This is a genomic window from Pontibacillus salicampi (assembly GCF_042434395.1).
Lineage (GTDB): Bacteria > Bacillota > Bacilli > Bacillales > BH030062 > Pontibacillus > Pontibacillus salicampi.
Genome location: NZ_JBHLTP010000001.1, coordinates 57,672 through 156,305, shown reverse-complemented (window position 1 = coordinate 156,305; position 98,634 = coordinate 57,672). Strand labels below are relative to the sequence as shown.

91 protein-coding genes, 1 tRNA gene and 1 riboswitch (1 of these 93 cut by a window edge) are annotated in these 98,634 nt (G+C 41.5%); of the genes, 58 read left to right on the top strand and 34 right to left on the bottom strand.

Annotation, left to right across the window (positions count from 1 at the left end; genetic code table 11):
• Positions 1-175 precede the first annotated feature (175 nt).
• Complete coding sequence (locus tag ACFFGV_RS00760) at positions 176-1,519, bottom strand: alanine/glycine:cation symporter family protein (protein WP_377344623.1); 1,344 nt, start codon at positions 1,517-1,519, stop codon at positions 176-178.
• Between the two features lie 283 nt (positions 1,520-1,802).
• Here ACFFGV_RS00760 and ACFFGV_RS00755 point away from each other — a divergent pair, with 283 nt between their 5' ends.
• The 4 genes from ACFFGV_RS00755 (at position 1,803) to ACFFGV_RS00740 (ending at position 4,231) form a co-directional block, all read left to right on the top strand.
• A complete protein-coding gene (locus ACFFGV_RS00755) occupies positions 1,803-2,273 on the top strand; it encodes a low molecular weight protein-tyrosine-phosphatase (RefSeq protein WP_377344617.1) in 471 nt (156 codons plus the stop codon).
• Between the two features lie 14 nt (positions 2,274-2,287).
• Entirely contained in the window at positions 2,288-2,590 is a 303-nt protein-coding gene (locus ACFFGV_RS00750) for a YtxH domain-containing protein (RefSeq protein ID WP_377344615.1), read from the top strand.
• A gap of 22 nt (positions 2,591-2,612) precedes the next feature.
• On the top strand, positions 2,613-3,434 hold the full coding sequence (locus ACFFGV_RS00745; protein WP_377344614.1) for a YihY/virulence factor BrkB family protein: 822 nt from the start codon (positions 2,613-2,615) through the stop codon (positions 3,432-3,434).
• Between the two features lie 380 nt (positions 3,435-3,814).
• Positions 3,815-4,231 (top strand): hypothetical protein, encoded by a 417-nt coding sequence (locus tag ACFFGV_RS00740; protein ID WP_377344613.1) that lies wholly within the window; start codon positions 3,815-3,817, stop codon positions 4,229-4,231.
• A gap of 52 nt (positions 4,232-4,283) precedes the next feature.
• Here the strand turns inward: ACFFGV_RS00740 and ACFFGV_RS00735 are convergent, their stop codons facing one another.
• Together ACFFGV_RS00735 and ACFFGV_RS00730 are read right to left on the bottom strand one after the other, a co-directional pair.
• Entirely contained in the window at positions 4,284-6,218 is a 1,935-nt protein-coding gene (locus tag ACFFGV_RS00735) for a heavy metal translocating P-type ATPase (RefSeq protein ID WP_377344612.1), read from the bottom strand.
• Positions 6,219-6,470: 252 nt separating this feature from the next.
• Positions 6,471-7,658: an MFS transporter gene (locus ACFFGV_RS00730; RefSeq protein ID WP_377344611.1), complete on the bottom strand. Its 1,188-nt coding sequence runs from the start codon at positions 7,656-7,658 to the stop codon at positions 6,471-6,473.
• Between the two features lie 211 nt (positions 7,659-7,869).
• Between ACFFGV_RS00730 and ACFFGV_RS00725 the strand changes: the two genes are divergently transcribed.
• From ACFFGV_RS00725 to ACFFGV_RS00715, 3 genes are all read left to right on the top strand, one after another.
• A complete protein-coding gene (locus ACFFGV_RS00725; protein ID WP_377344610.1) occupies positions 7,870-8,271 on the top strand; it encodes an OsmC family protein in 402 nt (133 codons plus the stop codon).
• Positions 8,272-8,401: 130 nt separating this feature from the next.
• A complete protein-coding gene (locus tag ACFFGV_RS00720; protein WP_377344608.1) occupies positions 8,402-9,022 on the top strand; it encodes a YczE/YyaS/YitT family protein in 621 nt (206 codons plus the stop codon).
• Positions 9,023-9,280: 258 nt separating this feature from the next.
• Positions 9,281-10,081 (top strand): YfkD famly protein, encoded by an 801-nt coding sequence (locus ACFFGV_RS00715; RefSeq protein WP_377344606.1) that lies wholly within the window; start codon positions 9,281-9,283, stop codon positions 10,079-10,081.
• Positions 10,082-10,127: 46 nt separating this feature from the next.
• On the opposite strand, the gene ACFFGV_RS00710 is transcribed toward ACFFGV_RS00715, so the two are convergent.
• Positions 10,128-11,009: a mechanosensitive ion channel family protein gene (locus ACFFGV_RS00710; RefSeq protein WP_377344605.1), complete on the bottom strand. Its 882-nt coding sequence runs from the start codon at positions 11,007-11,009 to the stop codon at positions 10,128-10,130.
• A 340-nt stretch (positions 11,010-11,349) separates the two neighbouring features.
• A complete protein-coding gene (locus ACFFGV_RS00705) occupies positions 11,350-11,550 on the bottom strand; it encodes a hypothetical protein (protein WP_377344622.1) in 201 nt (66 codons plus the stop codon).
• 375 nt (positions 11,551-11,925) lie between these two features.
• Here ACFFGV_RS00705 and ACFFGV_RS00700 point away from each other — a divergent pair, with 375 nt between their 5' ends.
• The 5 genes from ACFFGV_RS00700 to pdaA all read left to right on the top strand — a co-directional run bounded on the left by ACFFGV_RS00700 (position 11,926) and on the right by pdaA (position 16,261).
• The gene (locus tag ACFFGV_RS00700; RefSeq protein WP_377344603.1) at positions 11,926-12,081 is read left to right on the top strand and encodes an SE1561 family protein; all 156 of its coding nucleotides are present in this window, start codon (positions 11,926-11,928) and stop codon (positions 12,079-12,081) included.
• 409 nt (positions 12,082-12,490) lie between these two features.
• Positions 12,491-13,579, top strand: a complete 1,089-nt coding sequence (locus tag ACFFGV_RS00695; RefSeq protein WP_377344602.1) for an AimR family lysis-lysogeny pheromone receptor — start codon at positions 12,491-12,493, stop codon at positions 13,577-13,579.
• Positions 13,551-13,697: a hypothetical protein gene (locus tag ACFFGV_RS00690; RefSeq protein ID WP_377344601.1), complete on the top strand. Its 147-nt coding sequence runs from the start codon at positions 13,551-13,553 to the stop codon at positions 13,695-13,697. The genes ACFFGV_RS00695 and ACFFGV_RS00690 overlap by 29 nt, the downstream gene beginning before the upstream one ends.
• Positions 13,698-13,887: 190 nt before the next feature.
• A complete protein-coding gene (locus tag ACFFGV_RS00685) occupies positions 13,888-15,204 on the top strand; it encodes a Na+/H+ antiporter family protein (RefSeq protein ID WP_377344599.1) in 1,317 nt (438 codons plus the stop codon).
• Between the two features lie 247 nt (positions 15,205-15,451).
• The gene (gene pdaA, locus ACFFGV_RS00680) at positions 15,452-16,261 is read left to right on the top strand and encodes a delta-lactam-biosynthetic de-N-acetylase (RefSeq protein ID WP_377344598.1); all 810 of its coding nucleotides are present in this window, start codon (positions 15,452-15,454) and stop codon (positions 16,259-16,261) included.
• 37 nt (positions 16,262-16,298) lie between these two features.
• Here the strand turns inward: pdaA and ACFFGV_RS00675 are convergent, their stop codons facing one another.
• Together ACFFGV_RS00675 and ACFFGV_RS00670 are read right to left on the bottom strand one after the other, a co-directional pair.
• Positions 16,299-17,060, bottom strand: a complete 762-nt coding sequence (locus ACFFGV_RS00675; protein ID WP_377344597.1) for a methyltransferase domain-containing protein — start codon at positions 17,058-17,060, stop codon at positions 16,299-16,301.
• Between the two features lie 24 nt (positions 17,061-17,084).
• Entirely contained in the window at positions 17,085-17,477 is a 393-nt protein-coding gene (locus tag ACFFGV_RS00670) for a VOC family protein (RefSeq protein ID WP_377344596.1), read from the bottom strand.
• Positions 17,478-17,702: 225 nt separating this feature from the next.
• Between ACFFGV_RS00670 and ACFFGV_RS00665 the strand changes: the two genes are divergently transcribed.
• From ACFFGV_RS00665 to mbcS, 10 genes are all read left to right on the top strand, one after another.
• Positions 17,703-18,572, top strand: a complete 870-nt coding sequence (locus ACFFGV_RS00665) for a DNA-3-methyladenine glycosylase family protein (protein ID WP_377344595.1) — start codon at positions 17,703-17,705, stop codon at positions 18,570-18,572.
• 422 nt (positions 18,573-18,994) lie between these two features.
• Positions 18,995-20,152 carry a glucose-1-phosphate adenylyltransferase gene (locus ACFFGV_RS00660; RefSeq protein WP_377344594.1) on the top strand — a complete coding sequence of 386 codons (1,158 nt, stop codon included), beginning with the start codon at positions 18,995-18,997 and terminating at the stop codon, positions 20,150-20,152.
• A 268-nt stretch (positions 20,153-20,420) separates the two neighbouring features.
• A complete protein-coding gene (gene glgA / locus ACFFGV_RS00655) occupies positions 20,421-21,872 on the top strand; it encodes a glycogen synthase GlgA (RefSeq protein WP_377344593.1) in 1,452 nt (483 codons plus the stop codon).
• The gene (locus ACFFGV_RS00650; RefSeq protein ID WP_377344591.1) at positions 21,872-24,298 is read left to right on the top strand and encodes a glycogen/starch/alpha-glucan phosphorylase; all 2,427 of its coding nucleotides are present in this window, start codon (positions 21,872-21,874) and stop codon (positions 24,296-24,298) included. The genes glgA and ACFFGV_RS00650 overlap by 1 nt, the downstream gene beginning before the upstream one ends.
• A gap of 121 nt (positions 24,299-24,419) precedes the next feature.
• On the top strand, positions 24,420-24,863 hold the full coding sequence (locus tag ACFFGV_RS00645; protein WP_377344590.1) for an SRPBCC family protein: 444 nt from the start codon (positions 24,420-24,422) through the stop codon (positions 24,861-24,863).
• A 215-nt stretch (positions 24,864-25,078) separates the two neighbouring features.
• Positions 25,079-25,927: a YitT family protein gene (locus ACFFGV_RS00640; RefSeq protein WP_377344588.1), complete on the top strand. Its 849-nt coding sequence runs from the start codon at positions 25,079-25,081 to the stop codon at positions 25,925-25,927.
• Between the two features lie 165 nt (positions 25,928-26,092).
• Positions 26,093-26,776: a GntR family transcriptional regulator gene (locus ACFFGV_RS00635; RefSeq protein ID WP_377344587.1), complete on the top strand. Its 684-nt coding sequence runs from the start codon at positions 26,093-26,095 to the stop codon at positions 26,774-26,776.
• Between the two features lie 229 nt (positions 26,777-27,005).
• Entirely contained in the window at positions 27,006-27,653 is a 648-nt protein-coding gene (locus ACFFGV_RS00630; protein ID WP_377344586.1) for a YczE/YyaS/YitT family protein, read from the top strand.
• 161 nt (positions 27,654-27,814) lie between these two features.
• Positions 27,815-28,453: a YczE/YyaS/YitT family protein gene (locus tag ACFFGV_RS00625; protein ID WP_377344585.1), complete on the top strand. Its 639-nt coding sequence runs from the start codon at positions 27,815-27,817 to the stop codon at positions 28,451-28,453.
• Positions 28,454-28,694: 241 nt separating this feature from the next.
• Complete coding sequence (gene mbcS / locus ACFFGV_RS00620; protein ID WP_377344584.1) at positions 28,695-30,278, top strand: acyl-CoA synthetase MbcS; 1,584 nt, start codon at positions 28,695-28,697, stop codon at positions 30,276-30,278.
• An 81-nt stretch (positions 30,279-30,359) separates the two neighbouring features.
• Here the strand turns inward: mbcS and ACFFGV_RS00615 are convergent, their stop codons facing one another.
• On the bottom strand, positions 30,360-30,902 hold the full coding sequence (locus ACFFGV_RS00615; protein ID WP_377344583.1) for a GNAT family N-acetyltransferase: 543 nt from the start codon (positions 30,900-30,902) through the stop codon (positions 30,360-30,362).
• A gap of 188 nt (positions 30,903-31,090) precedes the next feature.
• Between ACFFGV_RS00615 and ACFFGV_RS00610 the strand changes: the two genes are divergently transcribed.
• From ACFFGV_RS00610 to ACFFGV_RS00600, 3 genes are all read left to right on the top strand, one after another.
• Positions 31,091-32,419 carry an FAD-dependent oxidoreductase gene (locus ACFFGV_RS00610; RefSeq protein ID WP_377344582.1) on the top strand — a complete coding sequence of 443 codons (1,329 nt, stop codon included), beginning with the start codon at positions 31,091-31,093 and terminating at the stop codon, positions 32,417-32,419.
• Positions 32,420-32,425: 6 nt separating this feature from the next.
• The gene (locus ACFFGV_RS00605; RefSeq protein WP_377344581.1) at positions 32,426-33,433 is read left to right on the top strand and encodes a class I SAM-dependent methyltransferase; all 1,008 of its coding nucleotides are present in this window, start codon (positions 32,426-32,428) and stop codon (positions 33,431-33,433) included.
• A gap of 525 nt (positions 33,434-33,958) precedes the next feature.
• A complete protein-coding gene (locus tag ACFFGV_RS00600) occupies positions 33,959-34,618 on the top strand; it encodes an alpha/beta family hydrolase (RefSeq protein ID WP_377344580.1) in 660 nt (219 codons plus the stop codon).
• Between the two features lie 72 nt (positions 34,619-34,690).
• Here ACFFGV_RS00600 and ACFFGV_RS00595 read toward each other — a convergent pair whose 3' ends face one another.
• Together ACFFGV_RS00595 and ACFFGV_RS00590 are read right to left on the bottom strand one after the other, a co-directional pair.
• Positions 34,691-35,191 (bottom strand): cupin domain-containing protein, encoded by a 501-nt coding sequence (locus ACFFGV_RS00595; protein WP_377344579.1) that lies wholly within the window; start codon positions 35,189-35,191, stop codon positions 34,691-34,693.
• A 288-nt stretch (positions 35,192-35,479) separates the two neighbouring features.
• Positions 35,480-36,328 carry an STAS domain-containing protein gene (locus ACFFGV_RS00590; protein WP_377344578.1) on the bottom strand — a complete coding sequence of 283 codons (849 nt, stop codon included), beginning with the start codon at positions 36,326-36,328 and terminating at the stop codon, positions 35,480-35,482.
• A gap of 155 nt (positions 36,329-36,483) precedes the next feature.
• Between ACFFGV_RS00590 and ACFFGV_RS00585 the strand changes: the two genes are divergently transcribed.
• Positions 36,484-37,071 (top strand): hypothetical protein, encoded by a 588-nt coding sequence (locus ACFFGV_RS00585; protein ID WP_377344577.1) that lies wholly within the window; start codon positions 36,484-36,486, stop codon positions 37,069-37,071.
• A 77-nt stretch (positions 37,072-37,148) separates the two neighbouring features.
• Positions 37,149-38,234 (top strand): hypothetical protein, encoded by a 1,086-nt coding sequence (locus ACFFGV_RS00580; RefSeq protein WP_377344576.1) that lies wholly within the window; start codon positions 37,149-37,151, stop codon positions 38,232-38,234.
• 58 nt (positions 38,235-38,292) lie between these two features.
• Here ACFFGV_RS00580 and ACFFGV_RS00575 read toward each other — a convergent pair whose 3' ends face one another.
• Entirely contained in the window at positions 38,293-39,912 is a 1,620-nt protein-coding gene (locus tag ACFFGV_RS00575; RefSeq protein WP_377344575.1) for a BCCT family transporter, read from the bottom strand.
• 407 nt (positions 39,913-40,319) lie between these two features.
• On the opposite strand from ACFFGV_RS00575, the gene ACFFGV_RS00570 reads away from it, so the two are divergent.
• From ACFFGV_RS00570 to ACFFGV_RS00560, 3 genes are all read left to right on the top strand, one after another.
• On the top strand, positions 40,320-41,558 hold the full coding sequence (locus tag ACFFGV_RS00570; RefSeq protein WP_377344574.1) for an aminopeptidase: 1,239 nt from the start codon (positions 40,320-40,322) through the stop codon (positions 41,556-41,558).
• Positions 41,559-41,768: 210 nt separating this feature from the next.
• The gene (locus ACFFGV_RS00565) at positions 41,769-42,485 is read left to right on the top strand and encodes a polysaccharide deacetylase family protein (protein ID WP_377344573.1); all 717 of its coding nucleotides are present in this window, start codon (positions 41,769-41,771) and stop codon (positions 42,483-42,485) included.
• A gap of 71 nt (positions 42,486-42,556) precedes the next feature.
• Positions 42,557-44,722: an ATP-dependent helicase gene (locus ACFFGV_RS00560; protein WP_377344572.1), complete on the top strand. Its 2,166-nt coding sequence runs from the start codon at positions 42,557-42,559 to the stop codon at positions 44,720-44,722.
• Between the two features lie 54 nt (positions 44,723-44,776).
• On the opposite strand, the gene ACFFGV_RS00555 is transcribed toward ACFFGV_RS00560, so the two are convergent.
• A complete protein-coding gene (locus ACFFGV_RS00555; protein WP_377344620.1) occupies positions 44,777-46,078 on the bottom strand; it encodes an NCS2 family permease in 1,302 nt (433 codons plus the stop codon).
• Between the two features lie 166 nt (positions 46,079-46,244).
• Positions 46,245-46,345, bottom strand: a riboswitch (purine riboswitch).
• A 186-nt stretch (positions 46,346-46,531) separates the two neighbouring features.
• On the opposite strand from ACFFGV_RS00555, the gene ACFFGV_RS00550 reads away from it, so the two are divergent.
• The 3 genes from ACFFGV_RS00550 to ACFFGV_RS00540 all read left to right on the top strand — a co-directional run bounded on the left by ACFFGV_RS00550 (position 46,532) and on the right by ACFFGV_RS00540 (position 49,236).
• The gene (locus ACFFGV_RS00550) at positions 46,532-47,182 is read left to right on the top strand and encodes a spore coat protein (protein ID WP_377344571.1); all 651 of its coding nucleotides are present in this window, start codon (positions 46,532-46,534) and stop codon (positions 47,180-47,182) included.
• Between the two features lie 305 nt (positions 47,183-47,487).
• The gene (locus ACFFGV_RS00545; protein WP_377344619.1) at positions 47,488-48,192 is read left to right on the top strand and encodes a helix-turn-helix transcriptional regulator; all 705 of its coding nucleotides are present in this window, start codon (positions 47,488-47,490) and stop codon (positions 48,190-48,192) included.
• Between the two features lie 135 nt (positions 48,193-48,327).
• The gene (locus ACFFGV_RS00540) at positions 48,328-49,236 is read left to right on the top strand and encodes an EamA family transporter (protein ID WP_377344569.1); all 909 of its coding nucleotides are present in this window, start codon (positions 48,328-48,330) and stop codon (positions 49,234-49,236) included.
• 102 nt (positions 49,237-49,338) lie between these two features.
• Here the strand turns inward: ACFFGV_RS00540 and ACFFGV_RS00535 are convergent, their stop codons facing one another.
• The gene (locus tag ACFFGV_RS00535; protein WP_377344568.1) at positions 49,339-50,826 is read right to left on the bottom strand and encodes a potassium/proton antiporter; all 1,488 of its coding nucleotides are present in this window, start codon (positions 50,824-50,826) and stop codon (positions 49,339-49,341) included.
• Positions 50,827-51,317: 491 nt separating this feature from the next.
• On the opposite strand from ACFFGV_RS00535, the gene trpE reads away from it, so the two are divergent.
• The 9 genes from trpE (at position 51,318) to ACFFGV_RS00490 (ending at position 58,972) form a co-directional block, all read left to right on the top strand.
• Positions 51,318-52,844, top strand: a complete 1,527-nt coding sequence (gene trpE / locus ACFFGV_RS00530) for an anthranilate synthase component I (protein ID WP_377344566.1) — start codon at positions 51,318-51,320, stop codon at positions 52,842-52,844.
• Entirely contained in the window at positions 52,837-53,862 is a 1,026-nt protein-coding gene (trpD, locus tag ACFFGV_RS00525; RefSeq protein ID WP_377344565.1) for an anthranilate phosphoribosyltransferase, read from the top strand. The genes trpE and trpD overlap by 8 nt, the downstream gene beginning before the upstream one ends.
• The gene (trpC, locus tag ACFFGV_RS00520) at positions 53,855-54,631 is read left to right on the top strand and encodes an indole-3-glycerol phosphate synthase TrpC (RefSeq protein WP_377344563.1); all 777 of its coding nucleotides are present in this window, start codon (positions 53,855-53,857) and stop codon (positions 54,629-54,631) included. The genes trpD and trpC overlap by 8 nt, the downstream gene beginning before the upstream one ends.
• The gene (locus ACFFGV_RS00515) at positions 54,612-55,268 is read left to right on the top strand and encodes a phosphoribosylanthranilate isomerase (RefSeq protein WP_377344562.1); all 657 of its coding nucleotides are present in this window, start codon (positions 54,612-54,614) and stop codon (positions 55,266-55,268) included. The genes trpC and ACFFGV_RS00515 overlap by 20 nt, the downstream gene beginning before the upstream one ends.
• Positions 55,249-56,451, top strand: a complete 1,203-nt coding sequence (gene trpB, locus ACFFGV_RS00510; RefSeq protein ID WP_377344561.1) for a tryptophan synthase subunit beta — start codon at positions 55,249-55,251, stop codon at positions 56,449-56,451. Before ACFFGV_RS00515 ends, trpB begins: the two co-directional genes overlap by 20 nt.
• Complete coding sequence (gene trpA, locus ACFFGV_RS00505; protein WP_377344560.1) at positions 56,444-57,262, top strand: tryptophan synthase subunit alpha; 819 nt, start codon at positions 56,444-56,446, stop codon at positions 57,260-57,262. Before trpB ends, trpA begins: the two co-directional genes overlap by 8 nt.
• 25 nt (positions 57,263-57,287) lie before the next feature.
• Complete coding sequence (locus ACFFGV_RS00500; RefSeq protein WP_377344558.1) at positions 57,288-57,884, top strand: anthranilate synthase component II; 597 nt, start codon at positions 57,288-57,290, stop codon at positions 57,882-57,884.
• 290 nt (positions 57,885-58,174) lie between these two features.
• A complete protein-coding gene (locus tag ACFFGV_RS00495) occupies positions 58,175-58,504 on the top strand; it encodes a hypothetical protein (protein ID WP_377344557.1) in 330 nt (109 codons plus the stop codon).
• Positions 58,505-58,642: 138 nt separating this feature from the next.
• Positions 58,643-58,972, top strand: coding sequence for a DUF3139 domain-containing protein (locus ACFFGV_RS00490; protein ID WP_377344556.1), 330 nt, complete (start codon positions 58,643-58,645; stop codon positions 58,970-58,972).
• Between the two features lie 67 nt (positions 58,973-59,039).
• Here ACFFGV_RS00490 and ACFFGV_RS00485 read toward each other — a convergent pair whose 3' ends face one another.
• From ACFFGV_RS00485 to ACFFGV_RS00470, 4 genes are all read right to left on the bottom strand, one after another.
• Positions 59,040-59,942 (bottom strand): pseudouridine-5'-phosphate glycosidase, encoded by a 903-nt coding sequence (locus ACFFGV_RS00485; protein ID WP_377344554.1) that lies wholly within the window; start codon positions 59,940-59,942, stop codon positions 59,040-59,042.
• A 65-nt stretch (positions 59,943-60,007) separates the two neighbouring features.
• Complete coding sequence (locus ACFFGV_RS00480; protein ID WP_377344552.1) at positions 60,008-60,244, bottom strand: hypothetical protein; 237 nt, start codon at positions 60,242-60,244, stop codon at positions 60,008-60,010.
• A 2-nt stretch (positions 60,245-60,246) separates the two neighbouring features.
• The gene (locus ACFFGV_RS00475) at positions 60,247-60,525 is read right to left on the bottom strand and encodes a hypothetical protein (protein WP_377344551.1); all 279 of its coding nucleotides are present in this window, start codon (positions 60,523-60,525) and stop codon (positions 60,247-60,249) included.
• Between the two features lie 126 nt (positions 60,526-60,651).
• Positions 60,652-64,920 (bottom strand): cation-translocating P-type ATPase, encoded by a 4,269-nt coding sequence (locus tag ACFFGV_RS00470; RefSeq protein WP_377344550.1) that lies wholly within the window; start codon positions 64,918-64,920, stop codon positions 60,652-60,654.
• A gap of 151 nt (positions 64,921-65,071) precedes the next feature.
• On the opposite strand from ACFFGV_RS00470, the gene ACFFGV_RS00465 reads away from it, so the two are divergent.
• Both ACFFGV_RS00465 and ACFFGV_RS00460 read left to right on the top strand, forming a co-directional pair.
• Positions 65,072-65,506: a hypothetical protein gene (locus ACFFGV_RS00465; protein ID WP_377344549.1), complete on the top strand. Its 435-nt coding sequence runs from the start codon at positions 65,072-65,074 to the stop codon at positions 65,504-65,506.
• A gap of 21 nt (positions 65,507-65,527) precedes the next feature.
• Positions 65,528-65,998, top strand: coding sequence for a hypothetical protein (locus tag ACFFGV_RS00460; protein ID WP_377344547.1), 471 nt, complete (start codon positions 65,528-65,530; stop codon positions 65,996-65,998).
• 519 nt (positions 65,999-66,517) lie between these two features.
• On the opposite strand, the gene nikC is transcribed toward ACFFGV_RS00460, so the two are convergent.
• The 5 genes from nikC to ACFFGV_RS00435 form a co-directional block, all read right to left on the bottom strand.
• Positions 66,518-67,417 (bottom strand): nickel transporter permease, encoded by a 900-nt coding sequence (gene nikC / locus ACFFGV_RS00455; RefSeq protein ID WP_377344546.1) that lies wholly within the window; start codon positions 67,415-67,417, stop codon positions 66,518-66,520.
• Positions 67,418-67,434: 17 nt separating this feature from the next.
• Positions 67,435-68,442 carry an ABC transporter permease gene (locus ACFFGV_RS00450; protein WP_377344545.1) on the bottom strand — a complete coding sequence of 336 codons (1,008 nt, stop codon included), beginning with the start codon at positions 68,440-68,442 and terminating at the stop codon, positions 67,435-67,437.
• A 67-nt stretch (positions 68,443-68,509) separates the two neighbouring features.
• Complete coding sequence (locus ACFFGV_RS00445) at positions 68,510-70,153, bottom strand: ABC transporter substrate-binding protein (protein ID WP_377344544.1); 1,644 nt, start codon at positions 70,151-70,153, stop codon at positions 68,510-68,512.
• Between the two features lie 29 nt (positions 70,154-70,182).
• Complete coding sequence (locus ACFFGV_RS00440; protein WP_377344542.1) at positions 70,183-71,172, bottom strand: ABC transporter ATP-binding protein; 990 nt, start codon at positions 71,170-71,172, stop codon at positions 70,183-70,185.
• Complete coding sequence (locus tag ACFFGV_RS00435; RefSeq protein WP_377344541.1) at positions 71,153-72,172, bottom strand: ABC transporter ATP-binding protein; 1,020 nt, start codon at positions 72,170-72,172, stop codon at positions 71,153-71,155. Before ACFFGV_RS00435 ends, ACFFGV_RS00440 begins: the two co-directional genes overlap by 20 nt.
• A 177-nt stretch (positions 72,173-72,349) precedes the next feature.
• Here ACFFGV_RS00435 and ACFFGV_RS00430 point away from each other — a divergent pair, with 177 nt between their 5' ends.
• Complete coding sequence (locus tag ACFFGV_RS00430) at positions 72,350-72,766, top strand: hypothetical protein (protein ID WP_377344540.1); 417 nt, start codon at positions 72,350-72,352, stop codon at positions 72,764-72,766.
• 335 nt (positions 72,767-73,101) lie between these two features.
• On the opposite strand, the gene ACFFGV_RS00425 is transcribed toward ACFFGV_RS00430, so the two are convergent.
• The 6 genes from ACFFGV_RS00425 to ACFFGV_RS00400 form a co-directional block, all read right to left on the bottom strand.
• Positions 73,102-73,881, bottom strand: coding sequence for an SDR family NAD(P)-dependent oxidoreductase (locus ACFFGV_RS00425; RefSeq protein WP_377344539.1), 780 nt, complete (start codon positions 73,879-73,881; stop codon positions 73,102-73,104).
• A gap of 198 nt (positions 73,882-74,079) precedes the next feature.
• Positions 74,080-75,348 (bottom strand): NAD(P)-binding domain-containing protein, encoded by a 1,269-nt coding sequence (locus ACFFGV_RS00420; RefSeq protein ID WP_377344538.1) that lies wholly within the window; start codon positions 75,346-75,348, stop codon positions 74,080-74,082.
• A 63-nt stretch (positions 75,349-75,411) separates the two neighbouring features.
• Entirely contained in the window at positions 75,412-75,729 is a 318-nt protein-coding gene (locus ACFFGV_RS00415; RefSeq protein WP_377344537.1) for an ArsR/SmtB family transcription factor, read from the bottom strand.
• A gap of 176 nt (positions 75,730-75,905) precedes the next feature.
• Positions 75,906-76,685 (bottom strand): ABC transporter permease, encoded by a 780-nt coding sequence (locus ACFFGV_RS00410; protein WP_377344536.1) that lies wholly within the window; start codon positions 76,683-76,685, stop codon positions 75,906-75,908.
• Positions 76,682-77,590, bottom strand: coding sequence for an ABC transporter ATP-binding protein (locus tag ACFFGV_RS00405; RefSeq protein WP_377344535.1), 909 nt, complete (start codon positions 77,588-77,590; stop codon positions 76,682-76,684). The genes ACFFGV_RS00410 and ACFFGV_RS00405 overlap by 4 nt, the downstream gene beginning before the upstream one ends.
• Positions 77,591-77,800: a PLD nuclease N-terminal domain-containing protein gene (locus ACFFGV_RS00400; RefSeq protein WP_377344534.1), complete on the bottom strand. Its 210-nt coding sequence runs from the start codon at positions 77,798-77,800 to the stop codon at positions 77,591-77,593.
• Positions 77,801-78,041: 241 nt separating this feature from the next.
• Between ACFFGV_RS00400 and ACFFGV_RS00395 the strand changes: the two genes are divergently transcribed.
• The 6 genes from ACFFGV_RS00395 (at position 78,042) to ACFFGV_RS00370 (ending at position 83,343) form a co-directional block, all read left to right on the top strand.
• Positions 78,042-79,280 carry an Nramp family divalent metal transporter gene (locus ACFFGV_RS00395; RefSeq protein ID WP_377344532.1) on the top strand — a complete coding sequence of 413 codons (1,239 nt, stop codon included), beginning with the start codon at positions 78,042-78,044 and terminating at the stop codon, positions 79,278-79,280.
• Between the two features lie 81 nt (positions 79,281-79,361).
• Positions 79,362-80,807, top strand: coding sequence for a DEAD/DEAH box helicase (locus tag ACFFGV_RS00390; protein ID WP_377344531.1), 1,446 nt, complete (start codon positions 79,362-79,364; stop codon positions 80,805-80,807).
• Between the two features lie 133 nt (positions 80,808-80,940).
• Positions 80,941-81,013: transfer RNA gene (locus ACFFGV_RS00385), tRNA-Ala, on the top strand.
• 461 nt (positions 81,014-81,474) lie between these two features.
• Complete coding sequence (locus ACFFGV_RS00380) at positions 81,475-82,104, top strand: hypothetical protein (RefSeq protein WP_377344529.1); 630 nt, start codon at positions 81,475-81,477, stop codon at positions 82,102-82,104.
• A 165-nt stretch (positions 82,105-82,269) separates the two neighbouring features.
• A complete protein-coding gene (locus ACFFGV_RS00375) occupies positions 82,270-82,599 on the top strand; it encodes an S-Ena type endospore appendage (RefSeq protein WP_377344527.1) in 330 nt (109 codons plus the stop codon).
• A 318-nt stretch (positions 82,600-82,917) separates the two neighbouring features.
• On the top strand, positions 82,918-83,343 hold the full coding sequence (locus ACFFGV_RS00370) for an S-Ena type endospore appendage (RefSeq protein WP_377344525.1): 426 nt from the start codon (positions 82,918-82,920) through the stop codon (positions 83,341-83,343).
• A gap of 365 nt (positions 83,344-83,708) precedes the next feature.
• Here ACFFGV_RS00370 and ACFFGV_RS00365 read toward each other — a convergent pair whose 3' ends face one another.
• Together ACFFGV_RS00365 and ACFFGV_RS00360 are read right to left on the bottom strand one after the other, a co-directional pair.
• Positions 83,709-84,029: a helix-turn-helix domain-containing protein gene (locus ACFFGV_RS00365; RefSeq protein WP_377344523.1), complete on the bottom strand. Its 321-nt coding sequence runs from the start codon at positions 84,027-84,029 to the stop codon at positions 83,709-83,711.
• 59 nt (positions 84,030-84,088) lie between these two features.
• Positions 84,089-84,241, bottom strand: a complete 153-nt coding sequence (locus ACFFGV_RS00360; RefSeq protein WP_377344521.1) for a transcriptional regulator AbrB family protein — start codon at positions 84,239-84,241, stop codon at positions 84,089-84,091.
• Positions 84,242-84,595: 354 nt separating this feature from the next.
• Between ACFFGV_RS00360 and ACFFGV_RS00355 the strand changes: the two genes are divergently transcribed.
• Entirely contained in the window at positions 84,596-84,730 is a 135-nt protein-coding gene (locus ACFFGV_RS00355) for a hypothetical protein (protein ID WP_377344520.1), read from the top strand.
• Between the two features lie 809 nt (positions 84,731-85,539).
• Here the strand turns inward: ACFFGV_RS00355 and ACFFGV_RS00350 are convergent.
• Positions 85,540-87,468 carry a fructose-specific PTS transporter subunit EIIC gene (locus tag ACFFGV_RS00350; protein ID WP_377344519.1) on the bottom strand — a complete coding sequence of 643 codons (1,929 nt, stop codon included), beginning with the start codon at positions 87,466-87,468 and terminating at the stop codon, positions 85,540-85,542.
• 109 nt (positions 87,469-87,577) lie between these two features.
• Positions 87,578-89,521, bottom strand: coding sequence for a BglG family transcription antiterminator (locus ACFFGV_RS00345; protein ID WP_377344517.1), 1,944 nt, complete (start codon positions 89,519-89,521; stop codon positions 87,578-87,580).
• Positions 89,522-89,787: 266 nt separating this feature from the next.
• Between ACFFGV_RS00345 and ACFFGV_RS00340 the strand changes: the two genes are divergently transcribed.
• The 6 genes from ACFFGV_RS00340 (at position 89,788) to ACFFGV_RS00315 (ending at position 95,873) form a co-directional block, all read left to right on the top strand.
• Entirely contained in the window at positions 89,788-91,026 is a 1,239-nt protein-coding gene (locus tag ACFFGV_RS00340; RefSeq protein ID WP_377344516.1) for a dicarboxylate/amino acid:cation symporter, read from the top strand.
• Positions 91,027-91,190: 164 nt separating this feature from the next.
• The gene (locus tag ACFFGV_RS00335) at positions 91,191-92,003 is read left to right on the top strand and encodes a polysaccharide deacetylase family protein (RefSeq protein ID WP_377344515.1); all 813 of its coding nucleotides are present in this window, start codon (positions 91,191-91,193) and stop codon (positions 92,001-92,003) included.
• Between the two features lie 53 nt (positions 92,004-92,056).
• Entirely contained in the window at positions 92,057-93,289 is a 1,233-nt protein-coding gene (locus ACFFGV_RS00330; protein ID WP_377344514.1) for a hypothetical protein, read from the top strand.
• A gap of 15 nt (positions 93,290-93,304) precedes the next feature.
• Positions 93,305-93,988, top strand: a complete 684-nt coding sequence (locus ACFFGV_RS00325) for a response regulator transcription factor (protein WP_377344513.1) — start codon at positions 93,305-93,307, stop codon at positions 93,986-93,988.
• Positions 93,985-95,394, top strand: a complete 1,410-nt coding sequence (locus tag ACFFGV_RS00320; protein ID WP_377344512.1) for a sensor histidine kinase — start codon at positions 93,985-93,987, stop codon at positions 95,392-95,394. The genes ACFFGV_RS00325 and ACFFGV_RS00320 overlap by 4 nt, the downstream gene beginning before the upstream one ends.
• 329 nt (positions 95,395-95,723) lie before the next feature.
• Positions 95,724-95,873: a hypothetical protein gene (locus ACFFGV_RS00315; protein ID WP_377344511.1), complete on the top strand. Its 150-nt coding sequence runs from the start codon at positions 95,724-95,726 to the stop codon at positions 95,871-95,873.
• 428 nt (positions 95,874-96,301) lie between these two features.
• On the opposite strand, the gene ACFFGV_RS00310 is transcribed toward ACFFGV_RS00315, so the two are convergent.
• Complete coding sequence (locus ACFFGV_RS00310; RefSeq protein WP_377344510.1) at positions 96,302-97,402, bottom strand: M24 family metallopeptidase; 1,101 nt, start codon at positions 97,400-97,402, stop codon at positions 96,302-96,304.
• A 16-nt stretch (positions 97,403-97,418) separates the two neighbouring features.
• Positions 97,419-98,634, bottom strand: the 3' portion of a protein-coding gene (locus ACFFGV_RS00305) for a sodium:solute symporter family protein (protein WP_377344509.1). The gene runs 191 nt beyond the window's last position; the window shows 1,216 of its 1,407 coding nt (coding positions 192-1,407); its start codon lies beyond the right edge, outside the window; it ends in the stop codon at positions 97,419-97,421.

The window sequence follows — 98,634 nt, the reverse complement described above, 5'->3', positions numbered from 1 at the left end:
TTCGGGCTTCGTAGCTTAGCTGAACGATACGAAATGCTTCGTCAAACTTGAAGGAACCGCCAAGTACGGTCCCGTACGCTTGGTGGTGTGAGAGGACGGGAGTTAGTCACTCCCTCCTACTCGATTGATTGGAACATGTATCATTAGTAATTCTTCCAGTACATGCCTATAAAAGCTATGCATCGTAGCTTCCTGCTGACACCTTTGCCTTTTTCTCCTCTTCCATAACCTTCATAAATCGTTTCGTTTCAGAAACTACTACTCCAGAAAGCCCAAGTAGTCCAATTAAGTTCGGAAAGGCCATTAGACCATTCATAATATCAGCGAAAGCCCAGGCAAGGTCTAAACTTTGCACACCGCCAATAAATACGAAAAGAACGAAAAGGGCACGATAGAATGGTATCCAGCGTTGGTTCGTTAAATACCCAAAACACTTCTCGCCATAATACGACCACCCAATAATTGTAGAGAAGGCAAAGAAAATCAGACCAACTGTTACCACAGTAGAGCCGGCATTACCTAGGAACAGACCAAACGATTCTGCTGTTAAATCAGAGTCAATTATTCCTGTTGTATATTGACTTCCCATGACAATGGTAAGCCCAGTAATAGTACACACTAAAATCGTGTCCAGGAAAACCTGAGTCATAGATACAAGTGCTTGTCGTCCAGGATAATCCGTTTTGGCAGCTGCAGCAGCAATTGGGGCGGAACCAAGACCTGCTTCGTTGGAGAATACACCACGAGAAACTCCCCAGCGAATAGCAGCACCTATACCGCCACCGATAATAGCATTACCGGTAAATGCCTCCGTGAAAATCGTGGCAAAGGCAGGACCAACGGATCCAATATTAGTAAAAATAATAATAAGACCTGCAATAATGTAGAACAATGCCATAATGGGAACGAAGAAAGAAGTAACACGTCCAATACTCTTAATACCGCCGATGATAACTAAGAAAATAAGCGTCACAAGAATGGAAGCGGTCAGTACTTTAGGTACATTAAAAGCAGCGTTAAGCGAGCTTGTTACGGCATTGGACTGTACCATATTTCCAATTCCAAATGCAGCAACAGCTCCAAAAAATGCAAAGGTTACACCTAACCACTTTGATTTTAAGCCACGTTCTAAATAGTACATCGGACCACCGGCAATATTACCATTGGAATCTGTCGTCCGGTATTTCACAGCAAGGATTGCCTCCGCGTATTTTGTGGCCATTCCAAAAATGGCTGTAATCCACATCCAGAATACTGCTCCTGGACCACCAGCGAGTACGGCTGATGCCACACCCACGATATTACCTGTACCAATTGTAGCCGCTAAAGCAGTAGTTAAGGATTGGTAGTGGGAAATGTCTCCTTTGGATTTCTTGTCCTGTTTAGAAGGACTAAAGGCAAGCTTTAATGCATAGGGCAGGGTGCGGATTTGGAGAAAGCCGAGGCGAATTGTTAAGTACACACCAGTTCCTACTAAGAGGATAAGTAATGGAAGCCCCCATACCCAGCCGCTAATCATTTTCAATATCTCTAATAAACTTTCTTGCACGTGTTTCCCCTCCATTCTTTTTGAATATATATAAATATTCTGAAAAATCATTGATAATGTCAAGTGGATTCTTCTATATTCATGAAATTAATCAGTCTTAGGAATTATAGCAGTAACATAAATACGCTGATAGGTTTAGCTCCTTTTGTAAGGGGAAATGAGGTAAAGGAATAGAAATAATAAGTTATCATTAGGTGTTTTGTGTTGGATTCCTTATAATAAAGAATAGAATGAATAAGTTAGGTGGGAAACGATGGTAAAAGTTTTATTTGTTTGCTTAGGAAACATATGTCGTTCACCGATGGCCGAAGCTATCTTTAGAGATCGAGTGGAGAAAGAAGGGCTGCAGAATCACATTGAAGTGGACTCAGCAGGTACAGGCAAATGGCATCAGGGAGAACCGCCACATGCCGAAACTAGAGGTATACTTGGAAAGTCAGAAATATCCTATGAAGGAATTAGAGCCCGTCAGGTAGAAGAAGGGGACTGGAAGAAATTTGACTATATCATTGCAATGGATCGAAAGAACCTTCAGGATTTAAAGGCGTATCAGGTCGCACATAAGGATATTAAAGTAGTGAAGTTTATGGACTATGTTCCAAACACCGATCAACAGGATGTACCTGACCCATACTATTCCGGCAATTTCGATGAAACTCATGAACTAATTCAAGAAGGCTGCAATACATTATTGAAAGAAATTAAACAGGAAAACGGACTTTAAGGAGGAATATCGCTATGGCTAGAAATAAAATGCTTACAGGTGTCGCAGTAGGTGCACTCGCGGGTGCATTGGTATCCCTGTTTGATAAAACCACACGTGAGGATACGACAAAATGCTTGAAACAAATGGGAACCCATACACAAGGTTATATTGATAATCCTTCCCAGGCATTTCATGATTTACGCAGTCAATATGAACGTGCTACATCCACCATTGATAATTCAACCAAGCAAGCAGTATCTTTCTTGAATAAAATGGAGGGCTATCTTAACAAACTAGAGGAGAAGGATGAGAGTCCTAATCAACTGGAGCAGTAAGGTAGAAGGTAGGTAACCCATTTTGCGTCGATTATTTCGATTTAGTAAAGAGCTGGTGAAGCGATTTAATGAGCACGAGGTGGCAGGGCTTGCCGCCCAATTGGCCTATTTTTTTCTGTTGTCCATCTTCCCGTTCATGATTTTCTTAGTAGCATTAATGGCGTATTTACCCATTTCCATTGAGAATGTAAAGAATACATTGGATAACTATGTTCCACGAGATGCCCTTGAGCTCATTACTAATAACTTAGAGGCAAAAAATGGCGGGCTGCTATCCTTTGGTATTATCGCTACCCTTTGGTCGGCGTCTAATGGTATAAATTCTATTATGAGAGCATTCAACCGTGCCTATGAGGTAGGAGAAAATCGCTCCTTTTTGAAATCTAGGTTGCTTTCCATTTTTCTAACTGTGGCCATGCTTATTGTTATCGTGGTAGCGTTGTTGTTACCAGTGTTTGGAAAGGCTATCGGGGTGTACATATTTTCTAAGTTCGGTGTATCAGCTGGGTTTTTAGATACGTGGGAAGCTTTGCGCTGGATTATTTCTTCAGCTATTTTACTATTTGTACTAAGTGTGTTGTACATTCTCGCCCCTAACCATCATGTTAATATTAAACAGGTATTAGTTGGTTCCTTATTTGCAACAGTGTGCTGGCAGATTGTATCTCTTGGTTTTTCAGTATATGTGAATTTGAGCGCTGCTCGCTATTCAGCAACATATGGCAGTCTTGGTGGTGTCATTATATTAATGATATGGTTCTACCTGTCAGGGCTGATTATCATTTTAGGGGCAGAAATAAATGCTATGCTGAAAGCTAGGAAAGTGTTTAAAAAAAGCGGCTGATATCTTACATATAGAGACCTCCTCTGGGGAAAATAATAGGGAACCTTTTTAAGGGAGGAACCTATTCATGGCTAATAACAAACGAAATCAAAAAGGCCGCAGTGACAAAACGCAAAACAAGCAAACGTCTGAAGATGCAAAGCATAAGACGTCAAGTTCTGCTAACAAGAAAAACAACTTTCACTAAATTGATAAAATCCTGGCAGGTAACACAGCATGCCAGGATTTTTTATCAGTATTCTGCTATCCTAGAATCCTTTACATATTCATAAAATGATGAAGGGATGATTTCTATAAAAAAGTTAGGCGTGGTTAGTCTCCTTATTCTCGTTATCCTCCTTTACGTTAGTGGTTGTTCTGAAAGGGAGGATGAAAAAAATATGGAAACGATTAAAGCGTACTTGAATTTGGAGTACACAGGTCCAACAGACAAGCAGAGTTCTCTGTTTGACAAAGGATTACAAGCACCAGAATTAGATGCATATATAACAGAGAATTACGAGCCTTTAGTTGCAAATGTGGATGGATTCATTAATAAGCATCATGTTTTATTATACCTCATGGCTGCTAACAAAAGCGGCTATCAATTAAAGCCTGTACATATCAACATAGATAAAATAGAAAGCAGTGAATATGACGCTTACCAATACGAAGTGGAAGTGCAGCATATGAAGGATGAAGATGAGAACACCACTATTGTCAGTGGAAGAATGAACTTAAATGAGGAGGGCGAGATCTCCATCATTCGAAATGTGGATGACAACGGATTATTAGATACATTAAGGAAAGAAAAGTAAAAGCACACAATAGGAGCATATCCTCTGTGTGCTTCTTAATGGGAAATTCTATTTATCGTAGCAATCGCAGACCATTTAATATGACAAGGATAGTACTACCTTCATGGCCAACTACACCAAGTGGCAGATTGAGCACGTGAAGGAAATTAGAAATGATAAGCAAGGTAATGACAGCAATGGAGAAGACGACATTCTGTTTAACAATACGATTCATTTTAGAAGAGAGCAGAATCGCGTTTGTGATTTTCGGGAGTTCATTCTTCATCAGTACAACGTCTGCTGTTTCTAGCGCTACGTCGGTACCTTCCCCCATAGCAACTCCTACATTTGCAGTTGCAAGTGCTGGTGCATCATTAATGCCATCTCCAACCATCGCTACGTTCTCAAAGGATTCTCGTAGTCGTTTAACCTCATGTACTTTATCTTCTGGTAAGCATTCTGCTACATAATTATTAATGCCACACTCTTTAGCTATGGCTTTGGCAGTAGCCTCGTGATCACCCGTTAGCATTACCGTATAAATGCCTGCTTTCCGCAAAGATTGAATTGCCTTTTTTGTTTCTGTGCGAATCGTATCCTTTAGAGCAATCAAACCAACCACGCCATGCTCATCAGCGATAAATGTTAACGTCTTACCTTCTGACGCAAGGGTATGTGCCAGGCCATCTTCAAATTGATGGGCGGCGTCAGCCCCTACAAAGGCAGCCTTTCCTATTTTATATTGTGTTCCATTTACCTGTGCTGTTACCCCGCTGCCGGATATATCTGTCATTTCGTTAACCTCTACGTGTTCGGTCACTCCTTTTTCTTCTCCATATCGGACAATTGCCTGGGCAAGGGGGTGATTGGATTCTCGTTCCATAGAAGTGACAATGGCCAGCATTTCTTGTTCAGTCCCTTTTCTGAAGCGAACATCTGTCACTTCAGGCTTCCCGTTTGTTAACGTACCAGTCTTGTCGAATGCAATAGCTTGTAAATGGGAAAGGTTTTCTAAATGAACCCCTCCTTTAAATAAGATTCCGTTTCTAGCTCCATTAGAAATGGCCGACAACGTAGCTGGCATGATGGAAGCTACTAGAGCGCAAGGAGAGGCAACAACGAGTAGAATCATTGCTCGATAAATTGTTTCCTGCCACGTCCACCCAAAAGCAAAATGAGGGACAAACATCATAAGACCAACAACGAGTAGCACTACTTTAACATAGGTTCCTTCAAATCGTTCAATGAACAGTTGGGAAGGGGATTTCTCACTCTGAGCGGATTGAACGAGCTGAACAATTTTCTGGAATAGTGTTTCATGAGCGGGTTTTGTTATTTTTACAGTTATACTTCCATTAATATTAACGGTTCCAGCAAATACTTCCGCACCTATCTCTTTAGAAACAGGTACTGATTCACCAGTAATGGCTGCTTCATCCATAGAAGTTGCCCCTTTTATTATTTCTCCATCAGACGGAACTCTTTCTCCGGCTTTTACGAAGATAGTGTCATTAATGGCGAGTTCAGATACGTGTACGACCTCTTCGGTCCCATTATGAATACGAAGTGCTTCTTCAGGTTGTAAATCCATTAGGGAGGATATTTCTCGTTGGCTTTTATTCATCGTGTAGGTTTCTAATGCACCACTCATCGCGAAGATAAAAATGAGAATCGCGCCTTCCGTCCAATACCCTATGGCAGCTGATCCGATAGCCGCGAAAATCATAAGCATCTCCACGTTCAAATCCTTTTCTGCAATGGTGTCTTCTATGCCTTCCCTTGCTTTTGCAAAGCCACCAATAATAAAGGCAATGACATAAAGTGTTATTTCGGCTGGGTTAGAGAGCATACCGCCACCTAACCAGGCAATTAAAATAAGTATGCCGCTAAATAAAGCTGCTATTAGCTCAGCATGTTGCTTTATGTTTGAAACAGAGAACGAGTGTGTGGACTGTTGGGCTGCATAGGAATGTTTGGACGTTTCCATTGCTTTCGCTTCCGATGTCATATTTCTCAACTCCTTCTTTTTAATTGAGAATGAAAACCTTTTTCAAATAGAATAATTAATCTCATTAAACCTTGTTAAATCGGTCATTATCAATGATAATCATTGTTATTTATAATTATTATAAATTAGTATCTTTTATAATAATAGCATGAATCATTAGAAAGTCAAGATAGAGGGTAGGCCTATTTTCGAAAACACACTACAGTGTATTCGAATAAGAGGAAAAGTGGGTAAAAAAAACATCTCACTCCTTCAATTAGAAGAAGCGAGATGTCTGGAGCTAGCTGGTCTAGGCTGTTGTGTAAGAAGGATAGGTATTAGGATAATGATAAGCATACTCGTAATAACATGGAAGAAGGATGCCTGTGGAAACCAGTCAATATAAACGCCTCCAAGATAAGGGCCAATAATGCTTCCAATACTAAATGCAATCCCGCACATGATGTTACCAGCTGGGAGAAGGGATTTCGGCAGGATATCGGTCATATAGGATATACCTAATGAAAAGATTGATCCAACAAAGACGCCGGCAAGGATGAATAAGATGATCAGCCATAAAACGGAGTGCTCGTAAAAGGATGCAGTGTAGAAACAAACAATGCCTGCTAGAATAACAAACACAAGCACTTTCTTCCGACCTATTTTATCGCTCAAGATTCCTAAGGGGAGCTGAGAAAGTAAACTGCCGGCTGCAAAGGTTGGGATGATATAGGATAAGGTGTTCACATCATGTCCTATTCTTAACGCATATACAGGAAAGTTGCCGTGTAGAGTTGCTTCTAGAAATCCGTACCCAAAAGGAGGGAGGAAGGCGACCCAGGCATATTGTAATGCTTTAGCAAATCGTTTGAATGAGTTGGAAGAGGTGGAGTATTCCTCCTCTTCTTCTGGAATTTCGTTACGTATCCAGAACAGTAAAGACCAAACGACGACACTAAACAGAGCTGATATAACAAACGGAAGAGCGATGTGGACGGAAACGAGCCTTGTCATGATAGGTCCTAGCGCAAAGCCGGCACCAAAGAAAAGACCATATAGAGCAATGTTTCTGCCCCGCTTTTCTTCCGGCGACGTGGAGGTAATCCACGTTTGCGTACCGAAATGCAGCATTTGGTCTCCAATTCCAATCGTCACCCGAAGAATAAACCAAAACCATAAGGCATCCCATAAGGGAAAGAAGAACAAGGAAGTGAACACTATTGCGCCGCCAAAAGCAATCATAGGCTTATACCCTATTTTTCGGAGCGGTTTTTCCATAAACGGAGATGCGATTAAAACTCCTATATATAGTCCCGTTGCATGCAGTCCATTAATAGATGATGATACTTGATTTTGTTCCAAAATAACAGCGATTAGTGGAAGCAGCATTCCCTGTGTAAAGCCTGATATAGTTACCAGTAATATAAGTACGAGAAATCGAAATTTTGTGGTGGTTCGCATCATAATCACCCTACGTGTAAGACTTCCTTTCTAATGCTACTAACCTTCCTTGAAAATCGCAAGCAACGAACAGAGTGGAGGTGATGTGTTTTGAAGGGAAAGAAGAATATGTTACGTTATTTTAGGGTAAACGCTAAGTAAGAGTAATGACCATTTTTACTTAGGTTACACTAACAGTAAGAAATCTGAACACATGAAAGGGGTGAACAGAATGCCAGAACTTCACTTTTATTTAAAAAATGAAGGCATTCGTACTTCTACAGATTTTGGTCAATTAAATATTTCTTCAGATGATGCACTAGGATTTCGCCCATATCAGTTAATGGTATCTTCCATTGCTGGCTGCAGTTTATCGGTGTTTCGCAAAATTTTAGATAAGCAACGCACAGAATATGAAGATATTAAAGTAACGGCAGATGTAACAAGGAATGAAGAGGAAGCGAATCGCATTGAAAAAATACACTTGCACTATGTTGTAAAAGGCCGGCACTTAAATGAAGACAAGCTATACAAAAACCTAGAAACGTCCCGCAATAATTGTTCCATGGTACAGTCGGTTCAAGATAGTATTCAAATTGAGGAAACGCTTGAGTGCATTGAGATAAGCCTATAGTTTTTTGAAATCCTGACATGCTACTTTGTCAGGATTTTTTATTAGAGTCTTTATTCACACATGAAATTATAGGAAAATAGATGAGGGTACTGTCTGTAGCCAGGAGATTATATGGAAGAGGAGAAGCAGCATGAAACAATTTATTATTCGAGCAATCTTTTTTCTAGTCGGCTTATTTATACTTACTTTAGGCATTTCACTTACGATTAAGGCGGATCTTGGAGCGGGCGCATGGGACGCTTTAAACGTTGGGCTTCACGACACGATTGGGTTTACAGTGGGCACCTGGGTCATTATCATTGGTTCCGTTCTCATTGTCACAAACGCGTTGCTAGCAAGAGAGCGACCTGATATTCTTGCCTTTTTCACTATTACGTTTCTTGGTATCATGATTGATTTCTGGATGGAGATTGTAATGGTCGGCTGGGACGTTTCTACTTTCGTAACTCAAATTCCATTGATGGTACTTGGAATTGTATTCATTGCGATAGGAGTTTCCATTTATATTCAGCCGAAGTTTCCTTTAAATCCAATCGACAATTTTATGGTTGCAGTGCAGAAGCGGTTCAAGTTGAATCTCATGAAATCAAAGACCATTACAGAAGCGCTTGCCGTTGTGCTTGCGTTCTTCTTAGGTGGACCAATCGGTATAGGCACTTTTATAATTCTTTTCTTAATTGGACCTTCTATTCAATTCTTTGACCCGAAGGCAAAAAGAGTATTAAATACACTACTAGAGGAAAAAACATGATTTATCTGCTAGCAGGATAATCTAAATTCGATAAAGCTCCCTTTCCGTTACATGGATAGGGAGCTTATTTAAAAGCGCGAATAAAAGTTTGTTCGGTCGGTGTCAGGAACACATGAGCAAGGTAGATATCCCTGGTACAAATGTTGATGATGCAGCAGATTTTTTATGAAATAGGAAAAAGTTGCGCGTTCTTGAATGTTTTGTGCATAACTATCAGTCCAATCGAAAAAAATAAGCAAAAAGAAAGGGCTGACCATCATGATTATTCTAAAAAAATCTATATTGGTTATCGCATTTGTATGTCTATCGATTTTTCCAGTATTAGCCCAGGCTGAAGATACAACAAAGGAAAAAGAACAAAAGGGTAAAGTACCGAGTCATGTGCTTAATATATCTAAAGAAAACACTTATCCTAATTCCACGCAGGATCAAACCATATTAGAGCCAAGTGAGCTGACAAGAGAGCTTTTGGAGGGATCGGAAGAGGAAATTCAGAATCCTCGCTTAATGAAAATGCTAAATGAAACCTCTTTAAAGCCCTCCCCGCTGGCTATCGGCTATAGAGGGCTTGTGTATATGGGCCACTGGCCGTTGAACTACGAAACGAAGGAAACCAGCATTAATTGGCAATATCAGAAGATTAACCAAAACCAATTAAATAATCACGGCGGCGAACAAGTACAGAAGATGAAATATAATCAAGAGGAAGAAAAGCACATAAAAGGCGGCTTAACAACGAAAACTTCGGATGCTGAAGAAATTAAGAAGATGATGTTACTGAAGGCGCAGGAAAATACGGACTTACCACTCGCATTTCATACCGTAGTAGGGAAAGGGACAAAGAAGGATAATTCCTATGGCATCCCTCCTAAGAAAATTGGAACTCTTGAAGCATACGCACCTGCGGTCAATGAAAAGGGAACCGTTACTTTTGGTGAAGTATATTTAGAGTTAAGAGGATCAAAGAAGACAATTGTGGTCAAGAACGTAACGAAACAAGGAATAGGAGCATGGATACCAATTCAGGACCACGTTTCTTATACTTTCCGCCTGCAATAATAAAAAAGATGCCACTCACCTAGTTAGGAGGGGGCATCTTTTTACATCAAGCCTCGTCATGTTGAACGGATCGAGGAGGGATGTCCAGATGCTGCAGGGACATTTGGATACCCTCATCATACATACGCTGGGCGATAATTCGTTTACTTTCCTTTGAAGCTGTCCAATAGACAAGGTCCTCTGTTAAACCGATGATGGTGTATTCATAGCCTCTATGCTCTTGATTGAGCGAGCTCATGCCGTACACTTGAAAGGCCTGCACGGGATTGCCGGCTAAATCCTTCTTTAAATAACCGTCCAATTGTTCATTTAAGGTATCACAAATTTCTTCAAGCACAGAAAATATACGCTTAGGGTTCTCGGAAAAGCTGACCGTCACCTTTTCAATAACTCGCATATGATCTATGTTGTAGTTCTGGATAGAAGTAACCTGTCCATTACTAATAGTTAACAGCTTCCCACTCCACTCCCGTACTTTCAAGAAGCGAAGGCCTATCTCCTCCACGGTACCGTAAAATTTATCATTAACAGCAATGAAATCACCCTTATGGAGCTGATTTTCATATAAGAAGAAAATTCCCGATAGTAAATCCCGGACAATGCTTTGGGCACCAAGACCGATTATAATTCCTAATACTCCTGCACCCGCTAGCACACTGCCGACATCAATACTAAACAATTGGCCAACGGTATATATAATAAAGCCAAATGTGGCAGTATAGGATATAGTGGAATTAAGCATGGATTGAAGAGTTTTTTCTTTTTTCTCATCAATGAAGTCCGTTCGTTTAAAAAAGGATTGAATAGAGCGCCTAATTAAATAGGTAGCAACGTACAAAATAATACCAAGTGTGATGATTCTCGTTAGGCTGTAGGAATATAAATCCATAACCCAGGTCCAAATCTCAGCATTTGTGAAAAAGTCCATTCCGTTCACCTGCCTTACTTCATTCTGTTATGTATTATAGCATGAAGAAGGCAACGTTAAACGCATGACTTGTTAGACTAATGGGTTTGGATTTGGAGTACAAAACAATAAAAAGACAGTGTAAATAGACACTTAAATGGTTAAGAACTAACATTGGAAATGAAATATCAACTAACAAAAAAATAACACAATAAAAAGGAGCTTGGATAATCAAGCTCCTTTTTCTATGATTTTAAATGGAATTTTATTCAATTAACGCACCCTTTAATTTAAGTACATCATTCATATTTTATTCAAAATTGCGCCCGATTGATTTAGATAGGCAGAGTGAAATAAGAAATCACCAATCTAATTTCAGCAGTTCTGCAACAATCTCATCACTACCAGGAAGAAACATAAACACTGAAATAACGATAAATAAAACTCCAAAAACAAATAGCAATATAACAACTTTAACAGCCGCAGACACACCCTTTTTCATAAGACCGACAATAATAAAAACAATACCTATCAAAAGCAATAGTAAGTACCAAAATCCCATCACACTACCCTCTTTCTATAATTTCTGCTTTTGGACCATTTGTTGAAATTAGTTTAATCATTGCTCTTGTACTAAACTGCCGTTAGTTAAACAAGCTCATTCCATTTTTGTATATATTTTAACATAAAATTTCCATTTACCTTCAAAAAGAACAATACAATTTTCTTCATTTCAAAAGAAAATCCTTTATCTGTTATTTCTAATCTTCGAGCGGGAATTTTTACGGTTATTTGATTACCTTCCTCGGTTTTGAAAGGTGATTTTGCACTCCAAAACCGAACCCGTTATTATTAGACAACACGCTGCTTTTTTACTACGATATAAAGGCAAGAGAACCTGCGGCACAAAAGAATAATGAAAAAAAAGGAGAATATCATGAGCCAAGACACCAAAATGGAAGAGCTTAAACTGCGTCTCTCTGCTTTTATGACACGCATTGATGAGCTTGACCCAGAAGAGACATCTGTTGAAGACGTAGACCAACTGATAAAAATGATAGAAGAGCTGGAAAACAAAGTAGATCGTTCCTAGACGCCAATTGAAATGGCGTCTTTTTTTTATATACGATGAAGAAGCTTGGGCCTACGTATAGATAGGTGAAATAGATAGAAATGCTTAAGTAAATTAACCGTTTCGGGAAAAGTGTACCAACTGATAGGTACGAACGAGGGAAAATGTATCAGAGATATGGTTAGTACATATTAACTGTAATTGTTTATATAGGAAAAAAACATGATATTATTTCATCATTTTCCATGATTTTAATGGTAAAATGCTCAAATATGTATTAATATGAACAATAAGATGGTAATTCAGTTGTATTGACGTTTCATTTATAAGAGAAAATACCTGCCAGGCTATATGCAACTAAAGAATGGTTTTTTTGTTATAATTATCGTTTTTTGCAGGATGTTAATCTTCTATATAAGGGGATCATAAAATGACATTAGAAGAAAAAAAGAATAATATGTTTTCTTCTGAACAGTTGGAAACAGTGCATAACATGATTGGTGAAGACGAGCCATCGTTATTCTCTGTGCTACAACATCTCTCCAAACAATACGATGAGAAAACAACAATATTTCTCGCAAAAGAATTTTGTCTTAAGTGTGAATCTGATGAAAATCAGAGGGTTGCTCTTGAGTTTTTATATATGAATGGTTTTCGTGACGAGATTATAAAGGTCGTTAAACAAAATTTGGATTCAGAAAATCAAGTCAATAGAGAATGGGGAGAAGTTTACAATTTCATCCTAGAACGTCGAAAGAACTTGAGATTCGAGGGTGAGCTTTCAGGATTTGCAGAAAATTACACCACTTCGGATCCGACTTTATCATGTTTATTAATCTTTTTGAAAGTTTACTCATGCATAAAGAACAATGATTATGTAGCTTTAAGACAGAACCTAGCTGACTTAACTGAAAAGTTGCTTAAAGTAGACAATACTCTTATGAGGGTATATTTTCAGGCTAGAGAAAATGAAGTTCTTTTTCATTTCCACTGGAAAAGAAATGAATTGGAAATTGCTAGGCACTATGCAGATAACTTTATTCAAAACACCTATTACCAGTTAAAACGTTGTGAAATGATTTTAAATGTTGCGATTACTTATATGTTTGAAGATTATCAAAAATCAATGGAGTTGTTAGATAATTCAAGAGATATAGCGTTGGATTATGATTTTTATTTCTATGTAGAAGCTATAGATCAGCACACCAGGCCTTTTGTTAAAAATGTAAACGGTGTTACAGACCAGCCCCCTACTGATGATGAAGCAGAATATGCTCACTACTTAATTAATATTGGGGAAAATGACAAAGCATTAAAAATCCTCAATAAATTCAAAGACCCAAGTGTGTTTCAAGAGTATTATAAAGCTCTTGCATTAGATGATGAAGAGTTATTATATAAGGTTTATGATAAGCTCATTTCAGGGAGTGACGATTATTTTTTCGCAGAGCTTCCCCTAAGAGCACTAAATAAAAAGGGAGGTGTCTACCATGAAGAAAAAAGTAATCCTATTAACTAGTACATTATTGATAGCCTTATCACTTAACTTTGGTGCAAACTTTCAAACCGATGTTAACAATCTAAGTGCAAAAGGTGTATCTGTACAATATGACCCAATTGAAGGTGACGTGGGTTAAACCACCAAAAGAAGTGCCAAGAGGTACTTCTTTTTTTAATGCTACTTTCTTTTTTCGGAATTTTACATTAGTTTTAGACAAAGGTTGATTTTTTCAAATCCATCCTTTATCATATTAAATCGTTAACGAAATGATATGATAAAATACATGTTGATTATTATAAACCTTGGTGGGAGAAGGAGGTTTTACTATGTTAGCCTGGGCTGTTGTGGTCTCGGTGCTGGTTATGACGATTCTTAGCTTGTTGAGAGTGAACGTTGTCATTGCCATTTTAGCTGCTGGTATCACTGGTGGTATGATGACGGGTCTGTCCCTGACGGATGCTTTAGGTATGATTGTAAACGGAATGGGGGGACAAGCGGAGACGGCATTAAGTTATGTGCTGCTCGGTGCGTTTGCTGTCACTATTGCGTATTCAGGTATTACGAAAATTTTGGTCCGAAATTTAGTGAAGGTTCTAAGAGGGAAGCGTGTTATCCTCCTATTTGTTATAGCGGGTGTAGCCTCCTTATCTCAAAATTTAATTCCGGTGCATATTGCATTTATTCCTATTTTAATTCCGCCGTTGTTAAAGTTATTTGACGAGATGAGTTTAGATCGTCGTGGTGTAGCCTCTGCTCTTACATTTGGACTGAAGGCTCCTTATGTGATGATACCAGCTGGATTTGGACTTATTTTCCACAAAACGATTCGAGATGCAATGGATTCTAACGGAATGGCTATTTCTTTACAGGACATTGCTCAGTCTATGGTGATTCCTGGTTCTGGGATGATTGTTGGATTGTTTATTGCTATTCTTATCACTTATCGGAAGCCAAGAGAGTCGGAATCTCTTAAGGTTAGTGGTGAAGTTAGCCAGGTTGCGGAAGAGGAAGAGAACGATGAATCCTTCGGTATAAAGCATGCTTTAACGCTCGTGGCTATTTTTCTTGCCCTTATAGTTCAAATCTGGACGGGGAATTTAATAATAGGTGCGTTAACTGGACTTGTCGCCATGTTTGTATTCTTGGTTGTACCATATAGAAAAGGGGATTCAGTTATCTCTGAGGGGATTACCATGATGGGGACTATAGCCTTTGTAATGCTTATTGCTTCTGGATATGCCAACGTCATTAAAGAAACAGGGGCTGTAGATGCACTAGTGGAGCAAACAGCGAGCTCGCTTGGGAGCAATCACGTGCTGATTTCCTTTGTGCTGCTGGTTGTTGGCTTGCTCATTACAATGGGGATTGGCTCTTCATTTGGTACAATCCCTATTCTTGCCGCATTGTATGTACCCATTTGTATGTCCGTTGGTTTTTCACCTTTAGCTACTGCAACATTGATTGGAACAGCGGGTGCACTTGGAGATGCAGGTTCTCCAGCTTCAGATAGTACACTTGGCCCGACATCTGGTTTAAATGCGGATGGTAGACACAATCACATTTGGGATACATGTGTTCCGACATTTCTTCACTATAATATTCCTTTATTCCTATTTGGGTGGATTGCTGCAAATCTGCTGTAAAGGAACATACCATGTCGTATAGCGATTGAGAAAGTTCAAGGATGCTATTCTGTATAAAGCCCTCATTCCATATAAGGAATGAGGGCTTTGTTAGGCTATGCGCTCATAAATTTTTGACATTAGCTCATATTTTTCACTTTTCTCCTAAGCCGTTTGCCTGCTGTACATCAATTGGTAATAAACCTTTCTTTCCACCGTGTATAAAAGCTTCTTTTGCATCCAAACTAAGGAAAAAGCAGGTGGGAATATGAGGCCATTACCGTTTGTTATCCTAATAGTCTTTCTTAGTACCCTGATAGGCATGCCAACGCATTCCTTAGCATATAGCACGAGCAGCCATGGCTGGGGGTATAAGAAGAGTACAGACCATCAAGCTCCAGATGCCGGAGTATATGGAGGCTTAGTAGAGAGATATGGTGGATTCTATGTGGATCCCACTGATGAAAAAGTGGTGTATTTAACCTTTGATAACGGGTACGAAAAAGGCTACACCGGAAAAGTTTTAGATATTTTAAAGAAAAAAGAAGTGCCAGCAACCTTTTTTATTACCGGTCATTACATTAATAGTGCCCCTGATTTAGTAAAGAGGATGGTGCGAGAGGGACATATTGTAGGGAACCATTCTTGGAGCCATCCTGATTTCGCTAGCATGAATGAAACGCGAATAAAGGATGAGCTTCAGAAGGTAGAGAAGGCGGTTGCTGATTTAACAGAGCAAGAATCCATGATGTATCTTCGCCCGCCTCGGGGTACGTTTAGCGAAAAAAGCTTAGCAGTTACAGAAAATTTAGGGTATGTGACGATGTTTTGGTCACTCGCATTCGTGGATTGGCATACGGATGCACAGAAAGGGTGGGAGTACGCATACAGAAGTGTCATGAATCAAATTCATCCAGGGGCAGTTATTTTACTTCATACGGTCTCTCAGGATAATGCTGAAGCGCTAGAGAAGATGATTGATGAAATGCGTAAGCAGGGTTATACGTTTAAGAGCCTAGATGATTTAGTTATGAAACGATTACTGCCTAATCCTATTTCGGAACACTTCGGATTGTAAATGTAAAAGCCTCTCCTTTTGTGTTAAGGAGAGGCCTTTATTGACTTCTGAGCAAGGTAACTGTGCATTGATAAGGTATGGTAGTGCGCCCATTAACCATATATGGTTCCAGATAGTCCTTCAGCAATCCTTCTAACGAATGCTTATCCTCATCTCTCAAATAACTATATTGATCAAGGGTAATGTCTATCCACTTTTGCAGGTGAGTAACCATTTGGAAGGATATCTCTTCCATCTCTACTACTGTAAACCCGGCCTTTTTCCATTCCATGGCCCAAACATTCCGCGAAGATACGTCCTTATTAGCCTGTTCATAGGCATTGTATGGATGAAAGTGGGTATAGCGAGATACGAGTCGGTTCGTTTGAGTTACTATCTCTGAGGAGTGTTCACGGCAAATCGCATCTAAAATAAGCAGATATCCATGGGGCTTTAATACACGTTCTACCTCACTTAATACTTTGTTGCGATCTAATTGCTGCCAATGATGATTACAATATACCAAATCGAAATAATCCTTCTCAAATGGTAAATATTCTGCAGTTCCTTTCACAAAGGTGACGTTAGGGTTCATACTTCGTGCTCTTAAGATGTCAGCATTCGAATGGTGAATTGCTAATAGATGAGCATGATGATGTTCAAACGCCTTTGTAATGGTTCCTCTGCCGCTTTCTAATTCTAAAATGGAGGATTGATTAAGAGATATATAATTCTCCAACAAATGAAATACTCTCTCTGGTACTGGTTGGCTATCTCTCACATCCTCATCAACATTGTAGTCATATTCCAGGTGGCTCATATAAACCACTCCTTACTAAAATGGTCAGGCGATATTACACATTCCTAACAAATGCCCGTTAGGATCTCGAAATCCAAATCCACCAAGGCCCTTTTCATTAGTGTGTAAATCCGTTACTTCTATTCCTGCTTCATGGAGGAATTGCTGACATGCAGGTAAATCTGTTGTATAAAAGTCAATAATAGAATTCTCTTCTATACCAAAAGTTGTATTGTGAAAATGCAAAGGCTGTACCTCATTTGTTTCTACTAAATACACATTCGCAGCTGCTTTATCGTCGAAGGTTAGCATGCACGTATGTTCGTTCTGTTGCATTATATGAAGCCCTAGCATTTCTGTGTAGAAGGAAATGGACTGGTCAAGATTTTTTACTGGAATTTCTATTGTTGCTACTTTTACGATTAATTTTTCATCCATAAGGATCACCTCATCCTATATAGTGTGCCCTTGTCAGCGCAAAATTGAAGGAATATTCTGATTTCATTATAGCACTTCCAAAGCACCTATTGATACGATTTGTCTCATTTCTCTCTTCCTTTTCTGGATGGCTTGTAAACCTCTACAGTCTAGCTTATGCTTTTACACACCACATGATTTCATGTTCTAATAGATATACGAAAAGACCGATGTGGAGGTTGTGCTATGTGGAAGGAAAAGGTGTCAGCAAATAGTTTTTACGACTTCGATTACACGTTGCTACGTTTTAATTTGGATCCTTTGTGTAAGCTGGACCGAGAGGAAAGATGGGTGGATGTCCCTGTTACCATAGAAGGATTGAATCATGTAGTACGAGTGCAAGCATTAGGAAGTACGGAAAATCCTTATTTTGAAATTATCGGGGACACTATTGAAGATAAGGAAAAGGTATTAGAGCATATCTTTCAGTTGTTTCAATTTGATCGTGATTTGGAGAAGGTTCATGAGCATTTTCAAGAAACAAATTTAGGACAATTGTTTCAATCGCACCCTGGAACACCAATTGTAAAGGATTTTCATCTGTATGATTGTTTGATGAAGGTGATTATTCATCAGCAGCTTAATATGAAATTTGCGTACACGTTAAGCACCCGTTTCGTTCAACAATATGGAGTGCATAAGGATGGAGTATGGTTTTATCCAACACCAGAAGTAGTAGCAGAGCTGCCATATGAAGCTCTTCGGGAGCTCCAATTCAGTCAGCGAAAAGCAGAGTATGTTATTGATACGTCACGTTTAATAGTAGATGGAGAATTAGATTTAACCAGTCTTTCCTATAAAACGGATGAAGAGGTGATGAACCGGTTGAAGAAGATTCGGGGAATTGGTCCTTGGACAGTAGAAAATTGGCTGATGTTTGGTGTAGGCAGAGAGGACATGTTCCCTAAAGCGGATATTGGTATCCAAAATGCTTTAAAGCTTTATTTTGGAATGGATAAAAAGCCATCAAAGGAACAAATGGAAGAATGGAGTACAGGCTGGAGTCCTTACCAGAGCTACGCATCTCTGACATTGTGGAGGAGTATAGAAGGTTAGCTTTTAGACGGAGAAAGTACAGCCTGTAGTGAAATCACCTGGTGATTGCCTGCCTGTACACTAGAAAACATTAGCGGAGCCAACAGCTCCTTCTTATGGGCGAATATATATTTTGATGAGTGCATGACACAAGGGAGTACCTTGTGTCTTTTTTTATGGTCGGCTGTGTGAGTTTAAGAGCAATATCCGATTCTTTAGGGTCTATTATTAAACCTTATAAACGCTCCCTTATTCCCAAACGTTTCTCCCACATAAGGAAGCAATAAATAAAGTTTTTAAAAAAAGGCATGTTTCTTCTCCAACAGAAATACACTTGGTAAAGAGTGAATTTTTATCTATAGGGAGCACTGACAAACACCGTTCCTTTCGGAGGAGGGGGCGTTTTTCTTTGTGTTCTGCTATACATAAGTGAGGTGTTGGAGATGGGTCAGCCAAATATGATTGCAATGCTACTGGCAGGTGGGGAAGGAAAGAGGCTAGGCGAATTAACCTCTCATATAGCAAAGCCTGTCGTTTCCTTTGGTGGCAAATATCGCATTATTGATTTTGCTCTAAGTAATTGTGCTAATTCTGGAATAGATACGATTGGGGTGTTAACTCAGTATGAGCCTCAGTTTTTGCATTCTTATGTTGGGGTTGGGGATGCATGGGATTTAAATCGCAGAAACAAGGGGTTGAGCATTCTACCCCCATACGTTCATCAGCAAGGCTCGAGCTGGTATAAGGGAACTGCACACGCCATGGAGCAGAATATTCCGTATATGGAACTGCAAAAGCCTACTCATGTACTGGTCCTATCTGGGGATCACATTTATCAAATGGATTATAGCAGTATGCTTGAGCATCATCAGCGAAGCGGTGCAGAGGTTACGATAGCTGGAGTGGAGGTTCCCATAGAGCAAGCTCCTCAATTCGGTATTATGCAAACAGATGAGAACGGATTTGTTGTTGATTTTAAAGAAAAGCCAGATCAACCGGCTAGCAGCCTTGCTTCCATGGGTGTGTATATATTTGAGTGGGAAACGCTGCGTGCTTATTTAAGTCAACATTCTAGCCGTGATTTTGGCAGGGATGTCATCCCAGCTCTGCTAGAGGATGAGAGGGAAGTGGGTACATTTACATTTAATGGCTATTGGCGAGATGTGGGAACAGTAGAAAGTCTGTGGCAGGCTAATATGGATTTATTAGAGGAGAAGTCAGGATTGGATTTAGGGGATAGGGATTGGAGAATTCGATCCGTCCCCCAACAGAAAATCCCTCAATATATTTCTGCTTCTGCATTTGTGAAGCAGTCTCTCATTACAGAAGGGTGTGAAATATACGGCAGTGTAACAGATAGTGTTGTTTCCACAGATTCATTTGTATCCGAAGGTAGTACTATTCAACAATCTGTACTCATGCCGCATTCTTATATTGGAAGTAACGCTACCATACAAAGAGCCATTATTGGAGAAGGCGCTGTTGTACCAGATGGAGCAGTAATTGGATCGGATACAGGAGAAATTACCGTCTGGTCTAATACGAAACAGCCAGTAACGATAACCTGTTCTAATGGATTAGGGTGGAGTAGAGGTAAGTAATAGCCTTGCAGTGAGAACAGTTCAATTCCTATAGCAATACGCTGTAAAACTAGTGTATATTACCGTCTTCATATGGATGGGATATCTATCATAAAAAAAGCATCATGAAACAAAATTGTAAGTTTTGAGCATACGTATTGGTCAAGCATCGTATTTTAGATAAGGGAGTGCCTATTTTTACTTGCAGAAAGGTCCGTAGATTCTGATTCACATGACAGATGGCTATAATGAGGGATATTTAGAATAACAATAAAGGGGAGTCTTATGGATGAACATATTGTTTGCAGCTGCTGAATGCGTACCATTTGTAAAAACAGGGGGACTCGGGGATGTTGTTGGTTCATTGCCACAGTCTCTTCAAAAGCAAGGAGTGGATGCACGGGTTATTCTGCCAAAATATAAAACAATCCCTGCGGAATACAAGGATCGAATGACATTGAAGTATTCTACTACTATATCATTGGGATGGAGGACACAGTCTTGTAAAGTCGAGGAGCTTATCGAGGATGGAGTCCATTATTACTTTATAGATAACCCATATTATTTTGGGCGGAATTATGTTTATGGCAATGCTACGCAGGTGTCTGAAGCGGAGAGATACGTTTTTTTTGTGAGAGCTATTTTAGAAGTTTTACCAGCCATTGGGTTTCAGCCTGACATCATTCATGCTCATGATTGGCAGACTGCTATTCTCCCGCTATTCTTACAGACTCATTATCAGAATCACCCATTCTATCTTCATACAAAGACCCTGTTTACAATCCATAATGTAAAATATCAGGGGATTTTTCCGAAAGAAGTGCTTGCGGACCTGTTGCAATTGGAAGAATGCTTCTTCACCCCTGAGAGAATAGAATATTATGGACAAGTGAATTTCATGAAAGCCGGGATCGTATATGCGGATAAACTTACAACTGTCAGTCACTCCTATGCTAAGGATATTCAGACGGAAGCGTTTGGGGAAGGACTGCACGGTGTCATTAAAGAACGGCAAAGAGACCTGCTTGGTATTCCGAGCGGTATTGATTATAAGCGCTACAATCCGTACGAGGATGCTTACCTTGCTGTAGCACGTGGAGTGTACGATTGGAAAGCTGAAAACAAACGCTATTTACAGCAGCGTTTACAATTACCTGTAAGAGAAGTACCTATGCTAGCACTTGTGACAAGGCTAGTATCTCAAAAGGGCATTGACTTAATACTAGCTTCTCTCCCTTATATTCTAGATAAGGATGTACAGTTAGTTATTCTTGGCAGGGGAGAACGCGATTATGAGCTGGAGCTGCTTGAGCAGGCGAGCCACTTTAAGCATAAATTATCGGTGAATATTGCTTTTGATGAAGCATTAGCACATCAATTGTATGGAGCGGCGGATTTATTCTTGATGCCTTCTTTATATGAACCTAGTGGCTTAAGCCATCTCATTGCTCTTCAATATGAAACCATCCCTGTTGTAAGGGAAACCGGTGGGTTAAAGGATACTGTTTTAAACTATGATGAGGATACAGGAGAAGGGAACGGCTTCACCTTCCGTGATTATTCTGTTCAGGGTCTTACAGAAGCGGTTGACAACGCTTTGGATTGCTTTCAGGACCCATTTGTATGGTGGAGAATTCATCAGAATGTGAGGAGGAGTGACTACAGCTGGGATCGATCGTCGCTTCGGTATAAAGCGTTGTATGACCAACTAGCTTTATTCTCTAAGGCGGTGACGTTGTAGTGTTCCATGATAAGGAAACCTTTAAAAAAGCCTATCTAGAACGCTTAATCAGTATGCATGGAAAAGGATTGGAGGAAACCACTCCTGCAGACCAATATTATACACTGGGTATGATGGTTCGGGAATACGTCAGTCGAAATTGGATTGCCACGAACAATCAATATCAGGTGAAGGATACAAAGCAAGTGTATTACCTATCACTGGAGTTCCTATTAGGAAAATTGCTCAAGAGCTATTTAATTAACTTGAATATACGTACGGTTTGTGAGGAAGGGTTCCAAGAGCTTGGGCTAGACTTAGAAAAGATAGAAGCCGAAGAGCCAGATGCAGGTCTTGGGAATGGAGGGCTTGGAAGATTAGCTGCAGATTTTCTCGATTCAATGGCTGCACTGCACTACCCAGGCCACGGTATGGGGATTCGGTATCGGTACGGCTTATTTGAGCAGAAAATAATTGACGGCTATCAAGTGGAGATACCAGATTATTGGCTTAGAGAGGGTAATGTGTGGGAAGTACGTAAATCAGACAAAACGGTAGAGGTGAGATTTGGGGGAGAAGTGATTACAAAGGAAATGGGGGATACCTTATCCTTTGACCATGTAAAGTACGAACCTGTTCTAGCAGTTCCATACGATATGCCTGTTATTGGGTATCACAACAAAACAGTAAATTCTCTAAGGCTATGGAATGCGGAATCGGCAATTAAAGATTACGATTTTGACCATATGCATAACCGCCATTATCATCAAATGATTGAGTATAAAAAATCTACTGAATCCATTTCCGAGTTTCTATACCCGGATGATTCTACGTTCGATGGTAAGCGGCTTCGCTTGAAGCAACAATATTTCTTGGTATCAGCCAGCCTGCAGACGATTCTAGCAAGATATAAACGACAGCATGAGGATATCGCTCACATGCCGGAGAAAATTGCGATTCATACAAATGATACGCATCCTGTGCTAGCAATACCGGAACTAATGCGGCTATTAATGGATCAGGAAGGCCTTGGCTGGGAAGAGGCCTGGGACATTACAACAAAGACCATATCTTATACCAATCACACTATATTATCTGAAGCGCTGGAATGCTGGGCAATTGAAGTGATGGCTCCCTTATTGCCTCGCATATTTATGATTATTGAGGAAATAAATGAACGCTATTGTCAGAAGCTTTGGGATCAGTACCCTGGAGAATGGGAAAAGATTAGAAGAATGGCGATAATCTCAGATGGCTACGTGCGTATGGCTCCTCTTGCTATTATTGGCTGTCATAGTGTGAACGGAGTATCTGCTCTTCATAGCACCATCCTTGTAGAGGATTTAATGAAGGAGTTCTACGAGGAAGAACCAGATAAATTTAATAATAAAACGAATGGAATTACGCATCGTAGATGGCTGATTGGTGCTAATCCTGGCTTAACAAACGTTATTACCGATGTTATTGGAGCGGGCTGGAAGTCATCTCCTAGCCAATTAAAACGGCTTATATCCTATAAAAACGATGCAGCTTTACAGCAAAGTGTGGCAAAGGTGAAGCTTGAAAATAAGGAAAAGCTTGCAGCTCTTATATGGAGAGATTACGGTATTAAAGTAGACACCTCTTCCATTTTCGATGTCCATATTAAACGGATTCATGCCTATAAACGCCAATTACTCAATGTATTTCACATTATGAACCTATATAAAAGAGTAAAGGAAAACCCCGACATTTCTATTACCCCGCGTACTTTCATTTTCGGTGGGAAGGCGGCACCTGGGTATCATTTAGCTAAAAGTATCGTCAAACTAATTCACACCATCGCAGAAGTAATCAATCATGATCCATCGATTCGTGATCAAATAAAGGTAGTATTCATTCGTAATTATGGAGTTTCCCACGCAGAATCTATTATTCCAGCAGCCGATGTTAGTGAGCAGATTTCTACAGCAAGTAAAGAAGCATCCGGAACAGGAAACATGAAATTTATGATGAATGGAGCACTTACCATCGGGACATTAGATGGGGCTAATATTGAGATAGCCCAAAAGGTAGGGGACGATCATATTTTCTTATTCGGGCTGCGGCCTGATGAAGTGCTGGATTATTATCAGCACGGAGGCTATCATGCTAGAGATATGTATAATCGAGATAAGCGAATACGGGTGATATTGGATCAGTTAATGAATGGAACCTTTGTGAAGGAGGATGTAGATTTTAAATCTATCTATTACAGCCTAATAGATTACGATGAATATTTTGTCCTAAAGGATTTTCCATCCTATGTCGATGCACAGCAAACAGTAGAACAATCCTATCAGCACACAGCATCCTGGTATGAGAAGAGTATTGTTAACATTGCTCATTCTGGTGCGTTTTCCAGTGATCAGACTATTAGTAGATATGCAAAGGAAATATGGGATTTGGAACCATTAAGAGTTCAATAAAACAAAAGCTCCCCCAGGGCAGGGGGAGCTTTATTGCGTTTGCACGTTGGATTATCTTTTTACTACAGAAAGAAGCGGGAATGATGTATTGTAGAATTATCTAGAAAAGGGAGCGATTTCAATGAGTGCATTTTCAGACCGTGTTCATATTGCAAGAACGAAAGAAGAGGTATTTGATTTTCTGACAAGCTTTGATAATGCTCAGACTATTATGCCGAATGTGGTAAAGAACGAAATACTGACAGAAGGACCGATGGGTGTAGGGACAAGGTTTAGAGAAACGCGAGAGATAAAAGGAAGAGAAGCTGCTTCTATTATAGAAATTACGGAATTTGATAAACCTAATACTTTCTCCGTACGAAGTGATGTAGATGGCTTATCGACGTTTTATCATTATACGTTAACGGATAAAGAGGGCGGTACTGAGGTGGATTTTGTTTGCAACATTGAGGCAGAGACTCTACGGATGAAGCTAGTTAAGCCTATTTTTAAACAAATTATGAAAAAGGAAGATGGCGATCATGTACAGAAAATGAAAGAAGCGATGGAAAAACAGGAATCATAATTTTTTAATAATGCTCAAGGGGACGCGGGTTATGTTCATAACCTTATAGCGTTCCCTTTTTTTTATGTGAAAGGTACAAATATTGCGACATTTCCAAACCAATGTAAAAAAAGTGTTGAGACGGTTTACAGACGTATAGAAGAGGTCTATAATCTCAGATTGTACTACAATTTTGGTCGACAATATGGAAACACTTTCAGCAAAGGAAGATGCTTATGTTAAAGAAATTATTATCTTTTTTCATTATTAATTTAGGGGTTTTTTGTGTAGCGGCAAATGTACACTTTTTCCTTTCCCCCAATAATCTTGCAACGGGTGGGATTAGTGGTTTATCCATTCTGATGAATGAAGTTTTTCCTGGTATGCCACTTGGCCTTGTTATGCTTATCCTTAATATTGTGTGCTTCTTGTTAGGGTTCATCTTCATCGGGTTTCAATTCGGGGTGAAGACCATTTATACAAGCTTTGCCGTTTCCTTTATGGTATGGGCATTAGAGGAATTTGCTCCGATGGAACAGCCACTCAGCGATGACATTCTCATTCAATTAATTATAGGGCAGGCCATTGCTGCAGCAGGTATAGCCATGGTATTCCATCAAGGCGCATCTACTGGTGGAACCGATATAATCGCGATGATACTCAACAAATTCTTCTCTATTGAGATGGGAAAAGCTGTGCTTTTTTCTGATATTGCCATTGCTGGTTCCTCCGTTCTAATCTTTGGTCCACAGGTAGGACTGTATGCTTTCTTCGGTGTCATTTTAAATGGTATTGTCATCGACTATGCGCTGCAGCAGCTCGAAGATAACAAGGAAATCGTTATTATTAGTAAGGAAAGCGAAGCTGTACGTTCCTTTATTGTTTATGAATTAGGGAAAGGCGCTACGATTCATGCAGCTAAAGGGGCTTACAACCATGATTCTAAAGAGGTAATTACTACGATATTAAAACGAAAAGACCTCAATCGCTTGAAGAAATATATTGGGGATATTGATCAGACAGCTTTCGTTACAGTTCATTCCATGCATGAAATTATTGGTCAAAATTTCAAAAGACTCGCGTAAGACCAGCTTACCAATCCTATCGTTAGATTAATCTGTTTAATAGGAAGCTAGGGAAAGGTTTGGTTTTGAAGATAGCAGTTAATTCAAGTCTACCAAAGGACGCTATACAGATATTTCAACAATAAGCATGAACAGAGCCAAGTAGAAAAGGATGGTTGAACATTCATGAGTCAGAGGAATTCAATGATAGAGTATGTCTATCAATCACTTAAGGATGCTATTCTATTTAGGAAAATTGCTCCGGGGACTCAGCTCGTGGAAAAGACGATTTCGGAAAAATTGTCCGTATCCAGAACGCCTATTCGTCACGCTGTATCCAAGTTACAGCAGGAGGGACTGGTAACTGTTATCCCTAATCGAGGAGCGTTTGTGGTCGAGCCAACTCTAGAGGAGATTCGACAGGCCTTCTATATGCGGAAAGAGCTGGAAACTATGGCGGCACGATTAACCATTACAAAGATGACGAATCAGCATCTAGATGAAATGAACGCCCTTGTGCAACAGGAGCGTATCACCTATGCGAAGCAGGATATTTTGAACTATATTCAAGTTAATAAATCATTCCACCTCTATCTTGCTCAGCATAGTGGAAATATGTTTCTAATGGAGTACATGGAACGGATATTAGATCAAACAAATGTTTATCTTCTATTGTACGATGTCTTTCAGGATGTCAATATGACACATAGTAAACGCTTTGTGGAGCACGAACAGTATATTGAGGCTATTCGCAATCAGGACATTGATCGTTTGTTGTATGTCATTGACTGGCATATTAACGGCAGCCTTCACTACATGCAAATGGATAAACCAACCTATTACTCGCTTGATAGTGTATTAGAAGCCTAATTCTATAGAGGGGGAAAAAGAAGCTCCCTATAGAGTTAGGCTTTATGTATGTTAGGCATCGTGTTCCTGTCACGATGTATATATTCTTTCATCTGTGTGACAGTATGAAGAAATTATTAAAAATAAAGCACCTATATTGACCGGTTTAAGGGCACCTAATAGAATGGCGTAGGATATTTTGATGTAACCGTAAAACGTATGTATTTAAAAGACAAAGGAGGGTGTTGTCATGCTATATAGAGGAACCATTTATCTTCTAGGAATGCTAGTCAATTTTTTCGGGGTTGCGCTACTCATTAGAGCGACGCTCGGTGCTGGATTTTGGACGGCGCTATTTGCTGGATTATCAGACACATTTGGTTTCACTGTAGGATTTTGGTATGCGATAGCGCAATTCGTTTTTATATTTGCAAATGCTGCTTTAATGAAACAACCGCCTGAAATACGGGCAATTGTACCGTTGGTTTTAGAAAGCCTCATCCTTGATTTTTGGCTAGAGATTGTATTTGGTTCCTTGAATTTGAGTACGGCTCCATTTGCAGTCCAAGTATTATTTATGATTACCGGTGTTACCCTTAGCGCAGTTGGAGTTGCCATTTATATATTGCCTCAGCTGCCAAGAGCACCAGTGGATCAATTGTTTCTTGCTATTTCCGGACGCTTTAACATTAGCTTGAGATTGAGCCAGACTCTCATAGCATCAACCACCTCTACATCTGCCTTTTTTATAGGAGGACCTGTTGGACTTGGAACGATGGCTGGGGTTCTGTTTGTTGGACCCATCATTCAATTTATGTACACTCGCTTTTATCCAATATATTATTTGCTGCATCCTAATTATCAAGCACGCTATGAACTGGCAGAAGCGTCGGAATAAGTCAGTAATGGGATTTAACAGAGATACGAAAAAAATGGCAATAAATATTTTGTGCACACGCATTGACCACTGCTGTGGCGGGGTTTAGAATGTGGTTTGCATTAGAAACGTTAGGTAGTAGCCTAAGGTTCAAAAAATCTTGAAGAAGGGAGGAGATCGTAATGTTGTATCGAGTTACGGTTTACCTTCTAGGTATGTTTATTAACTTCTTTGGTGTAGCTTTAATCATCAACGCCACGTTGGGAGCAGGTTTTTGGACCTCTTTTTTCATTGGGCTATCTGACAAGTTCGGGTTTACAGTAGGGTTATGGTATGGTATTTCTCAGTTTATTATCATCTTCATTAATGCCTGGCTCATGAAGCAAGGACCTGAATATCGTGCCATTATACCAGTATTACTGGAAAGTGTTATCCTGGACTTCTGGTTAGAATTCGTATTTGCCAGGGTGGATTTATCCTCTGCCCCTTTCTTATTCCAAATAGGAATTCTAATTACCGGTGTCATCATAGTGGGGCTTGGCGTGGCAGTCTATATATTACCACAATTCCCTCGTGCTCCAGTGGATCAGCTGTTCCTAGCAATTAGCAGTCGGTTTAACTTGAGTCTCCGCCTCGGTCAAACCATCGTTGCTGCAGTAATGGCATCAGCTGCCTTTCTCATTGGAGGACCAGTGGGTCTCGGAACACTTGCAGGCATCCTATTCCTAGGGCCAGCAATACAAATGTGGTACACAAGAGCGTACCCAATGTACTACCGATTCCATCCAGCATACCAGGATGAAACGGAAATTATTTCGTAACAGGACAGTTGGGGATAAATATTAATGATAGGTTTTTCTTTCACTTAAGGGAGCTATCCAGGAAAATAAGATAACTAGCATTATCAAAACCCTTTCATTAAATCTAAGCTGCTTTTCTTTCAAAGAAGAGCAGCTTTTTTAATGTGTCTTGGATGTTCTAAGGATAATATTTCAAAGTTTTTCGATAATTTGATAAAATGTAGGAGACGAGCCATTATTTTTTTACAAGGGAGCGATTTGTTTGAAGCGTGAGGATTTGATTGCACCAGAAATGTATAATGTAGTTCAGGAAGTGGAACGTTATGCCAATGATCCTGATCATATGGCATTGAAATGGGAAGATGATATGGGGAACTTCCGAGAAATTACATATCATAAGCTAATGAAAAATGCTAATAAAATTGGTAACGCTTTCAAAGCGCATGGTTTACAGCAAGGAGGTCGAATCCTTATTATGCTTCCGCGTTTGATTGAAACGTATGAGGTATATCTTGGGGCATTGAAGGCAGGATTAGTTGTTATTCCAAGCTCTGAGATGCTTCGGGCCAAAGACATTGAGTACCGAATTAATCATGGGGAAGTAAAGGCTGTAGTAAGCTATTACCCTTATGTGAAGGAGTTTGAGCATGTGGGCTCCATCGAAACAGTACAGAAATACGTAGTCGGCTATCATTCGGAAGGGTGGATGTTACTGGACTACGTGATGGATGAGCAATCACCTGACTTACAGATGGCTCCTACACAGCGGGAGGATATGGCGTTCATCTCCTACACTTCCGGTACTACCGGCAACCCTAAGGGAGTCGTTCATACCCACGGCTGGGGTTTTGCCCATTTAAAGACAGCAGCTGATAATTGGCTGGCTATAGAAGAGCGTGATACAGTTTGGGCGACAGCAGGGCCAGGATGGCAGAAGTGGATTTGGAGCCCATTTTTATCCGTTTTGGGGTCAGGAGCAACGGGGTTTATTTATCAAGGGAAGTTTGAGCCTGATAAATATTTATCCTTATTACAGAAATATGGAGTAAACGTTTTATGCTGTACTCCAACCGAATATCGCTTAATGGCTAAGCAGGATAATCTAGATAACTACGACTTGTCCGCCTTGCACAGTGCAGTATCAGCAGGAGAGCCTTTAAACAGGGAAGTTATTGACACTTTCCAGCGACATTTTCATATAACAGTAAGAGATGGATATGGACAAACAGAGAATACACTCCTCGTTGGTATAATGAAAGGAATGGATGTTAAACCAGGCTCAATGGGTAAACCGACTCCTGGTAATCAAGTTGAAATCATTGATGAGGAAGGTAACCCATTACCAAGCGGTGAAGTAGGCGATATAGCCGTTCATTTAGATACTCCAGCTCTTTTTAAGGAATACTTCAAAGATCCAGAAAGAACAAAAATGTCTCAGCGCGGTAATTATTATGTGACAGGAGACCAGGCCAAGATGGATGAAGATGGGTATTTCTGGTTCGAGGGCAGGAGCGATGATATTATTATCAGCTCTGGGTACACGATTGGACCGTTTGAAGTAGAGGATGCTCTTATCAAACATCCTTCCGTGCAAGAATGTGCGGTTGTAGCAAGTCCTGACGAAATTAGAGGTAGTGTAGTCAAAGCTTTTGTCGTTCTTCAGCCAAACGTAGAGACAGAGTATCAGAAACTGGTCTACGAATTGCAGAATCATGTCAAAGAGCTGACAGCTCCGTATAAATACCCGAGAAAGATTGAATTTATTGAAGAGCTGCCAAAAACAATCTCTGGTAAAATAAGAAGAATTGAGCTTCGAAACAAAGAAAAGCATTCATCTAATGCATAAGAAATTATCGTTAAAGAGGAAGGAGAGGTGTCTGGATAAGGACTCCCTCTCCTTTTCTATCATAATGTCTTTAAAAAAATGTTATTTCTTCCATTCCCTCTGTAGCATCCCATAAATGATGTGATCAACATGATGGTCATAAAGCCATTCTGCTTCCCGAACTTGTCCTTCCTCAGTAAACCCTAGCCTTTTCGGGATGGCCTGGCTTTTTAAATTAAGAGAAGCACAGCGGATCTCTACCCGGTGTAACCCGAGAGTATGAAAGGCATACTCTACAAGAGCCTCAACAGCTTGTGTCATTAATCCTCTTCCCTCAAATTCTTTTCCAAGCCAATAGCCGATGGAGGTAAATCCGTGCAGGGTATTAATCTCATGAAACCCGACCGTCCCTGCTAGTGTACCGTTATGCCAAATTCCCGCATCAAATCCGTTACTCTTAGCAAACTTATCTAGAGTACTTTGAATAAAGGACTCTGTATGCTCTAATTCAGTTGTACCAGCTACCCAAGGCATCCATTCACGTAAATGTGGCCGGTTGTTATGTATAAGCTCGAATAATTCCTTTGCATCTTTCCTTTCTAATAATTTTAAATGAGTTTTACTATCAATAGTGTAAGTGAACATAGTACGCTTCCTCCTTATTTGTATAGATGTAGGGCACCTATAGCATATGACGGTTCTATAATAGAACATTGTAACAGAGCTTTCTTGAGATAGGAATATGAATATTCTGAAATATAGAACACCTTGAAACGTTTCATAGAAGCAAGGGAGAGGAATAGAAGAATTATACATATGGAAGGGGGGAGAGGATGTCAGACACAGAAGTTCTTATTCACGGTGGTGGGGTCGGTGGATTAGCACTTGCAGTCAAACTCGCCAGTCAACAAGTACATGTTGCAGTAGTTGAACAATTAAAAGCGGCCTCTCCCTCGTACAAAGGAGAACTGCTTCAACCGAAAACGTTAAGTATTCTTGATGAGTTAGGTATGCTAGATGAAGTGCTTGCGTTTGGTCATTCGTTCCAGGAAATTGAATTTGTTGAATTACAAAGAAGGCAGGAAAGTCCACCTATGCATGTTGGTAATACAAAAATGGACTACGGATTACTTGCCTCCTCCTACGATTATGCGTTAATGATCCCCCATGAGGAGCTAAAACGGATTATGCTGGAAAAGGCTAAGCAATATAAGAATTACTTTCGGTACATTCAACCTGCTAGATTTATCGGATTTGACCAGGGCGTCGCACAAATCAAGCATACCGATGATAAGTCGATAGAAGGGGTGTCTGCTCACATTTATGTTGGAGCAGAGGGGAGAAATTCACCTACAAGAAATGAAATGGGCTTATCTATAAAAAATAAGACGTATAACCATCATTTTCTTACCGTCACCTTCTCGAGACCGGAGGATTTTACAAATGGGAAAATTGTTACAACCAACCATCGTTTCCTAGGCTTGTTCCCCTTGCCTGACAACCAAATCAGGACGGTTTTCTTAATTAAAGCCGGTGCCTATAAAACACTGAAAAAGGAAGGAATTGAATATTTCCATAAAGCATATGAGGAGTTATGCCCTTCACTAGGAGAGCATGTGAAAGAGCTCCAATCCTGGAAGAGAATCCAATTAATGATTCCAACAATGTACCATGTAGATCAATATGTATCCCAAAATGTAGCTTTAATAGGAGATGCTGCTCATGCAGTGCATCCGATGGCAGGGGAAGGAATGAATCTGGCCATCCAGGATGCGGATGTGTTAGGACAGTTAATTGCCCATATGAAAGAAACCAATCAATGGGGTCATGAAATGCTGACATGGTATGAAAAAGTAAGACGACCGAGAGCGCAATTTCTGCTTGATTTAAGTCACTTATCTGCGATGGCATACTCTTTCCCATACAAATGGTGGAGGAGAATACGAATAAAGAGTATTGAACAAATGGAAAGAGATCCAACCTTGCATATGAAGCAAATGCTCAACATCTCTGGATTAGGACGTTGGGACAACACGATTCTGGACCGATTCATTCAAATAGGCGCCCTTCCAAAAAGAAAACGCACCGTATTAGAAGAAGAGCAGTTAGAATATTTTTTTGAAAGAACAGAGGATTATCCATGGGAGAGAAAGGATTGGTGACCTAACATGAAGGACTGGCAAAAGGCATTACGAGCGAGAAATTGGATGAAGCGCAATGAGTCGTTTCTATATACATGGCACGCTTATGTGGGAAATGAATTGAACTTATTTAAGAAATTTCAATCACCAGTGACGGTTCAGGAGGTAGCAGAAGCAAACCAAATTGGAGAAGACCTGTTGCAATGCTGGGTAGAAGTAGGCGTTTCTATTAAGCACCTGAGGAAGAGGACAGGCGGACGTTATAGAACCTCTAAGAAGCATTGCGGCGAATTCCTAACGGAGGATGGACAGCAAGTAGCAGCAGTATTGAAGGAAATGATGGAATTACATATTCCAACACTACTAGCGTATCCAAAATTTATGCAAACAGGCGAGCGAGCCTTTTTTAATCATGAGAAATTTGGAAGTGTGGTTGCAGAGACATCCAGCTTACTAGAGCACTTTGCTATCCGCAGAATCCGAAAGCTAATTCGCGAGCGGGAGATTAATAGAATTATCGACATTGGCTGTGGCTATGGAGGCTACCTGCGAAAGCTGGCTGAAACATTCCCTGACATTGAAATGGTGGGAGTGGATATGAACGAAAAAGTGATAGAATATGCCCAAAAAGCCTCCATCGGCTATGACAACATTACATTTGTGGTTGGAAATGCTACAAATTGGCATCCTAACGAGCAAAAAGCAGACTTGATTCTATTACACAACATTTTCCACTATGTCGAACCGTCCACTCGAGGAGCTTTGTTAGGTAATATCTCAAATTGGCTGGAAGAAGAAGGTCTCATCTCCGTCATTACTCCACTTCATGGATTAGAGCAGGGGCAGGCATTTTCCTCTGTATTTAACAGCTTCTTTACAGCTCATTCTAATTTATATGCACTGCCAAACCAGCCTGACATTACCTCCATCGCGAATGCAGCCGATTTAACGATCAGTGACTTAAACCCAATTGTGAAAGAAGGGGGCTGGTATTCCTTATGGCTTACTCCAAATGAAGGACGCCGTATAGGATAAAGATGGAGTTTCTGTATCTCTAGTAATAGAGTCTAATCATCCTAAGTAGTAACTCATAGAATAGAGATAATTACTACTATAGGGTCTAAAACTATACTAACTCCTTTACATGTCAACTTTATATGACAACCAAAGCCCCGGCATCTATTGTTAACAGATTATGGAATATTATGTCGCTTAGCTTATCCATCGTTATAAATTCTTCAGCATGCAGAGAAGCTTTTGTTTCTCTGCATGTTGTTTTGTTTCGGACTATTGCTGCTAAATCACCCTTAACCTTGTGAACGGGGTGGGTAATACGTGGCCCATCTAAGCATGTATAAACGGTGTATTCACTTTAGAAGCGGATATTTATTCATAATGCTCTAAAGTGATGTTTGGTGGATTAACGTGATAGATAAATCGTGGAAGACTTGGTTTCGAGAGCGGGTTGTAAGGTGTGAATTTCATTACGTGTACTCCAGCTAGATAGGGAGAGTAAGAGATGTTATGATGGGAAAAAACACCAATGGAGAGGTGGGTTTTATGTACGTTATTGAAGAAGGTGTAATTGGAGGATACTTGGAGCAGCCTGTTGCCTTTCGCCATATTAAACACGAAGCAAAAAGCGACCATTTAGCTATTGTGCTGCCTGGGCTTGGATACACGGTGGATAAACCAGTGCTATATTATATGACATCGGCATTATTAGAGGAAGGATATGATGTCTTCCAAGTAAATTATAAATACGATGATAAGGATTCCTTCCATGACCTGAATCAAGAAGAGCGGGAAGAGTGGGTTCAAACTGATGTTGAGAGAAGTATTCACCATGCACTAGAGGACGGAAGGTATAAGCATTTCTGTCTCGTTGGCAAATCATTAGGGACAAGAGCAATGGTATCTGAAATGACGGATAGAAAAGCCTTTCAAAAAGCCAAGACGATTTGGCTGACCCCCTTGCTTGATGATAGTGATGTAAGAGAAACATTACGTCAACTACAACAGCCATCTCTTCTTATTATTGGAAGCAGAGATTCCCATTACTCAGATAATGCCTTGGAGGAGCTTTATAAGAAGGAGAATGTCGCATGTGTGAAGCTGGAGGGTGCAAATCATGCGTGTGAGGTTCCATCTAATTCAATGCTTAGTATCCAATACCTTCATCGTATCATCGACCAAACAAAGCAGTTTCTAAAATCTTAAGGATAAAGAGGGGATGGTGCTCTCTACAGAGGCCATCTCCCCCTCATCCTGCGGCATAATAATCAGTAGCGCTTAAGACCAAACGTCTAATAGTCGGCCCTCTTCTCCATAAACAGGATCCGTTTTAGGGAGGGAGACTCTTTTAATGTTATCCAGAACAATAGGTCTTTCAGAGTGTTCGCCTGTTCGAATATCTTTCCACTGCCCTTCTGGATAAGCTCCTACCACTCTGAATTCAGACGTGGCATGGAGTCGTTTGTGGCCAACACCTGCTGGAATGATGACGACATCACCAGCCTGGATATCAACGGCTTTGCCATGCTCTCCGCCAAATTGAACAGTAGCTTCCCCACTCAACACGCCTAATACCTCATGGGCCGTACTGTGAAAATGATGATAATCGAACACACCTCCTATCCAGGTATCATGCCAATCCTTCTTCAGAAACACTTCATTCATGTCATCTTTATCATTATGGAGAACACCTGGGTAGAGGACCAGAGGTAGTTGGTGATTATTCGGAATAACACCATCATCTTGAAAATAATAGGTGCACATATTTGTATTTTCCACTATACCATCCTCCTTCTATATGGATATTTGAGTTCATTCCCCCTCCGTGGAAATTTAAACAGGAAGTGGTAATATTTACTACTAATATGGAGGGTGGTTCATTTATAGAAGGAGAGGGTCTATGTTGAGCTAATTACCTTACGCTCCACCCCTAATGAAAGGTGAAAACGATGTCGAAAGCATGCCAAAGGGGTTGTTCGGAACAAATAACTATAATCTGGATCAAAACAAAAAACCTGCTCTGTATAAAGCAGGATGTAGTGTTACTATTGTAGGAAGAGTGTCCCCTTACCCTTCCTCTTGCTGTTTATAGCTAAGGTCAGCAAGGGCGTGAGAGAGCGTGCTTTTTACTGGAATCTTGGAGAAATCAATGCCTAATTGTATGGATACTTGTGCCACCTTTGGCTTCATTCCACAAATGACGGATTGAATACCAAGCAGCTCAAGAGACTGGATAAGCTGAAATAGGTGCTGAGCTACAACAGTGTCAATGGTATGTACACCAGACATATCGAGGTAAAGTGTTTCATAGTGTTCTTTGCTGCACAACTCCAGTGTATTCTTTTGAATATAATGTGTCCTATTAGAATCTAAATCACCTATGAGCGGTAAAATGGCTTCCTTAGTTGTAATAGGTATGACAGGAGAGCTTAGCTCATTAATGAGATTTTGCTGAGCTTGCATTTGAGAAGAATAGGTTTCATCATAGTGCTTGACGAAATGAAGAATCATAAAATCATAAGCGTCGTTTATCTTTTGTCCGTACAGTAAAGCTGTATCCAAATCTAAGCCTTGTGCTACTAGAAAGCCCTTCACTTTATCCCATAGAATTCCTCTAAACAAGCGAAATTGTTCCAGGGACTCGTGTATAGGTACTTGTCCATTCACCCTTAACTCCGAAACATATTTGGCCCAATCCTTTAATTCTTGATGTGCTGTTTGTTCGTCATATAAGAAGTAATTAATAATAGCATGTATGAGTTTTTCGTTATGCTCTCTTAATTGACGCTCGAGATGGTCTCCTGCATCAGCAGCGTAGATCGAATTGATTCCTTTCTTACGCATATCCAGCCATTCTTGTGTAATATAGGGAGCCTGCTCGTAAAGATATTGAGAAAGTTGTTTTGCGTCTGTCATCTTTACACCACCTTTTTTGTTCTCTTATTTCTCATCATAAATGACCATACAGGAAAAAGGAAATAATACGATGTGTTTATGAGTATAGTTTGAGAATGAAACGATGACTTTAAACTTAACGTCTAATGCATAAACCAAATGGGAGGAGAGATACGATGAAAACCTTGCTTTTCTCAAGTTTCATTATACTCTTAAGTGGTGCTGCTGCATGTAGCGGAGAAGGTCTCGAAAAGGGCATCCAATCGGAAGAATCCGTACAGAAGGAGAAGAAAGAGAAGGAACAAACAACAGCTCCAGAAGATTCAAAACCAAAAGAAAAGAAGTTCACAGCTGATAATGAGGGGTTAGATAAAGGGAAAGCGAAGGTAATACTGGAAGACTATGAGCGTGCCTTTAATGGAATTATAACGAATGTCAGGGAGGATGGATCTTTTAAAAAATATCAGTCTGTAAAGGAAATTCGGGCATATTTGGACCACTATGTATCAGATGAGAGAGCGGATTACTTTATTGACGTCTTTGTTACTCAAAGAAATGATGGGCTGTTTGTAACAAGTACAGAGGGTCCTTTATTTTTAAAGGAGCAGGAGCCATTCCAGTTAGAGAAGGTAGAGGAGAGTACATATGTGGTTAAACAAGAGTGGGACAATGAATTGAACGGTCATATAGAGGTGCAGTACACCCTTGTTAGGGAAGAGGGGATATGGAAGGTTGATGATGTGGATCAAAAAGAGCTCAATTAACCACACAAGGATGAAACCATTTCAGAACAATGCACGTCAAAGGTGCTGAAAGATAAAGACCGAAAAGGGGATGTCATATGGTGAGAAAAGTGATGGGGATGGTGCTTCTATGGAGTGCTGCTGTTCTGGTTACGGGGTGTACTCCCAATGCAACGTCGGCTGAGGGGGAAGCAAATACAGAACAATCGGAAGTGGAGGCTAGTAATGGAGAGAGAGTAGAGGTGGAGAAGATAGAGGAAGAAATATTAACTAAAGAAAAAGCGGTATTAGTGTTAGAGGATTTTAAGAAAGCATTCAATACCATTATTCAATCCCAAAACGAAATCGGAGTCTTAACGAAATTCCAATCATTAGAAGAATTGAAGCAACATCTAGAGCATTACATGTCTTCGAGTCTAGCTGATCAATATGGGAAAGAGCATTTCAGAGAACGTGAGGAAGGTCTCTTTGTTGAGGTAGATAGGATGCCATTACTTCCTAATGAGAACGAGGTAACGTTTGAGGAAGTGGGGGAACAGATTTACTATCTAAAACAGGAACGGACCAACAGTACAGCGCAACGTATTCTTATAACCTATACCATTACCACTGAGGATGGAATATGGATTGTTGATGCTATTGACACTAAGGAACTCCCAGTAGAGGAAGGGCAAGCAGGTGCAAATGAGCAAGTGCAGGATCCGGAAGAAAAGGAAACAAATCAACAACAAGTACCTCAAACAGAATCGGAAGAAGAGCAGCAGAATGGGAAACAAAAAGCAAAGGAAGAATCTCTGAAAGGAAAGCCTTTAGTTGCAGAATTAGAGGATAGATTAAGGCAATTATATAAGATAAAAGCAGATGAGACTAATAAAGTTGTTAACTATAATACAAGATCAGAGATTTTAAAAGATTTTAATAAAGTTCTTGTATCTTCCTTAGCAACGAAATATGTTGATGAGAGCTTTGAAACAAAAGATGGGGAATTGTATTCTCTTCCTGGACATCTGCCAATTCGTGTATATCCCTCTATACCTTTTACATTAGATAAAGTTACAAGTAGCAGTTACAAATTAACTCAGAAGAACACTACAGATATGGATGGGGAATACACTATTACCGTAACTTATCAGTTTGTTGATGGCACCTGGAAAATTGCCAATCGTCAAATAGATTATGCATAGACATTTATATCCTACAAAAAGCACGTACCTAGTGAAGGTACGTGCTTTGTTATACTGCTTATCCAACTCGTGTATCTTGATCATTAGAATCCTTTTTGCGCTTGAGGCGATTGCGGATCTTACGAGAATCCAAATTAATGGTTTTCGGTTCATAATCGTCTGATGCTCTAATATCAGCATTAGAAGCCTTCATAAATGACCACGCTAATAGAATCATAATGATTAGCAGTGGGAATCCACCGACAATACTTGCTGTTTGCAGTGTACCCAGTCCACCTAAATACATAAGCGTTAATGGCAACAGGCACAAGGCAAATGCCCAGAACAAACGGTTCCAGCGTAGTGGTTCGCTTTCTACTTGCTTTTGCACTACGGATGCCAGAATGTAAGAGCTGGAGTCAAATGTGGTAGCCAGGAAGATAATGGCTAGCACAGTAAAAATAACAATCATGAGTGGTGCCATTGGCAGCTGTCCAAGCACAGCGATAATAGCTGCTGGTGCTCCCTGGTCATTTAATACGCCAATAACATCAAAGGAACCACTTAATTGCATGTACATGCCAAAGTTTCCGATGATACCAAAGAATAAAATACTGCCCAGTGTACCGTATAAAATAGTTCCAATAATCATTTGGCGAATAGTACGGCCTCTTGAAATTCTCGCTATAAAGAGACCGACGAAAGGTGCATAGACTAGCCACCATGCCCAATAGAACACAGTCCAGGATTCAGGGAAGCCGGTATTTTCAAAACCTCCCAGTCCGCCGAATGCTTCTGTCCAGGTACTCATGTGGAAGAAATTATCCAGCATTAAGCCAACACTATTGGTAGTAGTTTCGGCGATAAATTTAGTAGGTCCGAAAATAAACACGAATCCTAGCAGGAAAAATGCCAGCCAAAGGTTTACGTCACTTAATACTTTGATTCCTTTTTTCAAGCCAGTATAAGAGCTAACAGCAAAGATGACGGTACATACTACTAAAATAGCAGTCTGTAAGCCTAGTGTTACTTCAAGGCCTGTCAGGGAGGAAATACCTTCCGCTATCATAGGAGTACCTAGTGCGAGTGTTGTACCTGCACCACCCATTAAACCGAACATGAATAAAACATCAATCAATGTACCGAGTGGTCCATCTGCGTGACGGCCAATTAAAGGGCGACATGCTTCACTAATTTTAAGTACGGGTTTCTTTCTAACATAATAAAAGTATGCGATTGGTAAGGCAGGTAAAGTGTAGATTGCCCAAGCGATAGGTCCCCAGTGGAAAATACCGTATGCACTTGCCCACTGAATTGCTTCCTGGGATCCACCCTCTAAACCAAATGGAGGGGATTGGTAGTAGTAAGCCCATTCTATGGTACCCCAATATAAAATACTAGAACCAATACCTGCACAGAAAAGCATCGCAGCCCAGGAGAAGGTACTGAATTCTTTCTTTTCGTCCTTGTCACCTAGTTTAACGTGACCATTTTTACTAAAGGCAACATAAATGAGGAATAAAAATATACCTAAACCGACAATCATAAAGATGACACCGAAGTTTTGTGTCATGTAATCTTTTGCCGCCAGGACGTATTCTTGTCCTTGTTGAGGAAAAATAATGAGTGGCACTGTTACGGCTAACAGTAAGAAGAATGCCCCTATAAACGTGGGCCAGTCAATAATTTTGGATTTCATCAAATCGTCCTTTCTATGTGTTAACAGTACTTATCATACAATAGGATAGAAAACTTGTACAGAATAAATTGTACAATCTTTTTCAATAACATCAATAGAATTATATGATTGAACTGTACAAACCATTGATATACAAGGGTTATCGAGAGAAAGAAGCATGTTGAAAAAAGTTGCTAGAATAATCGAGAATGATAAGTAATTATAGAAACTTGTAGAATGATAGAAGGATTTGTCTATTTGTATGTAATCCTTTGGATAACGCTTTCATTTAATGAAGGAAAAAGGGTATGATATATCTATGCAGCTAAATGATTGACTAGCAAAACTACTAATGGAAAAACCGTTATCTTTCCATAGCTATCTTCAGTTTGTTACTATAGGTAGCACATTTAAAGGAGGACTATAGGATGCCCACACAGGAGCAATTAGAAAAATATGCGGAACTTGCTTTAAGGACTGGAGTAAACCTTCAGGAAAATCAAACATTAATGATGAATGCGCCAGTAGAAGGTGTAGAGCTAGCACGAATAGTGACTAGGAAAGCCTATGAAATGGGAGCGAAAAATGTACATATTAATTGGACTGATGACACTATGCAGCGTCTTTGGTTTGAACATGCCAATCAAGAGGTAATTGAGTCAGTACCTGAATGGAAAGTGGATATGTATGATTCCTTTGCGGAGGAAGGAGCTGCTATCCTTTCTATACGTGGTACGAATCCTGATTTATTGAAGGGTATTGATTCAACGAGAATTTCAGCAGCAAATAAAGCATCAGGCGAGGCTATGCAGAATTTTCGCCAATACACGATGAACGATAAAATATCCTGGTCTATCATCGCTATTCCTAATGCAGAATGGGCGAAAAAAGTGTTTCCTCATGAATCAGAAGCGGCTGCTGTCGATAAGCTTTGGGAGCACATATTCGATATTACTCGGGTAAACCAGAATGATCCTATTGCAGCGTGGAATGAGCATAATGCTATTCTTGGAAAGGCGAGGGACTTTTTAAATCAGAAGCAATTTAAAAAGCTAGTATATAAAGCACCAGGTACAGATCTAGAAATTCAATTACCTGAAGGGCATAAGTGGAAGGGCGGTTCCTCAGAAACGGAAGGAGGTATTTCCTTTAATGCCAATATGCCAACTGAAGAAGTATTCACGCTTCCTGATAAATATGGTGTGAATGGAACGGTTTCCAGTACGAAACCGTTGAGTTATGGTGGTAATCTAATCGAGAATTTCTCACTAACCTTTAAAGAAGGAAAGGTCGTAGATTTCACTGCAGAGAAGGGGTATGATACGCTGCAAAACCTGCTGGATATGGATGAAGGGGCAAGAAGGCTAGGAGAGGTAGCGATTGTACCGCATCATTCTCCAATATCTCAAAGCGGTGTTATTTTCTACAACACTTTATATGACGAAAATGCTTCCTGTCACCTCGCTCTAGGTAAAGCCTATCCTAGCAGCATTAAGGGTGGAGCGGATATGAACAATGAAAGCCTGGATCAGCATGGAGTCAACAATAGCATTGTTCACGTAGACTTCATGATGGGTTCTGGTGATTTAGACATTGATGGAATAACCCATGATGGAGAAACAGAGCCTGTGTTTCGGAATGGGAACTGGGCTATGGAATTTGAATAAATGGAATGAAGATGCCTCAAGGAAAAAATCCTTGAGGTTTTTTTATTTGCAACGGGTTTATATGTAGTAGAGTATCCTTGTTTGAAAGAACGTAATGAAGTATATCGTTGGATGGCAGCAAAAAATAGTAACACTATGTGTTTCATCTCTAGCTTAATAGGCTACATAATATAGTGAAAAACTACTAAATGATAAAGAGGCGATAACTTCGTGAGGAAATTAATGAACTATGCACTGGTGTCTCTTTTGGTCTTTTTTATTGTATTCTTTTCTAGTTATCATCTAATGAATGCTAGAACCGTTCAGGTGGCGGGAAAGCTTGTAACGGAAGTGGAAACAAAGGAAAAAGTTGTAGCTCTTACCTTTAATGGCGGACCCTCCAAACAAACCGAGCAATTATTAGAAACTCTTGCAGACGAGGACGTGAAGGCAACGTTCTTTCTGAATGGAAGTACGATTGTCAAGCATTCTGACCAGCTTGACCCACTTGTGAAATCACCTCACCAGCTAGGTAATCAAGGGTACTCTTATGAACGAATGGTCTTAAAGAGTCCCGTTTGGATTAAAGAGCAAATTGAAAAAACCGACCAGCTGATTAGAGAAGCTGGCTATGAAGATACGATACCGTTTCGCCCTCCGTACGGTAAAAAGCTGCTAGTCCTTCCCCTATATTTACAATTTCAGCAAAGGGAAACGATTATGTGGTCTATTGAACCACAAATATATGCCAAGATAGAAGCGGAGCCAGAGAGCATCGTAGAACATGTAACCACTAATACTCGTCCTGGCGCTATTATTTCCTTGGACGTTCTCTATGAGGATGATGTGGAGTATTCCATGGAAGCTGTTAAAGGAATTGTGGAGGCTCTTAAACAAGATGGTTATTCGTTTGTTACCGTTTCAGAGCTTTTGAAATATCAACAATAGGAAGTGTGACTTCATTATTAACAGAGAGTGTAGTATACTAATGGCAAACAAACGTTCTGTGAGGGATTAGTATGACGGAACCATTTAATATGTTACATGGCTTAAATGAAATGCAGCGTCTAGCTGCAACAACCACAGAAGGTCCTATTCGAGTTATTGCTGGAGCTGGTTCGGGCAAGACGAAGGCGTTAACCAGTCGGTATGCTTATCTAGTTAATGCACTTGGAATTGAACCTTCCAATCTGTTGTGTGTCACATTTACGAACAAGGCTGCTCAAGAAATGAAGCGAAGAGTAAAGAAGATTATTGGAGGCGAGAGGGACACAGGATACATTACGACGTACCATGGCTTTTGTGTCCGTGTTTTAAGGGAAGAGATTCATCATCTTTTCTATCCAAAGAACTTCCTAATATTAGATACGGAAGACCAAAAAACTATCCTAAGAGAAATCTATGAAGAATTACAACTGAAAATAAACGACAGTAAATTTAACCGGATTCTGAAAAAAATAGGCGAACTAAAAATGGATACAGGCTATGTATATTCGTTAATAGATCGGAATCAGCCTATTAAGCCAGAGGATACGGAGGATCAGGACCGGAAAATCCTATTAATGTATTTAAAGAAGCAGAAGCGGGTGTATGGACTGGATTTTGATGATTTAATGAATTTTACCTTCGCGCTATTTAAGGAATATCCAAAGGTCCTTGCCAGGTGGCAGGAGCGGCTCCACTATATTCAAGTCGATGAATTTCAGGATAGCAGCTCCCGGCAGTTTGAGTTGATTCGCCTCTTAGGAGAAAAGCATGGCAATGTTTTTGTAGTAGGCGACCCTGATCAGACTATTTATGAATGGAGAGGCGCAGACCCTGCCTATATTGTACACCTAGAGCGCTGGTATCCAAATTGCCAAACAATCTTTTTGAATCAAAATTATCGCTCCACCCCAGAAATACTGGCAGTAGGAAACTCCCTAATCCAAAACAATGCGTTACGAGTGGAAAAGCAAATGTTTACAGAAGCACCTTCTGGTGTAAAGGTTATCCATTATCATGGCAAGCAGGAACAAGAGGAGGCGAAATGGATTGTTGGGCAAATCAAGGATCTTGTAAAACAGCAAGGTGCTTCCTTAAACGATATAGCCATACTGTATCGTGCCAATTACCTCTCTCGATTTATGGAGCAGGAGCTTATTAACGATAATCTGGAGTACTCGATTTTTGGGGGATTCAAATTCTTTGAAAGAAAAGAAATTAAAGATGCATTGGCCCATTTAAAGCTAATGGCCTTTGAAGATGATTTATCCTTTATGAGAATCGTGAATACTCCGAAACGGCAAATTGGGAAAAAACGAATAGAATTGCTGCGGCAATGGGCTGAAGAATCTGGAGAGACGTTATATACGACATTGAAAAACAATTTGGACCATGATCAGTTTATTCGAACAGAGGCGCTTGAATTTGTAAATGCTATTGAGGCGTTGAAGGTGAAGAAGGAGGAAGTCAGTGTATCCGATTTACTGCAGGATGTGCTGCAGGCAACTGGGTATGAGGCTCATATTCGAGAAGATGGAGATCAGGACAGGCTGGATAATGTGATGGAGCTGCAACGGTCGCTTGTCCAGTATGAACAGGCGTATGGGGAGGATGTCTCGCTGGAATATTACTTGCAAATGCTCACTCTTTATACGGAAAATGACCGGGAAGATGAGAAGGAATCCATTAAGATGATGACTATTCATACAGCAAAAGGGTTAGAGTATCCGTACGTCTTTCTTATCGGACTTACAGAAAGCATACTGCCTAATGAGCGTTCGTTAAGAGATCGAAAGGAATATGCTCTAGAGGAGGAGCGTCGACTGGCCTATGTAGCCATTACAAGAGCAGAAAAGGAGCTGTATCTGACAGAATCGGAAGGCTTTACGGGACGAGGGCAGAAAAAGTACCCCTCTCGCTTTATTTTTGAGTTAGAGGATGGGTTATATAAGCGAGTGGGTGTAATAGATCGGGACCTCGAAGAAGAGGCCAAGGAAGTAATACGGATGAACCGAAAGCTCCAGCAGGCACCACAGAAGGAAGCCTCCTATGAAGTAGGTGCGCTGGTTAAACACCCAGTATTCGGCGAAGGGAAAATTGAGAGCATCGAGGAGCAAAAGCAAGTGTACCATGTACATTTTCCTGAGATGGAAATTACCAGACCAATCAGTTGGAGCTTCAAAGGCTTAACGACCATATAAAACCACGGCTTGAGGTGTTCCTCCAGCCGTGGTTTTCTTCTTACCCTTATGCCTTTACGGACTAATCCAGAAATATACGATAAATAGCAGGAACATGACGTACATAAGTGGATGAATTTCCTTCTTTCTCTTAGCAGCAAGCATCGTCAAAGGATATAGGATGAACCCTAGCGCAATGCCCGTAGCTACACTATACGTAAGGGGCATCATGATAATGGTAATGAAGGACGGAATAGCAATGTCCATTCTCTCCCAGTTAATTTGCTTAACCTCTGTAGCCATCATAGAACCAACGATTATTAACGCCGGTGCAGTGACACTGGTTGGAATAATCTCCAGAATAGGGGAGAAGAAAATAGCTAATCCAAAAAAAACGCTCATAATAACAGAAGAAAAACCAGTACGGCCCCCTGCCCCGATACCTGCGGAGGATTCAACCATGGAAGCTGTAGTCGATGTGCCAAGAAGAGCTCCTACTGTTGAGGCAGTACTATCAGAAAGGAGTGCTCTTCCTGCATTAGGTACTTTATTATCCCTCACCAGACCTGCCTGTGAAGCAATAGCAATCAATGTCCCCGCTGTATCAAAGAAGGCTACAAATAAAAAGGTGAAGATGACCGGCAGTATTTCTGGGGAAAACGCTTGAGTAAGATACTCCGGCTGGACCGCAACCATAAAGGTTGGTTCTAAGCTTGGAATGCTGCCGACATTTTGTTCAGGGGGCTGGATGATTCCGAACAGAATGCCAACTACTGTTGCAAGAATGATACCGTAGAAAATAGCCCCACCCCATCCATACACAAGCATTAGAATTGTAATAATAAATGCGAAAATAGCCAGCATTGTCGAAGGAGCAGTTAAGGTCCCAAGTTGTACAATCGTAGCATCACTTTGTGTAACAAGCCCTGCGTTCCGAAGGCCGATGAAGGCGATAAAGAAACCTATACCACCGGCAACAGCATGCTTTAAATCCTGCGGAATGGCATTGATAATTTTCTCTCTTATTTTTAAGAGGCTTAAAATCATGAAGAGGATAGCAGCAATAAAAACACCGGTAAGCGCTACTTCCCACTCTACACCCAAGGACTGAACCACACCATAGGTGAAGAAGGCATTTAATCCCATACTCGGAGCAATTCCAATGGGATAATTGGCAAAAATACCAATCATTAGAGTCCCGAAAATGATGGTTAATGCAGTTGCTGTAAATACAGCACCCTTGTCCATTCCTGCTTCACTGAGGACGGTAGGATTTACAACAAGTATATAAGCTAAAGCAAGAAAAGTTGTCATGCCAGCAATCGTTTCCTGCTTGAAATTTGTATTGCGTTCATGAAACTGAAAATATTGACTAATACGTTGCAATGAGTCGTTTCCCCCTTTAACAAATGGTAGTACGCACCTATCAGGAAATATAAAGTATGGTTTTCTTCCTTTTCATGGTAAAGGTGCCTATAAAAAAAGCTCCGTTAGGCTAGGGCCTACCGAAGCTAGATGTCTACAAAGGGATAGCTTATCTATTTAGATAAACGTAATCCCTTGTAGCCAAGCTATTTACGGTAGCTCGTAGAGACGTTTGGGCCGTATTCCCAAACTTATACAAGGAATGAAGTGAAGTGTAGTGTTGTTAGGTATCTTAGCGTTTGTAACGCTACTTTTGATACTTTAGCAGGGTGGTCGTGTATAGTCAATAATCTTTTTTCGAAACACGTGTAAGCAGAATTTTCTGTCTTGGTTACTTTCTTACATAATCTTGTATATCCACACCATACTAAAGGGGTGACAATGAATGAAGGAGGAAGGAAAAATATGAATCAACAACCACCAAACAACCCACAGGGACAGCCAGGGCAAGGGGTACCTCAGGGGATGCCACAGCATATGATCCATGGAGGTCATGAAGTATTTGATTTACATGAAGTATTAGCCGGGATTATCAATGTATTGGATCAGTATATGATGTTCCGACAATACGTCCAAGACCCACAGCTGTTAGACATACTAGACCGCCAATATCAATTCATTGAGCAGCAATACAATACTACTGTAGAGGCGTTCTCTACAGGCGGTGATCCTCAAGTACCTACACAGCAATATCAAATGCAGCAAAGCAATGAAGTAGTGTACGGGATTACACCAACTCAGCCGAAGAAACCAAATCGTTCGTTAAGCGAAGTGAAGGATGCTGGAATTACGGGTCACATGCTTGGCCTTATAAAATCGACAGCTTCCCTGCTAACCATGACTTCTGTTGAAGTAACCAATCCAGTAGTTCGTCGTGTCATGGCAGATAGCGTTCCAAACTATGTGGAAATGGCATACGAAATTTTCCTATACCAGAACAAGCATCGATACTATCAAGTTCCTCAACTGAACGAGCAGGATATGACAGCGATGATTAATGGCTTTTCCAAAACGCAAGGACCAGCTCAAATGCCTACGAACAACATGAAGCATTAATAGTATAGAAAAAAGCGCTCCGCATCAGGAGTGCTTTTTATTTTCGACACTACTCGAATTCCAAGCTGATGTTCAAAGAAGTTTACATATCGCTCTACAACAAGCATACTCATAACCCGATTCTAGATTGTACCAATTCATCATTCCTTCAAAAACCATCTGACTTCTACTTCAGATGGTTTCTCTATATAATGAAAATATCCTCATGAGATATACAATTGAAGTATAGGCATGGTCCTGTGTTGGGATGTTCTTTAGAAGGGGGAAGTAGTGCATGTATCGTTTCATAAAAGGGGGAGATTGCTATCGGATTACGTAATGAAGTGGTGTGTGAGAAGAGAACATATTCTAAGGAATTCCAGTCTCATACCCACGAATATGGCCAATTCCTGTTTCCGCTAGAAGGAAGCTTAGATATTCAAACAGAACAGCAACGTCTTCATCTAAATGCAGATTATTGCTTTTACCTGCCACCGCATTTCAAGCATGTCTATCGTTCTAATGTACGTAATGAATTTCTCATATTAGATATGCCATATACCTTTGTAACCAATGCCTTAGAGATCATGTATATCCCACTAGATGAACAATGGAAGTCTATACGTTACTTGTTGCTGGAAGAGGCTAGTCATCGTGAACAGAATTCATCAGGCATTAGGGATTTAACAGGATATGTTTCTCATCAGCTGCGAAAGTCTGGCTCTCCCTCCATAGAATACATTCATCACCATTACAAAGAAGCGATTACGTTAGATACGCTAGCTGCAATGGAGCATTATCACCCTGTTTATTATTCCGCATGGTTTAAACGAAAGACAGGGAAAAGTCCAAGTGTCTACATCAATCAATTGCGTTTGGATGAAGCCAAGCAAATGTTAGGTACCACCTCATGGTCCATGACAACCATTAGCCAAGAGTTAGGCTTTGAAAACTCTTCCTCCTTCACAAGATGGTTTGTAAAAAACGAAGGTAATACTCCAAAACAATATCGAATAATTCAAAAAGGCTAAAAGAAGCTTAAACTCGGTAAAGAAAGCATAGAGCACTTTCTTTATGATGAGTCTAAGCTTCTTTTTTTGTGGGCTTCGTTGCAAAGCGCTTTTAACTTTTACTAATGGCTCTAATTCACGTATAGGAGGAAAACGATGAAGGATAAGACGGGGGCTTTATGGATATTGTTTGCTGCTATGTTATGGGGAACAACTGGTACAGCTCAAGAGCTGGCTCCAGATCAAACCCATCCAATTGCAGTTGGAGCAGCTCGTTTAGCTGTGGGGGGTATATCTATGCTGGTGATTGCTTTACTAATGGGAAGGGTAAATTGGAAACAATGGCCCAAAAAACCAACGGCTATAGCAGCCTTGAGCATGGCTGCCTATCAGCCATTATTTTTCTCTGCAGTAACTATTACAGGGGTTGCGGTAGGTACGGTGGTGGCTATAGGGAGTGCGCCTGTTCTGTCAGGCGCGATAGAATGGATGTTTGCAAGAAAACGACCTTCTCCTGTATGGTGGTGCTCCACCTTTGTTTCCATCCTTGGCTGTATGCTGCTGTTTATGAATACGCAATCTGTAAGCGTGGACCCGAATGGAATCGTAATGGCTTTAGGGGCTGGATTATCCTTTGCGGTCTATACGTTTGCTAGCCGAGAGTTAACTAGTACACATCATCCTACTATGTTGGTTGCTGTGGTATTTACGCTAAGTGCATTCTTACTTTCTCCCTTCGTGTTTGTATTAGATATGGAATGGATTCTAACAGGAAGGGGAATGCTGGTCAGTCTTCATCTGGGAATGATTGCTACAGGTGCCGCGTACCTTCTATTTGCTATCGGTCTTCGTCATGTTGCGTCTTCAACTGCTGTGACTCTTTCTCTAGCTGAGCCTTTAACAGCTGCACTATTAGGCGTCTTCCTATTAGGAGAAATATTGAACCTAACATCATGGATCGGTGTCATTCTCATGGTAGGGGGGATAGGACTGCTTGTATTTATGACGAAACGTAGCAAATCAAATCAGCAAAGCAGATTAAAAAAGCACCAAAGCGTGTTCTAAGGGGAGCATGACCAAACTGGTCCTATTCCCAAGAAGCTTGTTTTTCTGCATACGTAAAGGCATTGCTTCAGCAATGCCTTTACTGCTACCTTAAGATAAAGATTATATCTGAGATAATATCTTCTCATTATCCAATACTTTCTTCAGTTCTTTTTTATTCTGCTTAGAAACAAGAATGTACAGGAAATCTCCTTCTTGTATCTTCGTCTGTCCGAATGGGGTAACTATTTCACCATTCCGAATTATCGCATTAATCAGCGTTCCTTCTGGAAAATTAATTTCCTCCAGCGTATAACCATTGATAGAGTTATGTTCATTTACATGATATTCGACTAATTCTACATTGGTCTTACCAATCGATATTAATTCTAAAGAATGGATTGGGTTGTATTTTTCTTTTCCAACTAGCTTAAGCTTATTGGCCAGCATTGTAATGGTGGATCCTTGGATTAAGGTAGACGACAGTACGATAAAGAAAACGATGTTAAATAGTAATTGGTTGTTAGTGATGTCTGTTAATAGCGGGTAGGTAGCTAAGACGATAGGAACTGCTCCTCGTAACCCAGCCCACGAAATAAACAACTTCTCTTTATTATTAAACTTGAGAAACGATAGGGAGATGTAGGTTGCAACTGGTCTTGCCACAAAGATAAGGATAAAGGCAATAAAGAATCCCTTCAGCACAATTTCCAATGTAAAGAGCTGTGACGGGAATACAAGGAGACCAAGAATAACGAACATCACAATTTGCATCATCCATGTAAAGCCTTCATTAAATCGTAGGATGGAGTGGCGGTACGTAAGCTCAGAATTCCCAATTACGATGGCGGCTGTGTACACTGCCAATAGTCCACTTGCGTCCATCAGTGCACTAATACTGTAGGTTAACAACGCAAAGGAAATGGCAAATAGAGGGTATAGCCCTCCGGAATCTAAATTAATTTTGTTGATGGAGAGGCTGCCCACTTTCCCAATGACTAGTCCAATCACAAATCCAGCTCCCATTTGCCAGAAAAAGCTTCCAGCAATAGTGAAATAGTTTGGATTTGGTTCTTGTATAATTTGGATAAATGCCAGTGTTAGAAAGACAGCCATTGGATCGTTAGAACCTGATTCTGCTTCTAATGTTGCCTCTAACTTATCGTTAATATTTTTACCTTTTAATACAGCAAATACGGCCGCAGCATCTGTTGAACCTACAATGGATCCGAGTAGAAAGGCTTCGAGCCACGACACATCGATAATTAATTTAGTTGCTATTCCAACAAGTAAGGAGGTAATTAATACACCGAGCGTTGCAAGCGAAATAGCAGGCTTGGTTACCTTCCGGATTGTGCCCCAATTGGTTTCTAAACCCCCTTCGAACAGGATAATAATCAGGGCGAAGGTTCCTATCGTTTGAGCTAGTCCTGCGTTGTCAAAATAGATGAAATTAAAGCCGTCGCTTCCCGCAAGCATCCCAACAGCGATAAATAACACAAGTGATGGAACACCTAGTCGTGAAGAGAATTTCGTTACGACCACACTTATAATCAACAACAAAGCTGTTAGTAAAATGGTTTGATTGGAAGTTAATATTTCTTCAAGCATCAAGAAACACCTTTTCAATTATGTAATAGCGTACATATTTATTTTAATGTAAATGCAGTTATAGAACAACGAGAACGCCCTAGACAGGAAATGGAGAACGCTTCCCCTTTTAGTATGGGGCTAATAGGTGTAATGTATAAAAAATGTTTTAGAGAAAAAATTGCTGCAATCAAGTACTTGCTTTTCGCGATTACCCCTTTTACAGGAGGAGAAGGGTGTGTATATTTTATTAAGTTTTTTTGAATTGACAGAATCCGGTTAATGCATTAAACTTACAGACAAGTTTTTAGACAATTAGAGAATAGTTAGACAAGTGATGGAATACATGTAAAAGCAAGTTGAGACTAGTTGAGATGAGAATGAGAGAGCTGAGTTGAGGTATGATTTACGTGCATTTAGTAGAGATAAGAATAGAAAAGAAGAGAATAGTAATACCCCATCTGTAAATCCTCAACCTTCTCATTCTCCATTAATCATGGAGAGGTGAGAACATGAAAGATATACCACAATTTTTAGAGGAATCGTCTACCTATCAAACGATTCCGATTACGTATTCCTTTTATAGCGATACGTTAACTCCTATACAACTGTTTGAAAGATTACGCGAAGATGCTGTCTATTTATTAGAGAGCGGAGACCATACCTCTAATTGGTCCAGATATTCCTTTATTGGCTTACATCCCTTTGTAACAATTACAGAACAGAATAAAGACATTCTTGTCCATGATGTGGATACGAGAGAAACAAATCATGCTGACAGCCTGCAAGCAGCATTTGAAGAGACGTTTGATACATTGAACGTGCTGCTTCCAGAAATACCATTGCCCTTCCAAGGAGGGGGTGTTGGATTTGTTTCCTATGATGCTATCTCTGACATGGAAAAGGTGCCAGAGCATACAGAAAATGACTTGGGTCTGCCTCATTACCATTTCTTATTTTGCCGTACGCTAGTTGCCTTCGATCATGTGAAGAATACAATTCATATGATTCGATATGTACGAGTTCATCATGAGGAAGGCGATGCTTCTAAGGTAGAACGATATCACGAAGCAGTTCGTCATATAGAAGCGATGCTTACGCAATTAAAAGAACCCGGTCAGTCTGAGGTGTTTATCCCGCCATATACAAATCGGGATGTAACACTGGAAGATGTATCGACTAATTATGAAAAAGAAGCTTATAAACGGGATGTAGAAAAAATAAAAGAATATATTCGCGAGGGAGACGTCTTTCAAGCAGTTCTTTCCCAACGATTTTCAAAACAAATTACAGCCGATGGATTTCAATTATATCGTGTACTGCGGCATATGAACCCATCTCCATATATGTTTTATCTGACGTATGAGGGCTATGAAGTCATCGGTAGTTCTCCAGAGCGTCTTATTCAAGTTGCCGATAAGGAGATTGAGATACATCCAATAGCGGGAACTAGAAAAAGAGGTTCAACAGAAGAAGAAGACCAGGCGCTTGCAGAGGAATTAAGCGCTGATGAGAAAGAAAAAGCGGAGCATTTTATGCTAGTAGACCTTGCTAGAAATGATGTAGGACGTGTTGCAGCTTTTGGAACGGTTCAGGTCCCATTATTATCAGAGGTAACTCGCTTCTCTAGAGTTATGCATATGATTAGTAAAGTTACGGGTGAATTAAGGGATGGTGTGCATCCTATCCAAGCGTTTGAAGCAGCATTTCCTGCTGGGACGTTGTCTGGGGCTCCGAAGATTCGAGCCATGGAAATCCTTCAAGAGCTAGAACCGACGGCAAGAAACCTATATGGTGGCGGTGTCGTGTACTTTGGCTTCGATGGAAATCTTGATTCCTGCATTGCTATTAGAACCATTTTGCTAAAGGATCAAGTTGCCTATATACAGGCTGGAGCAGGCGTGGTTGCTGATTCGGATCCTGAGAAAGAATGGCAGGAGACCGTTAATAAAGCGAGTGCTCTACTACAAACCATTGAAGTTGCAGAGGAACAATTCGGATCTACTCTATCACTGAAGGAGGAAACCCACTATGCTTAAGCCAGTCTTAAAAAGGATGATTGAGCAAGAGACGTTAACAGAGGCAGAAGCATTTGAAGTAATGGATAATATCATGAAAGGGAATATAGATACAGAGCAATTGACAAGCTTTTTATCTGTATTACGTATGAGAGGCGAAACAGTAGAAGAGCTGCTCGGATTTACGAAAGGGATGCGCGAGCATATGAAAACCATTCCTCACAATGAAGAAGTTCTTATTGATACGTGTGGAACAGGTGGAGATGGACTTTCAACCTTTAATATTTCTACTGCGGTTGCGATGGTCCTTGCCTCTATGCATATTAAAGTAGCCAAGCATGGTAATCGAAAGGTGTCTTCTTCAAGTGGCAGTGCCGATGTATTAGAGCTGCTAGGTGTACCAATTGATACGACCCCAGATCAGGCTGCTCACATGCTGGAGGAGAAGGGCATGACGTTCTTGTATGCGCCTCTTTATCATCAAGCAATGAAGCATGCAGTTCCTGCTCGCAGGGCGTTAGGTTTTCGGACGGTGTTTAACTTGCTAGGTCCATTATCCAACCCTGCCAATTCGCGTCATCAAATGATTGGAATATTTGATACATCCTTAGCAGAAAAACTGGCTAAAACGTTACAGTATCTTGGATCGAAGCATGTCCTGTTAGTCACCGGAGAGAATGGTTTAGATGAAATATCTATTACAGGCAAAACCGATATGGTGGAAATGAAGGACGGAGCGATTCAGCGTTTAGAATTCCATCCTGAAGATGCTGGTTTAGCAGTAGGCCATTTAGCTGACATTCAGGTCGAGAACAGTCAGCAAAGTGCCGAGCTTATTCAGGCCATTTTTGAAGGCAGGGCAAATGAGAGTGCTACAAATATCGTAGTATTGAATGCGGCAGCGGGCATGTATATTGCACAGGAAGCCGCCTCGATTAGAGAGGGTGTTCAGAAGGTGCAGGAAGCATTGAAGGAAGGGACCGTTTTAGAGTATTATCGCGAGCTGTGCAGAAAGGAAGAGAACATCCACTATGCTTAACACTATACTGGAACATAAACGAGAAGAGATAAAAAATCTAGTATTACCGGAACCCGTTACAGTTGAGAAACGAACATTATATAATTCCCTATTAAATACTAATTTTTTAGCTGGTCTTATCGCAGAGGTTAAGAAAGCTTCCCCGTCTAAGGGAGTCATTCAGGAGAATTTTAAGCCAGTGGAGACAGCCTCCTTTTATGAACGGGCAGGCGCTAGTGCAATTTCTGTCCTGACAGATGAGCGATTCTTCCAAGGAAATCGCGATTACTTGACGAAAGTAAAGCAGCATGTCAGCCTTCCTATTCTACGTAAAGACTTCATTATTGAGGAACAGCAGGTCGAAGAAAGTGCTCGTATAGGAGCCGATGCTATTCTATTGATTGGAGAAGCTATGGAGCCTGCGAAACTGCATCAGCTTTATCAATCTGCTTATGCTAGAGATCTTGAAGTACTGGTGGAAGTCCATAGCGAGGAAACACTGCTTGCCATATTAGAGCATTTTCAGCCAGAAATTATCGGAGTAAATAATAGGGATTTAAATACCTTTGTAACAGATGTCGTCCATACGGAGAATATAGCCCCTCTTATCCCGGAGGGTAGTTTACTTGTGAGTGAGAGTGGACTATTTACACAGGTGGATGTTCTTCGTGTTCGCAATGCAGGAGCGAAAGGTGTGCTAATCGGGGAAGCATTAATGAGACACGAGAACCCTATGGAGCAAATTCAAACGATGATGGGAAGTGGATCACATGAACGAGCCGATGGTTAAGTTATGTGGCAACAAAACATTTGATGATTTTCAGACATCCGCATCCTCCGGTGCCCCGTACCTAGGTATTATTTTTGCGGAAAGCAAGCGTCAGGTTCTTCCAGAAGATGCAGGGTCATGGCTTAAAGAAGTCTCCCTTTCTAAAGGACAGCAAGTAGTGGGAGTTTTTGTAAACCCTTCTATGAATGAATTGGAGGAAGCCTTGCTTCTTACCCCATTAGATATTATTCAGCTGCATGGCAAGGAGACCGTGGCGGAAATACTGCATATCCGGGAACGATTCGATTTGCCTGTGTTCAAAGCTATCCACCATTCCGATTTTGCTCTAGAGGACATGAAGCTGTACCGAGGCATTGTCGATGGATTTATCGTGGATGCAAAGGTAAAAGGAGCATGGGGCGGCACTGGTCATCGGTTTGAATGGGAAACAATCCCTCTTTATATAGAAGAAGCAGAACATCAAGGCGTTCCTTGCTTTATTGCAGGTGGGGTAAATCCTGATAATATTGAAGAATTAGCCGCTTATCAGCCTGCTGGGATTGATGTTTCCAGTGGTACTGAAACCAATGGAAGAAAAGATAAACGAAAAATAGAAGCCATCTTGAGGGGGAGTAAGCATGTCCATCATTTATCCTGATGTAAAAGGAAGATACGGAGATTTTGGAGGTAAGTTTGTACCGGAAACCTTAATGGGACCACTACAGGAAATAGAAGAAGCGTTAGACAAAGCAATGGAGGATGAGGCGTTTCTCGCTGAATTTCAACATGAGCTTCGTACCTATAGCGGACGTCCAACACCACTCACGTATGCTAAGCAGCTAACAGACACACTTGGAGGAGCGAAGGTATATTTAAAACGGGAAGACTTGAACCACACCGGTGCCCATAAATTGAACAATGCCTTAGGTCAAGCGCTGCTTGCCAAACAAATGGGCAAGAAGAAAATCATTGCCGAGACAGGAGCGGGACAGCATGGAGTTGCTTCAGCTACCGTAGCTGCGAAATTAGGCCTTGAATGTAAAGTATTTATGGGGGAAAAGGATATTGAGCGCCAAGAACTAAATGTATTCCGTATGAAATTGCTCGGTGCAGAGGTTATTCCGGTTTCTTCTGGGAGTAAAACCTTGAAGGATGCTACCAATGAAGCGATTCGTCATTGGGTTGCCAATTGTGAAGAGGAATACTATTTAATCGGGTCTGTAGTTGGACCTCACCCGTACCCTAAGATGGTTCGGAATTTCCAAAGGGTGATTGGGGATGAAACGCTCCAACAGCTGACAGACATAGAGGCTCCATTACCAGAACGTATCTATGCATGTGTAGGTGGCGGTAGTAATGCGATGGGCATTTTCTACCCATTTCTTGGACAGGAAGTAGAATTAGTCGGCATTGAAGCGGCAGGGAAAGGTATCAATACCCCAGAGCATGCAGCGACTTTATCAAAAGGGAACCAGGGTATTATTCACGGTTCAATGACTTACTTGCTTCAGGATGAGTTTGGTCAAATTACAGAGCCTTATTCCATCTCGGCAGGCCTGGATTATCCTGGAATCGGGCCAGAGCATGCGTACTTACACGCATCTCAGCAGGTTCGCTATGAATCGATTACAGACGATGAGGCACTTCAAGCTATTAAAACACTATCTCAGACAGAAGGAATCATTCCTGCGATAGAAAGTGCCCATGCGATAGCACAAGCGGTGAAGGAGATTCCTCATATGAAGAAGGAGGAAAGTATTGTCATTAACGTATCAGGCCGCGGTGATAAGGATATGAGTACTATCATGGAATATTTCGAAGGGAGAGCTGCTCATGAATAAGACAACCAAACAAGCTACAAGCTTTCAGGAACGATTGCCGAAAACGAAGAATATGTTTATTCCGTTTATAATGAGCGGCGATCCTACACCAGAAATAACAGTGGATATGGCACTCACCCTGCAGGAAAGTGGAGCAGATGTATTAGAGTTAGGAGTACCGTATTCGGATCCGTTAGCAGACGGACCTACCATACAGGAGGCTGCCGGACGAGCAATTGAACAGGGAATGAATATTCGTAAAGCAATGGAGCTCGTACCGAAAATGAGAGATAGAGGATTGACCATCCCAGTAGTGCTCTTTACGTATTATAACCCTGTTTTACAGTATGGATTAGACTCCTTATTCCAAGACTTAAAGGATCAAGATATTGATGGTTTATTAGTCCCTGATATCCCGCTAGAAGAAAGTGAAGAGCTGAAGGAAAAGGCTCATCAATACAGAATTGAGCTCATTTCTCTCGTTGCTCCGAACTCAGAGGCACGTATTAAGCAAATTGCCCAACAGGCAGATGGATTTTTATATTGTGTTTCTTCCCTTGGGGTGACAGGGGAACGTGCTGCCCTTCATCCAAATATAGAAGCATTCCTTGATCAAGTGAAAGAGCATAGTAATGTACCCGTTGCAGTTGGCTTTGGAATTTCTACTAAGGAACAGGTTGCTTTGTTACAGCAATACGCTGATGGGGTTATCATCGGAAGTAAAATCATTAAGCTTATGGAAGAAGAGCATGAGGCTTTGCGAGACAACGGACAGAAGCAATCAGCACTAGCTCGATTGCAAAAGCAGGTTACGGCATTAATTCACGGGTAGAAGAGCATGAGAAGAGGTGAGCTGAGTGATATTATTAATTGATAACTATGATTCCTTTTCCTATAATCTCGTTCAGTATATTGGTGAGATTTATGGGGATGTCCTGGTGAAGCGAAATGACGAAATTACGGTGGAAGATATAGATGTCTTGTGTCCAGAGGCGATTGTCCTCTCTCCAGGACCATGCACTCCTAATGAAGCGGGAATCTGTTTAGATATTGTACGAACATTTTCAGGTGCAATTCCTATTTTAGGAGTTTGCCTCGGTCACCAAACAATCGTGCAAGCCTTTGGTGGGGTGATTAGTAAGGTGGAGAAGCTGTATCACGGGAAGACATCGCAAATTATCCATGATAGTCAGAGCGTGTACAATCAGCTCCCTAACCCAACTACAGTAGGAAGGTATCATTCACTTATAGCCGATGCTGCCCGATTACCAGAAAGCCTAATCGTTACTTCATGGACGGCGGATGGTGTGATTATGGGAATTCGGCATAAGGAATTTGCAGTAGAAGGAGTACAGTTCCACCCTGAATCTATTTTGACAGAGTACGGAAAGAAAATGCTTCAGAACTTCTTTGACGAATACCACATCGAACAACGCTCTACTGTCATTTCCTGACCGTAAACACCTCGCTAGTGCCTTAAGCATTAGCGAGGTGTTTTACTATTCGGCTCTATTTCTCATACCGATACCAATGTAGGTGAATTTATGTAGTTCATGCAATAAATGCGGGCGCGGGTTTTCATTTGATTATTTTTGTAATCCCTTTTCAAGAAGGCGGAAGGAGTAATGGTAAAATACATAAACTTGAAAATTCAGAATATTTTTGATATGATAGTTGTACGTTATATTTATAAAGTTTTGGGGAAAAGAGAAGACATACGCAAAAAAGATGGAGGTGTCGCTATATGGCAGTAACTTCCCATGTGTTAGAATCCGATAGAACTTTACTACAAGCTATATCAGCCGCTAATCAAAGGCAAGAATATAAAACAAGAGCTTTGCTTCAATATTTCCGAAAAGACTTAATTCTTAACGCACCAAACTGTTTATTTGAATTAAGAAACGGTAACTTTATCGGAACTGGTGATTATATAGCGAACAAGAATGGAGTATTCTACTTCTGTTCTGCTAATGGCTCGCTTACTCCCGTAGATATAGACTTTGTCTATGAGTTTTGTTACGGATGTGCTTCACATTTAGAGGATTACCCTAATTCAATCCTTTTAGTGAAATAATGAGAAGGCAGGGATCAGAGGCTAACCTTTACCATGGTTAGCATGATGCTTGCTTTTTTTGTTATAGAGGAGGGATAAATGGGAAAAGGGTAAGTAATAATGCAGACTAACATGTCATAACATAAGGGGTTAACATGCGTGAAGTACAAGATAAGAACCTGGCTTTTATTTGGACTAATGGTATTGCCCTTCATTACGTTCGGTACTATGGAGGTGAAGAAATATTTACTAGAACAACAGGTAAAGGGGTACTTAACAGAAGAAAGAGGGTATGGGGAAGAAGACATTCGTGAGATACAGACGAATGCAAGGAAATTAACAGTAGAGGCATTTGTTGTCTTTCAAGATGAACCAGAGGTACAGTATCGGTATCAATGGAGAAAGGGAACGATTAATCAAAATGGTTATGGCTTAGTGACGGGCTTCTCCAAAAATTTAAATACAGGAAACTTAATTCACCTTGAATGAGGGAAGGGGTTTGACCCTGTTTTTGTGATACGAAATCGCCTAAGCAGGGACAAATCCCTTTTGTATGTTATGGTGTAGACTGATGATAAAGGCTGGCAATTTTGGCTGTGATATCAGCGTTATGAAGGAGGATGCATTTATAGGCGTTCAGAATATCCTTATCCGACCTAAAAGAGGACAGCCAATGGTTCGTTACTTCCTTCCCAGATACGTGATGATCCTTCATTTGTTGCAGCGTATGATGAATAAATGGGGTGGTGTGTTCTTCCGGTAAGGTTTTACCTGCTGGCAGTGGAGCGGCAATATGGATAGACTGGTTCAGTGTTAAGTGATCCTTCATTTGCATAATTTCCGCTGCATGATTAGCAGTAATGCTGTCTACACGAATTGATGTGGCAGGGTTAAAAAAACCAGGATAGTGTTCTGTTTCATATCCATAGACAGGGACTCCTAAAGCTTCTAACAAATCTAACGTTTTTAGGGTATCCAATATGGGATGAATTCCGGATGTTACGACACATATATTGCTTTCTGCCATGGTGAACAAATCATTTGAGATATCAAGATGATTGCCAATGTCAGTATGTACTCCGCCAAGACCGGCAGCAGACAGAAAACGTATTCCTGCATGCCTTGCTGCATAGGCTGCTGTTGCAATTGTGGTTGTACCTGTATGTCGTAAGGATAAGACATGAGGCAGGTCCTGTATAGACGTTTTTCTCACATCGACCTTAGAAGCTATCATCTGAATTTCCTGCTTAGTGATTCCCACTTTAATTTGACCGTCTATAAGAGCGATAGTTGCAGGTACAGCACCATTCCTTCTAATATTCTCTGCTGCTTCTAACGCGACCTCCACATTTTCAGGGTAGGGGATGCCGTGTGATAAAAAGGAAGATTCCAAGGCTACAATGGGCCTTTGATCAATAATGGCTTCTCTAATTTCTGTACTTACCTGAAGTGTGTTCATTCTGTTCCCTCCTTTTTCCTCATTGTACGAGAACACAGAAGGATTGTCAGTTCAAAAGGTGTTCATTAAAACCGAAGGAATTTCGGTACGGACATCATACCTAATAAGTTCAAATCATTTTCCTTGCCTTTTGTTTTGACTTTTTTCATAAAGGTTTTCATAAATTCTTCCCAAATATCTAATGTCATACTTTTATTGTTTTCCTCTTCTTTCACACTTTGGATAGAGGTATCGAGTGCGTTCTCTAAATGGACCATAGCTTGTCGTAAAGACTCGACTATTTCTTCTTGATTTTGATTCATCATTATTCTCCTTTCCGGCTGTATAATTCGTCCTCTACTTCAATGACTTCACAATCAATTACGTCTAAATGGTCTAATTGCTTTTTCATCCGCTCATATTTCACATCCGCAACAATATCTTCCATTCGTTCTTTCGTAGTTACGAGAAAGTAATTCATTTCCTTTGAGAACTCTTTAACGAGTGGTCGGAACGTGTGCCTGACTAGGGGAAAGAGGGCAGTACTTGCTATCACTACAACGGATCCGACAACTGCTCTCTGTACATAACGCTGTACGATCATTTTGTTTCTCTCCTTTTTGGGGATTGGGTATTATGTTCATCCTTACCGAATAGCTCTTATGCTATACGGGATTTCTTGCAATGGAAAAAGGGATAAAGCCCCCCCTTTAAGAGGGAGCGCATATCCTTACCCTGCCACTGCCAGTTTAGGCTTATGCAGGGCTGTTGTTTGTTGTTCCTGTTTCTCGTTCCCTTGCAGCCATGCTGTAATAGGCTTGGTTACAAGCGCTGAGCTTCCAGCTGCAATTAGAATATACGTCCATTGAACAGCGGAAATCGTAGCTGTATTGAACATCGCGGCAAGAGGCGGGACATAAATAGTGCTTAACAGGGCAATCGCCGAGATGCTGATGGCGCCTATGAGAAAACGGTCTCGTTTGAAGCTCAAGAAGGATTCATCTGTTCCTTGCTTTCTCCATGAGAAGGTCTGAATCAACTGGCCAGTGACGAGGGTTGCAAATGCTGTAGTTTGGGCCTGCATTAATGTGACACCGGAAGCCAATGTAAATCCAAACAAGGCTAATGTACTACCTCCAAGCAAGATGCCTCTCGTCATTACTTGTTTGTACAGGTTTTTATCGGCGATCTTTTTCCGAGACTCTTCTTTATTGGATTGTCCTGGATTAATAGCAAATACCATAGCTGGAAGAGCATCGGTTAACAGGTTCATGAGTAGAATTTGAATTGGAATGACTGGTAGTGGCAAACCTGCTACAACAGCTAGACTGGTCACGATAATCTCCGCAATATTACCTGAAAGAAGACAGCCGAGTGCCCTTCTAATGTTTCCGATAATGGAGCGGCCTTGTTTCACAGCATCCAGGATAATTTGGAAGTGATCCTCTGTCAGGACGATATCAGCAGATTCCTTTGTAACCTCTGTTCCCGTTTGACCCATGGCAATTCCGACATTGGCTTTCTTGATGGCCGGAGAATCATTTACCCCATCACCAGACATAGCAACAATATGACCATGCTCTTGGTAGGCTGTTACAATTCGTAATTTATGGTCCGGGGTAACTCTCGCAAAGATGGAGGTTTCGTTTACACAAGCAGCTAGCTGCTCGTCATTCATTTCATCGATTTCAACGCCTGTTACGATAGAGTGGTCTTTGGCATCCATACCGACATCCTGTGCTATCGCTTGAGCAGTACGTGGGTGGTCACCTGTTATCATCACAGGTTTAATCCCAAGTTTGTGGCATTCCTTCATGCTATCTTTAATATCTGCTTTCGGTGGGTCAATCATGCCCACCATCCCTACGTACGTTAAATCTCTTTCCACTTCCTCCACTGAATCCGAGGCCGGGTCAGAGGTAATCGGAGCATAGGCGAATGCAATGACTCGTAAAGCCTTATCAGCAAATACATGATTTTGCTCCATGAATTGGTGGATCTGTTTATCTGTAAGCTTCTTCTTTATGCCATTTACTTGATAATGTGTACAACGCTCTAATACTTTTTCTAGAGATCCTTTGGTCATCACATAACAATCTTTATGATCTTTATGTTCCTTACATACTACGGACATCATTCCTCTTTGCGAATCAAAGGGGATTTCGTGAACTCTATGCCATTCATGGAAATGCTCGCTTGCATAGCCATGTTTTCGACCAAGCGTGATGATAGCTGCTTCTGTTGGATCCCCTTTCACTTTCCATTCTTCCTCCTCCTGATAGAGAGAGGTATTTTGACAGAGCCACCCTATTTTGACAAGGTCGTCCAGTTCCTTAGATTGGTCTGGTATTACCTCATCACTTGTAATATCACCTTCAGGGGTATAGCCATTTCCTGATACTTCAAATGCTGTGGACGGGGTAGCAACATTTGTTACAGTCATCTCATTTTTGGTAAGTGTGCCTGTCTTGTCCGTGCAAATAACGGTGACGCGGCCCATTGATTCGAGGGCACTTAATCGGCGGGTAACTGCCTTCTTCTTGGATAACCTTAAAACACCTGCGCTCAGTGCTATGGTAATCGTTACAGGTAAGCCCTCTGGAATTGCAGAAGCTGCCAAAGCGACAGAGGTCGTTAGCATTTCGCCAAACATCATGCCTCGAATGATTCCTGTTAGGAAGACTAACCCTCCTGTGAAGAGAGCAATCTTAAGAAACCGTTTACTGACAGAGTCTACTTGCTCCTGTAGCATGGTCTTTTCTTCTTCCTCTTCCGATAAAAGAACAAATAAATGTCCCATTTCTGTACTCGTCCCTGTCCCGACCACAATCGCTTTGCCTCTACCACGGGTAACGTCCGTTCCCATGAACATCATGTTGGAGCGATCAGCTATAGTTGTTGTCGGATCTAAAATACCGACTGTTTTCGGTACAGGTAATGACTCTCCTGTCAAAGCCGATTCATTTACCTCCAGGTTCCAGCTTTGGACGAGACGGACGTCAGCCGGAACGCGGTCTCCTGCCTCTAGCACAACAATATCACCAGGAACGAGCTCAGTTGCTGGAATTTCTAATTCTTTTCCGTTGCGAATGGTTTTCGATATAGGAGGGGTGAAGTCGTTCACACTGTCTAACAGATTGGCGGCTTTCCGTTCCTGATATGCTCCGATAGCTGCGTTAGCTAACAATATAGAACCCATGACCATCCCGTCGAACAAGTGACCTTGGAGCATACTGATGAATGCGGTGCCAGCAAGGATAATGGTCGTGAACTCTTTTAGTTGATTAGCATATGTCCTTATCCAGTGAGGCTTTTCCTTCATGGCCCATTCATTTCTGCCGTGCTTCAGGCGTTTCTTTTTTACCTGAAGAGCAGATAGGCCATTATCTATATTCGTATGAAAGTCTGTTACTAACTGCTGCTCTTCTTGTGCATGCCAGGTAAACACGGGTGCATCTGCTTCTAAAGCGGAAGCGGTTTGTTCCTTTGTGGAAAAGAGTGTGTTCTTCTCTTTCGGATTTATATCCTTTTGGTTATGAGAAAGGAACATGAGAATAAGTGAATCGGCCATCAAATTGATTACTGGTGCGCTGAACCTTCTAGATAAGGCTAATATACTGCCAATAATATTCCACGCTTTTGTAGCGCGAAGCTGATTACGATTTGTTCTTCTTATCCTGCGAGCCCGTTCCATACTAGCAGCAAGCTCAGCTATACGACTTGCATCAACGGATGGATAATAGGAGGCAAGCTTTGTTAACGGAGTATCTCCATTATTAGTGATCACCAGAGCTCGCTCTCGTTCGGCAGGATAGGACGTATTAGTATCGTGAATGCACAGCTCAGGATACATCGAGGCTACAATGTAACGCGCCTCTTCAGCCTGCTGCTGGGCTTGCAAATCTTTCTTCTTACTACCAATAATTACATTCGTTTTTTCTGGTAAGGTGTGAAGCAGAGCGTGGGCTTCTGGCTTCACGACACCATTTTCTATGAGGACGGACGGGTCCTCTGTAATAATGGTATGGACTTGGGATAATTGGTACATAGAACCGTTATCCGGCACTATCCAATTATTCTCCTTAGCATGTAAAGCAGCTTGATTCCAAGAGAATTCTGAAGCAATACGAGATGGGCGTGGATTTGCAGCGAGTAGTAATCCAAGCGTGGTAAAAGGATTACGTGTCAGTAGGAGATTAACTCCTGCCGCAAGGAAACCAAGCTTCCCCATTCGGTTATTGTATCTGCTGATTTCTGGTAACACAGGAGATTCTTCTAAATACGAATCCTGAATAGCAGCTTTTTGCCGCTTCCAGTTAAGCGTATTTAAAATAGCTAGACCGCCTAATACAACAACATTTTCCCGAATAAGTGCCAATGCTAGAGAGCTTGCTCCCAGCAGCCAATCTATTTTCCACTGTGGTTTTTTCCTATTCGCCAAATCTATGCTTCGTTTGAAGAAAGGATAGCCAGTTACAATGGCTGTGGCCGCACTTAAATAGAACGGGATAGGGTGGACTGCCAGAGCAGACGAACCCCATATCCACCGTTTTACAGTGAAAAAGAACATCCCGCCCATGGATGCCATAACAGCAAAGGGGAGAGTTCGAGACTTCCAGCCATTCCTTGGCATAAATGGAAAGCGGTCTAAGGTGCTTTCTGCTGTTGCAGCAACTTCCTGCTGTATCTCAGGAGAGACAACTTCCTTTATCGACGTAGCTTTCTCGTACAGGGGCTTATGCTTCTTGTAGAACCAAGCTTTCTCAAAAGACTCCACTAATTTGGATAATTTTTCTAGAGAAAGAATGGATTCTTGAAATTGTATAAGCACCTTCCCAGATACCGTACTGGCTGTAACCTGCTCTACCCCAGGAAGACTTGCAAAGATCTTCTCAAATTTGTGTTTAATGCCTGTATTGTCTTCAAGGTCATATAACTGAAAACGGACCCTGCCATTTCCTGCATGGAAGGACCGTTTTTGTATGCTTGCTGTATCCAAAATACATCTTCCTCTATGTTGTAGTTCATAAAGCTATTGTTAAGTAATTCTAAAGATTTTATACGCGGTATTGTGCCGTGTATAAAAACGTCGAATCTGACCCATCCTAATGAAATGTTATTTAAATATAGAGGAGGAGGCATTACCGTTTATGTGGAAAAAATTAATGTCAATAAATAATCCTTGGGGCTGGCTGACAGCTGGGGTACTCGTCCTGACGTTTTCCGAGGATGCCCGAAAAGGAACAAGAAAGGCACTTGTTAAAGGTGTAGGAGCAAGTATGTACTTAGGGGATCAGGTCAAGAAATTAGCATCCGGCACGGGGAAGGGATTCACTCATTTACTGGAAGAAGCAAAAGAAGAAAAAGAACATATGAGCTTATCAGACGGAATGGGAGATTCTATGAAAGCTGGAATGTATGATGCAGCGGATAAAACAAAAGAAACATACTATAAAACGAAAGAACGAATCGGAAACATATTTGATAATCCGAGCGATACACAAGCAGTGCACAATGTGATGAACGACGATATGATGAAGAATAAAATGAATGAGATTGCAGAGGAGTTCGATTTAGATCAATAACCAACAGCAGAAAAGGGTCTGATGAAAAGAACGGGTGCCCGTTCCTATCATCAGACCCTTTTCTATTCATTATCTAGCTGTGGTGCCCAGCGACTAGTGAGCTTCCTCTCCCTCCTTGCGATAAGTCAACATCAACTCACTGTGTTCGTTGTGTTTCCTTTATCTCATGCGGGAGCGTCCAGCTCATACGTCGCTAAACGGGCACCTCCGCTTTTCTTGTCTAGCTGTGGTGCCCAGCGACTAGTGGACTTCCTGCTTCTTCTTGCGATAAGTCAACATCGATTCGTTACACTCATCGTGTTTCCTTTATCTCATGCGGGAGCGTCCAGCTCATACGTCGCTAAGCAGTCGCCTTCGCTTTTCATGATCCAGCTGCGGTGCCCAGCGACTAGTGAGCTTCCTCTCCCTCCTTGCGATAAGTCAACATCGATTCGTTACACTCATCGTGTTTCCTTTATCTCATGCGGGAGCGTCCAGCTCATACGTCGCTAAACGGGCACCTCCGCTTTTCTTGTCTAGCTGCGGCTCCTAGCTCCTAGCGTCATAAGCAATAGCTTCTCCAGAGGCTTATCGCCTCCTGCGAAGCTCTTGCTTATGCGTACGGAGCTAAGCAGTCGCCTCCGCTTTTCATGATCCAGCTGCGGTGCCCAGCGACTAGTGAGCTTCCTCTCCCTCCTTGCGATAAGTCAACATCGATTCGTTACACTCGTCGTGTTTCCTTTATCTCATGCGGGAGCGTCCAGCTCATACGTCGCTAAACGGGCACCTCCGCTTTTCTTGTTACGTGAGTTTGTTTGTTCTGTTGGTTCTTTTGGTGGAGATTTTTTTGGTGATTTTTTTGCATGCGTTGTAGAATCGTACTTTGTATTGTTTCATTACCCTTCACCTCACTTGCGATGAAATGGAGAAACAAACGTACCTTTCAGATAAGACACTTCCTCGATAGTTCTCCTCACCCAAGGGGGGCTTAGTGTATTCTTATTCCAAAACGGACAATTTCATACATAATGCTTATTTTTTCATATTAGGATCAAGGGCATCGCGGAGGCCGTCGCCCATTAGGTTAAAGCCAAGAACGGTTAGCATGATGGCTATACCTGGGAAAATCATAGTCCATGGAGCTTGGACTAGGTATTGCTTTGAATCAGCTAACATTTTTCCCCAATCGACATCTGGTGATTGGGCGCCGAGTCCGAGAAAGCTTAGGGCAGCTACTTCAATGATGGCTGTTGCTATGGCTAAGGTGCCTTGTACGATGACGGGTGTCATACTGTTGGGGAGAACGTGACGCCATAGAATACGGTAATCGCTCATACCAATGGATTTTGCGGCTGTAATATATTCTTCCTCTTTTACACTTAACACCTTTGATCTAATGAGGCGGCCGAAATTTGGTACGTTTATTACGGCAATGGCAATGAGGGCATTTTGGAGGTCTGGTCCAAGTATGGCGACGATGGCGATAGCGAGAAGGATGCTAGGGAAGGCTAGCAGTATATCAAATACTCTGGATATGATGATGTCTACCCACTTTCCATAATAGCCTGCAACAATTCCCAGCGTGCAGCCGACTATTACAGATCCGATAACACAAGAGAAGCCTACCCATAACGAAATGCGGGCACCATATATGATACGGGACAAAATGTCTCTTCCGAAATCATCCGTTCCAAGCCAGTGGCTGCTGGAGGGGGCTTGCAGCCGCTCTATTAGGTTTGTTTTAGCATAATCATAAGGCATAATCCAGGGAGCAAATATAGCAAGCAGTATGAAAAATAGAACAATGGCTAGACCTATAATGGCTATTTTATTCCGAGTGAAGCTTTTCCATGCTTGCTGCCATGGGGAGGGAGGATGCGCTGGTGCAGCAGGGTGCTCTGTTGCATTTGATTTTGGTGAAGCAGAGGTCATAAGGGACGCCTCCTTTCTCATTCATGATATTTAATACGTGGGTCTATGACAGCATACAATAAGTCCACGATGACATTAATCAGCACAAATATGGTTGCGACGAGTAAGATGCCCGACTGTATGACAGGGTAATCGCGATAATTAATTGCATCATAAATGTATCTGCCAATTCCAGGCCATCCGAATATCGTTTCTGTTAATATCGCACCACCAAGCAGTAGCCCGGCCTGTAATCCGATAACAGTTAAGACTGGAATAACAGCATTTTTTAAGGAATGCTTGTACACGACAAGAAAACTATGCAGCCCTTTTGCGCGAGCGGTTCTAATGTAATGTGAATTCATAACCTCTAGCATGGAAGAGCGAGTAATACGAGCTATAATCGCCATTGGAATTGTTGCTAAGGCAATGCCTGGTAAAATAAGATGCTGGACGATGTCCCAAAAATGGCTCATGTTCCCTTGGATAAGGGAATCCACTAAGTAAAGATGGGTGATGGGCTCCATAACAGTGGAGGCATCATAGCGACCGGTGGAAGGGAGCCAGTCTAATTGGACAGAGAACACATACTGCTCCATTAACCCTAACCAGAAAATCGGCATAGAAACGCCTATCAATGCAAAAACCATCGCTATATAGTCAAACCAGGAATGGTGCAGCCAGGCGCTAATAATTCCTGCATTTACTCCAACGATAATCGCAATCACCATTGCGACCATTGTTAACTCAGCGGTTGCTGCAAGGTAGGGGAATATTTCACTGCTGATGGCAGATTTGGTTTTGATGGAGGTCCCTAAATCTCCTTGAAGCAGCCCACCTACATAATCGAAATACTGAACATACCATGGTTGATCGAGTCCAAGCTGGCGCTCCACCTCTGCTATTGCTTCTACTGTGGCGCGCTGCCCTAATATAATTTGAGCAGGGTTACCTGGGATAAGATAGATGATGGAAAACACGAGAATGCTCATACCGAATAAAACAGGAATTAACATAAGGACACGCCGGATGGAATAAGCGAGCATACGCTGGCACCTCCTTCGATATAGGAAGGGGACTGTCTCTTCATGGACAGTCCCCAGGTAAGAATGGTTACTTAAACTCTACGTTGGTTACGGCTTCCGAACCGGTTGGGTGCGGGATATATCCTGTTATCTCTTTTTTCGCTGCCATGACAGGAGTAGAGTGTACGAGCGGAACCCAAGGGGCATCCTCGTGTACAATTTCCTGAGCTTCTTTATATAGCTCATTTCGTTTGTCTTGATCTGTAATCGTTTGGGCTTCTATTAAAATGTCATGCAATTCATCATTCGCATAATGAGCATAGTTGTTACTGCCGATGCTGTCTTTATCAAGAAGGGTGTAGATGAAGTTGTCAGGATCACCATTATCTCCAGTCCATCCTAGTAGAAAAGCGTCAAAATCACCCTTGTTGGCCTTCTCCAAGTAAGTGCCCCAGTCTGCAGTTTGCAAATTGGCGGTTACCCCGATTTCAGAAAAGCTTTGCTGCAACACTTCTGCAATTTTCTGTCCTTCTGGAATGTATGGACGGGGAACTGGCATATACCATAGGTCAAACGAGAAGCCATTCTCATATCCTGCTTCAGCTAGTAGGGACTTTGCCTTTTCAACATCGTACTCATAATCTTCAATGGCATCGTTATAGCCTTCAATACTTGGTGGCATGACGGTTTTGGCTGGCTCTGCTAATCCTCCATAGAAGGCTTGAATAATTTGATCCTTAGGGACAGCGTGACTAAGCGCCTGTCGTACTTTAGCATCGGCCATTGGTGTATCACGGTCTACAGTAAAGGCAAGATAGCCAATATTCATGGATGGTCGTTCTAAAAGCTGTAGGTTGTCATCTTTTTCAATACGCTGTACATCGGACGGATTGACTCCATCAATTAAATCCACTTCACCCGTCATTAGAGCATTGAGTCGGGCTGAATTTTCTGGTATGACGGTGTAAATGACTTTATTGAGCTTTGGAAGACCTTCCTTCCAATAGTTTTCGTTTTTCTCCAGGACAATTCGTTCATTTCGTTTCCACTCGGAAAAGGTGAACGGTCCTGTTCCTACTGGATTGTCTGTAAAGGTGTCTCCGTATTTTTCAACGGCAGCAGGACTTGCCATGCCAAATGGCGTCATCGCAATATTTTTCAGGAATGGTGCTTGTGCCCGATGTAAGGTGAATTCAACAGTGTAGTCGTCTATTGCTTTTACTTCCTTAATAACGTGTCCTTCTTCGCCTTTAAAGCCGCCAAACATCGTATAGTACGGGAATTTCTCTGCATCCCCATTCATCCAGCGCTCAAAGTTAAACACTACGGCATCTGCATTAAATGCAGTACCATCATGGAAGGTGACACCCTCCTCCAGGGTGAATGTGTAGGTGAGTCCATCCTCTGTTACGTCCCACTCCTTTGCTAGTCCAGCAGTCAGCTCTGTATTATCCTCTTCATAGTTTAACAGGGTTTCAAAAATATTCTCTGTTACCCGGAATGTTTCTCCTTCTGTGGTAGTAATAGGGTCAAGGGCAGTAGAGTCACCGCCACGAGCGTAAATTAATGTATCCTTAGAAGCGGAATCTCCTTCTTTTTCTTCTCCCTCTTGATTGGTTTCTTCCTTTTGTTCCTCTTGTTTCTCCTCCTCTGAATCTCCATTACAGCCAACTAAGGCTATGGACAGAAGGAGCATACCTAACAATACAAATAACCCGAGACGTTTTGCCATCAACTAGTTCCCCTTTCGAAATGGTTATATCATGCATGGTCTGTCGAATCGGAATAAAGATGACAGGCCACGTAATGATCTGGTTTTATTTCCACATAGGCTGGTCTTTCTGTTTTACAAATGTCCATACACTCAACACATCTAGTGTGAAAAGCACATCCTTTAGGAGGATTAGCGGGGCTTGGCATTTCACCTGCTAGTACCATCTCCTCCTCATCTCTCGCAGTTGGATCAGCAATAGGTACAGACGCAAGCAGCGATTTCGTATAAGGATGGAGAGGCTCTTCGTATAAAGCAGAGCTCTCCGTAAGCTCGACCAACCTCCCTAAATACATTACGCCCACCCGGTCGCTAATATGACGAACCACCCCTAAATCGTGAGCAATAAAAATGTAGGTCAGTTCAAATTTGCGCTGCAATTCTTTCAATAAATTTAATACTTGAGATTGAATGGATACATCTAGGGCGGAGACGGGCTCATCCGCAATGATTAATTTTGGGTGTGTCATAAGGGCGCGGGCAATACCAACCCGCTGACGTTGCCCGCCGCTGAATTGGTGAGGATAGCGCTTGCTGTGATACTCATCGAGACCAACGACAGATAGCATTTCTTGTACTAATCGTTTTCGTTCTTCCTTGCTGCTGACACCATGAACGAGCAGTGGCTCTTCTAAAATTTTCTCCACAGTGTGTCGGGGGTTTAATGAAGCAAGCGGATCTTGGAAAATCAACTGCATTTCCTTGCGGAGTTCCTTTAATTCCTTGGATGAAAGTCTGGAAACATGCTTGTTCTCGAAGATGATTTCTCCCTCTGTTGCTTCTAAAAGTCTGAGCAGCACTCTGCCGGTTGTGGATTTCCCGCAACCACTTTCGCCGACGAGCCCAAGTGTCTCGCCCTTATAAACCTGGAAGGAGATGTCGTCTACGGCCTTTACCTCCCCCATTTTACGTTTGAAGACACCCCCTGTAACAGGGAAGTATTTTTTTAAATGATGTACTTCAAGGAGTGGTTGCTTCATGGGCAGGCTCCTCCTCTCCGTTATATAAGAAGCAACGAACCTTCTGAGAAGAGTCCTTTATAGAAATGAGGGGCGGGTCCTCTGTAAAACAATGATCCATTACGGAGGTACAGCGCTGCGCAAAACGACAACCCTTCATGATGGAGCCTGGCTTAGGAACATTTCCGGGGATGGAATAAAGTGTTTCTGACTTGGAGCGTATGTCTGGAACAGAAGCAAGCAATCCTTTTGTATAAGGATGACTTGGATGGTGAAAAAGACTTTCTACACTGCCTTCTTCGACAATTTTCCCAGCATACATAACCACCACTCGATCGCATATCTCTGCTACAACCCCTAAATCGTGAGTAATGACCATGATGGAGGTACCAAGTGTGTCATTTATTTTTTTCATTAGACGAAGTATCTGTTTTTGGATGGTAACATCAAGTGCGGTAGTAGGCTCGTCCGCAATAAGAAGCTTTGGGTCGCATATGATGGCCATAGCAATCATGACACGCTGACGCATTCCGCCTGATAATTCATGAGGGTAGGCATGCATTAGTTCTCTGGCCCTTGGCAGTCCTACTAATTCCAACATAGCGACCGCTCGTTCCTGGTAGCGTTTCTTCGACCAGCTGCGGTGCGTAGATAAAGCTTCTATTAATTGGTTGCCGATGGTAAACAGAGGGTTGAGGGAGGTCATCGGCTCCTGAAAGATCATGGCTATATCATCTCCACGAATCGAGCGCATTTTCTTCTCGGACGCATCGAGCAGGTTATCTCCTTCAAACAAAATTTGCCCTGCAACAATACGTCCTGGTGGAGAAGGAATAAGCCCCATGATAGAGAGCGAGGTTACGCTCTTTCCACATCCGGACTCCCCAACAACGCCAAGGATTTCCCCCCGTTCTACATGTAAATCAATATCATCTACTGCTGGTATGTCACCTTCTGATGTGTAAAAGGATGTTCTTAGTCCTTTTACCTCTAACACAAGATTATTTAATGAGGAATGCACATCATCACATCTCCCTTTCACCCTAGTAAGCGCACTATCACTCTATTCACGGTCAAAATAGAATATTCATTATTAGATGTGAATAAGGAACAAAATGACAGTCAAGAAACGACAATCTGCATATAGTATTCTATGAGGCTATGCCTCATGCAATCTATGAGAAGGAGGGTGGATGACATGAATCGCTGGAGATCATACCGGTTATGGGTGGCAATACTTGCGCTAGTATCCTTGTTTTTACAGGATTGTGGAGTAATAGACGTGGATTTTGACGTCTATATCAACCTCATTCTTTCTATACTAATATTACTAGGAATCATAAACTCCCCAGGCGAAAATAAACTTCCACTACTTCCAAACTCAGACGGGGAGACAACCGAAGAAGAACTAGTAAAAGAAGTCGAAGAAATCATAGAAGAGGAACTAATAGAAGAGGCAGAAGATGAACCAGAACAAGAGGAATCCCAGAAGGAAAAACGCATCACAAGAAATGAAAAATATACTACCTATCGATTAGAGGAGAAGACAGAGTATCATGCTTATGAAGAAGAAACGAAGGATTCCTCCGAAGAGAAAAACAATGCCGAATCTTAGCTTAGCTATACGGCTTTCCGCTTGTAAAGAAGCTCCGGTTTCTCTGCAAGCTTTTTTGTTACTATAGAACCTTTAGACGCCCATATTTTTTTATATTCGCTCATATATTTCGAAATTCGCCCATATTTTTGAAAATACGCCCATAAATATAAAAATCAGCCCATAAATACCAAAATTCGCCCATAAATACTGCTGCCAACCGATTGAGGACTATTACAACACGATTTTTCCGTCCAAAACAAAGAGCTCCCTTTCCTCTTGAAGGAAAGGGAGCTCTATTTTGTTACATGACAAGCTGGGATGGGCTAGATTCTTATCATCCTACTAGCCAGATTTTAAGATTCAGCACTGTTCATATTTTTGGCGATACTCGCTGCTAAGGAGCGGGGGAGGAACTTAGCTGCCACTGCACCAACGGAGTTAAAGCGGCCTGGAATAACAACACCCTGTTTCTTCATAAAGCCTTCAAAGCCTTGCTTTGCTACGACACTAGCACTCATAGCAGAGGAGGCAAGTTTCATTTTTTCACCGCGAGCAGCCTTGAAGAAATTCGTTTCAGTTGCTCCAGGACATAGTGTTGTAACATGTACGCCTGTCCCTTTTAATTCTCCGTGAAGCGCTTCGGAGAAGGAAAGCACATAGGCCTTCGATGCATAATATACGCTCATGCCAGGACCAGGCTGGAATGCAGCAGTGCTAGCTACGTTTAGGATTCCAGTATGACTAGAGTCCTTCGCCAGCTTCTTCATTTCTGGTAAGAACAAGTAGGACAGGTCTGTAAGGGCGGTGATATTTACTTGAATCATGTCCTGCTGTTCCGCTAGAGCAAGTTTATCAAACTCTCCATTCAGACCAAATCCGGCATTGTTGACTAGTACATGAACATGTAATTGCTGATCGGTTACAGTCTGATATATCTCTTGGGCAGCATTAGGCTGAGATAGGTCCTTCGGTATAACCATTACATCAACATGACTTAATTCTTCCTTTAGCTGCTGAAGCTTTTGTTCGTTTCTCGCTACCACAATTAGGTTATAGCCATTGGCAGCGTATAGGCGTGCGAATTCGTACCCTAAACCACTAGAAGCACCAGTAATAAGAGCAGTTGGTTTCATTTGTAGTCACCTCATCATTAATAATGTTTATATGTTTAAGTATTTAAACCATAAAATAGAATGCACAAAAAGTCAAAAGGAATACTCATTTTTATTTTCGGTACATACAAAAGCCAAATCAAGAAAAATGGCTTGATTTGGCTTAGTTATTTACTATATTAAGGTTATTATGCTAATTGGTATGGAAATCATTACCTGTTAGCAGCATTCGCCTTGGTTATTATCATCGCTTGGATAAACTAGATTAGCACTACATACACCTGTCTCAGGAAGGTTAAGCTGCACATCCCGAGCTGCTTCTATATCTCCGCATAGGTAAGCGACGACAGATCTAGCTTGTTCGTAGCCGGTAGCCATGAGAAAGGTAGGAGCTCTACCATAGCTTTTCGCACCAATGATATAAAAGTTGGCTTCAGGCTGACGAAGCTCTTTTTCCCCATGAGCGCGTACAGTTCCGCAGCTATGAATATTAGGGTCTATCAATTCTGCCAATTCTGGTACGGACTCAATAGCAGGATCCGCTTGATACCGAATTTCTCGAAGGATATCAAAATTCGGACGGGAGCCAGTAGCTGCAATGATTTCATCGATTCCTTCAATGCTATGCGTATCCCCCTGGATCAAAATAGTACCATCCGTGTGCTGAGAGAGCGATTGGATGAAGAACGGGGTATGAACGACAACCTGACCACTCTCAACCACTTTCTGTATCCGTGTACCCAGTGCTCCACGTCCAGGCAATGCATCGTCTTCCATACCGCCATATGTCTCTTTTACATCTTTCTTTCGAAGTATCCAATGCGGCTTCTTACCTTCTAATTGTGCTAAATCGAGCAGTGTATTAATGGCCGAATGCCCGCTACCGACAACAGCAACCTGCTTTCCTTCATATCTTTCCTTCTCTGCTCCAAATACGTCAGGGATACCATATCGAAGACGAGCGCCTGCATCTCGTTCACCATCAGCCGCTATACCACCTGAACCAATTGGATTCGGCGTTTGCCACGTGCCGGTAGCATCTAGGACAGCTCGTGCTTCTATGGAGTGGATGGCATCGTTTTGTTTGTATTGAACGACAAATGGTGATTGAGCGCGGTTGGCATCCTTTACTTTATCTATTCCTTTACGAGTTAAGGCCAAGACCTCACTGTTGTATGACATGTTTGACTTTATTTCTGGAAGTTGAGCAAGGGGCTCTAAGTAGTCGGTTACAATTTCCTTGCCGAAAGGTAGATATTCCTCATCTGGCATGCGTACATTATGTTGGATAAGCAGCCGTTTCGCAGCACTGTCCATATTGTATTTCCATGGAGAGAAGAGTCTGACATGACCATAGTCTAAAAAGTTCGTCCCTACCTGGGTTCCTTTCTCTATTACGATAAAATTCTCCTGACGCTCCGCTAATTGCGCAGCAGCAGCTAATCCAATCGGTCCACCACCAATAATAATAACGGGTAATGATGACATGAAAATTCCTCCTTATATCAAATTTTTTTGATGTATTGCTCGTAGAGAAACGCAATAGCTTCTCTAGTTAGGCCTGAATATACAGCAAAGCTCTTCAGAAAGAATGGCATTGACTGCTTCTTCATTAATGGAGTAATAGCTCCAAGTCCCTTTCGTTTCCTTATCAATGAAGCCGGCATTTAGAAGTATCTTGAGATGGTAAGAAATCTTTGATTGGGAAAGCTGCACTACTTCCTCTAAATCACATACACACGTCTTGCCATTTCGTGTCAGCAAATGGAGGATGTGGAGTCGTTTCTCATCAGATAACGCTTTAAACTTGTGCACGTATGAAGAAAAATCAACCTCGCTAGACGTTTCTAATATCGGGAGTTCTTTCATTATAATCCCACACTTTCTTTAATCAAATTATTTTGATTTAATGACAGTATCTCATGTCTGAAAGTACTTTACAAGTAATTTGATGAGGGGAATAGAAAAATTCTACAGCACCTCTGTACTGTAGAATTCCTCCTGTAGCACTAATTTTTTATTGTGACACGCTTTCCTATGATAGTTTATGCAGCCATCTCCTTCTTACGAAACACAAACACGGAAGCTGCCAGCAGTGCTGTAATTAATACTAGCGTAAACCCTGTAGTTGCCCACATTTCGCCTGTTACAGTTTCACTCCCCAGCATGCTGCGAATATGGAAGCTCATTTGTGGCGGCAGCCATTCAACCTGTCTACGAAATACAGAATTGAACAGGTTTAAAAGAGCGAGCACTAGAATCGAAATAAACGCGACTAGCCCTGGTAGTTTAAACATCGTACTGAAAAAGAGGGTTAGAGTCAGAATAAAAACGTACCATACTGCATGAAAAGCAAATGCAGCCATCGCACTTCCGAAGGAAAGCTCACCGAATAACAGGTTGATATAATACCAGCTTGCCATTACCCCAATAAAAGTACTTGATAGGATAAGAGATACCATACTGGCCCATTTGGCACTAATGTAAGAGCTGTACCGGACAGGTTTAACGAGCACGAGCTCTGTTACTCCACTTTTTCGTTCCCCGGCGATGAGGCTTGCAGTCACAATGACCATAATAATCATCCCTATCAAATCGAACTGCCCAAAGCTCATCATCAATACATCTGGAACAGGCGGCGTTGGAATATCAATAGTAGCTCCTTCTGGAAGTCCTCCAAAGCTCTCGATAATGACTGGCATGTAATAGGTTGAGAGTGGATCGGTAATGGCAAGGAGAAAGAAGACGAGTGGAATCCAAATCCATTTAAAGCTTCTCCATTTTTCCAGTGTTTCTTTTTGATAAATTGTCCACCACTGATTCATCGGTTCACCACCCTCATAAATAAATCCTCCAGTGATGCTTGGCCGACCTCAAAGGAGGTGATAGGCCAGTTCTCCTCTGATGCTAGCGATAATATTTTATGTCTAGCCACTTGCACATCGGTAACCTGAATGGTCACGCGAGATTGTTCTGGAATTACCTCTGTCACTTCCTGTAGTTGCTGTAAGCTTGTTATGTAATAATCTTCTAGCTTCGTAAACGAAATAGTTAGGTGTGTTGTTGGGTGAGCTTCCTTCAGCTCATGTAAAGTTCCAGACTCTACTATACGGCCATTATGGAGGAGAAGCAGTTCATCACTTACTTCCTCCGCATCACTAAGGATGTGAGTGGAGAAGAGGATGGTGGTTTCTTGTTTCAGCTCCTCCAAAAGGTCGAGCACTTCCCTACGGCCAATAGGATCGAGGGAGGAGACAGGCTCGTCTAATAATAGAAGTTTTGGTTGATGAATCATTGCCTGGGCTATCCCTAGCCGCTGCTTCATCCCACCAGAATATTTACCAATTCTCCGGTGCTTCGCCTCTGAGATACCTACTTGATCAAGCATTGCTTCAGCTCGTGTAGTAGCTTCCCTCTTAGTAAGGTGGGCGAGGCGTGCCACATAGATAAGGAATTCCATTCCAGTCATCCAGCTATGGAAAACGGGGTACTGTGGTAGATAGCCAATATTGGCACGATAGTCGCTTTTGTTCGAGTTACCTTCCATGTCAATACTTCCGTTTGTTGGCTGCATCAACCCGGCCAGCATACGAAGGGTCGTCGTTTTACCCGCCCCGTTAGGACCAAGAAGGGCGACACAGGATCCACTCTGTAAGGAAAAGGACAGATGATCGACTACGATGTTTTTATCAAACTGCTTAGTTAGCTGATTGACAGTTACAAAAGTCATCTAATCGTGTCTCCTTCCAACAAGGAAATACGCAATGGGACCAAACAAGTTGACGAATAAGATAATGACCACCCACAACCATTTCGGACCATTTGTCTTTTCGATACGTGCTAAATCCACAAGCGCCACGATTAATAAAATCGTTTCTATTACAATGAGGGGGATTACAATACCCCATGGAATAGCGTTCATCATTTCTTGCATCTCCATTTATATGCCTCCTTTTATGCCTATCTTAATTATATTATGTTTGAGTCGAGAAATCGTTGAAAAAATAGAATTCTTTTGATAAAAATTTCCTTTTCCTTCTCTTCCATAAAACTAATCGTTCCTAACGACATTCTAAAAAAGTAGAAGGAATTATGGTCCTATTAAAGACATTTCCTTAAAGGAAAGGTGATATATAATAAAATAAATATACAGATAATTCAAATAATAGGGAGGTAAACAAGTGGAGATTAAAAAGGAACAGGGTACCACAACCTTCAAAACAAGGAAAAGCAGTTGGCTAGTATATATTGGACCTGCATTTATCACTTCAGCACTAGTACTCGGTCCAGGAAGCTTAACCTTATCTTCTAAGATTGGAGCTATTTACGGCAATCAGCTTATTTGGATAGTATTAGTCGCCATTTTGTTAATGGTGGCCTTTACGGAGATGAGTACGAGGATCGGTATTGCTTCACATACCTCTTTTATTCAGCTTATCCAGCAACGGTGGGGAAAGTGGGGCGCCATCCTCGCAGGTGTTGGGGCCTTTCTCGTTACAGCTTCCTTTCAAGCTGGGAATTCTATAGGAATTGGAGTAGCTTCCTCGATGATTTTAGGTGGAGCACCAGTTATGTACATTGTCTTATTTACCTTAGCGGGAGCGTTATTGCTATTTGCTAAAGATTTTTATACCGTCCTAGAGAAATTAATGATTGGACTTGTCCTATTGATGCTAGCGTCATTCTTATTGACCGTTGTTTTAACAAAACCATCTGTCGGAGACATAAGCACTGGTCTGATACCAACTGTTCCAACAGGGTCCCTGCCGCTTATCATCGCTTTTACAGCAACGTGCTTCTCCGTAGTTGGAGCAAGCTATCAATCCTATCTTGTTCAAGAAAAAGGCTGGACAAGAAATAATGCCAGTCAAGGAATCAAAGAGTCGTTTATTGGTATATTCTTGTTAGGTCTCATTTCCTTATTGGTTATGATTGCTGCCGCCGCTATCTTAAAGCCAGAAGGAATACAAATAAATACAGTAGCGGAAATGGGGCAGGCATTGTCTCCTATTTATGGAGATTGGGCTACTATTATTTTCATGCTAGGGTTATTCGGAGCTTCCTTTTCCTCCATAATGGGGAACGCTACGATTGGCGGAGCCATGCTGTCTGATGGTATAGGTATTGGTCATTCCTTATCCAATAAGAAAGTAAAGCTTGCTATTATTGGAGTTATGCTATTTGGCTCCATCGTCGCCATAGTATTTGGGAGTGCACCGATTGAATTGATTATCTTTGCCCAGGCCGTCACTATAGTCATCGTGCCATTTATCGCGATAGCCCTCTTACAACTTGCTAATGATGAACAACTAATGGGAGATTTAAAGAATACTCCATTAAAGAATGGTATTGCGATTGTAGGAATAATTATACTAATTCTGCTGGCTATCAATAATGTCTATTCCATATTCATTCAGTAAAGGATGCATAAGGCTCTCGTAAGGGAAGCTCGAATGACTTATAATGGAGAGACATGTCTTAAATAAGAATGAGGTTACGTAATGACTATAGATACATTCCACTCCTTTGGAATAAGTAAGCCAATCCTAGATGCGCTGCATGGCTTAGGATATACAACACCAACCGAAGTACAAGCGAAGGTTATTCCCCATGCGCTAGCAAAGAAGGACCTGGTGGTGAAATCCCAAACAGGCAGCGGGAAGACCGCATCCTTTGGTATTCCTCTTGTTGAATTACTCGATTGGGAGGAGAACAAGCCACAGGCTCTCATTCTCACCCCTACAAGGGAACTAGCAGCACAAGTAAAAGAGGACATCACCAACATTGGGCGCTTTAAACGGATAAAAGCTACTGCTCTATTTGGGAAGCAACGCTTTGATCGTCAAAAGCTAGAGCTACAGCAGAAATCCCACTTTGTCGTCGGTACCCCAGGACGGGTGCTCGACCATATCGAAAAGGGAACGTTCCCACTAGAAAGGTTAGAATATCTTGTTATTGATGAGGCAGACGAAATGCTCAATATGGGCTTTATTAAACAAGTATCCGCCATATTAGAGGAGCTTCCAAAAGAGCGAGTAAACATGCTGTTCTCTGCAACGATGACTGAGGATGTGACAGCATTAAGCGATACCATAATGAACGCCCCCCTCCATGTGGAGATAGAAGCAAAGGGGATTACGACAGAAACCATCTATCATTCATTGCTAGAGGTAGAGGAACAGGAGAAGCAGCAGGTGCTGAAGGATCTTACAGTGGTGGAAAACCCCGACAGCTGTATCTTGTTTTGCAGGACAAAAGAGAACGTTGACCGCCTTCATCACGTGTTACACAAAGCTAATTACCCTGTCGAGAAGCTCCACGGAGATTTAACACAAGAGGAACGCTTTCAAGTAATGAACGATTTTAAAAGAGGGAAGTATCGTTATCTCGTCGCAACAGACGTAGCAGCACGAGGAATCGACGTTGACAGTGTTTCCCACGTCATTAATTATGATGTTCCGGTAGAGAAAGAAAGCTACGTGCACCGTACCGGCAGAACAGGAAGAGCCGGCAAAATCGGACAAGCCATAACACTCGCCACTCCGAAAGAGAAGAGATACATCCATCAAATAGAATCCTATATCGGCTTCCGCATACCAAAAGCCAAACCACCCGCACCATCTGAAGTGGAAAGCAACAAACACAGATTCTATAAAAAAATCAACGCCCAGCCGACCGTGAAGGAGGACAAAAGCAAAACCCTAAGTAAGGACATTATGAAGCTTTACTTCAATGGCGGCAAAAAGAAAAAGATCCGTGCGGTAGACTTCGTTGGCACCATCTCTAACATTAATGGAGTAACCGCTGACGACATCGGCATCATTACTATTGAAGATAACCTTTCCTATGTTGAAATCCTAAACGGCAAAGGTCCTCATGTGTTGAAGACGATGAAGAACAAAACGATTAAAGGAAAGCAGTTAAAGGTGCACGAGGCTAAGAAATAGTCATTAACAATCACCCCCTCTATAAGTTGTAGAGGGGGTGATTGAATAGGGGGAGAGAGTCTAGTAGAAAGCGAAAAAAGAGTTGCAGACTCTCTCATTTCTACAGTATAATGGAAAATATCAGCATACATACGGGGCATTAGCTCAGTTGGGAGAGCGCTACACTGGCAGTGTAGAGGTCAGCGGTTCGAGCCCGCTATGCTCCACTACAAAGAACTTCTTGTACTGCAAGGAGTTCTTTTTTTGGTGTGCCCGGCATGGGCACAAGCTTCAGGGTTAGAGTCCCGAACGGTGAAGGTCGTTGTAGCCGTTAGCACCTGACGGAACGATTAAGCCTGGTGAAACATTGGATTATATATTCCGGCGAGCGAGGCGACAGTTAGAGCTGGCAGGTGTGACATGGTAGAGCAGCTCGCCATCGTATAGAAGAAACCATTCCACTTAGTATGGAATGGTTTTTTTTTTAGGGTCGCAGCGTCTGGATAACCTCTATCCATTTGCGTATCTTCTCTGGCTTGTAACCTTTTTCCTTCCATTCTTCGACCAGAGCGAGCCACACTTCTTCTCGTTATTCCAGTGGAATGTATTACATGGGGGAAACACCACACAGACCTCGTCCTTGCTACATAGTATGCATTAATAACGAGTAAAACAGGAGGAAAACGGTATGGGGAAGTGTGGTTGTAATAGATGTAAAGGGAAATCGGTATGTTTGGAAAATAATAAAGTGGAAGAACGGTGGCCTACTGATCCTGAAGAATCGATGTTCTTTTTAACAGCTATCGCTCCCAAATTCTTATGTCCTGGTCAAACGTTTCGATTGCAAGTCCCAACATGTTTTTCACTGGCAGGTTGTACTGGTCCCGCAACAGCTTCTGTTTCTATCGGGTTTGTTGAAATTAATTTGAACGGTCCTGCTACATTTCAGGATTTTGGGGGATGTGGTTCAGGGTGCCCAGAAGGATCTTTTTTCGGAGTTATTAGTCCTGATGGAAAGGAGACTCTTATAGCTCTTGGCGATTATGCCCTTGATTGCTTGGTATCCGTCAAACCTTGCCCAACTCTTTGTTGTTGCTTAGAATTGGTGATTTTGGTAGAAGAAGGAGCGTCTAATCAACCTATTACGGTGGATGGTACTTTTTTTGGTGATGTTAATACTTCAGATGGTTGTCCAATTGGGGAGTTTAGTGGCGGTATTGAAGTCCCTTTTACCATTACATCCACATTGACGAGTGATACGCACCCTTGTTGTCGATGCAAGGAAACCTCGGGGTGTGATTGTCTCCATTCGGATTAAGTTCTTTGATGAAGGAATCCTCATTCGTCTATACCGTTGAAAGAACTTCAACATAGGATAAACTGAACTATCATGAGACGGTTCAGTACAAGAAATGGGAATGCAAGGATGGGAGAGTTAGTCGTCTAAGAGGAATGTAGTCATGAGAATGGAGGAAAAAGGGATATGTCTCAAATAGGTGGGTGCCGAAATGGGTCTTGTTGCGCATCTGATGCCATGTGTTGTACAGCTGTGGTAGAGGATCAGGAAACGACGTTCATTTGGCGAGATGATACAAATTTCATTATTAACGGCACGGTACGGGTAGAGAACTTTGGTATTGAAGGAGCACCTTCGGTAAACGTGTTTGTAAACGGGGGGCTCAAGTTAACCGTGGCTCCTGAAGCGTGTCAGGGTATTACATTGAATGATATGAATCTCATTGAATTGGTTGGCGTGGGTGGGACCGGATCTTCTACCGTGGAAGTATCCTTATCCATTAATTATAGTTATTAAACAGTGCTGATAAGGAGGTATGTCAGTATTGTTTGCGTATCTATCATTCTTAGGGTACTTTACGAGATGTTTTGGCATGCCAATTTTCCTCTATTGGGCTACTGTTTTGGTCTAGGGAATCATTAATATTTTGCATCACTTCCTCATGACTCCCCCACTGCCGGTTGGAGGTAGTACGTTGCACCAAGACCGAGAAAGCAGGCATTAGCCTGCTTTTTTTTGTATACACTCTAGCCTAAACGAAGAAATGGTGCTTCACATATACTACATTAGCACATCTTGTTATCGGTGTATTATACAAAGAGAGGAGGAAATCGATTGCGTACATCGAAGAAGGGCAAGGATGTCTGTGAGATGTATATGCCCCCAGAAGGGTGCGCTAACATCTATCCACTACGCCCTCCTATGCCAGAACCTAAAACGTGTATAGCTTCCAATGAGATAGCGGGAGATTTCTACCTTCCCTGCAATACAAATGGATTTACAATTTGGGGGACCACGGAACTTTTGCCATCTGGTTCGGTGAGTGTGTTTTATGAATATGGTTGTGCCTCTGAACTTGTGGTGACAGTTACCAATTCCACTGGGATGATGGATACGTTTCAAGTACCACCACATACTACGGTTTCTAGATCCTATGCGGATGTAACGGAAGTCGAGATAACTTGCCAAGGTGAGGAAGAGGAAGGAAGGTGTAAGGGGACTTATTGTATAACGATTGATTATCCCATAGAAGTCGATTGAACCAGCAGTTATCCCCATGCAAGTTTTTTCCATACGGGAGAGGAGGATTGCAATTAGGAACATTTGATTGCAACCAAGGTGCAATAATTTGGGGTGTTGTGATGTCACTTTACCAGCAGGAGACCCATCTAACTTAGTTTCACCTCCCTTCGTTTTACGCAAAGGCGACCCTGACGACATGTCCGAAGGAGGATATCAAGCGTATATGGGCTCATATATGTTCCTTTAATGCTTGCAAAATCGTTGGGTTAAAATTATATAAGTCTGCCGCCTTATTTAGCAGACTTGTTTTTCATTCAGAAGCCTAAGAAGGTGTTTATTCTTATCTCGAATGACTAGGTCAGTCTAATAGGAATGGTTTTTTCTTAGGACCGAAGCGTCTCGATAGCCTCTATCCATTTGCGTATCTTCTCTGGCTTGTAGCCTTTTTCCTTCCATTCTTCGACCAGAGCGAGCCACGCTTCTTCCTCCGCATCGATTAGCTCCTCTGTTGATGTTTCTTCGTATAGGTCCGCCATCGACACCTGCAAGGCGCGAGCTATGCGAACAACCGTCTCGCTATTGGTTTTTCGTTTATTAGCTTCCAGCATCGATATCTGCGATGTGCTTAGTCCGACTTTTGCAGCCAATTCGGATTGCTTCCATCCTTGCTTCCTCCGGTAATACCTCACTTTTTCCCCAATCATCTGCGTCCATCCTTCCCAACTCTACGTGACCGATAATAGGCTTCTTTATTATTTTATTGCTAGTCCGGTAGATATTCCTTCAGAATCTCTTTTCCTTCCGGGCTGACATACGCGCCGCCTGGTAGCTGAATGTTCTTATCGCTTATCTCTCCTGTGATAAAACAAGCCTTATCCGCTTTGTATTTCTTCATGATGATTTGGTCCTCATCCACGAATATCTCCAACGGGTCCCTGATTTCTATGCCCATACTGCGGCGCAACTTTTCATGATTGGATGCTCCTTTTTTATGATAGAGAACACATCTTTTGCTATTCTCTTCCTCCCTTTCTAGCATAAGGGATTATAGGAATATATTAATAGATTGCGAGGAGTATAGGTAGTGCGGACCCTATGTATCTATTAAGGTCGCGCGATAGCGCGACCAGGAAAGAAATCGGAACGGTTTTGCATGTAAACTGTAAAAAAATATCCAAAAAACTTAAATATATATATAGTACATATAGGGGCGGTGTTAAACACTTCACTACTTGCTGGTGGTAATTTTAAAAAAGGTGGTTATCTGCTCATGGATAAAGCTAAAAAAGAAGACAATGTTATTACCATGACCAAACGTAAATTTTATTTGTTTTTAGGATTTACTGTTGGGCTGACAATAGTTATTTATGGAATAGTAGAACAAGCCATGGAGAGAATATTTTAGAAGGAAGAGCAGGCGTATGCCCTTCCGCTCTTATTTCATCGTAAAAGAACTAGGGACCTACCTGGAGAGTAACAGGTAGGTCTTTTTATGTCTCTGAAAAGTCTCTCTTAATATAGTTAGGGGAGTTTTAAGGGTCTTAAAGAACCATTTGATACAACTATTATGTAAGTGATACGCATGGAATGATAGGTAAAGAGCCTATCGTGTGTGACACCGTATCGATATATCGTGCGCATGCGGTGTGATGTCATGATGTGCCACGCGGTATGCGTATGTCGTGTGGAATCTGGTGCACATCATATCGGCATGTGATGTCACACACCATCAGTATATGCAGGACATGCGTATCTCATGCGTACGCCGTGTGATATAGCGTGCAACGAGAGGGGTTTTAGAGGGTGTGCGTACGGTGTGTGCATGGCGTGAATATACAAGGCTAACTTCGAAAGAAAGAAGGAATCAACTGATGAGAGGGGGAGGTGGTTAATTCTCAAAATTAAATCATTCTCCTACTCCATATTAACCGGTGGTGTCATACTTGGAATTATCCTAGTGGCTATTGTAGATATAATGCCTCGAGAGCTGTTTATGCATTATGTTATGGTTGTCTTCTTCATTCAAAGCATTGCCTCTTCGGTTTATTTAGCTATGGTCAAGAGAATTTAAAATGGGACGCTATCTTACCAATGAGGTGACTGGGTAAGCGGACTACTATCTTTTGATGAATAGTTCTGTTTCTTCCTTTACACGGGAAACCTTCATAGTGACTACAAAAAAATCCCGAACCAAATTGGCTCGGGATTCCTTTATTATTCTATACTTTCTAAGAGCTTGTATGCGTCCTCTTTAGTTCTTGCTTGCAGGAGCTGTTCACGGAATGTGTCGTCCATTAGTTTGCGGGATAGCATCTGTAAGATTTTTAAGTGTTGATCTCCCTCATTATCTCGAGGAACGGTGATCATAAAGATTAGCTTTGCGGGTGTTCCATCAAAGCTGTGCCAATCCACGCCATCTTGCTTGATACCAAAGACAACCCTTGGTTTCGTCACAGCATTCGATTTAGCGTGGGGGATGGCGATGTTCATGCCGATGCCTGTAGTACTTTCTGCTTCGCGGGCCAGAATGGCTTCTTTCACATTTGCTTTGGATTGAACGATACCATCCTGATTCAGTAGCTCGATCATTTCATCGAGGACCTCCTCTTGTGTGTTTCCGCGAAGATTCGGCTCAATTAAATTCTTACTCGTGATATCTACTAGTCTGCTTACTTCTTCCTCTTGTCCGTCTCCAGAGTGTTCAGTAGGCTCCTCTTCTTCGGTAGCTTCCGGCCTTTCTTTAGTGGCTGGTTGGACATCCTTCTTTAGCAGGTTAGCTGTTATAGCGGTAACGAAGGAGCCTGCAATGATAGCGACAAAGAACATAATGACGTTATCAACGGCACCTAGGACACCAACGATTGGTCCGCCGTGAGCAACGCGGTCTCCCACTCCGCTCATCATAGCAATGACAGCGCCCACCATAGCACCTAGCATGTTACTTGGAATGACACGGAATGGATCTTGAGCTGCGAATGGGATAGCGCCTTCTGTAATACCAAACAATCCCATTGTGAAGGAGGCTTTTCCTGTTTCGATTTCAGCTGCCTGGAACTTCTTACGGTTTAGGAAGGTAGCAAGTCCCATACCGATTGGCGGAACAGCGATGGCTACCGCAATCGGCCCCATAATTTCGTAGTTGCCTTCTCCAATCATGGCGGATCCGAAGAGAAAGGCTACTTTATTGACTGGTCCACCCATATCAAAGGCAATCATACCTCCGAGAATTAGGGCAAGCAGTATGGAGCTAGTTCCTTGCATTCCCTCTAACCAGCTTGTTAGAGCCACGAATACTTGGGCGATAGGTGCTCCGATTAGTGTGACAAAGATGATTCCTACTGCAAGAGATGCCAACACGGGAATAACAATAATTGGCATAATGGGCTGCATGACCTGCGGTACTTTAATTCGTTTAATCCAAAGGGCAATGTAACCTGCTAGGAAACCAGCTACAATACCACCAAGAAAGCCTGCACCAGCTTCGCTTCCATACAGTTCTCCGTGTGTTGCGATGTAGCCCCCTACCATACCAGGTGCTAGACCAGGGCGATCGGCAATACTGTAGGCAATAAAGCCAGCTAGAATCGGAACCATGAAGGAGAATGAAGCTGCGCCGATACTTTCTATCGTCTTCCAGAAGGAATCCTCTGGGATGGAAATACCACTTCCTGTTTCGGATGTTCCCCCAATCGTAAGGGCAATGGCAATAAGCAGCCCACCTATTACGATGAATGGAATCATATAGGATACGCCGTTCATTAGGTGGCGGTAAAAGGCATTTTGGTTACCCTGCTGCTGCTCGGAAGAAGAGCTTCCTCCACCGCTTTCCTGATGGATGCTGGCATCTCCGTTTAGCATGCGGTTAATTAGCTTTTCTGGAGAGTTGATGCCTTCCTGTACTCCAACAGCAATTAGCTTTTTCCCGACGAAGCGCTCTTTGTTAACGGTTTTGTCTGCGGCAATGATGATACCATCTGCTTCTTGTATGTCTTGCTGTGTGAATTCATTTTCTACTCCAATGGAGCCCTGTGTTTCTATTTTTATCTCTACATTGAGTGCATCAGCAGCTTTTTGTAAATTCTCTGCTGCCATGTACGTATGGGCGATGCCATTGGGACATGATGTAATAGCTAGTAGTTTCATGCGTAATATCCCCCTTCGTCTCTTTTGTTATCGTTTACATGTTTAGTGTAACAAGGAAAAGAGGGGTAATAATGCGCTTTCATTACCGGAGGCTGTGGAACATTTCGTTTTATTTAGATTGTAAGGATGATAAAAACGTCATGACGTCATTGGATTGCGTTAAAGCTTGTATTAAGGAGGGCGATTCGCTGAGTGTGGACAATTCCTCAAATAGTTGCCTCGCTTCCTCCTGAGATTTGTATTTCATGCCTAATAAACAGACCATTTTCACCTTGCCAGTGCCCCAATCTATTGGCTCCTCCAGCGTGGCTATGGCGATGGACGACTGATTTACGTACTGGGGGCTGCCGTGGGGGATGGCTAGAAAGCCACCAATATTAGTCGATGACCACTGCTCCCGCTGGATGCAGCTTTCCATATATTCTGGCTTCACATATCCTTTGCTGCTCAACTTCCTCGCTAGCTGTTCGATAATGGTAAAGCGATGATTTACGGGTTGGTCCAAGTAGACAAGAAACGGACTAGTGTACTGCAATAATATGGACTCTTTCTTCGGAGTAGTCATCGCATCCTTTGGGTTTTTGAAAAAGTGCTGAAGCCTTTCTGTGTCCTTTCTTTCTAGCAGGGGGGACACAACAATAGTTGGTATATCGTGTACGGTTAGCTCAGTCGTTGACACAATGCAATCAATTGTATGCTCCTGGATATATTGAGCTACATCTGCTTTGGCAATACTGGCTATCACCTGTACCATCGGAAACTGCCGCTCTATTTTGGTACGGAGGAGCTGCGACATTCCCATTCCCATGTGGCATACAATGAGTGTGTTCACTTGATGATGCCGACTGGAAGAAAAGCGTTCTATCGAGGCTTGGAAATGAAGTACAAGATAGGCGGCTTCTTCCTCTGGAATATTTACAGCAAGAGCATCCTTAATCTCGTCCAACGAAAAGACAATTTGATCAAATAGGTAAGGGTACATTTGTTTAATATTTTCAAGCATTGGATTAGGCACAGAAAATCCATACTCCAATCGCTTTAGAGTTGTCTCCAGATGAGTGTGAAGTCCATTTTTAAGCTGATCATCGCTTGAGAAGTCAAACCCAAATATCGTTGTGATATGGCCAATTAGGTGATTGCTAACCAAAGACAGCTTTTCCGTCGTTTCTTCCGGAAAGGACGGATAATGGGTGCCATAGCGGAGTCTACCGCTTCTGATATGCAACGTAATGTAGGCGATTTCTGCTTCAGGGAAATGGACAACAAATGGTTTTTCTAATGAACGAACTAATTCCGAAGCCCATCCATATTCTTGTTGCTGCTTTAAAGTAGCCAATTCATCCTCTGACATCACCATCGTCTTATGTAATTTAATCCTCTTGATGGTGAGGAGTATATGGAGGATAAGCCCTTCTACTGTCTCGTCAGCATAAGGGATGTCATAAGTATGCTGAAAGGATTGCAACGCTTGTCTGACAAGGACGATTTCCTGGTGATCAAACAGCTGCTCCATCATCAGGCTACCTGAATCTCCGTTTTTCTCCCATGAGGTTAATCTAGCTAAGGCAGCGCGTTTATTTTTTTCTGTTCCATTAATGACTAGGCCAATTCTTTGCTTAGAGGCTAGGGATAACTGAAAGGGGGCAAGCCATTCTTGAATAGCTTCAATGTCCTTTTTAATAATGGACTTAGAGACAAAATAGTATGCAGATAATCCCTTCATAGTGATTGCTTTTGTTTCCATCAACAATTTATAGGTGATTTGTATTCGTCGTTCTGCTTCATCCAATTCTTCTTCGTGATTTATCTTTGATAAGTGTTTGTATAATTGACTTATATAGTCTTGTTGGATGTTAAGGTAAATGCCGAATCCTGGTTTGCGGATTATTTCCGCCTGAAAGGATTCTGACTGCAAATAGGCTTCTATCCGCTTCAGGTGATTCCGTATCGTCTTTTCAGAACAGTGAAATTTCTTGGCTAACACTTGAATAAGAACGTATTGATTAGCATGACTCAGTAGGAACAAAAGGATTTTAGTTTGGATGACGTTCATCGTGCTGTCTCCTTACAATAATTAGTATAGGTAATAGGTCATATCAATTTATAGCATAATTGTAACAGACTGTGTAGAGAAAGTGGGTCTAAGAGCGAGCATCTAGCTTTTCATATGATACCTCGCCGGGTTAAAGTAGAATACGATTGATAAACATCTCGAATTAAAGGCACTGACTTTGACAAGTGCGCTGTAATTTAGTACTTTTATTAAACCTGATTAATTAGATAAACATTATGTGAATTAAAAAAAGGAGGAGGGACAGAATGAAACAATTGTGGAAAGGATACTTGAATGTTTCCTTAATCGCTAAAATTTCGGTTGCACTTATTCTTGGTATTATAGTTGGTATTATAGTTGGCGAACAAGCATCGGTATTAGCACCACTTGGTGATTTGTTAATGCGATTGCTTCAGTTTATCATCGTTCCGTTAATTTTATTTACTCTGATTGTTGGGGTGAACCAAACTCGTCCTGGCAATTTAAGTAGGATGGGAGGGAAGGTATTTTTATACTACCTTATTTCCTCAGCGCTGGCTATTACGGTAGGGCTTGTTGTTGCGAGCTTACTGGAACCGGGAAGCGGCGTTTCTGCGCAAACGGATCAAACAATAGAAGCAAATGAACACCCTGGTGTAGCAAGTGTGCTATTAAATATCGTTCCAACTAATATCGTACAAGCCTTTAGTGAAATGAATCTGCTTGGAATTATCTTTACAGCACTTACTTTCGGTATTGCCATCTCTGCCCTAAGAAATTCACAGGAGCACGAGGAACTTGGGGAAAGTGTGTTTAAGGTAGTAAACGGTTTAAACGAAGCGACGTTTAAAATCATGAATGTTATTCTGCAATATGTTCCTATTGGTATCTTTGCTATTATCGCTGAAACAGTAGGGAATCAGGGGATAGACACAATCAAATCCCTTGGAAACATGGTCCTAGTCTTATATGTAGCACTGTTGGTACAGATTGCTATATATGTAGTCATCATGCTGATTTTCAAGGTAAGTCCAGGGCAATTCTTTGCGCAAGCTCGTAATCCAATGATTACTGCATTCGTTACGCAAAGCAGTTCTGGTACACTCCCGCTTACGTTAAATGCAGCAAACCGTCTTGGGCTGTCTAAAAGCCTTTACGGCTTCAGTCTCCCATTAGGCGCGACAATTAATATGGATGGGGCAGCTATTCGCATTGCGGTATCTGCTGTTTTCGCAGCTAATTATACAGGTGCAAGCCTTGGGATAACAGAAATGCTTACTATTGTGATTGTTGGTACGCTCGCATCTATCGGTACTGCAGGTGTCCCTGGAGCTGGTATCGTTATGATAGCAACGGTCTTCACTCAAGTGGGTCTTCCTATGGAAGCAGTCGCTATTTTAACCTCAATTGATGCTCTAGTAGGTATGGGTGCCACCTCCCTTAATGTAACCGGTGATTTAGTAGGTACAACCGTTATTAATAAAACGGAACAAAAGCATCTCGATGAAGATCAGGCAACTGCCTAATACAGGTTCCCTCACGCCATTTGGTGTGGGGGATTTTTTTGTATTAAGGTAGTAATCCTTACTAATAGTTCTCTTCTTAGCCAAATTTGTAACCTCGTTGTTACCCTTTCTCTCTGACTCTTTATTACTATTTGTATAGAAATAGAGAAAAAGGGGAGAGAACAGTGAATGATCGCAGTAAAAAAAGACTAAAAATAGCTGGAACAGAAATAGTAATACTATGTGTGGTCATCCTTTTATTGATTTTACTTATACAATGGAATAACCCTATGAAGGATAATTTGCCATCACTTTCATTTTCTAATCAGGCTTCCCATTCTTTAAGCAAGAAGGAGAGTGTACCAGAACAAAGATTTCCAAGAGAACAGCCTGAGAGGGAAGATGTGATATATTTAACGTTTGACGATGGGCCTAATCAGAACTCAGAGGCCATCTTAAATTTATTAAATGATTACAATGCAAAGGCTACTTTCTTTATGCTGGAGCCTCAGATGAAGCGGTATAAGGGAGCTGTACGACGAATGAGTGAAGAGGGGCACTCGGTAGGCCTGCATGGTGTATCCCATGATCAATCTAGGTTTTATGCATCCAAGCATTCCGTCCTGTCTGAAATGAACCAAGCCCAACATACATTGCACTCTATAACAGGAAAACAATCTCACTTAATTCGTACACCTTATGGGAGTGTGCCTAACATGACACCAGCATATAGGCGGGCAGTGAAACAGCAGGGATACCATTTGTGGGATTGGAACATCGATAGCAAGGACTGGGAGTACAAGGATAAGCGATATGTGCAGAAGGTCATCAATAAGGTGAATATGTTGTGTCAAACAGACAGGCCGATGGTCGTTCTCATGCACGAAAGACAAACTACTCTCGAGCACCTGGATGTATTGTTGTCTATTCTTAGTGAACAAGGGTTTACATTTAAGGCTGTACAAGAAAGCATGGAGCCAGTTCAATTTCAATCGTAATGTGTATCCTGATCTCGTTCTATACAAACGATATAACAAAGGATGGGAAATAAATGAAGAAAATGGTAAAAATGGCGGGAGCAGTTTGGTTCCTTCTGTTCATTAGTGGCTGCGCACTACACCAATCTCCTCCGGCCCAATTAATCTCTCCTCCTTCAAAAGGAGAGAAACAGTACTCCTTACAGCGTGTGATAGAGGAGCATGTTCCTAGTAATACTCCTCTAATGGCGCCGCGTAAAGGAGACAATCAACAGACAATTTTTCAAAAGGATTTGAATGATGATGGCAAGGAAGAAGCAATAGTGCTGTATAAGGAATCGGAATATCTTTCATATTTTCATTTAGTCGTTTTTTCATTTGACAGTACATGGGAACCTATTGTGAAGACTCAGATTGAAGGAGACGAATTAGATTATCTTACCTTCGTAAGTCAATCCAATACACCTCCCCTGCTATTAATTGGGGCTACGCAAGGAGAGAATCAGTCCAATCAATTACGACTATATTACCTTGAGGGTAATGCCCTTCAACAGATAGATTCAAAAGAATATACAAATCTCGTCCTTATGGATGTGACAGAAGACAATAGAAAGGATATGACACTCATAACCTTAAAGAGATTAGAAGCGGCTAATGTCAAGCTGTATGAATTTAACGGGACGAATAAGCTGAAATATAACTCCAAACTGGATATAGATCCCTACGTTAATGCTTATTATAATGTTGCGGCAGGAAGGGTTAGTAAGCATAAGAAAGGGATTTGGCTGGATAGCCAGGTTGGCGCTCACTCAGGTATGTCGGATTTAATAGTGTACGAGGAAGGAAAATTGGTGCGTGTTTTTCAAGATGATCCAATTTCCTCCCCCTATCCTGTGGAAAGTAGAGATATAAACAAGGATGGCATTCTTGAAGTAGGAACGAAGGTTTCCCCACCAGGTCAGGAAACTTCTATGGTAGCGACGCCGTGGATTGATTTGTACAAGCAATGGGACGGAGAAACAGGCTTAAACGACATCCAGCGTAACTATTACCACGGAGATTTTGTAATACAGTTCCCTGATGAATGGGGAGAAGACGTACAAATAAATTCCGAAGAATCACAGGTGAGCATAACCTCCCTTGAGGGGGAAACACTCTTTGAAGTTAAATGGCAGGACGCCTCTTCGTATGAACCAACTAAATCCTATCAAGTTCTTGCCAAAACGGAGAAGTATGTTTATGAGATACCAGATGGATTAGGCTCTGTCCGTAATGTATTTCAGTTATGGGTCGAACAGCTATCTTAAGAAGGGAAGAGAAATATGGCACAAGTATTAGTGGTGGAGGATGAGGTGTCCATTAGAAGCTTTATTGTATTAAACCTAAAGCGGGCTGGTTATGAGGTTGTAGAAGCTAGTACTGGTGAACAAGCGCTTGAATTATATCGCCAAAAGGAATTCTCGGTTATTGTATTAGATTTAATGTTACCAGGTATAGATGGCATGAAAGTATGCGAGTATATTAGAGAAATGAATTCCCATATTGGTATTATTATGCTTACAGCTAAAACGCAGGAAGAGGATAAAATTAATGGATTAGTAACAGGAGCAGATGATTATATCCAAAAGCCCTTTAGTCCTAATGAATTAATAGCAAGAATAAAGGCGCTGCTGCGGCGTGTTTCCCCAGTCCCATCCTCCTTCCTTTCTAGTGGACCGTTTACTTTCAAGGTGGAGGAAGAAAAAGTATGGAAGAATGAAGCTCTTATTGAGCTCACACCTACAGAATTCATGCTCTTATTAGAGCTAATAAGTCACCCGAAACAATTGGTCACTCGACATGATTTAATGGATAAGGTTTGGGGGAGTTCGTACATGGGGGACCCTAAAATAGTTGATGTGAATATAAGAAGATTACGACAAAAAATAGAGGAAGACCCTTCTGATCCTGCCTTTATTGTGACCTCATGGGGCAAGGGCTATGAATGGAGCGATTCTGTCACATGAAACGCAGGGTAATATTTTCGTTTATGGCTGTAATTGTGTTAATGCTGCTACTAGTGGAGGTGATGGTCTATTTTGGAGTGAAGCAGTACTACTATCAAGGGATAGCCAGTACCTTTCAACATCACGCAGAAACCTCTTCCGCCTTTTTAAAAAAATACCAGAGTGAAGAACTAAGAGAATATCATGAATATAGTGATGATATTATAAATGGTGTGCAGTATGATGGAGCTGAAGTGGATCTTGTTTCCAGAAGCGGGTCCATTGTGATGAGCTCAACAGGGGTTAAGAAAGAACAATTGGCACAGGTTCCTGATGAGGTACTGAATGGAGAATCAACGTATCGCGTGGAGCAGGATCAAGAGACAAAGGAGGATATACTCGTTACCTATAGCCCGCTATTATATAACGGACAAGTACTGGCTATTCTCCGATATTCTAGTTCGCTGTATCAGGTGACAGCTACCATCTGGAGTGTTATGCGGCTTGCCCTAATTGTAGGTGCTATCATATCAGTTATCGTATTTATTATTAGTCTCATACTGGCGAATTCCATTGTCACGCCGATAAAGGAAATAACAAGAGATTCATTATATATGGGAAAGAACAATTTCCAAAGTCGATTGAAGGAAGCGTATCCATTTGAGCTAGGGGATCTTTCCAGGACATTAAATTACATGGCAGATGAAATTCAGAAAACCGATCGAATGAAAAATGAGTTTATCTCTTCTATATCTCATGAGTTACGTACCCCTTTAACGGGGATAAAAGGGTGGATTGAAACGATAAATGGAGCAGTAGATTTATCGAAAGCAGAAATGGAACAAGGGATGACTATTCTGTCTGCTGAAACAAACCGTTTAATACATTTAGTAGAGGATCTGCTGGATTTTTCCAGGCTTCAATCTCATCGTATCATCCTCCACAAGCAGAAGCTGTCTCTCGCTAATCTTGTAAAGGAAGTAAAAGAACAAATGCAGACGGAAGCGCTCCAAAAAGATATCCAGACGAAGGTATCCGTTGAAGGGGATACGAACATCCTGGGTGATAGAAGCAGACTAAAGCAAGTATTAATCAACATGTACGACAACGCGGTGAAATATTCCCACCCCCATTCCGTTATTCACTTAACCGTTCAAGGAAATCCAAACGATGTAACCATAACCATCCAGGATCGTGGTATTGGCATCAAAGATGAGGACCTGCCATATGTATTAGAAACCTTTTATCAAAGTAATTATAATCAAGGTGGTTCTGGTTTAGGACTAGCTATTTCAAATGAAATTGTTTCTCTTCACGACGGAACGATAGCCTTAGAAAGTGAAATCAATAAAGGAACGAGTATAACGGTAACGCTACCTCGTTCACCTTCACACAAAGCCAGCAACTATAATGAGGAAACCTCTTAAGTCGGTATGTACTAATGGACTTAAGAGGTTTTTTATTCTTATAGCAATCTAAGTAATTTCCTATGAGAGTGGGTGTATGTGAGGGTATAGGCTTGTATGGATAATATAAACAGCCTATGCAGGTAAGCCTTTTCATACAATACAAACTTTTTTATACAAATTATTGAAAAGGAGTGTGAAATCACCAAAAAACGTGGTATATTTCAAAATAAGTCCTTAGTTATTCTTCAGTATTGAAAAAAGCACTGAATGCTTCTATATCATTCAGTTTACTGCGATTTACTGTTAGGGCTTTCCTATTATTAATCATGTTAAAGGAGGGTTATATCATGCATATGTTTATTAAGGCTCGTGAACTTTTCGAAAAGGATTATCAAGCTAGCCAAGAGGTTAATCATTACAATTCTTCCATTCAAGGCAACAAAGTTAAACCGAACAAATCTCAGTCTAAACTAAGAAGAAATCCATTTAAGAAATAAAAGGAGCACGAGTTTATTAATATGACATGAGAATGGAAAGTACCTGATTCCCATATTGAACAACCATAATGTATATACGCATCATCTATGGTACTTTCCATTATTTTGTTTACTCCAACACCTTCTCTATCATTTATCTTCTATTATTCCTACCAACTATGTGCATATTTCTATCTCTCCATTGCACTTCATTCATATTCGCTTGTAATAATACAAAATAGCTCAAAGCATGCTCCAAGCTATAGGTAACACAGCGATAATTTTATTTCATAGTAGTTTAACAACGCATGATAATGTTCCAAATGAAGGCGCTATAAAGGGTACCCATGTAAGACATAGCGTTCTTAGATATTCCATCATATATAAACAGTTTATAGTAACAAATAATGCCGTCCCACATCGTGAGACGGCATTACGTTTAATATCCTTTAATCAATAATCTGCAGTTCCTTCGGATATTTCGTCAATGTTCTATGCCCTTCCTCTGTAATGAGGACATCATCTTCAATCCGGACCCCGCCAACAGCTGGATCATATATGCCAGGCTCGATCGTGTAGGTCATGCCGGTTTCCAATGTGTCATCATTTAGATGACTCATGGATGGAAACTCATGAACGTTAATGCCTAATCCGTGGCCGATACGGTGTGGGAACTTATCTCCATAACCAGCTTGCGTAATAATATCCCTGGCGATTTGGTCTAAATCTCCAATACGGGCCCCTGGGATGCTTGCTTGAAGCGAAGCCATTTGTGCTTTTAATACAGTGTTATATAGTTCCTTTTGGGCTTCATTCACTTCCTTATACACTACTGTCCTCGTTATGTCAGAGGTATAGCCGTCAAGCACCACCCCTAAATCGAAAAGTACGAAATCACCAGGCTTTAACTCCCTATCTCCTGGATTACCATGAGGATGACCGGCTTTTTCGCCAAACAGAACCATTGTCGAAAAGGACATTTCCCGAATTCCTTTTTTCTTAAGCTCGTACTCTATTGTAGCGAGTACTTCCATTTCGGTAATCCCTTCCTGGAGAGATTGTACTCCAACCTTAACCCCATAATCAGCCATTTCAGCTGCTTTCTCCATTATGGCGATTTCCTCCTGGTCTTTTACGACGCGCATGCGGTTGAGCTTGTCCTCCACAGATGTCGGCTTAGCTGTTGGAAAGAGGCCTTGAAGAGCTTCACTGCGTTGAAATGTTAATACATCTTGTTCAAACGCTACAGCATGTATTTCCTGTACCTTTCGCTGCTTTAATGTGTTTTGAATCAGCTCCCAAGGATCCTCATGATCAGCATAGCCTAATACTTCATAGGGCCATCCCGTGTCTACTACCTGTCCTTTTTCCATACCCGGTACGACAAATAGAGGCTCTTGGTCCTGAAAGACAAATAAACCCATTAAACGCTCATGCGGATCGGTATGAAAGGCAGTCAGATAGAATACGTTTTCGGTAGAATTGAAGAAAGCAACATCAATGCCCTCCTCTTTCATCCATTGTTGAAGGTGTTCTAAACGATTATGCAATGCTGACACTCCTTTATTACGCAGATTTTACATTTTGTTGTTTGTTGGTTCTATCCGTTAGTGTAACAAGTATGAGTACTAATGTCGCGACTGGGACTGCAATGACGACACTATTAATGCTTCCAGGCTTACTTAATACTACCTCCCACAATAAAGTGGAGGCTACCCCGGCAATCATGGAGAACATACCAGCCATCGGTGTAACTCGCTTCCAGAAGAATACAGCTAATACAGCTGGTGTAATCCCTGCTCCATAAACGGTATAGGCATACATTTGCACGCTTAATACGGTTGGGAAATAGCTAATGATAATATACGCCATCACACCAAGCACGACAATAAAGGACTTGGTTACCCATAACTGTTTCTTGTCAGATGCATTCCGGTTGATATAATTTCTATAAATATCGTACGTCAGGTTCGTAGCTGCCGAAAGAAGATACGAATTTCCGGTCGTGATAATAAAGGAAGCGGCAGATGCTAACAAAATCCCGCCAACTGCTACTGGCATCGCGACGGTGGTAGCCATTAGTGCCATCCCCGGATCAATGTCAGGAAAAATAGACCGTGACGCAAAAGCAATGAAGGATATAGCTGGGGAGATAATCAGCATTGCTACCAGCCAGCCAATCTGACCTTTTCGGGAAGAACCTTCATTCTTTGATGATGCAAGACGTTGGTACATGTTCTGATCCCCAAGCAGCAAGAACAGGGAAGGAAGCAAGTAGCCCAACAATTGTACTGTCGTCAAGCCGCCTGTAGTACTCATGTGAGAGGCGGGAACATTTGATACGATGTCATCCCATCCACCAGCGACGACAAATATAGTTGGAATGGTAAGAAGTAAACCCCCCACCATTAAAAAACCACTAATGGCATCTGTTTGAGAAACAGAGCGCAGACCGCCTATCATGGCAAGAAATATAATAAGTGCCGCGCCAACCATCGTACCAACCTCGACAGATATACCCGTTGTGAGATTTAATATAAATCCAAATCCCTTCATTTGATACGAAACAATTCCTACATACGCTAAAATAATAATGACACTGGCAATATTTCGAGACGTCTTTCCATACTTCGCTTCAAGAATCCCAGATACGGTATATTTACCAAATGCTCGAATTTTCGGAGCGACTATATATAAAACGATAATTCCGATTAGGGTTGGCAGCATAAGCATTAAAGCTGGAACTATTCCATAGCTGAAGGCCATCGACGTTTCTCCACCT

Coding starts and splice junctions, on each gene's coding strand:
- ACFFGV_RS00660 (WP_377344594.1), top strand. CDS start 18,995: ATGGGTCAGCCAAATATGATTGCAATGCTACTGGCAGGTGGGGAAGGA.
- ACFFGV_RS00330 (WP_377344514.1), top strand. CDS start 92,057: ATGAAGAAAATGGTAAAAATGGCGGGAGCAGTTTGGTTCCTTCTGTTC.
- glgA (WP_377344593.1), top strand. CDS start 20,421: ATGAACATATTGTTTGCAGCTGCTGAATGCGTACCATTTGTAAAAACA.
- ACFFGV_RS00580 (WP_377344576.1), top strand. CDS start 37,149: ATGGTGAGAAAAGTGATGGGGATGGTGCTTCTATGGAGTGCTGCTGTT.
- ACFFGV_RS00630 (WP_377344586.1), top strand. CDS start 27,006: ATGCTATATAGAGGAACCATTTATCTTCTAGGAATGCTAGTCAATTTT.
- trpE (WP_377344566.1), top strand. CDS start 51,318: ATGAAAGATATACCACAATTTTTAGAGGAATCGTCTACCTATCAAACG.
- ACFFGV_RS00700 (WP_377344603.1), top strand. CDS start 11,926: ATGAGCCAAGACACCAAAATGGAAGAGCTTAAACTGCGTCTCTCTGCT.
- ACFFGV_RS00640 (WP_377344588.1), top strand. CDS start 25,079: ATGTTAAAGAAATTATTATCTTTTTTCATTATTAATTTAGGGGTTTTT.
- ACFFGV_RS00575 (WP_377344575.1), bottom strand. CDS start 39,912: ATGAAATCCAAAATTATTGACTGGCCCACGTTTATAGGGGCATTCTTC.
- ACFFGV_RS00465 (WP_377344549.1), top strand. CDS start 65,072: ATGTGGAAAAAATTAATGTCAATAAATAATCCTTGGGGCTGGCTGACA.
- ACFFGV_RS00445 (WP_377344544.1), bottom strand. CDS start 70,153: ATGGCAAAACGTCTCGGGTTATTTGTATTGTTAGGTATGCTCCTTCTG.
- trpD (WP_377344565.1), top strand. CDS start 52,837: ATGCTTAAGCCAGTCTTAAAAAGGATGATTGAGCAAGAGACGTTAACA.
- pdaA (WP_377344598.1), top strand. CDS start 15,452: ATGAGGCCATTACCGTTTGTTATCCTAATAGTCTTTCTTAGTACCCTG.
- ACFFGV_RS00380 (WP_377344529.1), top strand. CDS start 81,475: ATGGGGAAGTGTGGTTGTAATAGATGTAAAGGGAAATCGGTATGTTTG.
- ACFFGV_RS00325 (WP_377344513.1), top strand. CDS start 93,305: ATGGCACAAGTATTAGTGGTGGAGGATGAGGTGTCCATTAGAAGCTTT.
- nikC (WP_377344546.1), bottom strand. CDS start 67,417: ATGACCTCTGCTTCACCAAAATCAAATGCAACAGAGCACCCTGCTGCA.
- ACFFGV_RS00625 (WP_377344585.1), top strand. CDS start 27,815: ATGTTGTATCGAGTTACGGTTTACCTTCTAGGTATGTTTATTAACTTC.
- ACFFGV_RS00705 (WP_377344622.1), bottom strand. CDS start 11,550: ATGGGATTTTGGTACTTACTATTGCTTTTGATAGGTATTGTTTTTATT.
- ACFFGV_RS00750 (WP_377344615.1), top strand. CDS start 2,288: ATGGCTAGAAATAAAATGCTTACAGGTGTCGCAGTAGGTGCACTCGCG.
- ACFFGV_RS00390 (WP_377344531.1), top strand. CDS start 79,362: ATGACTATAGATACATTCCACTCCTTTGGAATAAGTAAGCCAATCCTA.
- ACFFGV_RS00400 (WP_377344534.1), bottom strand. CDS start 77,800: ATGGAGATGCAAGAAATGATGAACGCTATTCCATGGGGTATTGTAATC.
- ACFFGV_RS00610 (WP_377344582.1), top strand. CDS start 31,091: ATGTCAGACACAGAAGTTCTTATTCACGGTGGTGGGGTCGGTGGATTA.
- ACFFGV_RS00710 (WP_377344605.1), bottom strand. CDS start 11,009: ATGGACTTTTTCACAAATGCTGAGATTTGGACCTGGGTTATGGATTTA.
- ACFFGV_RS00675 (WP_377344597.1), bottom strand. CDS start 17,060: ATGAGCCACCTGGAATATGACTACAATGTTGATGAGGATGTGAGAGAT.
- ACFFGV_RS00550 (WP_377344571.1), top strand. CDS start 46,532: ATGAATCAACAACCACCAAACAACCCACAGGGACAGCCAGGGCAAGGG.
- ACFFGV_RS00665 (WP_377344595.1), top strand. CDS start 17,703: ATGTGGAAGGAAAAGGTGTCAGCAAATAGTTTTTACGACTTCGATTAC.
- ACFFGV_RS00670 (WP_377344596.1), bottom strand. CDS start 17,477: ATGGATGAAAAATTAATCGTAAAAGTAGCAACAATAGAAATTCCAGTA.
- ACFFGV_RS00570 (WP_377344574.1), top strand. CDS start 40,320: ATGCCCACACAGGAGCAATTAGAAAAATATGCGGAACTTGCTTTAAGG.
- ACFFGV_RS00420 (WP_377344538.1), bottom strand. CDS start 75,348: ATGTCATCATTACCCGTTATTATTATTGGTGGTGGACCGATTGGATTA.
- ACFFGV_RS00755 (WP_377344617.1), top strand. CDS start 1,803: ATGGTAAAAGTTTTATTTGTTTGCTTAGGAAACATATGTCGTTCACCG.
- ACFFGV_RS00340 (WP_377344516.1), top strand. CDS start 89,788: ATGAAACAATTGTGGAAAGGATACTTGAATGTTTCCTTAATCGCTAAA.
- ACFFGV_RS00440 (WP_377344542.1), bottom strand. CDS start 71,172: ATGAAGCAACCACTCCTTGAAGTACATCATTTAAAAAAATACTTCCCT.
- ACFFGV_RS00615 (WP_377344583.1), bottom strand. CDS start 30,902: ATGTTCACTTACACTATTGATAGTAAAACTCATTTAAAATTATTAGAA.
- ACFFGV_RS00485 (WP_377344554.1), bottom strand. CDS start 59,942: ATGAACACACTTCAGGTAAGTACAGAAATTAGAGAAGCCATTATTGAT.
- ACFFGV_RS00375 (WP_377344527.1), top strand. CDS start 82,270: ATGTCTCAAATAGGTGGGTGCCGAAATGGGTCTTGTTGCGCATCTGAT.
- ACFFGV_RS00540 (WP_377344569.1), top strand. CDS start 48,328: ATGAAGGATAAGACGGGGGCTTTATGGATATTGTTTGCTGCTATGTTA.
- ACFFGV_RS00760 (WP_377344623.1), bottom strand. CDS start 1,519: ATGATTAGCGGCTGGGTATGGGGGCTTCCATTACTTATCCTCTTAGTA.
- ACFFGV_RS00635 (WP_377344587.1), top strand. CDS start 26,093: ATGAGTCAGAGGAATTCAATGATAGAGTATGTCTATCAATCACTTAAG.
- ACFFGV_RS00715 (WP_377344606.1), top strand. CDS start 9,281: ATGATTATTCTAAAAAAATCTATATTGGTTATCGCATTTGTATGTCTA.
- ACFFGV_RS00590 (WP_377344578.1), bottom strand. CDS start 36,328: ATGACAGACGCAAAACAACTTTCTCAATATCTTTACGAGCAGGCTCCC.
- ACFFGV_RS00515 (WP_377344562.1), top strand. CDS start 54,612: ATGAACGAGCCGATGGTTAAGTTATGTGGCAACAAAACATTTGATGAT.
- ACFFGV_RS00725 (WP_377344610.1), top strand. CDS start 7,870: ATGCCAGAACTTCACTTTTATTTAAAAAATGAAGGCATTCGTACTTCT.
- ACFFGV_RS00730 (WP_377344611.1), bottom strand. CDS start 7,658: ATGCGAACCACCACAAAATTTCGATTTCTCGTACTTATATTACTGGTA.
- ACFFGV_RS00350 (WP_377344519.1), bottom strand. CDS start 87,468: ATGAAACTACTAGCTATTACATCATGTCCCAATGGCATCGCCCATACG.
- ACFFGV_RS00740 (WP_377344613.1), top strand. CDS start 3,815: ATGGAAACGATTAAAGCGTACTTGAATTTGGAGTACACAGGTCCAACA.
- ACFFGV_RS00535 (WP_377344568.1), bottom strand. CDS start 50,826: ATGCTTGAAGAAATATTAACTTCCAATCAAACCATTTTACTAACAGCT.
- trpB (WP_377344561.1), top strand. CDS start 55,249: ATGTCCATCATTTATCCTGATGTAAAAGGAAGATACGGAGATTTTGGA.
- ACFFGV_RS00645 (WP_377344590.1), top strand. CDS start 24,420: ATGAGTGCATTTTCAGACCGTGTTCATATTGCAAGAACGAAAGAAGAG.
- ACFFGV_RS00410 (WP_377344536.1), bottom strand. CDS start 76,685: ATGAATCAGTGGTGGACAATTTATCAAAAAGAAACACTGGAAAAATGG.
- ACFFGV_RS00600 (WP_377344580.1), top strand. CDS start 33,959: ATGTACGTTATTGAAGAAGGTGTAATTGGAGGATACTTGGAGCAGCCT.
- ACFFGV_RS00315 (WP_377344511.1), top strand. CDS start 95,724: ATGCATATGTTTATTAAGGCTCGTGAACTTTTCGAAAAGGATTATCAA.
- ACFFGV_RS00605 (WP_377344581.1), top strand. CDS start 32,426: ATGAAGGACTGGCAAAAGGCATTACGAGCGAGAAATTGGATGAAGCGC.
- trpA (WP_377344560.1), top strand. CDS start 56,444: ATGAATAAGACAACCAAACAAGCTACAAGCTTTCAGGAACGATTGCCG.
- ACFFGV_RS00560 (WP_377344572.1), top strand. CDS start 42,557: ATGACGGAACCATTTAATATGTTACATGGCTTAAATGAAATGCAGCGT.
- ACFFGV_RS00480 (WP_377344552.1), bottom strand. CDS start 60,244: ATGAATCAAAATCAAGAAGAAATAGTCGAGTCTTTACGACAAGCTATG.
- ACFFGV_RS00690 (WP_377344601.1), top strand. CDS start 13,551: ATGAAGAAAAAAGTAATCCTATTAACTAGTACATTATTGATAGCCTTA.
- ACFFGV_RS00320 (WP_377344512.1), top strand. CDS start 93,985: ATGAAACGCAGGGTAATATTTTCGTTTATGGCTGTAATTGTGTTAATG.
- ACFFGV_RS00495 (WP_377344557.1), top strand. CDS start 58,175: ATGGCAGTAACTTCCCATGTGTTAGAATCCGATAGAACTTTACTACAA.
- ACFFGV_RS00450 (WP_377344545.1), bottom strand. CDS start 68,442: ATGCTCGCTTATTCCATCCGGCGTGTCCTTATGTTAATTCCTGTTTTA.
- ACFFGV_RS00345 (WP_377344517.1), bottom strand. CDS start 89,521: ATGAACGTCATCCAAACTAAAATCCTTTTGTTCCTACTGAGTCATGCT.
- ACFFGV_RS00735 (WP_377344612.1), bottom strand. CDS start 6,218: ATGACATCGGAAGCGAAAGCAATGGAAACGTCCAAACATTCCTATGCA.
- ACFFGV_RS00585 (WP_377344577.1), top strand. CDS start 36,484: ATGAAAACCTTGCTTTTCTCAAGTTTCATTATACTCTTAAGTGGTGCT.
- ACFFGV_RS00430 (WP_377344540.1), top strand. CDS start 72,350: ATGAATCGCTGGAGATCATACCGGTTATGGGTGGCAATACTTGCGCTA.
- ACFFGV_RS00685 (WP_377344599.1), top strand. CDS start 13,888: ATGTTAGCCTGGGCTGTTGTGGTCTCGGTGCTGGTTATGACGATTCTT.
- ACFFGV_RS00405 (WP_377344535.1), bottom strand. CDS start 77,590: ATGACTTTTGTAACTGTCAATCAGCTAACTAAGCAGTTTGATAAAAAC.
- ACFFGV_RS00695 (WP_377344602.1), top strand. CDS start 12,491: ATGACATTAGAAGAAAAAAAGAATAATATGTTTTCTTCTGAACAGTTG.
- ACFFGV_RS00355 (WP_377344520.1), top strand. CDS start 84,596: ATGGATAAAGCTAAAAAAGAAGACAATGTTATTACCATGACCAAACGT.
- trpC (WP_377344563.1), top strand. CDS start 53,855: ATGCTTAACACTATACTGGAACATAAACGAGAAGAGATAAAAAATCTA.
- ACFFGV_RS00425 (WP_377344539.1), bottom strand. CDS start 73,881: ATGAAACCAACTGCTCTTATTACTGGTGCTTCTAGTGGTTTAGGGTAC.
- ACFFGV_RS00720 (WP_377344608.1), top strand. CDS start 8,402: ATGAAACAATTTATTATTCGAGCAATCTTTTTTCTAGTCGGCTTATTT.
- ACFFGV_RS00365 (WP_377344523.1), bottom strand. CDS start 84,029: ATGATTGGGGAAAAAGTGAGGTATTACCGGAGGAAGCAAGGATGGAAG.
- ACFFGV_RS00415 (WP_377344537.1), bottom strand. CDS start 75,729: ATGAAAGAACTCCCGATATTAGAAACGTCTAGCGAGGTTGATTTTTCT.
- ACFFGV_RS00460 (WP_377344547.1), top strand. CDS start 65,528: ATGAAAAGAACGGGTGCCCGTTCCTATCATCAGACCCTTTTCTATTCA.
- ACFFGV_RS00475 (WP_377344551.1), bottom strand. CDS start 60,525: ATGATCGTACAGCGTTATGTACAGAGAGCAGTTGTCGGATCCGTTGTA.